This window comes from Cytobacillus kochii (genome assembly GCF_020171845.1).
GTDB classification, from domain to species: Bacteria; Bacillota; Bacilli; order Bacillales; family Cytobacillaceae; genus Cytobacillus; species Cytobacillus kochii.
The window spans coordinates 230,687-323,415 of record NZ_JAIVAM010000008.1 but is presented as its reverse complement, the minus strand read 5'-3'; the positions used below and the strand labels follow the sequence as shown (position 1 = coordinate 323,415).

The 92,729-nt window shown below is 34.2% G+C and carries 101 protein-coding genes and 1 tRNA gene (1 of these 102 cut by a window edge); 18 read left to right on the top strand and 84 right to left on the bottom strand.

What is annotated here, in order from left to right; translation table 11 throughout:
- Positions 1-190 precede the first annotated feature (190 nt).
- From LCM23_RS14735 to LCM23_RS14720, 4 genes are all read right to left on the bottom strand, one after another.
- Positions 191-463, bottom strand: a complete 273-nt coding sequence (locus LCM23_RS14735; RefSeq protein WP_224937639.1) for a hypothetical protein — start codon at positions 461-463, stop codon at positions 191-193.
- Between the two features lie 59 nt (positions 464-522).
- Positions 523-714 (bottom strand): hypothetical protein, encoded by a 192-nt coding sequence (locus tag LCM23_RS14730; RefSeq protein WP_224937638.1) that lies wholly within the window; start codon positions 712-714, stop codon positions 523-525.
- A 40-nt stretch (positions 715-754) separates the two neighbouring features.
- The gene (locus LCM23_RS14725) at positions 755-955 is read right to left on the bottom strand and encodes a hypothetical protein (RefSeq protein WP_224937637.1); all 201 of its coding nucleotides are present in this window, start codon (positions 953-955) and stop codon (positions 755-757) included.
- 456 nt (positions 956-1,411) lie between these two features.
- Positions 1,412-3,199 (bottom strand): hypothetical protein, encoded by a 1,788-nt coding sequence (locus LCM23_RS14720; RefSeq protein ID WP_224937636.1) that lies wholly within the window; start codon positions 3,197-3,199, stop codon positions 1,412-1,414.
- A 337-nt stretch (positions 3,200-3,536) separates the two neighbouring features.
- Here LCM23_RS14720 and LCM23_RS25930 point away from each other — a divergent pair, with 337 nt between their 5' ends.
- Entirely contained in the window at positions 3,537-3,662 is a 126-nt protein-coding gene (locus LCM23_RS25930; protein ID WP_263624252.1) for a hypothetical protein, read from the top strand.
- Between the two features lie 130 nt (positions 3,663-3,792).
- Here LCM23_RS25930 and LCM23_RS14715 read toward each other — a convergent pair whose 3' ends face one another.
- From LCM23_RS14715 to LCM23_RS14700, 4 genes are all read right to left on the bottom strand, one after another.
- Positions 3,793-4,368 (bottom strand): replication-relaxation family protein, encoded by a 576-nt coding sequence (locus tag LCM23_RS14715; RefSeq protein ID WP_263624251.1) that lies wholly within the window; start codon positions 4,366-4,368, stop codon positions 3,793-3,795.
- Complete coding sequence (locus LCM23_RS14710; protein ID WP_224937634.1) at positions 4,361-5,623, bottom strand: FtsK/SpoIIIE domain-containing protein; 1,263 nt, start codon at positions 5,621-5,623, stop codon at positions 4,361-4,363. The genes LCM23_RS14715 and LCM23_RS14710 overlap by 8 nt, the downstream gene beginning before the upstream one ends.
- A 151-nt stretch (positions 5,624-5,774) precedes the next feature.
- Positions 5,775-6,044, bottom strand: a complete 270-nt coding sequence (locus tag LCM23_RS14705) for a hypothetical protein (protein ID WP_224937633.1) — start codon at positions 6,042-6,044, stop codon at positions 5,775-5,777.
- Positions 6,034-6,330 (bottom strand): hypothetical protein, encoded by a 297-nt coding sequence (locus LCM23_RS14700; protein WP_224937632.1) that lies wholly within the window; start codon positions 6,328-6,330, stop codon positions 6,034-6,036. Before LCM23_RS14700 ends, LCM23_RS14705 begins: the two co-directional genes overlap by 11 nt.
- A gap of 293 nt (positions 6,331-6,623) precedes the next feature.
- On the opposite strand from LCM23_RS14700, the gene LCM23_RS14695 reads away from it, so the two are divergent.
- Together LCM23_RS14695 and LCM23_RS14690 are read left to right on the top strand one after the other, a co-directional pair.
- Positions 6,624-6,839, top strand: a complete 216-nt coding sequence (locus tag LCM23_RS14695) for a helix-turn-helix domain-containing protein (RefSeq protein WP_224937631.1) — start codon at positions 6,624-6,626, stop codon at positions 6,837-6,839.
- A gap of 93 nt (positions 6,840-6,932) precedes the next feature.
- The gene (locus LCM23_RS14690) at positions 6,933-7,256 is read left to right on the top strand and encodes a hypothetical protein (protein WP_224937630.1); all 324 of its coding nucleotides are present in this window, start codon (positions 6,933-6,935) and stop codon (positions 7,254-7,256) included.
- A gap of 38 nt (positions 7,257-7,294) precedes the next feature.
- Here LCM23_RS14690 and LCM23_RS26090 read toward each other — a convergent pair whose 3' ends face one another.
- From LCM23_RS26090 to LCM23_RS14645, 8 genes are all read right to left on the bottom strand, one after another.
- Positions 7,295-12,778, bottom strand: a complete 5,484-nt coding sequence (locus tag LCM23_RS26090) for a phage tail tape measure protein (RefSeq protein ID WP_318247536.1) — start codon at positions 12,776-12,778, stop codon at positions 7,295-7,297.
- A 121-nt stretch (positions 12,779-12,899) separates the two neighbouring features.
- Positions 12,900-13,229 carry a hypothetical protein gene (locus LCM23_RS14675; protein ID WP_224937629.1) on the bottom strand — a complete coding sequence of 110 codons (330 nt, stop codon included), beginning with the start codon at positions 13,227-13,229 and terminating at the stop codon, positions 12,900-12,902.
- Positions 13,230-13,529, bottom strand: coding sequence for a phage head-tail connector protein (locus tag LCM23_RS14670; protein ID WP_224937628.1), 300 nt, complete (start codon positions 13,527-13,529; stop codon positions 13,230-13,232).
- On the bottom strand, positions 13,520-13,813 hold the full coding sequence (locus LCM23_RS14665; protein ID WP_224937627.1) for a hypothetical protein: 294 nt from the start codon (positions 13,811-13,813) through the stop codon (positions 13,520-13,522). The genes LCM23_RS14670 and LCM23_RS14665 overlap by 10 nt, the downstream gene beginning before the upstream one ends.
- A 62-nt stretch (positions 13,814-13,875) precedes the next feature.
- Positions 13,876-14,808, bottom strand: a complete 933-nt coding sequence (locus tag LCM23_RS14660) for a major capsid protein (RefSeq protein WP_224937626.1) — start codon at positions 14,806-14,808, stop codon at positions 13,876-13,878.
- A gap of 29 nt (positions 14,809-14,837) precedes the next feature.
- Positions 14,838-15,425 (bottom strand): DUF4355 domain-containing protein, encoded by a 588-nt coding sequence (locus tag LCM23_RS14655; protein WP_224937625.1) that lies wholly within the window; start codon positions 15,423-15,425, stop codon positions 14,838-14,840.
- 78 nt (positions 15,426-15,503) lie between these two features.
- Entirely contained in the window at positions 15,504-16,775 is a 1,272-nt protein-coding gene (locus tag LCM23_RS14650) for a phage portal protein (protein ID WP_224937624.1), read from the bottom strand.
- A gap of 18 nt (positions 16,776-16,793) precedes the next feature.
- Positions 16,794-18,521 carry a hypothetical protein gene (locus tag LCM23_RS14645; protein WP_224937623.1) on the bottom strand — a complete coding sequence of 576 codons (1,728 nt, stop codon included), beginning with the start codon at positions 18,519-18,521 and terminating at the stop codon, positions 16,794-16,796.
- 392 nt (positions 18,522-18,913) lie between these two features.
- On the opposite strand from LCM23_RS14645, the gene LCM23_RS14640 reads away from it, so the two are divergent.
- Positions 18,914-19,786, top strand: a complete 873-nt coding sequence (locus tag LCM23_RS14640) for a tyrosine-type recombinase/integrase (RefSeq protein WP_224937622.1) — start codon at positions 18,914-18,916, stop codon at positions 19,784-19,786.
- An 18-nt stretch (positions 19,787-19,804) separates the two neighbouring features.
- On the opposite strand, the gene LCM23_RS14635 is transcribed toward LCM23_RS14640, so the two are convergent.
- Complete coding sequence (locus LCM23_RS14635; protein WP_224937621.1) at positions 19,805-20,242, bottom strand: phBC6A51 family helix-turn-helix protein; 438 nt, start codon at positions 20,240-20,242, stop codon at positions 19,805-19,807.
- Between the two features lie 163 nt (positions 20,243-20,405).
- Here LCM23_RS14635 and LCM23_RS14630 point away from each other — a divergent pair, with 163 nt between their 5' ends.
- Positions 20,406-21,173, top strand: coding sequence for a coiled-coil domain-containing protein (locus tag LCM23_RS14630; RefSeq protein ID WP_224937620.1), 768 nt, complete (start codon positions 20,406-20,408; stop codon positions 21,171-21,173).
- A 177-nt stretch (positions 21,174-21,350) separates the two neighbouring features.
- Here the strand turns inward: LCM23_RS14630 and LCM23_RS14625 are convergent, their stop codons facing one another.
- The gene (locus LCM23_RS14625) at positions 21,351-22,073 is read right to left on the bottom strand and encodes a type II toxin-antitoxin system PemK/MazF family toxin (protein ID WP_224937619.1); all 723 of its coding nucleotides are present in this window, start codon (positions 22,071-22,073) and stop codon (positions 21,351-21,353) included.
- Between the two features lie 185 nt (positions 22,074-22,258).
- Between LCM23_RS14625 and LCM23_RS14620 the strand changes: the two genes are divergently transcribed.
- Positions 22,259-22,726 (top strand): hypothetical protein, encoded by a 468-nt coding sequence (locus LCM23_RS14620; RefSeq protein ID WP_224937618.1) that lies wholly within the window; start codon positions 22,259-22,261, stop codon positions 22,724-22,726.
- Positions 22,727-22,783: 57 nt separating this feature from the next.
- Here LCM23_RS14620 and LCM23_RS14615 read toward each other — a convergent pair whose 3' ends face one another.
- The 18 genes from LCM23_RS14615 to LCM23_RS14530 form a co-directional block, all read right to left on the bottom strand.
- Positions 22,784-23,020 (bottom strand): hypothetical protein, encoded by a 237-nt coding sequence (locus tag LCM23_RS14615; protein ID WP_224937617.1) that lies wholly within the window; start codon positions 23,018-23,020, stop codon positions 22,784-22,786.
- 14 nt (positions 23,021-23,034) lie between these two features.
- Positions 23,035-23,433 carry a hypothetical protein gene (locus LCM23_RS14610; protein WP_224937616.1) on the bottom strand — a complete coding sequence of 133 codons (399 nt, stop codon included), beginning with the start codon at positions 23,431-23,433 and terminating at the stop codon, positions 23,035-23,037.
- Positions 23,434-23,445: 12 nt separating this feature from the next.
- The gene (locus LCM23_RS14605) at positions 23,446-23,640 is read right to left on the bottom strand and encodes a hypothetical protein (RefSeq protein ID WP_224937615.1); all 195 of its coding nucleotides are present in this window, start codon (positions 23,638-23,640) and stop codon (positions 23,446-23,448) included.
- Positions 23,606-23,977, bottom strand: coding sequence for a hypothetical protein (locus tag LCM23_RS14600; RefSeq protein WP_224937614.1), 372 nt, complete (start codon positions 23,975-23,977; stop codon positions 23,606-23,608). Before LCM23_RS14600 ends, LCM23_RS14605 begins: the two co-directional genes overlap by 35 nt.
- A gap of 3 nt (positions 23,978-23,980) precedes the next feature.
- Positions 23,981-24,130: a hypothetical protein gene (locus LCM23_RS14595; protein ID WP_224937613.1), complete on the bottom strand. Its 150-nt coding sequence runs from the start codon at positions 24,128-24,130 to the stop codon at positions 23,981-23,983.
- Positions 24,130-24,312 carry a hypothetical protein gene (locus LCM23_RS14590; protein ID WP_224937612.1) on the bottom strand — a complete coding sequence of 61 codons (183 nt, stop codon included), beginning with the start codon at positions 24,310-24,312 and terminating at the stop codon, positions 24,130-24,132. Before LCM23_RS14590 ends, LCM23_RS14595 begins: the two co-directional genes overlap by 1 nt.
- A gap of 30 nt (positions 24,313-24,342) precedes the next feature.
- A tRNA-OTHER gene (locus tag LCM23_RS14585) sits at positions 24,343-24,421 on the bottom strand.
- A gap of 35 nt (positions 24,422-24,456) precedes the next feature.
- Positions 24,457-24,660: a hypothetical protein gene (locus LCM23_RS14580; protein WP_224937611.1), complete on the bottom strand. Its 204-nt coding sequence runs from the start codon at positions 24,658-24,660 to the stop codon at positions 24,457-24,459.
- A gap of 11 nt (positions 24,661-24,671) precedes the next feature.
- Positions 24,672-25,193 (bottom strand): hypothetical protein, encoded by a 522-nt coding sequence (locus LCM23_RS14575; RefSeq protein WP_224937610.1) that lies wholly within the window; start codon positions 25,191-25,193, stop codon positions 24,672-24,674.
- Between the two features lie 61 nt (positions 25,194-25,254).
- Positions 25,255-25,989 (bottom strand): hypothetical protein, encoded by a 735-nt coding sequence (locus tag LCM23_RS14570; protein WP_224937609.1) that lies wholly within the window; start codon positions 25,987-25,989, stop codon positions 25,255-25,257.
- 46 nt (positions 25,990-26,035) lie between these two features.
- Positions 26,036-26,743 (bottom strand): hypothetical protein, encoded by a 708-nt coding sequence (locus LCM23_RS14565; protein ID WP_224937608.1) that lies wholly within the window; start codon positions 26,741-26,743, stop codon positions 26,036-26,038.
- Positions 26,740-27,246, bottom strand: coding sequence for a hypothetical protein (locus LCM23_RS14560; RefSeq protein ID WP_224937607.1), 507 nt, complete (start codon positions 27,244-27,246; stop codon positions 26,740-26,742). Before LCM23_RS14560 ends, LCM23_RS14565 begins: the two co-directional genes overlap by 4 nt.
- 223 nt (positions 27,247-27,469) lie before the next feature.
- Positions 27,470-27,646 carry a helix-turn-helix domain-containing protein gene (locus tag LCM23_RS14555; protein ID WP_224937606.1) on the bottom strand — a complete coding sequence of 59 codons (177 nt, stop codon included), beginning with the start codon at positions 27,644-27,646 and terminating at the stop codon, positions 27,470-27,472.
- Between the two features lie 309 nt (positions 27,647-27,955).
- The gene (locus LCM23_RS14550) at positions 27,956-30,904 is read right to left on the bottom strand and encodes a hypothetical protein (RefSeq protein WP_224937605.1); all 2,949 of its coding nucleotides are present in this window, start codon (positions 30,902-30,904) and stop codon (positions 27,956-27,958) included.
- Positions 30,905-31,082: 178 nt separating this feature from the next.
- Positions 31,083-32,048 (bottom strand): hypothetical protein, encoded by a 966-nt coding sequence (locus LCM23_RS14545; RefSeq protein WP_224937604.1) that lies wholly within the window; start codon positions 32,046-32,048, stop codon positions 31,083-31,085.
- A 283-nt stretch (positions 32,049-32,331) separates the two neighbouring features.
- Positions 32,332-32,661 (bottom strand): hypothetical protein, encoded by a 330-nt coding sequence (locus LCM23_RS14540; RefSeq protein WP_224937603.1) that lies wholly within the window; start codon positions 32,659-32,661, stop codon positions 32,332-32,334.
- Between the two features lie 26 nt (positions 32,662-32,687).
- Positions 32,688-32,951, bottom strand: coding sequence for a hypothetical protein (locus tag LCM23_RS14535; RefSeq protein ID WP_224937602.1), 264 nt, complete (start codon positions 32,949-32,951; stop codon positions 32,688-32,690).
- A gap of 78 nt (positions 32,952-33,029) precedes the next feature.
- Positions 33,030-33,200 carry a helix-turn-helix domain-containing protein gene (locus tag LCM23_RS14530; RefSeq protein WP_224937601.1) on the bottom strand — a complete coding sequence of 57 codons (171 nt, stop codon included), beginning with the start codon at positions 33,198-33,200 and terminating at the stop codon, positions 33,030-33,032.
- A gap of 222 nt (positions 33,201-33,422) precedes the next feature.
- On the opposite strand from LCM23_RS14530, the gene LCM23_RS14525 reads away from it, so the two are divergent.
- Positions 33,423-34,052, top strand: a complete 630-nt coding sequence (locus tag LCM23_RS14525; RefSeq protein ID WP_224937600.1) for a helix-turn-helix domain-containing protein — start codon at positions 33,423-33,425, stop codon at positions 34,050-34,052.
- 30 nt (positions 34,053-34,082) lie between these two features.
- Positions 34,083-35,189 carry a site-specific integrase gene (locus LCM23_RS14520; protein WP_224937599.1) on the top strand — a complete coding sequence of 369 codons (1,107 nt, stop codon included), beginning with the start codon at positions 34,083-34,085 and terminating at the stop codon, positions 35,187-35,189.
- 1,084 nt (positions 35,190-36,273) lie between these two features.
- Here the strand turns inward: LCM23_RS14520 and LCM23_RS14515 are convergent.
- From LCM23_RS14515 to LCM23_RS14470, 10 genes are all read right to left on the bottom strand, one after another.
- Complete coding sequence (locus LCM23_RS14515) at positions 36,274-36,738, bottom strand: YxiG family protein (RefSeq protein ID WP_224937598.1); 465 nt, start codon at positions 36,736-36,738, stop codon at positions 36,274-36,276.
- An 89-nt stretch (positions 36,739-36,827) separates the two neighbouring features.
- Positions 36,828-37,025 carry a hypothetical protein gene (locus LCM23_RS14510; RefSeq protein WP_095372936.1) on the bottom strand — a complete coding sequence of 66 codons (198 nt, stop codon included), beginning with the start codon at positions 37,023-37,025 and terminating at the stop codon, positions 36,828-36,830.
- Between the two features lie 107 nt (positions 37,026-37,132).
- Entirely contained in the window at positions 37,133-37,693 is a 561-nt protein-coding gene (locus LCM23_RS14505; RefSeq protein ID WP_224937597.1) for a hypothetical protein, read from the bottom strand.
- Positions 37,694-37,836: 143 nt separating this feature from the next.
- Positions 37,837-38,769, bottom strand: a complete 933-nt coding sequence (gene rbsB / locus LCM23_RS14500; RefSeq protein ID WP_224937596.1) for a ribose ABC transporter substrate-binding protein RbsB — start codon at positions 38,767-38,769, stop codon at positions 37,837-37,839.
- Between the two features lie 39 nt (positions 38,770-38,808).
- Positions 38,809-39,753 carry an ABC transporter permease subunit gene (locus tag LCM23_RS14495; RefSeq protein WP_095372933.1) on the bottom strand — a complete coding sequence of 315 codons (945 nt, stop codon included), beginning with the start codon at positions 39,751-39,753 and terminating at the stop codon, positions 38,809-38,811.
- Positions 39,750-41,246, bottom strand: coding sequence for a sugar ABC transporter ATP-binding protein (locus LCM23_RS14490; RefSeq protein ID WP_224937595.1), 1,497 nt, complete (start codon positions 41,244-41,246; stop codon positions 39,750-39,752). The genes LCM23_RS14495 and LCM23_RS14490 overlap by 4 nt, the downstream gene beginning before the upstream one ends.
- On the bottom strand, positions 41,246-41,635 hold the full coding sequence (gene rbsD / locus LCM23_RS14485) for a D-ribose pyranase (RefSeq protein WP_224937594.1): 390 nt from the start codon (positions 41,633-41,635) through the stop codon (positions 41,246-41,248). The genes LCM23_RS14490 and rbsD overlap by 1 nt, the downstream gene beginning before the upstream one ends.
- The gene (gene rbsK / locus LCM23_RS14480) at positions 41,610-42,518 is read right to left on the bottom strand and encodes a ribokinase (RefSeq protein WP_224937593.1); all 909 of its coding nucleotides are present in this window, start codon (positions 42,516-42,518) and stop codon (positions 41,610-41,612) included. Before rbsK ends, rbsD begins: the two co-directional genes overlap by 26 nt.
- A 23-nt stretch (positions 42,519-42,541) precedes the next feature.
- Positions 42,542-43,525, bottom strand: coding sequence for a LacI family DNA-binding transcriptional regulator (locus LCM23_RS14475; protein ID WP_263624248.1), 984 nt, complete (start codon positions 43,523-43,525; stop codon positions 42,542-42,544).
- Between the two features lie 268 nt (positions 43,526-43,793).
- Entirely contained in the window at positions 43,794-44,414 is a 621-nt protein-coding gene (locus tag LCM23_RS14470; RefSeq protein WP_224937592.1) for a TetR/AcrR family transcriptional regulator, read from the bottom strand.
- Between the two features lie 205 nt (positions 44,415-44,619).
- Between LCM23_RS14470 and LCM23_RS14465 the strand changes: the two genes are divergently transcribed.
- Positions 44,620-45,366, top strand: a complete 747-nt coding sequence (locus LCM23_RS14465) for an SDR family NAD(P)-dependent oxidoreductase (RefSeq protein WP_224937591.1) — start codon at positions 44,620-44,622, stop codon at positions 45,364-45,366.
- A 51-nt stretch (positions 45,367-45,417) separates the two neighbouring features.
- Here LCM23_RS14465 and LCM23_RS14460 read toward each other — a convergent pair whose 3' ends face one another.
- From LCM23_RS14460 to LCM23_RS14445, 4 genes are all read right to left on the bottom strand, one after another.
- Positions 45,418-45,729 (bottom strand): hypothetical protein, encoded by a 312-nt coding sequence (locus LCM23_RS14460; RefSeq protein ID WP_095372929.1) that lies wholly within the window; start codon positions 45,727-45,729, stop codon positions 45,418-45,420.
- A gap of 74 nt (positions 45,730-45,803) precedes the next feature.
- The gene (locus LCM23_RS14455; protein WP_224937590.1) at positions 45,804-46,376 is read right to left on the bottom strand and encodes a TlpA disulfide reductase family protein; all 573 of its coding nucleotides are present in this window, start codon (positions 46,374-46,376) and stop codon (positions 45,804-45,806) included.
- 79 nt (positions 46,377-46,455) lie between these two features.
- Positions 46,456-47,226, bottom strand: coding sequence for a hypothetical protein (locus LCM23_RS14450; protein ID WP_224937589.1), 771 nt, complete (start codon positions 47,224-47,226; stop codon positions 46,456-46,458).
- A 165-nt stretch (positions 47,227-47,391) separates the two neighbouring features.
- Positions 47,392-48,234, bottom strand: coding sequence for a patatin-like phospholipase family protein (locus LCM23_RS14445; protein ID WP_224937588.1), 843 nt, complete (start codon positions 48,232-48,234; stop codon positions 47,392-47,394).
- A 391-nt stretch (positions 48,235-48,625) separates the two neighbouring features.
- Between LCM23_RS14445 and LCM23_RS14440 the strand changes: the two genes are divergently transcribed.
- Positions 48,626-50,077, top strand: coding sequence for a spore germination protein (locus LCM23_RS14440; protein ID WP_224937587.1), 1,452 nt, complete (start codon positions 48,626-48,628; stop codon positions 50,075-50,077).
- Between the two features lie 519 nt (positions 50,078-50,596).
- Positions 50,597-51,307 carry a DUF421 domain-containing protein gene (locus tag LCM23_RS14435; protein ID WP_224937586.1) on the top strand — a complete coding sequence of 237 codons (711 nt, stop codon included), beginning with the start codon at positions 50,597-50,599 and terminating at the stop codon, positions 51,305-51,307.
- Positions 51,308-51,790: 483 nt separating this feature from the next.
- Here the strand turns inward: LCM23_RS14435 and LCM23_RS26190 are convergent, their stop codons facing one another.
- Together LCM23_RS26190 and LCM23_RS14430 are read right to left on the bottom strand one after the other, a co-directional pair.
- Positions 51,791-51,889, bottom strand: coding sequence for a YkoP family protein (locus LCM23_RS26190; RefSeq protein WP_404826613.1), 99 nt, complete (start codon positions 51,887-51,889; stop codon positions 51,791-51,793).
- 295 nt (positions 51,890-52,184) lie between these two features.
- Complete coding sequence (locus LCM23_RS14430; protein ID WP_191811190.1) at positions 52,185-52,508, bottom strand: DUF4870 domain-containing protein; 324 nt, start codon at positions 52,506-52,508, stop codon at positions 52,185-52,187.
- A gap of 211 nt (positions 52,509-52,719) precedes the next feature.
- On the opposite strand from LCM23_RS14430, the gene LCM23_RS14425 reads away from it, so the two are divergent.
- The 3 genes from LCM23_RS14425 (at position 52,720) to LCM23_RS14415 (ending at position 55,787) form a co-directional block, all read left to right on the top strand.
- Positions 52,720-53,499 (top strand): undecaprenyl-diphosphate phosphatase, encoded by a 780-nt coding sequence (locus LCM23_RS14425; RefSeq protein WP_224937585.1) that lies wholly within the window; start codon positions 52,720-52,722, stop codon positions 53,497-53,499.
- Between the two features lie 106 nt (positions 53,500-53,605).
- Positions 53,606-54,733, top strand: a complete 1,128-nt coding sequence (locus LCM23_RS14420) for an amidohydrolase (RefSeq protein WP_224937584.1) — start codon at positions 53,606-53,608, stop codon at positions 54,731-54,733.
- A 493-nt stretch (positions 54,734-55,226) separates the two neighbouring features.
- Positions 55,227-55,787, top strand: coding sequence for a GNAT family N-acetyltransferase (locus LCM23_RS14415; RefSeq protein ID WP_224937583.1), 561 nt, complete (start codon positions 55,227-55,229; stop codon positions 55,785-55,787).
- 21 nt (positions 55,788-55,808) lie between these two features.
- On the opposite strand, the gene LCM23_RS14410 is transcribed toward LCM23_RS14415, so the two are convergent.
- Both LCM23_RS14410 and LCM23_RS14405 read right to left on the bottom strand, forming a co-directional pair.
- Complete coding sequence (locus LCM23_RS14410) at positions 55,809-55,964, bottom strand: DUF2639 domain-containing protein (RefSeq protein ID WP_095372920.1); 156 nt, start codon at positions 55,962-55,964, stop codon at positions 55,809-55,811.
- Positions 55,965-56,020: 56 nt separating this feature from the next.
- Entirely contained in the window at positions 56,021-56,794 is a 774-nt protein-coding gene (locus LCM23_RS14405) for an SDR family oxidoreductase (RefSeq protein ID WP_224937582.1), read from the bottom strand.
- A gap of 189 nt (positions 56,795-56,983) precedes the next feature.
- On the opposite strand from LCM23_RS14405, the gene LCM23_RS14400 reads away from it, so the two are divergent.
- Together LCM23_RS14400 and LCM23_RS14395 are read left to right on the top strand one after the other, a co-directional pair.
- Positions 56,984-57,448 carry an Hsp20/alpha crystallin family protein gene (locus LCM23_RS14400; protein ID WP_224937581.1) on the top strand — a complete coding sequence of 155 codons (465 nt, stop codon included), beginning with the start codon at positions 56,984-56,986 and terminating at the stop codon, positions 57,446-57,448.
- Positions 57,449-57,466: 18 nt separating this feature from the next.
- Positions 57,467-58,921: a flavin monoamine oxidase family protein gene (locus LCM23_RS14395; protein WP_224937580.1), complete on the top strand. Its 1,455-nt coding sequence runs from the start codon at positions 57,467-57,469 to the stop codon at positions 58,919-58,921.
- A 267-nt stretch (positions 58,922-59,188) separates the two neighbouring features.
- Here LCM23_RS14395 and LCM23_RS14390 read toward each other — a convergent pair whose 3' ends face one another.
- The 7 genes from LCM23_RS14390 to LCM23_RS14360 all read right to left on the bottom strand — a co-directional run bounded on the left by LCM23_RS14390 (position 59,189) and on the right by LCM23_RS14360 (position 65,838).
- The gene (locus LCM23_RS14390) at positions 59,189-59,959 is read right to left on the bottom strand and encodes an SDR family NAD(P)-dependent oxidoreductase (protein WP_224937579.1); all 771 of its coding nucleotides are present in this window, start codon (positions 59,957-59,959) and stop codon (positions 59,189-59,191) included.
- A gap of 104 nt (positions 59,960-60,063) precedes the next feature.
- Positions 60,064-60,708: a GntR family transcriptional regulator gene (locus tag LCM23_RS14385; RefSeq protein WP_224937578.1), complete on the bottom strand. Its 645-nt coding sequence runs from the start codon at positions 60,706-60,708 to the stop codon at positions 60,064-60,066.
- Positions 60,709-61,054: 346 nt separating this feature from the next.
- Positions 61,055-61,969, bottom strand: coding sequence for a CAP domain-containing protein (locus tag LCM23_RS14380; protein ID WP_224937577.1), 915 nt, complete (start codon positions 61,967-61,969; stop codon positions 61,055-61,057).
- Positions 61,970-62,448: 479 nt separating this feature from the next.
- Positions 62,449-63,852 carry a sensor histidine kinase gene (locus tag LCM23_RS14375; protein ID WP_224937576.1) on the bottom strand — a complete coding sequence of 468 codons (1,404 nt, stop codon included), beginning with the start codon at positions 63,850-63,852 and terminating at the stop codon, positions 62,449-62,451.
- The gene (locus LCM23_RS14370) at positions 63,849-64,529 is read right to left on the bottom strand and encodes a response regulator transcription factor (protein WP_224937575.1); all 681 of its coding nucleotides are present in this window, start codon (positions 64,527-64,529) and stop codon (positions 63,849-63,851) included. Before LCM23_RS14370 ends, LCM23_RS14375 begins: the two co-directional genes overlap by 4 nt.
- A complete protein-coding gene (locus LCM23_RS14365) occupies positions 64,526-65,500 on the bottom strand; it encodes a YncE family protein (RefSeq protein WP_224937574.1) in 975 nt (324 codons plus the stop codon). Before LCM23_RS14365 ends, LCM23_RS14370 begins: the two co-directional genes overlap by 4 nt.
- Positions 65,501-65,574: 74 nt before the next feature.
- Positions 65,575-65,838 (bottom strand): hypothetical protein, encoded by a 264-nt coding sequence (locus LCM23_RS14360; RefSeq protein WP_224937573.1) that lies wholly within the window; start codon positions 65,836-65,838, stop codon positions 65,575-65,577.
- 100 nt (positions 65,839-65,938) lie between these two features.
- Between LCM23_RS14360 and LCM23_RS14355 the strand changes: the two genes are divergently transcribed.
- Positions 65,939-66,181, top strand: a complete 243-nt coding sequence (locus tag LCM23_RS14355; protein ID WP_095372909.1) for a DNA alkylation repair protein — start codon at positions 65,939-65,941, stop codon at positions 66,179-66,181.
- A gap of 92 nt (positions 66,182-66,273) precedes the next feature.
- Here the strand turns inward: LCM23_RS14355 and LCM23_RS14350 are convergent, their stop codons facing one another.
- The 10 genes from LCM23_RS14350 to LCM23_RS14305 form a co-directional block, all read right to left on the bottom strand.
- Positions 66,274-67,092, bottom strand: coding sequence for a hypothetical protein (locus LCM23_RS14350; RefSeq protein WP_224937572.1), 819 nt, complete (start codon positions 67,090-67,092; stop codon positions 66,274-66,276).
- A 213-nt stretch (positions 67,093-67,305) separates the two neighbouring features.
- Positions 67,306-68,235 carry a CobW family GTP-binding protein gene (locus tag LCM23_RS14345; protein WP_224937571.1) on the bottom strand — a complete coding sequence of 310 codons (930 nt, stop codon included), beginning with the start codon at positions 68,233-68,235 and terminating at the stop codon, positions 67,306-67,308.
- Between the two features lie 22 nt (positions 68,236-68,257).
- Positions 68,258-68,620, bottom strand: coding sequence for a hypothetical protein (locus LCM23_RS14340; RefSeq protein WP_224937570.1), 363 nt, complete (start codon positions 68,618-68,620; stop codon positions 68,258-68,260).
- A gap of 56 nt (positions 68,621-68,676) precedes the next feature.
- Positions 68,677-69,576, bottom strand: coding sequence for an LCP family protein (locus tag LCM23_RS14335; RefSeq protein WP_224937569.1), 900 nt, complete (start codon positions 69,574-69,576; stop codon positions 68,677-68,679).
- 177 nt (positions 69,577-69,753) lie between these two features.
- Entirely contained in the window at positions 69,754-70,959 is a 1,206-nt protein-coding gene (locus tag LCM23_RS14330) for an MDR family MFS transporter (protein ID WP_224937568.1), read from the bottom strand.
- Between the two features lie 5 nt (positions 70,960-70,964).
- Entirely contained in the window at positions 70,965-72,200 is a 1,236-nt protein-coding gene (locus LCM23_RS14325) for a multidrug effflux MFS transporter (RefSeq protein WP_224937567.1), read from the bottom strand.
- Between the two features lie 394 nt (positions 72,201-72,594).
- Complete coding sequence (locus LCM23_RS14320; RefSeq protein WP_224937566.1) at positions 72,595-74,088, bottom strand: lmo1851 family serine protease; 1,494 nt, start codon at positions 74,086-74,088, stop codon at positions 72,595-72,597.
- Between the two features lie 498 nt (positions 74,089-74,586).
- Complete coding sequence (locus tag LCM23_RS14315; protein ID WP_224937565.1) at positions 74,587-75,444, bottom strand: M15 family metallopeptidase; 858 nt, start codon at positions 75,442-75,444, stop codon at positions 74,587-74,589.
- A gap of 354 nt (positions 75,445-75,798) precedes the next feature.
- Positions 75,799-76,500 (bottom strand): purine-nucleoside phosphorylase, encoded by a 702-nt coding sequence (deoD, locus tag LCM23_RS14310; RefSeq protein WP_095372899.1) that lies wholly within the window; start codon positions 76,498-76,500, stop codon positions 75,799-75,801.
- A gap of 89 nt (positions 76,501-76,589) precedes the next feature.
- Positions 76,590-76,898: a YodL domain-containing protein gene (locus tag LCM23_RS14305; protein WP_224937564.1), complete on the bottom strand. Its 309-nt coding sequence runs from the start codon at positions 76,896-76,898 to the stop codon at positions 76,590-76,592.
- Between the two features lie 185 nt (positions 76,899-77,083).
- On the opposite strand from LCM23_RS14305, the gene LCM23_RS14300 reads away from it, so the two are divergent.
- The gene (locus tag LCM23_RS14300) at positions 77,084-77,962 is read left to right on the top strand and encodes a glycerophosphodiester phosphodiesterase (protein WP_224937563.1); all 879 of its coding nucleotides are present in this window, start codon (positions 77,084-77,086) and stop codon (positions 77,960-77,962) included.
- Positions 77,963-78,036: 74 nt separating this feature from the next.
- Here the strand turns inward: LCM23_RS14300 and LCM23_RS14295 are convergent, their stop codons facing one another.
- The 13 genes from LCM23_RS14295 to kamA all read right to left on the bottom strand — a co-directional run.
- A complete protein-coding gene (locus LCM23_RS14295) occupies positions 78,037-78,219 on the bottom strand; it encodes a YozD family protein (protein ID WP_095372896.1) in 183 nt (60 codons plus the stop codon).
- 292 nt (positions 78,220-78,511) lie between these two features.
- Positions 78,512-79,228, bottom strand: a complete 717-nt coding sequence (locus tag LCM23_RS14290; protein WP_224937562.1) for a hypothetical protein — start codon at positions 79,226-79,228, stop codon at positions 78,512-78,514.
- Between the two features lie 351 nt (positions 79,229-79,579).
- Positions 79,580-81,295 carry a SulP family inorganic anion transporter gene (locus LCM23_RS14285; protein ID WP_224937561.1) on the bottom strand — a complete coding sequence of 572 codons (1,716 nt, stop codon included), beginning with the start codon at positions 81,293-81,295 and terminating at the stop codon, positions 79,580-79,582.
- Between the two features lie 94 nt (positions 81,296-81,389).
- Positions 81,390-83,270, bottom strand: a complete 1,881-nt coding sequence (locus LCM23_RS14280; RefSeq protein WP_224937560.1) for an alkyl/aryl-sulfatase — start codon at positions 83,268-83,270, stop codon at positions 81,390-81,392.
- Between the two features lie 48 nt (positions 83,271-83,318).
- Positions 83,319-84,908, bottom strand: coding sequence for a class I adenylate-forming enzyme family protein (locus tag LCM23_RS14275; RefSeq protein WP_224937559.1), 1,590 nt, complete (start codon positions 84,906-84,908; stop codon positions 83,319-83,321).
- 27 nt (positions 84,909-84,935) lie between these two features.
- Positions 84,936-86,105: an acyl-CoA dehydrogenase family protein gene (locus tag LCM23_RS14270; RefSeq protein WP_224937558.1), complete on the bottom strand. Its 1,170-nt coding sequence runs from the start codon at positions 86,103-86,105 to the stop codon at positions 84,936-84,938.
- 78 nt (positions 86,106-86,183) lie between these two features.
- Positions 86,184-87,689, bottom strand: a complete 1,506-nt coding sequence (locus LCM23_RS14265; RefSeq protein WP_224937557.1) for a tripartite tricarboxylate transporter permease — start codon at positions 87,687-87,689, stop codon at positions 86,184-86,186.
- Positions 87,690-87,717: 28 nt separating this feature from the next.
- On the bottom strand, positions 87,718-88,170 hold the full coding sequence (locus LCM23_RS14260) for a tripartite tricarboxylate transporter TctB family protein (RefSeq protein WP_224937556.1): 453 nt from the start codon (positions 88,168-88,170) through the stop codon (positions 87,718-87,720).
- A gap of 71 nt (positions 88,171-88,241) precedes the next feature.
- Positions 88,242-89,261 carry a tripartite tricarboxylate transporter substrate binding protein gene (locus LCM23_RS14255; protein WP_224937555.1) on the bottom strand — a complete coding sequence of 340 codons (1,020 nt, stop codon included), beginning with the start codon at positions 89,259-89,261 and terminating at the stop codon, positions 88,242-88,244.
- Positions 89,262-89,298: 37 nt separating this feature from the next.
- Positions 89,299-90,105 (bottom strand): GntR family transcriptional regulator, encoded by an 807-nt coding sequence (locus tag LCM23_RS14250; protein WP_224937554.1) that lies wholly within the window; start codon positions 90,103-90,105, stop codon positions 89,299-89,301.
- 683 nt (positions 90,106-90,788) lie between these two features.
- The gene (locus LCM23_RS14245; RefSeq protein ID WP_095372886.1) at positions 90,789-91,007 is read right to left on the bottom strand and encodes a YozE family protein; all 219 of its coding nucleotides are present in this window, start codon (positions 91,005-91,007) and stop codon (positions 90,789-90,791) included.
- 68 nt (positions 91,008-91,075) lie between these two features.
- Positions 91,076-91,366 (bottom strand): YokU family protein, encoded by a 291-nt coding sequence (locus LCM23_RS14240; RefSeq protein ID WP_224937553.1) that lies wholly within the window; start codon positions 91,364-91,366, stop codon positions 91,076-91,078.
- Positions 91,367-91,376: 10 nt separating this feature from the next.
- Positions 91,377-92,729: the 3' portion of a lysine 2,3-aminomutase gene (gene kamA / locus LCM23_RS14235; RefSeq protein ID WP_224937552.1), read on the bottom strand. The gene runs 63 nt beyond the window's last position; only the last 1,353 of its 1,416 coding nucleotides appear in the window; its start codon lies off the right edge, out of view; its stop codon occupies positions 91,377-91,379.

The following is a 92,729-nucleotide window of genomic DNA, read 5'->3' as shown; positions in this document are numbered from 1 at the left end:
CTTGCCCCAGTACCCAAACATAACTCCCACCATCATATGGTTGACAAGTAATACAGTACTTCAATTCTTGTTGAGCCTTATCAAGATATTTTTCTGCTGTCTTATTTAGTGTGGGTAGGGTTTCATAGTATTCCATTTGAACCTCCATAAGTTTGTTAATAAATTATTTCTTTTATTAAACTTAAATACTTTAATACTCTAGTTTTCCAGTACCTATGAAGCCATTATCACCAAGGATAGCCTTTCCACTATATTCTTTTCCACCTTCGTCAATCATTCTTAATTCATAAGTGTCTCTACCTTCGATAAACATTTTTGTCATAAATTCATCTGCGCCTACTACATCGACTTCCCATGATTTAAACCCATTATCTTTTCTTACAATGATATTAGCATCACTAAAATCTAAATTTCCATGTTTCTCAATATTAATTGACGTTATTTTTTCGTCTAGAATAATCAACGTTAACATCCTCCTAATAAAATGATTATTTTAATCCTGCTCATAATTAATTTTAGTTTTTATTTATTATACTTAATCAATTCTTCATTGAATGACTTAATACTAATGTCATATTCAGACTCAAGATCTTCCGCTATATTTTGAGCTTCCTCAAGTTCAAGTGGTGTCACCTGTGAAAAAATATTAACCCACTGCTTTTTCTTTTTATTCCAATACTTTTCATCTTTTAAAACAATTACATACTTATCCATATGGATATCCCCCTAATCTCTATTAATATACTTTTTTATATTAATCCCTATCAATAATGCCTCCAGATACGAATTCGAAAACAGTCCACCTAACTTCTATTAAATCACTAAAATCATCTAAATATGCATTAGCAATCTCTTTAGCCTTTTCTTCAGCTTCTATTCTAGTCTTAAAATTTTGTAAATCTTTCACTACTTCATCTCCACTTTTATCAATCAATAATAAATTTACGCTATACATGTTTGATTCCTCCTAGTTATAATTACTTTTAACTTTACCATCATCTTCCTATAAAGGTTAACTAAACAGTGGATATTTTATGATAAATAAAGAAAATTTTAACTATAATATGGAGCAATTTAACTATATTAGGAGGTGCAGTATTGTCAAAATTTAAATTGTTTTTACCGTATCCCCAAGCTATAGATATCTATATCTTAAAGATAACATCTTAGTTACGATACAAGATTAAAAATGGTTCTTCTGAGGTCATTAAAGCAAAATAAAAAACCTTCTCCTAAACGCCCAAGTTATAGAAGAAGGTACCGCAAATAATGAATTACCTAGAGAAGAAGATACTTCTTCTCTAGGTGATAACTGTTACTATTATAGCATTTTTGCATACGCTCTTGAATACACATTTATAATTTTGAGGAAAAAACATATCTCAATTATGAAGGATCGTTTTAAAAATCTTTATAATAATTTTTGATATAAACTGAAAATGGGCATAGTTTCATAAAGCTTTTGCCTTTCTTCACTTAACATTTTAAACATAATTTCTGATTCAGTTTTATTTTTTAAAAGCACACTTATACAAAACATTAGTTCATAGTTATCAGATCGAGATTCAGTGCGAATAGATATTAATTCAAGATTCTCATACCTAGTCAACTCTTTATTGAAACGTAATTTTGTTTGTAGATAATTAACCATAAATATTTCATAGCTAACTTTGTCAAGCTTTTCTTTATTAGAGAAGGTATCGTCTAATAAAGATAATGCTGTTCTTAAGTATTCTTTATTGTTTGTTTCATCATACAAGTTCAGACATTTTAAAGAGAAATCATTTATCTGGCTAAAAACCAATTGCACTTTATTATAATCAATTTGTTTAAAGCTACTTATCATTGTCCCATAATTTATATTCTTTGCATGTTTTATTGTTTCAGCTTCTAGCATAAAAAAGGGTGAGATAGGAACGATACTATCATCTTCCTTTATTCCAAAATGATACTGTAGCGACAACATTTCTTCTGAAAATGCGTTTATTAATTTCTTTTCGCTTTTCGGATTCAAGAATAAAACAACAATTACATCTCCGATTTTATATTTTATAAAGCCTGGAGCATCCATGTCTAATCCTTCAGTCTCAATAGACGCGAAATCACCTTTTATTAGCACTTCATAAAGTTTTTCAATTGTTAAATATAGTCTATTATTATAATCCAGTATAATATCATCGTTCACTAGTAATTCAGAGAATATCTCTTTTAATTTTAAAAGTGAATTCAATGTATGCTCTAGTTGTACCTTATATTCAACACCTTCAGCTATATTTATATTTGCTCCAAAGCTTTTCGTTTTTAAATTTCCTTTAGTTAAAACATCAATCAAAAGTTTTAATATTTTGATTTGCTTACTTAAAGGTCTATGTCCATCTAACCTAAAATTAAAATTCATTTTCTCGTTTTTTAGATTAAATTCTAAACAATCCTCTATTATTATGACTTTATCGGTTTTATTTATCCTAGTTTCTACTTTAAGGCTATGGTGCTCGGAAGATCCGACTATGACAGTATCCTCATCTAAGATTCCTATCTCCCCTAATTTAACATTGCCTATAGGATATTCAATTTTATCTTTAACTCCAAATTCAACAAAATCGTGATCAAAAATTTCTGTAATGTCCCCTACTTGAGGATTATATGTCAAACTAGAAAGTACAACCTTGTCATAATCAGTCATTTTATACTGATTTTTTTCAATTAACAGCTTACTTTGCTTTTCCATCTGTTCAATGAACCTTCTACAAACAACATATAAGTTTGTCTCATCGAGTGGTCTTAATTCAACATTAGTTTTCTTTTGTGATCCATGTGTTTCAATAATGTATTTTAACTCTAGAGGTAATAACTGTTTATAAAAAATCTTTGTTTCATAATTGCTTTTTATTTCAACAACAAATAATAAGCAGCCACCTCTTCTGTAGTAATTCTGATAATGCTTAATTTCTAAGGAGAACTTTTTCGATCCATCGGTAAAACTCGATACTGCAGTACCTTTCACCTGAGTGGGAACATGGTTAATAAAACTTTCTACTTTCTCTGAACTATCTTTATAGACAGTTATATGACCATCAAATGAAGGTGCCTTGTCACCAACAGGTATCTCAGGAATTAGTTGAGATCCGAATGTTAGGGCATTATTTGTAATTGCTTGGACAGCAACTCTCTCTTTTGTTCCATTTGACATTTTATCCATAATTATCTCCTTCAAGAAGTTAATAATACTAGTCTTTTATAATAGTTATTTTATAATAAAAAAATCTCTATTTCTACCAGTTATTTCATAGGTAGTCTATTACTGTTAAAAAATAGTATTCGAATCAATGTCAATGGAACACATTGATATAATTAAAATTGAATTGATTATCTTCAGTAAACACTAAACAGATTAACCTCATTTCCAAAATAAGTTGACAAAAAATTGTACAACCTGTACTAAAATTCTATTACCCTGCATAAAATAAGATTATGGCAACGTAGGATATGTAACATTAGACAAATTAATCATTATGAACAGAAAGGAGACTTAGTATATGAAAAAGCGTTTGAAAATTATTAAAGATAAAGATGTTCATGATAAGTTTGAAGAAGAATTGTTGAGGGTTATGCCTGAATATATTCAAGTTAACTTAGTAAAGGCAATAAATAAGTATTTTTAATGTAATAGAGTAGATAAAAAGCGAATGTTATAGAAATCTGACAAAAAAGTCCAGAAACCTATAACATTCGTTTTTTATATTTGAAATTTCATCTATAAAAGTAACAATTAACACCAATAAAAGGGATAGCTCATCTTATATCATCTGTCGTATAAACCACGCATTCTACACCTGCATCTGAGCAACACTTCTTTAATATAGATGCTCTATGCTTAGTTGTGGTATAAAAAACTATTTTTGGCCTATGTTTAAATTGTTTTTCAATGATTGGGGAAAGTAGCTGATATTGTTTTATCTTCTTCTTGTTTTCTATCATCGATTGAGTACGATCAACCTCTAAAAAGTGGAATATTTGCTGAAGTGTAAAAGTGGCATCTGGTGTAATGGAGGTTTCTTTATAAGTTAATCCTTGATTAAATCTAAACGTAATTCTTTCTTCTATTCTCCAATCTGATGGGTATTTAAAATATATATACATGTCATTTCTTAGTAGATGATGGTCAACCATTAATGACCATTTAACCTCCATATCTGCCCCTATAAGCTCTCTCCCTGCTTGGTTAATATAATAGACATACCTACCTTCATGCATCCTCTTATTAAGCAAATCTGACATCTGATTGAGCACTTTTGTAGCATTTCTATCTGAACCAAGGGAGTGAATAGTTTGTAATTGTCGTCTTGTAGCAAATGTTAATTTATCCAAACTTAATAAGATTTTCTCCTGTCGATTCTTCTTCCTTTGAGTGCTCAATGTGCTCATCTATCTTAGCCTCCATTACCATTGAAACTTGGTATTTCTCTAACCTACTCCACATTTCATTATTAGAGATATAAGGCGCTTGCATCCCCTTTAATTCATGCGTTTTAAACAATGCTCTACCTTGTATATTAGATGGTAATTCCTCAGCTCCTGTGGTATCTATGGCCACCTTAGACGCATAATCAGACGGTAATCTAAAGGATATCTTTGCATCAGCATTTTGCTTAATCGATCGTGGCAAAGAATCACTTGTCGGATACTGAGTGCAAAATACTTCTCTATAGCCTAGTCCTCCCCCTATGCGAGCTATCTCACCTAATTTGGATTGACATTCTCCTAAGATTTCCTTCTCTCCCTTACTCATCCATTTCTCAGGGGCTAACTGTGCAGCTTCATCTACGATAATAAATCGCCTTCTTCTAATTGATGTATCGGCAATATTAGAGAAATAATTCTTTTTAAAATTAATGTAATCAGCTTGCATTAACAGATTAATAAAAGTGAGCATTTTGTGAGCTTCATCAGGATTACTAGCAACCATTTTAACCTGTTTTAGTTGTTCATAGCGACTAAACTCCAATCCCCCTTTAAGATCAATAATATACACTTCAACGTCATCTGGATGGGTTTCAATTAGATAAGTTAATAACATTTTCAGATAAACTGTTTTACCGAATCGAGTTGTACCAGCAACAGTCATGTGTGGCACTTTTTCAAAATTGTGAGTGATTAATCCTTCCAATCCCATTCCAATGGGAACAGACCAACTATTGTAATCTTTAACCAACTTATTATAAGGAAACATTCTAGGAATATCTCGATTAAATACTTTTACTACTAGATACTTTGGATATAAATTATCATCATCTCTACTCCTGTTAACTATCTCTTCATATTTAAGGATAACTGGCTTATTAAGGCCATCACTAAAGATATTCAACTTACTTTCCATTTCAGCTATTTTAGTTGCTGGTAGTCCTTTAGGTATCGAGTAAACATATTTTGTACCAATCGTTTCCTCACCGTCTTTTATGGGGAGTTTCTTCTTAAATTTAGGGTAAATCTTTTCTCCATCTTTCCTGGTAATACCAAAACCTATATTTTCAAATATCTCTTTAATATCCCCTTTTTCGTTGGTTAATTTGGGTATCAAAGCTGCACCTGCTAAAGCTAATGGGAATGCTAATAATTCGATCATCAAATCGCCTCGCTTTCCATGATGAAATTGCAGAGCAAGTGAATTATGGACTTAGTTTAAAAAAACTAAGGAGTTGCAATTAGAAAGAACCATACAAAACAAGTTAGATAACAGATAATCATTAACATTTTTAGTTCCTGTGACAGTTAACTTAAAATCCAATAACAAGACTACGGATAAGTGGATTCTTTGCTATAGCCCAAGCTAGAGCAAACAGAACACCACCTAGACCAACAATCCGAACAGTCGCATGATTAATCGGTACTCCCATTTTCTCCAAAATACAAAGGCTGACCAAAACAGCCCCTGTGCTAATAAAAAATGCTAATCCACCATCTACCAAACTAAAAATAACTGGATCAGGAGTAAAAGACGAATAACCAGCTACAAAACTTTTAAACGGGATAATTTCAACTCTCATTTTTCTTCCCCTTCATTTTGTTAGTCTTATTTAACGTGCAGTAGTAAATAGAATCATAGCTTCTGATATCTTGGTCTACACACTCATATTTTTCAAGATACTCCATGATTTTATTACAATCTTCAATCGAGTTAGCTTGATTAGATAGGTGATTCAGATAGTCCGATGAGAATAAGAAGGGTGTATGGTCAAGTTCATTATACTGGCGATCATGGTGTTTCTTCTTAATTTCATCTGTTTCAAGATAGGCTTTTACCGCAGTTTGGATGATGTTGTTAATAAACATTAGCTTTACCCTCCTTATCCATTTCACGCTCAATAAACCCTATAAATTTCAGTAAAACTTCAGTGTTGTTTGTTTGGATAAGGTTATCTACGAATCTAGAAACCTTTGTTTTTTTTATAAAGAATTAATTCATTTTTCATACTCAAATCACTCCTTAAGTTTGATTGATAAGAGTATATGGGCTAATGACCTAAAAGATATCTTGTCCACTCAAAAAAGTTTCTGTGGAGCTTGATTTTTTATTAGAGGGATAAACAAAACATTTAGCGAATATAAATGTGAGGTGAGCCTAAATGCCCTATAAATGTAAACTAAAGGTAATTTTAGCCGATAAAGACATTAGACACGGAGAATTTGCAGACAAAGTGGGAATTGATAAATCTACGTTTAGCTCAATTGTAAATAATAAGTCGTTACCTAAGTTTGAGACTTTGTACGAAATTGTTGAAGAATTGAGAAGGATTGATCCTAACCTTAGGCTAGGAGATATTTGGGTTAAGGAGGATTAATTATGAACCTACTAAAAAAAGACGAGTCAGACGAACTATTCGATGAAATAATGGATAGTGCGGAAGATAACAGGAGTCCAAGGAGATGATTAAATGAATGAAAAATTATTCAATGTAGCTGGTATTGCCTTTATTATTGTAGCTATATTTGGATTCATAGGTGGTTGGAATAGTATTGACCATGACACTTACGATACTGCCAAAGAAGTTTATGAAGAACTGTGGGATAACGAATATGCAGAGGCAAGTTTTAATGCGGCTAAATCGCTGTGGATTACAGAGGTATATAACTTAATTACTGTTGTTTCTATTATTCTTTTTGGTGGATTCGTATTGCTTGGTATCGGAACTATAATAAAATATCAAAGAGAAATTGCTTTAAAGCTAACTACAAATGAAAATAAAGAAATAGCGTAAAAAAATAGGGATAACCAAATTAATGGTTATCCCTATTTTTAAATTGTGCCTCCCAAAAGTTTAACTCCTGTAACTATTCCGCCCATAACTTCTTTATTAACAGTATCAACTACTTTCTTTTTAAACTCCCTATCTCCATAGATATTACCGTCAATTTGAAGTGTAATGCTGTTATGTAATACATTTGAAGCACCGTTTGCACTCTTTGTTTCAAAATTAGTTAACTTAGGCCTCTTAGCTAAAATAGAATTGAATTTATTCGAGATCAAACTATTTAAATCAACCCCTTTTAATTTAGAAGATAATCCATCTGCAACATCCATCGCCTTAAGTAGATTTTTTGTGTCATGTTTGTTAGATATCATCTCTTCCTCATGTACTACCATTGCCTTTCCTTCAGAACCCCAGGATGGGAGAATTCCACCTTTTGCAGCAGAGGCAACTTTAATTGGCTTATAATCCTTACCATTTAAATATTTATTAGCCTGATTGATTAAATCGATTAAATTATTACTTAAAGATTTACCAAGTACATTAGCATTATCTTTGATGTTTTTATAATACTTATCTAAATCTTTTTGGATCTGTTTTGAGTTAGCGTTAATAATATCTGAGCGCATTTTATTAAACTTTCGCTCATCATTAATCAAGTTATCGTAATCTGATTCAATTTTCTCCTTTTGCTTATTCAAGTTTTCAATACGATCATTTCTAGTCTTTTCATCTTGCATCTCCATAATGGATTGGTCTTGCTCCTGTAGTTGTTTATTTAACTCAGCAACTTGCTTTTGGGCAGCAAAAGAATCGTCTAATGATAACTCAACGATTTTATCCATTATCTCTTGTCTGTCTTTTTGTGCCTTTTCTAATCGTTTTGTATAATCAGCTTCCTCAGCTTGTTTATTGATTCCATTGATCATTTTATCTATCGCATCAATTGCAGCATTCTTTTGGGCTTCAACTGATTTTTTATATGTATCAATAATTTGATTAGCCATATTAGTTCGTTCATCTAATAACTTTTGCTCTAAGGAGTACAGCGTTTGATAACGGTCAACTAATTGATCTTCAAGTAAGGCTTTTTGAGCTTCATTTAACTTTTTATTGGTTTTTATTTGCTCGCTCATAAATTTAATCGCTTGTTTATCCAGATTGATTTGCTTTGTGATAATAGCCTCTTTTTTACCTTGTTGTTGAATCCATTTGTTTGATGTTTCTACCTCTCTATTTTGGATTAAATCAATCTTAGATAAATCATCTTCATAGGATTGTTTTTGACGATCAAAAGAAGCAATTTGCGAATCAACAATCTCCATATACAGTTGTTGCATTTCATTTTCGATGTTTAAGATTTCTTGTTGCATTTGTAAAACTTCAGATTTTGCTGAATCGATTTGAGATAGTTTATTAGCTGCATCTTTACTTACATTTGATGAAGAGGATGAAGCTGAAGCTGTGAATGCTCCACTACCACCGTAACTATTGTAATAACCTAATACTTTAGGAACATATTTCTGTGTCTCAGCGAAGGGGGGAATACCACCATATTTTCTAACGTTGCCTAATCCAGCATTATATGAAGCTAATGCAAGTTGAATATTTCCGTTATTCGCATCTAACATTTGTTTAATGTATTTAGTTCCACCCATGATATTTTGGTATGGATCATATGCGTTCGAAACACCTAAGCCTCTTGCTGTACCAGGCATAAGTTGCATTAATCCCATAGCACTTGCATGAGAACGAGCGTTAGAGTTAAAACCAGATTCAGCTTTAATAATTGCTGCAACTAGGTTAGCATCTACACCATATTTATTTGCTGCTTGATTAATAATAGAAGCATATTGACCAGAGTATGAACCACCTCTAGAGGAAGAGGAAACAGTAGTTGTTGTGGGAATGGTATAAACTCCTGTTTGTTTTATATTACCTGATTTAATTTGTTTCTCGAGTGACTTAGATTGATCCTGTAGTAACTCTTTCTTCTTCTCTAGTAGCTTCAACTCTGCTTTTAATGAGTCTTGATACTTTTTAGAGTGCTCGGGAAACTTAGCTTGGATTGCTCTTTGCTTTTCTAGCTCTAGATTTAATTTCTCGGTAGCTTGTTTAAATTTATCAGTAGCATAAGCTGACTTATCCGCTTCTTCTGCCGCCTTTGCATTCGCCTTAGCTGTATCAATAGCTGATTGGGTATATCGCCCATGGATATCCAAAGAATTAGATAGTGTTCCTGTGTATTGGTCTAGATCTGACATCAAAGAGTTGATATCAACTGATATAGTTGCATATCGTCTAGATGCTAATTTTTCTTGTTCTAGGGTGTTACCTGTTAAATCAGCCTGCCTAAAGAATTCGTTATAAGCTGTAATTTCCTTATTTAATAAGTTTAATCTATTCTTAGTGCCAATAGCAGTACTCGTTGTCATCTGATCTTGTGCTGATAATTGGCCTTGTGCCATTTTATCGATAGCTTGTTTCAGTACATCTGTGCTCTCAATTTCCTTCTTCATGATGCCTATATTTGCTTGTGATCCCTTAACTAGTGTTGGATAAACGGATGATAGATAAGCAGTGGAATCAGCTAGAAGTTGTTTCTGATTATCGTTGAGATTTTCAGCTTTAGATAACAACTCGTATACACTAATCATCTCGTAAATATTATCAATTTGATTAGTAGAGACACCCATCATTTGTTCGGTTGTAGTTTTAAGCTCATCTTGTGATTGAGATAATCCATTTACGCTACTACTAGCACCATCAATTGACTCGCTGTATGTATCCATACCTTCAATTGCACCATCAACAGCTTGAGTTGTGTCACCAACTTTTTGTGAAGCATTATTTATAGCACCATCATAATCTTGTTGTGCATATGTACCATCCCTAAGACTACTAGACATATCCTTTATGGCTTGTTGTCTCTTTTTAATATCATCTACTTGAGATTCTTTTTCCTGCACCTTTGACATGATCTCATTATATTTCTTTAAATCTTGCCCACCAACTGTAAAGATATTATTATATTGACCAAAATCATTGGCCATTTGTTTATAATCTTCATTAAATAACCCTAATTCATCAAGGGCTTCTTTGGTTTTTTCAGCAAAGGATTGAACACCTGTTACATTATATTTTTTGTTCATCTCATTGACAAAATCAAAATCTTTTTGTACATCTTTAGAGATAGTGCCCTGTTTTTGTATTAATTTTTCTAAATCGTTTTGAGCAGTTAATAATGAGTTGGAAAGTAACAAGTCTGCTTGATTAAGTTGCTCCTGTGACATCTCTTTGAGGACACCAATATAACCACTTAGTTTATCCTTATTAACATCAATGACATCACCATATTTACCTGTAACAGTTGTTACTTGTGGTGCGATTTCGTGTATCTCATCTAAGACGCTTTTATACTCTTCATTGGCTGTGGTATTGTTTTTAATTTGGGGCTCTAATTCTGAGAGTTTAGAAGATAGATAGCTTAACCTTGCAGCATTATCACCATACTTCTGACCAGTCTCCGATAGTGTGTTGGCTGTATCTAAATTAGTTTTAGCAACACCAGCTACAAGAGTTCCGATAGCTTCAAGCCCAACTAAACCAACACCCATCCAACCTAGCGACAATTTAGCACCTTTTGCTACTGTTGATAATAAAGTAAAGGCTTTAACTAATCCATATACTCCTACTGCAAGTAGTGGAAGTTTGATGTTCCATCCGTCTGTTGCTTCAGTAAGGTCGGTAAACCCACGAGTCATGAAGGTAACAGTTTCTAAAAACTTAACAATTGCATCCCTGGCTCCATTTTCACCAATCGCCATTGCTAAGTTTTGAAAGCTTGCTATCATTTCGTTAGTTTGAAATTGTAGCCCTTCCTGAAATGTTTCTAATTCTCTGGTGGCTGAACCGTAGCTATTCATCGACACTTCTGTGTTTCGTAAAACCCTATCTTGATTTTCTATTAAAGCAATTGTTTTGGAATTATGCCAGCCTCCACCTAACTGAGAACTAATAGCGTTTTGCGTTTGACTGTCGAGTGTATCCCACTGCTCACCTAAATCTTGCATAACATCAGTTAATGATCGCAATTCGCCAGAAACTGTTTTAGTTTGGATACCGATTCCTTCAAGAGCATTTTGAGAAGCATCTCGTAAAAATCTACTAGAAAGAGTTTTAAGGAAGGTACCGACTTGGGAACCGCTTATTTTCAAAACTTCCTGTACAGTTGATGCAGTACCTAATAGCTCGTCAAAACTCATCCCTGCAACATTTGCGGAAGATGATGCTTTAGACAAAGCTTCACTCAATCCAACTGTATCTGCACCAGTCTTGTTACTGACCTCGTTTAAGCTATCCACCACTTTGGATACACCTTCTAATTCCAATTTATATTGACGGTAAATTGCCACTAAACTATTCGCTGCATCAGCGTTTGATTGAAATTCTCCCACGGTTTTAAGTAGCATAGATTGGTCATTTAAAAATCCTGCTTCTTCAGCATTGAAACCTAACTTAGCAATCTCACCATAGGATTCTAGAACACTATCGATAGTCTGACCAAAATTCATAGCTGAATCATCGGCATCTTTAAAGATTTGAGATAGGTTACCGTCTTCTAGTACTTTATTAATACTGACTAATCTTTCGTCAAGTAGATAAAGTGTATCAATTAAACTATTTAAAGCCTGGAAAGGTAAAAACATTGCTGTAGCAGCTGCTGCATAAACAGGCATACGGACAAATGCATTCTCCAATGTGCCACCAAAGTCTCTAACCATTCCTTGAGCATTCCTAGCATCAGATGTGATACCTCTAAATTGCATTCTCAATCTATCCATTTGTTGAGTCGCATTAGGAGTAGATGTGTTTAAATTATTCACAGAGTTTAGCCAACTATTTAACCCAGCCTGATCGAAACGTGAGCTATTACCATATCGATTTTTTAGATTTGATGCATCTAGTCTAGCTTGCTGTTTAAACATTTCCAACTGATGCTGCAATTGTTGATTCTGCCTATTAATTTGTGTGTTTATTTTCTGTACGGTTTGTAATTGTCGTTCTCGAGTGTGAGCAGAATTATCCGTTGTTGTTTTACCCACTAAAGCAAATCCATTTGTACCATGTATATTCCTTAGTTTGTCTAACTCAAACTTGAGTCTATCCACTTCTCCGTTGGCTTTGGTGATACTTAGAGTAAACTTTTCTAAATCCTTAGTTGCTGGATTAAAAGTTTTATTAACTTTAACCTGACCAAGTTTACTGTATTTTTCTACCGCTCTATCGAGGGAAGTGTAGAGTTCCTTTACTTTAGTTACTTCTTTATCACCAACAATAGTTACCTTTTTCTTATTTGCTTGCTCCTGCGTTTGTTTAATTTTATTATTTAAAGCATCTATTTGCTTAGTATCGACACCAATGGTTACTTTTAATTTTGAGCTTATTTCATTTAGTTGTTTCTGAATTATTCTTACAGTTTCTGTTTGATTTAACTTGCCAATGATTCTTATTGATAATGGTTTTGTCATATAGCACACTCCTTAAAAATGTAAAAAAATAGCCTAAGAAAACGAACATATGAATGCTCACTTTCTTAGGCTATTTAGTATATATGTTCGAATGGCTAGTATCTGCGAATCTACTAGCCATTTATTCTATCTCTTTAACTAATACTTGATAGTGCCTGTCAAACTTTATAGGATATTCTATCCTGTATGTTTTCCCTTTAAATTGAAATCTCTCATTAAAGTTAAGGATATCATTTGGATCAGTAAAAAATCGATAATTTACTTCTGGTACTCTAATAGCATACCTATCACTAGCCATTTGTGGACTATACGGTTGCCAACTTCTTATTTCAAAAGGGGTAACAGGAATATAGTCTGTAACAGGTCTACCATATTTGTCAGTTAATATATTGCCATCTTCATCCCTCAGTACTTCATTTTTTAACAAATACCCCACTTTTTCTCTACCCATTTAAACTCGCACCCTTCTGTTAGAGTTCAATATAGTCATAATATTGTCAGGGTACGATTGAATATAACTTTCTGATAAATCTCCTTCTTTTCTAGCGCTAATACTTTCATTTGTTAGCTTTTGATAATCAAAAATCACCATTTTTAACAACACTGAATCCAATGTAGAAGGAATTTCATCAAGCCAACAATAGTTCAAAATAAAATCCCTTGCATCATCTAAGAGGATATCTATTTTCAACGCTTTATTTTCATCATTGTCTAAATCGAGCATTATTAAAGCCCTTTCCTTTACACCCATTCCAATTCACCCTCTTCACTCATATGAAAGGATAAGTATTCCAGTGCTTTTTCTTTTCCTCTTATCTTCTCACCATTTGGAAACTCATAATAACCACTGCCCCTATGAAAAGAGTCAACAACTAACAATTCTGTTGAAGTTTCCTCGTTAAGCAAAATGTATTTAAAGTCATTAATCAAGATGTTTTTAACTTGCTCATTGTCAGTTTTTCCAATACCATTAATGAATTTAACACCATATGTAGTACCATTATAAAAACCGTTAGGAGTTTTAATATTATACATGTTTATCTCCTTTCAAATAACAAGGGAGTGATATAGATTCACTCCCTTAAATTTAATCGATATTATACAATTAATCCTTTAAGTCTAGCAGCAGCTTTCCCATTAAACACACCAATTCCAGTATAAAACTCAATCCGTGTACGGTATGATGGTTTCTCTTGAAGTTCTCCTAAATCATAAACTTGTACTCCACCATTTGTTAAACCAGATACAAATTCATCCGCTCCAAATTTAACAGCATAAATAGAAGTCGTATTAGATGCAGTACCTTGCGACTCATCATGACCAATAATCTTAGTTCCATTTGGTTTTTCTCCAGCATCAAAGAATGGAATCCCGTCATAAGCGAATACTGATTTACCAAAACCATCTAAAGTACGTTCATCATATCCTAGTTGTCTGGCGATTGATTTTACCTTTGTTAAAGTTTTTGAGTCCATATAGAGCGCATCTGCTTTACCTCTAACATTTGATAAAAATGAATCCATAATCTCCATAAAAGCGTACATTGAACCTTTATCTTGTGTATCCAATTGGAAGCCATTTTCTTCTGCTGTGATTACTTGATTCCCTGTTAATCTCTTTTTGAGCCCATCAAATGATTTAGGATCTACTGCTGTATCACCATTGAAGAAAGTATCTTGAAACTTATACGCAAGAGCTTTCACCTTTAATGCTGTTTGGATTGCTCGTTGGTCATTAAAGTTGCTTCGTGTTTGCTGAATAAATTTATCTGTATCAGCATCTCCACCCATAATAACAAGTGATTCACTTTTTGGATTAACTGTACCAGTAGACTCTTCATAACCCTCATTCACCGAACGGAAAGCAACACCTGGTAATTCTTTTTCTTCATTGTATGTATAAGCATTCCCCTCAATCCCCATAAATGGTAACTTCTGAAGAACAGGAGCATTTAATACATAAGTTTCCATTACTCCTCTTTTTAATTTATCTTGAGATAATTTTGCTGATTCTAATAGTGTAATTGCCATATTTGTTCACCTTGTCCTTTTTTATGTTTTTATTTTGTTTGTGAAAATCCTTGACTAATCAATTGTGAAGCAGAGAAACCCTCTAAATTAGATGTAATCTTTCCACCACTAGGAGGGATATAATCTCCATCTTTCAATCGATTTTCAACTTCATTTTGTACAAATGACTGCATCGCTTCTTCAAATATTGATAAGCTTTCAAGAGTTTTATCCTCATTATCAGAAACCACTAAATCAATAATAGAAAGAGGAAGTTTTTTCTCATTGGCTACACTTTGAGCTTTTAACTTAACTTCTGCTATTTTGGATTTTCTAGCTTCTTCTTCAAATTTCATTTCTAGCTCTCTGATACGTTGTTGCTCCGGGGTTTCATCGGGATAGCGTTTCTTGATTTCCTCATCTAATTTTTGAGGGAAGGTTTTTTCCATCCACGTATTTAGCCCCTTATCAAAATGTTTATCCTTTTCAGACGAAAACCATTTCTTTGCATCTTCGTTTGATGTAACAAATTGTTGAACCCCTTCAAGTGTTGGTGATTTCAATCCCTGAAGATATTCATTTACCTCTTGATTGTTCTTATTTGACTCGAAAAACTCTTGAATTTCTTTTAATTCCATTTTCTTATCCTCCTATGCCCCTCTGAGTCAATTAGCCCCAAAAGTGCACTTATTTTTATAATAAAAAAGCCGATAAACTTAATTATCCGCTTTAGCTAAATCAGAACCTATTCTTGCTTTTCTTTCTTGTTCCTTAAACCATTTTTCCAATTCAATTGCAGGATTCTCTACAAAAGGTATTTGAGCTAACAGAGTCTCTTGCGGTACTATATCACCCAACTTAGAAAAACTATCCGCTAATGAAGTAATATCCACCGGAATATTCATGCTTAGACGAAGTTTAATTTTGTCATGTGCATATTTCTCTTTAGTCTTTTTATAAATAAAATCAAAGAAATCTTTGATTCTACTTTTATCAATCGTTTCCAACTGACTCTGTAGAATTATACATTTGTTTTCCAATGAGATAAGTCTGCTTCGTAATGCTGATCCTGATAAATTACTTTGTAGTCTCTCATTTGTATCCATATGGCTAGCAGCCTTATAAATTTTATCTTCCAGTGTGTTGAGTAAATTTTGAACAAATGAATCATTCAATTCTTTTATTAAATAATCTACCGTTACTCCAGTTGGAACATTGATGACACCCTTTTTTTTCATATTAGGAATATCCTCATCCTCTAAAGTTCCACCAGCCACCTTAATGAGTGCCTGTCTAAAATCTGACACCTCATTAACCAAATCAGAAAGGGTGTTACAAAATGCATCATTAGCAGATTTAATATCATCAAGCATACTGGCTCTATCTAGATTGGGAGAATACACAGTAATAGGTGGAGATTTAAAATTGATTCGTCTTTTAGACTCAAAAATGATATTTTCATCAGACTCTAAACGATATGTATAAACCATATTTTTATAATATACGTCTAATTTACTCTTCTGTTCAAAGATACCTTCTGAATATGTATGGAGTGCTAATTCAACTTTCTTTTCAACATTGCCTCTCTCAACAACTAAAGTATTTAAAGGAGTAAGAACACCGCATTTGAAAGAAAGGTTATCGGTGTATTTAATTTCATATGACTCTCCAAATTTCAACCCTTCTAAAACTAACCTTTGATTATGAACTCGAATCCACTTTGCAAAATGGTTATCAACCAAAGACAAAGCTTTTAAATCGTCATCCATTGAAATGTATGATGGTCTATTTCCCAATGCATATGCCACTTCATCATGAACAAACTTTCGAAAATAGTTGATTACTACTTTCATGTTGCTCCTCGAATCGTTATAAGCATAATTTTTTAAGATATCAAATTTACCTTCATAATAATCTTGATAAATCTGTTTATCCCGTTGCTGTTGTCTAAGCAACTTAAGATATTTTTTTATTTGTTCTATATTCAATATTTTCACCTCCTTAAATTACCAATCAAAGAATCTAATTGTCCTATCAACAATTATTTCATCAATTAGTCGATCAAACTCAGCAGTTAAATCTGGTGCGTCATCATGTTTGGTGTATCGTTCACCTTCATAGGATAAAATTTGATCTGTAAAATCTTTATCTTCTTCAGCAAATGTGAAAAAGCCACTATCCACTTTTTGGGATATGGCTCTAATCTTGGCCTCTTTATTTTTGTTTTGTCTCTCGTTTAATATTTCTATGTATCTCTTTTTCAACAATGGATCGTTATCAATCATTTTTCTAATATCTCTGACATCGACTCCATTGAAAGTATTTTTCTCAATCCAAATGGTGGAGATATCAGGATATTCATGTAACAGCTCAATCACTTTCTTTATGTAATCTTCATATTCTAATCTTTCTACTATCCCTTTTCTGATCCACCTAAAAGTATTAGGAGTGACAGAGCCAACCAATAACGCTGTATAATCATTATGTTCCTTTGTCTCTACAGCTGGATCACAGCATAGCATTGTCTTTACAAATGTTTGCTGCTCAATCAATTCTCTTGGTTCAGTATTTATTTTGTGGAACGCTTTATCTCCAATTTTAGACGCATCATTTTGCATCTCTTGTTTAAATGCAGTCGGATTAGAATAGTAATCAATCGCCATCGTCAAACAATCATATTTATCTTCCCATAAAACAGGGAAACTCATTTCTTGCTCATTTTGAAAATAAAATTCTTTAGCGTTTTCTATAGCCAATGGATCGTGAGAATTAAAGTAGATTTTCTTGAATTTAGCCCAAAGACCCTCAGAAAATAACTTATCAACATCTTCAACAAGGATAGCTTTCTTCACAATATGATTGTATGTTTTATCCTTGAGTAAACGTGATATAAAGCAATCCTTATGTAATATAGTTCCAAGTACAATATATTTCGTACCCATCTTAATCTTCTTTCCATTTCGAAATACTGGTTTATCACCTGCATAATATGAATCTTCTACCCATGTGCTATATTTTTTATCTCTGGCTTCTTGCGTGATTACATCTGCCTTACTCTGATAATCATCCGCAATCAGTAACGTTGGCCTTTCCCCATTAAATTTTTTACCCCGTGGGGAACTCGTTGAGGATATTGCTTGTATTTTTGTATAATTGGCTAATTCAAGTTCTAAGCGATTGACGGTAAACTTTGAATCAATTAGTTCTCCAAATGCATATCTTATGTATGGATTTTCCTCAAATGCTCTCCTAGAATCTCGTATAAACTCAACAGCATCCTGTTCAGTTCTTCCTGCTACGAGGGTATAGGTGGAAATTTGATAACAATGTGCCCATACAGAGAGAGCAAAATCACAAACTGTTGTTTTAGCTGCTCCCCTTGGCATGACTAATTCAAGCTTATCGAAATTATCATGAATAAAAAGGTCTTCTAATGTATCCCATATTTCATAATGAACAGTAGCTAGTTTTCTTGCTGCATTATTTGGTTTAGGTATAAAAGTATCTTGCAAGAAATAATTACAAAAGAAATGAATTGACCTCTTCCCTAATGAATAGGCTAATCCACCTTTTCCAAATAAATTTTCTTCATTATCCCTCATTAATTGTCTAACTCGTTTTATTGCTTTATCAGTAGGCATTCCCATTTTAATTAAATCCTTTAAAAGATACTTTCTTAAAGTGTTACGATTTTCAGGAGTATCGATTAAAGAGATATCTATTTTATCTGCCAATATACCACCTCCGACTTTTAAAAATTTGTTATAAAACTGTCACCGTTGCTGCGAGGCATCTCATCTAATCTGATTTAGAATACCCCCTATAGCCTTCAGATGGCCATTTGTGACATTTATTTAATCCAAGAGACATATGTATCACTCGACTTAAGTCTGCATAGCAGCTATGTATGTGGGTTACAAGACAACTACTATCATACTAATTTAGCCTTTTCCCCTTAAATTTTATTTCGCATAACTATACTTATGCGAAATTTTCACTGTACTTATACGAAATAATATGGTATAATTTAGTTATAAACATAAGGAAATAAGACATTATCACTAATCCATAATCTAAAATTAAAACAATCTGAATTTCGCATAACTAATATTAGGAGGGAAAGTCAATGAATGATAACACTAAATTGATTGAGGATTTCATTTTTCAACTGAGGAAAGCTGAAAATACAAAGAAAGCATACCAACGTGATCTAGAAGTATTTAATAGATATTTATCTAAAGTAAACATAAGTATAAACGATTTAACACAACCTACAGTCCAGTTATTTGTTTCTTCATTAGAGAATGGATCAGTTAAAAATACCAAAGAAAAAAGATATAGTCCTTCTAGTATTAATCGTATCTTTGCTGCTATTTGTATGTATTGTGATTACTCTAACCAACGTGATTGTGTAAAAGACATTGATATCAACAAGCCTTCTCACATCTCTAAGCAATCTCCTAAATCCATCGAAATAGAAGATATTGAAACGATTAGACTAAGAGTGGCTAATAGCAAAAAACCTTCCTCACAAAGAGATTTAGCTATTGTTGACATGTTGAAATTAACTGGGATACGTGTGAGTGAACTTGTTAATTTAACTAAGGATGATATTAAATATGATAAACAAGATAAAATATACTACATCCACATCACCACTTCTAAAGGGGATAAAGCAAGGGCTATTCCTATTCATAAAAATGGATTCAAGTATATTGCTCGCTACTTAGATTCACGCAATGACGAATCAGAATATGTATTTATTAGTAATCGTAAAACAAAACTATCAACAAGATCCATTCAATTAATGCTTAAAGAATATGATATTACACCGCATATGCTGAGACATTCCTTTGCGACCAGGTTAGCAAGAGAAGGAAATGATTTATCAATGATAGCTAATATGTGTGGCCATTCTGTAGCAGTAGCAGAACGCTATACACAGCCTACAGATAAACAAAAAGCTGAAGCAATAGCAAAAGCCTTTACTCTCAAATGATGGGATGTAAAGGCTTTTTTATTCTTCATTATTCATTTGTTCAATCATTTGCTGCTCCCACTTTTCTTGCTCTTGTTCCAGGATATCCCCATTAACGATTTTTCTTTCTTGCTGATCTGAGTTGACATTAACTTGATTAGCAATTTTCCCATCAATTCGTTCAATGTTATAGATATTAGCATTAAACTTTACCCTTTGGTCTGGTGATCTATCAGCTAATTCAATAATATTTTCGATTGATTTTTGATAGTGGTTATACCAAAGTTGTTCCCCAAAATTTCTGAGCTCCTGTCTAAGCTTGTCTACCTCGCAAACAAACTCAGGATTATTTAACCAGTTATAAATAGTTTGTCTACTCACATCAAATTGCTTACTTATCGTCACTTTATCTAAATTTCCCGTAGCTAAAGCATATTGCACATTTCTTTGTTTTTCAGTCCAGACTTTCTCTGACATTTTTATTTTCCTCCTTTACAAATAGACATAATAAATAGTGTATTTTTACACCAATTATTCAATTAAATTTTTTTACATAACTCACTAAAAACTAGTTTCTTAATCCCATAAACATGGAAAGTATTGTATAATTAATAGAAATATATTGAAAGGTGTGTTCATTTTGGAAACAACAGCAAGTCATATTAGTCAACAATTTTTAAATAAAATACAAAATAAATTAACTACAGATTTTTTTAATCATATGGACTTTAGTATAACTAGCCATGGGAAAAATTATATGAATCCATTAACTATAATTATAAAATATGAATATAACAATGAATTTAAATTAAGAGCAGAAGTCCCAAATCCAGATAAGATTAATTTATCGTATTCACCTGGATATATGTTATCTAGTGAGACTTACAATGATATTAAAAGCCACGAGTTTTTATCTAAAATATCTAAATGGTTAAAAAACATTCAAAATGAAATGAAAGAAAACCCACTCACTAGAAAAGTTGATGAGCATGATCAATTATTAAAAAACATGCAAGAAAAAATAAATGAAATGGAAAATGACGAATCCGTATTCACACATGCTGAAAAAGCTGTAATGGAAAGAAAGCTAGAAGATTTAAATGAAAAGTTCAACGCTTTTTACGAGGAACAACAAGAAGCTAATTCTGATTTAGAATCTGAAATAACTAAATTAAATCAAGATATTCAAACACTAAAAACTCAACTTAGCTTAATGACTAAGAAGAATTGGTTCAAATCATTTTCAGTTAGGCTGTATAATTGGTACCTTCATAATCCAATAATGGCTAGAAGATTGGCTGGAGCTACAAGAGAATTATTACCTCAAGAAGTAAGAGAATTTGTACCAGAAGCAGCTCTAGATCAACTAATACCAATAGATAGCCCATCAAACGAAGAGGATGCTTAATAAGACCCGATTTTGGGTCTATTTTTCTTCATACAAAAAGATCCCCGACACGAAGGAAGGAGATCCATATGTAAGTCCATTATTTAATTAGGACTGCCCAAAAAGGGAAAGTATTATATCCGAAAATATTCGGAGCCCACAAGGGGAAAGTTTTTGTAATTTTAATATACCTCACTGTTAGTCAGAAGTCAACTTTTTGTTGGAGTTTTTCTCTGTTAAGTATAAACTTGTTAACTTCTTGTCGATTAGCTCCAATTTGTCATGACTTAACTGAAAGGAGAATAATTCATCACTTGAATTTTTTGGAGTATGAATCCTTATTTTACTTAGAGAACAAACTTGATTTAATAAAGCAATAGTTCCTTTTTGATAATTGGAGAGTTTCTTTGATAATTTGCTTAAAGATTTTGATATTCCTGAAGTATCTTCACCAATTTTAGAAAGTTGAACAATTAATTGCTTCTTTTTTTCGATTTCATTTTTTGTATTATTTATTTCTTCTTCAAATAAGGAATACCCTAAGAACACTTCATTCTTTTCATTGAGATCTTCAGGATCTTTATTATCAGGTAAGGAACCAAGTGGAATTACCATTACTGTCTTGTTGGATTTGTCGTTATTATTTTCAATAACTAATGCATAATGTAATCCGCCCTGTTCACTTCCCACATTAAACCCAAAGTCTGCCTTAACTACCATACCTCGTTTATAAGCAATTAGCTCTTTATAGTTAAAAGATTGTTCGTTTAGTAGATAGTTGTTGCTCCAAGTATTTAACCAGAATAATAATTTTTTAGCAGTATCTTTATCCTTTGTCATAATCGCTCGATGAAGTTCGTTTGTCACTCGTTTTGCAGAACTATTCATCTTCTGAGGAGTACTTGTATCTATATATGCCATTTTTCCCACACCTCCAATCTCCACCATATTATACCATAATTCGCTAGTATAATAGGATAAAAGAATGAAAGTTATGTTGTATTATGGAATATTATTACGAAAAAAGACTACCTATTATAAGTAAATAATGGTAATATAACTATTGGTAATTACAACAAGATATTACATATTCAATAGGAGGAAACATGAAAAAGTTTTTAATAGTTTTAGGTATTGTTATCTTACTGATTGCTGGCGGCATTGGAATATGGGCTTATACATACACAAAAGCATCAAATGAAGTTCAATCATTCAAAGTAATCTTAGATAATTTCTATCAGCCAATTGAAGACGAGGTTTATGCTTGCATATTTGATGGAGACGAAACAGAATATAATTGCTTACAGAAAGATGTAGAAGATCAAATTAAAGATGTAAAACTGAAAGTCTCATCTTTTATTATTAAGCATGATGATGTAGCTCAATTGAAAGCAAAAGTAGGTACAAACCTTTTACTTCTTGAAGAAATAATAAAAGTAAACAATAAAATAGATGCTGATGATGAAGAAACCTTTATGGACTTAAGCAATAAACTTTATGAGCACAAAGAGAGATTAGAAACAAATAATCAAGAGATACACGATATTTTAAGTGAATACTATCACTATGAGTGATGGAGGGGATTCCTTCCATCACTTTTTTCTTTAGCTTAGTATGTAACAAATATTCCCCTATACAGACCCCAAATATCTCTCTAAAGTATGCAATGAATCATTCGGATAATTCTCAGCCCTCAATATTTCAAAGCCTTGCCTAATCAACTCTTTTTTCATTTGCTCATCATAAAAATAAGGTAAAATCATATTTATAATCTGTTCCATTTTTTCAAGTTTTTCATACGCTTCATCTAACTCAACTTTATTCCTTAAACTCTCATACTCTTCCATTGACATCGTAACCATTGCCATTAATTTATCCCTCCTTATTCAACATAACTTTCCATACTCATCTTTAAGTCATCGTACCATCGGCTTTCTCGATCAACATCACACAATAATATAAAATCTTTCGGTCTTCTATTACCAATTGTTATCCCTCGTACCCTCGCCCCTTTACAAATTGCATGAAAAGGAATATTATTTTCGATAAAATAATTATTAAGATGATTACTAGTTTTATCATCATCAAGAATTACAATGGTTCTACAATTTCTAAAATCAGTTTTTTCTTGTGCTTCAATTTTTAAATACTCATCTCTAAAATTAGCAACCTCTTTAGCAGATTGATTAATACGCTCCATTTCCATTGTTTCATTTAACCTATTGAGTGTATTATCAAGCTCCATCAAAGTTACCAGCAATTTCTCTTCAGTGTTCCTCATTTTCCATTCCCCCTAATGTATAATCCCATTTCCTTCAGCATCTTCATACATCTCAGCTATTTCCCTTAGCTCCATCCACAACTCATTTGAATATCCTCTCTCACACATAACAAGATAAGCACACTCCAATATCTCATCAATCTGATCCTCATCTAAATTAGAGAAAACCATATCAAACAATCTGTATTCCTTCTGATCCATCATCATCTTTCTCTCCTCCTATTAACCCTAATTTATTTATAATCTTCTTATTTGCCTTATTTAAGGCATCTTCAGCTATCTCTAAATCTAATAAGATATCCTTAATCTTATCTTCATTTCCTCTGTCAAAATCCAAAGAAAGCTTACACATCATCACCTTGTCATACCATTTATTAGTAGAAGAATGATAATATCTAATTACCATCTCACCACCACAGCTATTACAAGGGTAATGATGCTTATACACTGGCTCTCTATTGTAATAACCTACAAATAACTTTCTCAATGTATTCGGTCGAATCATATCTCCACAATACTCACAATCTATAAAACTATAAGCCATACGCTATATCCAAAACGTACCGAATAATGTAATCACACCTAAGATAACCAAATAAAAGTATCTCGCCTGGCAATCATTAATCAGCTCCTGTGATACGTGATAGCTAAAATATCCAATCATTGCAATCAATAAAATCTTAAATATAATGAGCATTATTCTTTTCCTACAATAAATAAAGTTTCTTTTTCCCCATTTGTAAAGTGTTTCACAGTTTGCATATGTACCCATTCTTCCTCACCTTTTAATCTTACATGGGTTTCAGCAATCACATAATCATCATTAGTTTCATCTAAATTTATTTTATAATCATAATTTAATACATTCGTAATTTTCATCTTTTTCTCCTTAATTTATCGATTTTTAAGTGGTTGCTTGGGCAGGATTCGAACCTACAAATTGCTATATCTTCTGATATGCTGCTCTACCAATTGAGCTACCAAGCCAGATAAAAAAGCCATTCAAATTGAATCGCTTATAAATTAAACCCTATTTATTCTTTTATGTATTTTGAATAAATCCTTAAGTGATAAAATTTGCAGTTGAGTTGTCCTTATCATCATTTCTTTATTTTGAGATAGTATAAACTCAACCAAAGCGGAATCATTATGTTTATTAACTTTAATCACTTTACCCTGCATTCTACTTTTGTTTGAATAAACAATCTCGCCTTTTTTAAAGTCCATGGCTACCTCCATCACTTAATTTCATTTAAAGCTTTTTCTTTTAAAAATTCGTTTTCGAGTGGTAACTCTTTAATTGTGTTGATAATGTTTGCTTTATCTCGCTCAAACTTTTTGCCAGTTTCAATCACTTCAGCAATTTTTTCATACACTTTCTCCATTGATTCAACAGGAAAAGATTTAATAAGTATCTGACATACCTCACTATTAATCACATATTTAAACTCATCATACAATTTTTTAAATCTGTTTTTTGCTTTTCTGCCATTGTAAAATTGCATATCACTAAAATGTTTTAATATAAAGCAATTAACAATACCAACCTCTTCACTATTATCAATCGAGTGACCTTCTTCATTTAACCCTTTAAAAAATACAGCTAAATCATTAACCAATTCGCTAATCTTAACTGGTGAAAAGAAGGGGTATAATTTAACAATGTATTCTTCCTCATTGTATTTAACAGGGAACTGAAGAGTCTGGCTATATTGGTCTACTTCATCCTTTAACATACTCGCTTTAAACTTCTTTGTCATATGTACCTCCATATTAAAAAGAGCAGGAGAATACCTCCCACCCTCAAACATTATGTATTAATTAACCACGATTTACCTCAACAATTCGACCAATCTCAGTAGCATTTGCTGGAGCTAAAGCATCAAATGTGATTTCTGGTGCAATAGGTGTGCCATTTTCAAACGAAAGCTCGAAATCACTCGACGGAACAACGTGATCCAATTGGATATAAATATCTTTCACCACTTGATTAGTTTCTGGATCATAAGCAATGGTATGATATTCAATTTCATATGCTTCACCAAAAGCTTGAGAATCTAATGGTACAGTTTTACCTGTTACTTTAATTTGATAACTTACAGCAACAGATTCACCTTCTACAGCCTGCCCTGTAGGGATAGTTACTACCTTAGATGTAATTGCAGCAGGTTCAGTTTCACCTTTAGTATTTGTAACATAAGCAGTAGTCCCAACAGGAGTACCTGTAATAGTTACCTCTAAAGTTCCTTCATTATCGACTACCTTTAAACCATTTTCACGCTTATATACATCATGAGTTCCCTCTTCAACTGAAACACCTTGTGTAATTGCAAGAAGTTCTTTGTTATAAAAAGCATTACGTAAAGTTGATGTTACTTCTTTTTGACCTTTCATTACAGCAAGTGGTTTATTACCGATACCACCAAATATTTTTTCGTTGATACCTAGCGATGTAGTAAGAGATGCTAATTGCGTCTCGGCAGTTACAAATACTTCACCGTCAGATTTCCTTTTCATCACTGCATCCGCTGTATCAAATACTAATAAATTTGTCATTTTTATATTCCTCCATTTTTAAAATAAATAAAAACAGCTAATTATTTTAGCTGCCTGATAATATCTTCCCAAAGCTATTATTAAATTGAGATTCACTGACTGCGTGTTTATCCTCTTTGAACAAATTGACATCCTTGCTCCAACTCTCAATCTTCACTTTATCAGCACCTGCTGAAGCTAAAACAACTGTTGTATCAAAATCCTTAAACTGACCAATGCGAGAAAATGTCATATGCATTTGATATAGGGTTAATTCTAAAATGTCACTGTACGGTATACCACAAGCTACAACGATGCTTGATACCATACAACTAAGATCAACACTCTCACCTTCATCTGCATTAACACGCTTGCTTCTCTCAATTGCTGCCTGGATTTCAGGATTCGGATTGATCTTTTCTTCCTTGATGCAATTCATTGATAAAAGTAACTCTCTATAAAAGTCTAGGTTATCTTCATTGACCTCATAAAATGCATCTTCACGAAACATTTTATTAAAAACATTGATATATGAGTTTTTAATATCATCTACTTCATGAATGATTTGTAACAAAGATCTAGATTTAATATAATCAATTATCTCTTTATCTTTTGCATCAGCAAAACTCCTGATAATATGATCTTTATTCAAAGAAATTGCACGTAAATCCTTATTAAAATAAATCAAATCTCTAACCTTCAACTGATTACACATTCCTAATTCAGTCTCAATAGGGAGACCTAAGATAAGTTGCTCTTTAATTTCATCAATCATCTCTTTAATCCTCCAAACCTAAACACATGCTTATAACCCACATATTGATTTGGAACTCCACTTATAATATTTCCACCTGCATAATCCATTTTCCCTAACCCTGTAATAGAAGAGAAGTTGAACATTTGGCTTACCTTATCTGCAATTCGGTTACTTCTAAAATCACCATTTTCATATTCAAAATGACATAATATATCTATATGTAAGTCTTGTGTGACAGCATGGAAACTCTTTACACCACCCATAGGTTCTCTATCACCTAAATACACACAGAGTCTACACAGTGGTTCTTCGTTTAAATCGTCACTCTTTGGGGTAGGCATAATAACATTTTCTCTGATTGACCAATCCAAATCTATTTCTGTTATGTTAGGTAAAGAATCATCTAATGGATCAAGTGTTTTATCTCTTAAACTTTTAGGTTTATAATGTAGCAATCTCAGCAATTCTTCATTTGCCCAAAGTGATTTCATAATATCTTGGATATTTTCATACATGCCCATTTAACTTTTCATCCTGCCTTTCATCTGCATAAAGCAGAGGCTGATTAACTTAATAACCAGCCTAATAACGACTTTGAAAGTCGCTATTCTAATTAAAAATAAAGTATTACAAAGGAGATATCATCAACGATGGGAGTCGTTAACGAATGGCTAATTATTTGTTTATTGACGCTAATTAACCCCAACGACATAGACTTGGTATGCCGGCTAACGTCAAAAATCACTATAAAATTTTAATCTTTATTGCTTCTTTAACTCTTTCTTTCATTTTGCTTGTAAGTTTCTTTTTACCTGACTCGATAACACTGTAATATGACTGTGCAATACCGATTTTTTCAGCTAAGTCTTTTTGAGTTAGACCTCGCATAACCCTATACCGCCTTAAACTCTCCCTATCCATTTTTTACACTCCTTTCCTGATTATTTTTTTATGTGAGTGTTATTAGTTGATTAAAAAGGGAGTCTCCTAAAAAAAGACTCAATTATGTAATTTGATAACGTAAAGCTTGTGCTAATTAATGAGTAGCACGTTAAATTCTATAAACTATAGCGCTTAACGTGACACTCATTGACCAATATCCAATTTTTATGTTAATGTTATTATGGATATTTATATGTATTTTTTATAACTTTTCTCCTATAAGGGGATTATCTCTCCTTAAAATACAAAGAAAGAACCCAATGATATCAAGGGTTCTAAGAGCCTTATTTAAATTGCCTGTTTTATTTTCGCTCCCACTTTTTTCTTATATTTCATCTTTCTAATTCTTTCATTTTCCTTTGCGCACTTTGCGCAGTATTGCTTACCCTTTTCTTTCGCTATTTCTTCTTTACAGTATCTATTTTTACATCTTTTGATACCCAACACATTCATTTCAATATTCTTTAATATCTCCTCACCAAAGCAATACCACAATGTTTGCTTATACTCGGTTTTGATTTGGTTATAAAGATAACTAACTAAAACATTCGTCACATGTTGTGGTTTTTCTCCTGTGACATCTAACAGTTCTTTGCGAATATCCTTATAAACTTTTAATTCAACCTTCCTTTTGTTAGAGCCATTTTTTACTTCATCTTTAACCTTTTTGGTTTTTTCAACATTCAATTTTATGTATAAATCAATGATCTTTTTATTATCCTCTTTTTTGTTACCTTTATCTCCTTCTGCACCAAATGATTTGTCACTCAATAATATCTTATAATCAAATGGCGGAACAATACTCTCATCAAATACAATTCTTTTACTCGGGATAATATTGTCCAATTGATTAACTACACTTATTTTTTCAGCTTCGGTATCTTGATTCTTTCTGATTAAACCTTCAACTTTATCATTTGCAAAATCATTAGCATATTTAAAAAAGTGAGGCATCTTACCTTTTATGTATTTCCTGATAATCTCATCTACTTCAGGTGGTCTTTCTGGCATCCACAAAGTTTTCGCAAAATCAATACACGCATTATTTTCTAGACAGAGGAATTTAACCAACTTCAGTGTTTCTTCATTTACATCATGGTTACCAAATATTTTGGTAATCAAATTGGAGTACTCACCTATGTTCATTTTATATGCAGCAATGAGAGACTCATAGATATTGTTGTTGTTTATTTCTTCTTCCTTAGCCTTCCCCAATTTATATTCGAGAGGTCGTATATCTTTCATGTGTCTTTCGGCCACTTTGACGAAAAGGGGATCAGAGATTAGTAACCCTTCATCCCCATCTACATCAAACATCAGTTGCTTTGATATAGGGTCACGGATGCTTGTATAGACACACTTACTGATAAACCATTGACCAAGGTAATCATTTACCTTATTAACCCTAACACAATGCTCTCTGTACAAATGCGGGCTTCTAAGCACATCTATTTTTAGATTATCATCATACAACGAACAACTTATTTCACCGTTCTTCAATAATCCTTTTGGCTGCTTAACATCCATAAACAACCACTCACAAAAGGCATATAAATCTGGTGCTATATATGTCCTCTTGCTACCTGGGATAAGCAGCTTCCCTGCTTTAGCCGATTTAACTAAACTAGCTTTCTTCTTTTTAAGTGTATTCTTTGTATACGGATCATGTATTAAATTAGGATAAATGTTAATTGCTTGTTGGAATGGATATTTATCCTCTTTATCATCCTCAGCTCCTAAAACTTCTTTTATTACTTCAATATTATTGCCTAGACTAAGTATATTTCCAATTGTCTTACTACTCAATTGGGATAACTCATTTGTTGTCATGTCATTTAGTGTTTGCAACATTTGATATGAAATCGTTTTATCCTCAAACACATCTGCTTCCCTATTACAAATTACTGCTTCACATGTATGTTGAATAAAGTTTCTTTTATAATCAGTCCAATCCGTATAAAACTTCCACATTTTAAACTGACTTTTAGTGAAAATTATCTCGATGCCCTCTTTAATGACATCCCATTCTTTACCGTATATATCCTTTACTTTTGGGTTAGCACTTTTATGCTCCTCAATAAATTTATCAAATGGAAAGGGAACAAGAAGACCCTTAAAGTGAGGAAGCCTAAATTGAAAACTTTTAGTTGAAAGTGAAGGTAATATCATACCAGCTCCATCAACATGATTTATTGTAATTGGCTTTTCTACATCTTCATAAATTTCATATGTATCACTATCAATATAATCAACTTTTGTATTAAATGTTGTTTCAAAGTCATCAACAACTATCGCTTTATGGATATTAAACTCTGGCCATGGTGTGGATGCAGTAGCACACAATGCACTATAAGCATTAAATTTATTGATATTGATGCCACCTTTTTGGTTAATGATATTTTTGTTTAATCCACACATAAGCTGCGATTCAATACTATTGTACTTTTCACTGTTGATCCAAACAGATTTTCTATTTCTAATTTGTCCAGCACTGGAAAATATGTATGTATACGTAACACCATTATAGGTAAATCCATTTTTTATTAGTGACTTAAGCATGTTATTACCATACGCCTTAATGATAAAGATATCTTCACATATTTTATTATCATTAGCTCCAATTGCTCTTATCAAGCTGCTATCAAATAATGAAATCACATTAGAGTCATTTATCGCTAATGGTCGAAGCGTCCTCGGTAATCCTTTTTCATCTACTTTTTGTGATTCTTCTGTGAGTTTAGTTTTAATTTCAGCAATTTGTTTGATTACCTTTTTCTTTCGAATATGTAAGCGTGACTTATTATTTATTTTGTATTCACTTTTTTTGACATTAAATATCAACATATCATCTAAACAGTTTATCTTATCCTTTATTTCACCAATTTTTCTACTTTTTCTATTAAACTCTTTTTTATTAGTTTTATAATAAATGCTGCATACTTCGATGTACTTATCTAATTTACTGTACCCTATATATCTTTCCAGTTTGGTCTGTTTTTTTAATAATGCTGATTCCAAACTTTTTAAATCATCTTTCTTATTGGTAACCATTACTTTATTAAAGCTAGTAACATAATCCTTAACAAGTGAAATAAATTTATTATAATCAACCCTCTGTGCTTCTAATGCTATTTTTTGTGTATGTAAATCGAACTCTCTATCGTTATAAAAATTTTCTGTGCCGAATGAGTAAACGTATGCTTGATAATTCAGTAATTTTAAGTTATCTAATTTCAATAAGATTTCTCTCCTTTTATGTTATTTTAAAAAACAACGATATTTAGTATATATTTAAGATAGTTAATATATAGATTTATTTTTTTACTAATATAATAATTAATAATATTAAAACTTATGAAATCATATTAATAATATATTTTATAAATATGGTAAATATCGTTGTTTTTATACTTGGTTAAAAATTGTTAATAAGGTTTTTAACAACATTGTCTGTCTCATTTTTTGATTGAAGATACTTTTCGTATCTATCAGGTGATAACATTTTCATTTTATGTATTTCAAGAGGCTCGAAGGAATAGCTTTGATAATCATTGGTTTTATATGTGTTTGCTTTGGCATCCTCTAAACCTTTTACATAGAAGTCTTGGTTATGTATACAAGTGATCATATTGTATCTCCTCAACTCATCTAAAACTCGCTCTAGGGTACTTAATGGAATTGCAGCCTTATCTGCTAACTCATCTATGGGAACTGTATAACCTTCTTTATAAAGGTTGTTTTTATGTGATAAGAACCCATAGAGATAAAACCCTCTCACCCCCAAGTTTTTGTTATCCATGCATCTCATAAACACTTCAAATGGAATGAGATGAAAATCATATGGATCAAAGAATAATCCATCGTATCCATCATCTTCTTGTCTACTTTCCTCACTTCTATAAAAACTCTTAATCGGCATTTTCACTCTATAATTTTTGCCTTTGGATTTGCGATATGAGTCTTTATAATAATTGTCTAAGTCATTAATCAATGTGAACTCTAATTCTGTTTCATACTCCCAAGCAATAGGATAATTAGTAGTGGTATCTGTATAATTTAAGCTATCTAAGATACCGTTCTTTTTGATGATAAAATCCACTTCTTGGCTAGTTTTACTGTAGCCTAATATGGATTTTATATCTGATACAGCTATATTTATTTCCCCATATTTAGCATAACGATATAGCCAAGTGATTAAGTAATAGTAACTATACGCAAAAGCAACATGACTGGAAATCGCTTTACGGTTCTTACCCCTCATCTTTCTCATCCCATTAATGGTTGAAACCTTTGGGGCATCTCTAGATTTATCATCATTATTTTTCTCATCTGCGACTTTTTGAAAGTATTGTTGTATATCATTAAAAATTTCATTTGGCATAAAGACATTTTCTTCTCTTGTATCGTATTTTAAAAACTCTTGTATTTCTCTTTTTAAAATTATCGTTCCACCCTCTCTGAATTATCCAAAATCAGCCTATAATTGAGTTATAAGCTGATTTTATTTGAATATTCAGTCTTATAAATTTAGAAAGTTATTAATGTGCTATAACCATTAGTTACATCACATAATTTTAGTTGCTTAACTCAGACAATAAGTCTGAATTAGTATCAATCAACCACTGTGACTGAGCTACGGACTACTTATTTATGTATCTATTAAATTACTGTTGGTAATCACTCCTTTTAATGGCTTCCCAGATATCCTCATCATCAAATAATCCATGTTGGATGCCTTCTTTAATTTTAAATAGCACTGATTTAATGGCCTCTTGGAGGTCTTCATGAGATTTATCTTTATACATCTCATTCACAAGTTGGAGGGTAATTGTATCAATGATAAATGATGGTGCGTAATGCTTCAGATTTTTAATTGATAAGATCACCATCCCCTTATTTAAATCAACTGTTTCTTCTATTAAATTGCGTATGTTACTTGGTAATACTTCAGATTTTTGTGCTTTAAATGTTGCAAGGTCAATTGCTAAACTCATTTCAACATCTCCTTATTAATTTATACTTAATTAAAAACTGGTACTTTAAATACTTCATTAGATGCTTGGTATACTTCACTATCTGTGATGTCATATGTGTTAATTTCTTCCCTAATTATTAGGGAAAACTCAGCCCATTTTGGGTCGTTACTAAGATGTTTTAAATATTGGAGGTAACGATCATATAAGCCATGATCGCTTAAAACAAACTCTGTTAACACCATTGCTCTTTGCAAATTTAGCAAGGAGTCTGTATAGCTATCCTTTGGTTTAATTTTAGTGGTGATCATTTTATTACCTCCAAATTTTTATGTGTTATGTAAAACTTAAAAATTAGAAAACTACTATTATGTAATATGTGATTAATTTTAATTATGCTCTCCGTTCAGCCAAGCTTCAAAAACTCTACGAGAAATTTTAATGCGCTGACCAACTCTCACAACATGAAATTGCCCACTGTTAGCAAGTTCATAAGCTTGTCTTTTTCCAATATTTAATTCCATCTGAAGATCAGCTACATCCATTATTTCTTTTTTCATTCCTTCACCTCCCTCAACTAACTATAGGGTATCATAGAGTATCATGAAAAAGCAATATTTTTTTTAAATACGTGTATAACATTTATTTCCACCAACTTCAAAACCTTTGTATACATATCTATATAAACAGTTAATCCGCCTAATATCATGATACTATTTTATGATACTTTGATTTTTTCATAATACTAATGATATAATACCTTGAGGAAGGAGATGTTAGTTTTGAAAGTCAACAGCTTTGCAGATTTCTTAAAAATCTCCCGAAAAAAATCAGGGATAAGTTCAAAAAATTTAGCAAGAAAGGTAAACAAAGGAGACGCATATGTAAGTCAAATTGAAAACGGAAGAAATAAAAATCCAGACTATGTAACAGCATATAAACTTTTAAAAGCAATTGGCATCGATGAAGCAAATATTGAAGATATATTGCTACAATATAAAATTTTCTCGCCTAACAAACTAACAGAAGAAGAGTTAGCTGAGGAATCTTATATTACTGAAAAATTGATGAATGATCCTTCTTATCAGCATGAACAAACCGAAAGACAAATAGAATGGTTAGAATCAGTTGAAAAGTCTATTGACAAGCAAGCAGAAGAAATAAAAAATGAGTTAATGCTATTTGCAAATATTAACATTGATAAATTTCAACTAGTTACAAGTAATTTAAATAAACTTATATTATCAATGAGTACCGAACACGAGAATTATTTGTTCTTTACTAATTTATTTTCAAAAGACCTAACGGAACTTAATGAAGAAAGCAAGAAGAAAATAATAAGAATAATTGGAGAAGAAATTAAAAAGTCTCGTAAAGAAAATGGATGGTGGGGTGAGATTCCTGATCGGTGAGTCTAAAATTAAATAAAAGGAGAAAACTCTATGCCTATTTATGAATATCAGAAAAAAGGAGAAACTTACTACTATTATGCATTTGAAGTAAAAGATTCTAATGGAAAGAGAAAAACAATCAAGAAAAGAGGTTTTAAAGGGAAAAAAGTAGCAAGAGATGCTGAAAGTCAGGCGAGACTAGAATGGCAAAATGGGAGATATGTTGAACCGAATCAATTATTATTTGGTGAATTTATCACTACATGGTTAAAAAACAAACAAAATATCTCAGAAGGAACTAGGCACACCAATGATGGCCATTTGAGAAATCATATCATACCAGAAATAGGTCACATACCTTTACAGAAGGTTAAAGCAGAACACATCGAAGGTTTAATTAGTGCGCTTTATAAAAAAGGATTAGCAGAAGGAACTGTACGAAAGATATATAATCTAGTGCAAACATGTTTCAAGTCTGCTGAAAAGAAGGAGTATATTGGTAAAAACCCATTTAACATCCTTGATGACGGAGCAAAACCAAAGGTGAGCAAGAAAAAAATGGATTATTGGACTAAAGAAGAAGTTAAATTCTTCTTAAATAGAGTCGATAATCGTTTTAGGATTATGTATGTTTTAGCAATATATACAGGTATGCGTAGAGGCGAAATTATAGGATTAACGTGGAAGAATATTGATTTCGATTCGAAAACAATTCGTGTTAGTCAAACATTAAAGCATATAGAAGGATTTAAAGGTGAAGTTAAAACAGCTTCGGGCTACAGAACTGTTTCTATTTCTGATTCACTAATAATAGAACTCAAGAAACATAGAGCTATGATTTTAAAAGAAAAACTAGCTTGCTCAGACTATGAAGATTTCGACTTGGTTGTATGTCATAAAGATGGGCGACCAATCAATACTGGAAACTTCACGAGAAATTGGCAAAGAATTCTTGAAAAGACAGATGCTAGACCAATTCGTTTTCACGACCTTAGACACACTTGCGCTTCATTGCTGTTTAGTGCTGGGGTTCACCCTAAAGTTGTACAAGAACAATTAGGACATGCATCTATAAAAATTACTCTTGACACATATAGCCATATGCAGCCAAATATGCAAGCAGAAGCAGCAAAAGCATTGGATCAATTGTTAAAATGAATCCACTAGTATCCTACCATTTCTCATATTTATTCATAGTTTCCTACCAAAAACCCTACCAAAACATATAAAAAACCTTCATAAATATTGATATATCAACGTTTATGAAGGATAAATTTAATTAATATTTCACCCTGCCCCGAAGGATATTCTATTAAATTGTTGATACTATAAAGAACAAACAGTATCTATTACTTTTAAATAAATAAAGATTCTCCTGCTCTTATTAAAGTATCTAAATATAGGATAAATGTAAATAAGTAATTAATCAATAGAAAGAATGTTAAATAGGAGATTATACATAAAGAAAACTAAAATAAACCATCTCCCTAACATACGAGACAGAAAAAGGATATTAGTTAAATATCTAATATTATATTTTCAAAACCCTACCTTAATTTTTTTCTTTACTCCTTATAGATGTCTATTCAACTATGATTAATATAATATACAGTTAAATACATTATTCCATTAAATTACACATAATAGAAAGTACCCTTTTGTAAATAACTATTCATCAAGACATACAGATAACAAACAATCACAAAATCCAACTATAAAAGGAGGTCCATCTAAATAGAAAATTAATTATTATTTTCATCTTTCCTTTAATTCTTAGTGTCTTGGGTGATTTATTCTTATAAGCAACCAGTTGTAACAAAAGGAAAGAGCTTTGAATGGAACTTAGATAGCGGAATATAGACCTTATCATTTTCCTAACCCTAAAAGGGATGTGGAAAGGAGAGGCCATTTGGTTAGGAGGGATTAAACCTGAAAGGAAGCGGTCACTTTATTCGATAAGCTAAGTGATTTTCCTCAGGGAGATGTTATTGAATTTGTCAGTATCGAAGGCGCCCCGTTGGATGCGAATTACTCTTTACAAATTAAATGGACATACGAAAATAAGGAATTTGATGAGGAAATAAAACTAGAACGAAAGAAACGCTTTTTCATCTTACCGTTTTAACAATATTAACATTATGCATAAAGCTAATAGCGCTATTAATATTGCTGACAGTATTTTTATCTGAAAATAGCTCCAATTCTTTCTATTGTAAATTCATCACACTCCATAAAGTTTGCTTCATTCACAATATTTCAGTGTTCTACTATCTGCAAGAAGGTTTACAAACCGTTCATCATTGATTTGCACACTATTGGCTTCAATAAAAAAAGAGTCCTTATTATTTACTTGAAAATAAAAATTAGTTTTAGCATGTAATTTCTCGATTTCTTTCAAATCTGATTCTAAGCTTTCAATTTTTATATGACCAAAACCATTCTTGTGATAACTAATTTCGGTTAATAAATTCGCATCAGTAAAATTACGGTCATTTAAGCGTATTGTTCCTACATTAGCCTCTTGATAAACAAAGAACGACATCACTTCCTTTATGAAGATGTAAGTTCTCTTAATCTGTTGTTTATGACAACTAAGTAATTTTAATGTTATGGTTTCATTTATATAATCAATCTGTAAATCATCTAAATCCCAGTATTCTGCTTTTTCGGCAAACAAAGTATTTATTCTATTTAGATCGCTAGACATCTTATCACCCCTTTTACTTTTTTCTTTTACCTGTGGAAAGCACACAATCTACCGGCGATATTTCAGTCAAACATCTTCTTTATGACCTTTTATTCTCCTTTGTTTTCAAGTATCTCAATATACCTTTCAAAATTGTCATTGAATCTTTGTTGTTCATAATGACCATCATTCCCTAAACTATTATCTAGTAGACTCTCAATCGCACCAGCAATAGTACACGATCCCAGTATAAAGCAAATTCCAATAATCCATGCAGCATTAAGTAAATCTTTCCTGTTTATATTCATCATTTTTCTCCTATCCTTTAATTGTTGGACATCGAATTACATATAACCGTTTTTTCAGTAATTTCTTAATGACGGTAACACTATTTGCTAATCCGTCTTACAGAAGATCACTCATCTTCGTAGAAAGTATCATACATTTCAGGGAATAGATCTTTTAATCTCCTTATCGTATGCGCATTTGCAACAATATCCAGTACATCAGAACTAATATAAAATAAACAATCGCGATGCACAAAACAAATATAGAGTGACGTGTGACCATCAATCATTTTAAGGGTATAGCGAAAAAACGCAGATGATTTCACGTTCTTTACTGTTGAAAAGACAAAATAACTGCTCATTTCTTCTTGCCAAACTACTTCATTAGACCAATTATTTATTTTAAAAAACCGCCGTAAGTTTAACTTTTCTCTCCTTACCCTTGTGCTATCAATATCTTGATAACCAGAAATAAACGTCATATCTAACTTTTCCTCTATAGGAAATAGATGATGAAATAAGCTTTTCGCTAAACCTGGATGTTGCCTGAATGTCTCTAAACCGAACCGAATTCGATTGTCTTTCACTACTTGAAAATAAGGCGTTGCGGCGTTCGTCATATCAACACCGAAAGTATTTGCAGGGATCATTCTACCACTCGCTTCTTCACAAAATATAATGATTACCATAATTATACACTCATTTCTTACTAACCGCTTATATATTTCTTTCACACTTCTTTCCATAACCTGCGTTCACTTAGAAAATAAAAAAGCACGTGCTCATTCCACCTTTAAGCAGAATCGACACGTGCTTCATTCAATCATTTCCCTTATTTAATTAACTCTAACTCAACAGGAATAAATTCTTCCACCGTTTCACCATCGAGTACTTTTTTGGCTGTTTCTACAGCTTGCTCGCCCATTCTGTCTGGTTTTTGAGCGACTGTTGCTGCCATATCGCCACCTTCAACTGCAGCGATGGCATCATCTGTTGCGTCGAACCCGACAACAATGACATCTTTTAGACCAGCAGCCGTTAGTGCTTGATAAGCACCAAGTGCCATTTCATCATTATGAGCAAATACAGCTTGGACATCTTTATTGCTTTGGATGATGTTTTCCATTACTGTTAAGCCTTCTGCACGATCAAAATTCGCAGATTGTTTTGTTGCTACTTCCACATTGTCAGATGCTTCAATTGCTTCGTTAAAACCTGCACCTCTTTCACGTGCTGCCGATGAACCAGGGATTCCTTCAAGTTCTACCACTTTTCCTTCATCACCAAGTTTTTCGATGATGAATTCTCCTGCCATTTTACCGCCTTCTGCATTATCAGAAGCTACGTGAGCGACAACTTCGCCACCTTCTGCACTTCTATCAACAGTAATAACCGGGATATCTGCATTATTAGCTGATGTAATGGCAGAAGCAACCGCTGCTGAATCAGCTGGATTAATAATTAATAAGTCAACACCTTGTTGAATTAAATCCTCAATATCACTTACTTGTGTTGCTGGGTCGTCTTGTGCATCTACTGTTTTAATCGCATAACCAAGCTCTTTTGCCTTCGCCTCTGCACTATCACGTAGTGTAACAAAGAAAGGATTATTTAATGTAGAAATCGATAAACCAATTGTTTTTTCTCCTGATGCTTTTTCATCATTATCAGTTGCTTCATTATCATCAGCCCCATTATTTAATGAACATGCACCTAATAAAGCGACTACTAAAACCAAAGTAAGAAGCTTCCATATTTTTTTCATTTGAGTATTCCTCCTTCATAGGTTTGCAAATCATATATGTTAAGCAGCTTTCTTTCTATCAATTAGTACAGCTAATAGAATGACGCCGCCCTTCACCACTTGTTGGTAGAAAGATGATACATTTAATAAGTTCAAACCATTATTAAGTACACCAATAATCAAAGCACCAATTAATGTACCAAAGATCCATCCGCGTCCGCCTGAAAGACTTGTCCCACCAAGTACAACTGCCGCAATGGCATCTAATTCGTAGCTTGTACCAGCAGTTGGCTGTGCAGAGTCAAGACGAGAAGTTAACGTAATTCCTGCAACAGCAGCAAATAATCCTGAAATTGCATAAACACCCATTTTCAAGCGATCCACTTTTAAACCAGAGAGCTTAGCGGCTTCTTCATTCCCACCAATCGCATAAACACCGCGACCAAAAGTTGTTTTCTTGAGCAAGAAGTATAAAAATAAATAAGCTAACAGCATCGTAACAACAGGAAATGGTACGCCGAGAAAATAACCTTTACCAATCATTTGAAAGCTAAAAGCATCAGATAGACCAGTTATTGGTCGACCTTCTGTATAAACAAGTGTCAACCCTCTGAAAATTGTCATTGTCGCTAATGTTGCAATAAAAGGAGCGACTTTACCTTTTGCAATAATTACGCCGTTGACAAGTCCCATTAAAGCACCTGCTAATAAACCGAGAAGAACCGCAATTACCGGATCCATACCACTAGCTAACATACCTGCAGTAAGTGCGGAAGATAACGCTAAAATCGAACCGACAGATAAGTCGATTCCCCCTGTCAAGATAACAAATGTCATTCCAAACGCAATTAAAGCATTGATTGAAACTTGTCTTAATACGTTCAGTATATTGTCAGCTGTTGTAAAGCTTGGACTCATAACCGATAAAATAATAATGATGAGCAGTAAGCCTAAAACCGGTCCTAGCTTTTGTATGGAGCCGATGCCTTTACTAATTTTGTTCATGCTTTGTTCCCTCCTGTTGCTGCTTCCATAATTTTTTCTTGAGTCGCATCTGTTTTTTCCAGAATGGCGGCTACTTTCCCTTCATGAATCACCATAATACGATCAGACATGCCTAGTATCTCTGGTAACTCAGATGAGACCATAATAATGGAATGGCCCTTCATTGTTTCTTCATTCATGATCGTATATATCTCTTTTTTTGCTCCTACATCCACACCACGTGTAGGTTCGTCCAAAATTAACAGTGTTGGATCGATTCCGAGCCATTTTCCAAAGACCACTTTTTGTTGGTTCCCACCACTTAAATTCTTAACTTCTTGTTCAGGACCAGCTGTTTTAATTTTTAACTTGTCTATCATTTCTTTGGAGAAAGCTTTTTCCTTTTTAGTAGACATAATGGCACTTTGCGAAAGCGCTTTTAAATTAGGAACGGCTAAATTCTCCCTTACACTTAATCCAAGTATAAGACCTTCATCTTTACGGTCTTCTGTAATAAAACCGATACCGGCAGCAATGGCTTGCTTTGGTGCACGAATGTGTAGTTCTTGACCATTCAAAAATATTTTCCCAGACGATTTCTTTCTTGACCCAAAAATCGCTTCCATAATCTCCGTTCTACCAGCTCCCATTAATCCGGCGACGCCAAGTATCTCACCTTTTCTAACATCAAATGATATATTAGAAAAATGATCTTTCATACTTAAGTTCTCGACTTTGAAAAAAACATCACCAATTGTGGCCGTCCGAGTTGGGTAACGCTCACCAATTTCTCTACCAACCATCATTTTCACGATTTCATCGAATGAGGTGTCTGTGGTATATTTCGTTCCTATTGATTGACCATCTCGTAAAACCGTAATACGGTCACACATTTTAAAAATCTCTTCCATGCGATGAGAGATATAAATGATTGCCACATTCTCTTTTCGCAATTGATCGATAACGGTAAATAATGTATCAATCTCTCTATCTGTTAAAGCAGCTGTTGGTTCATCCATGATAAGAACTTCAGAATTGGCAGCGATTGATCTTGCAATTTCAATCATTTGTTGTTGTCCAACGGAAAGTTCTCCAGCAGGCTGTTTTACATCCATTTCAATGCCTAAGCGCTTTAAATACTTTTCTGCTTTTACATTCATCTCTCTCGTCTTTAATAAACCGAAAGTACTTAATTCTTTACCTAGGAACATATTTTCAGCCACTGTTAAATAAGGAATAATATTTAACTCTTGATGAATGACAGCAATGCCATTTTTTTCTGCATCTTTCGGTGAAGAAAATACGGCCTTATTTCCTTTATAATAAATCTCACCTTGATTGCTTTCATGGATGCCTGTAAGGATTTTAATTAAGGTCGATTTCCCTGCCCCATTCTCACCCATAAGCGCATGGATCTCGCCAGCTCTCAAGTCAAAATCAACGCCTTTGAGTACTTCCACCGAATAGAAGGATTTATGAATATTCTTCATTTCTATTATTGATGATTGCTTCATTAAAATATCACTCCTGACGTTAAAATGATGTTAGCGTAAGGGGAAGCTTCTCCAGTTCGTATAATCGCCTTTGCTTTTTCCGTTTTTTTCTTAAATGTTTCATGCGAGACATAGCTACAATCAGAGAACTTGTCTTTAATTGCTAAAAATAACGGTTCATTATCTGTTTTAATTTCAGTTGCTAATGTGACACTCTCTATCATTAGTTCTTTTTCAAGCTCATTTAAGACGTCTAAAAAGGAAGGTGTCCCTAGCTTTAGAGCTAGGTCAATTTTTTTCACACCATCTGGGATAGGTAGTCCACAATCAGCAATAACAATTGTATCTGTATGTCCCATATCACTGATGACTTTTGCTATATCACTATTCAGCATTCCTTGTTTCTTCATGATGATTCACTTCCATTTTTTCAATTTCGGCTTTTGTCGGCATCCCTACTTGTGCACCCATTTTCGTTACAGATAAACCCGCAGCCTTTATCGCGAACGTAATTGCCTGTTCTATTGTTAAGTCATCATCAAGGGCAACCGCTAAAGCGCCATTAAAAGTATCTCCTGCTCCAGTCGTATCAACCGCCTTTACCTTAACAGCAGGAATGGTCATAAGTTCCCCGTTTTTAAAGAAAGCGGCGCCTTCATTTCCTTTTGTAATGACAAGCTTTTTTTTCAGTAGTTCCGTTGCCTCAGTATCATTTGCATATGCTTCGAATAACTGTTTCGCTTCATATTCATTCGGTGTGAGGTAGGTTACTAACTCAAACCAATGAGAAGGAATATGATGGAAGGGAGCTGGATTTAAAATGACACCCACATTGCCCTCTGCCGCAATCTCTAGTACTTTTTCTACGGCAGACAATGGAATTTCTAATTGCAGAAGCACCCATTCACTCGCTAAAATATCATCGCGATATGCTTCTATAACGTCACTTGTCATTAAATGATTGGCACCAGGTACAACAATAATTTTATTATCATGGTTATACACTGTTATGCTTGCTGTTCCAGTACGTACAGATTTTTCTATTTGGATACTTTCCGTATTGATATGCATGTCATTAAAATAATTCATATACTCTTGACCAAAAGGGTCATCGCCGACTTTACCAATCATTTTCACATTCGCTCCAAGCTTAGCTGCAGCCACTGCTTGGTTTGCTCCTTTACCACCTGGCACAGTAAAAAATGATTCTCCCATCACGGTTTCTCCCATTGACGGGTCTATACTTGTTACCGTGACTAGATCCATATTGATGCTTCCGATTACTGTAATCATCTAATCACTCTCCTTCTTCTGTTTTAATGCGTTGTTGTTTCTCTTATTTTTAGTTCGGTCGGGAATACAATATGATCCTGACCTTCTTCCTTTCCGTTGATACGGTTCAAAAGCATGGTTGCTGCTTTTTTCCCCATCTCATATATTGGTTGAGCGATGGTTGTAATTTCTGGTGAAACAGTTTCCGTCCACTCAATTCCATCAAAACCAATGATTTGAAGTTCTTTCGGTACATTAATCCCGAGCTTTGTGCATGCCTTTAGGGCACCAACTGCCATCACATCATTACCAGTGAATATAGCATCAATGTCCTTCTGTTCGTGCAGGAGACGAAATGTAGCTTCTTGGGCTGTTTTCATTTGATAATGACCTTCACTTATATACACAGGTCTTTCTAGTGCCATCATGACATCTTGGTAAGCTTTTTTCCTCAGTTGGGAATTGATAATATTTTCTGGTCCACTAATATGGGCGATTTTCTCGCAGCCATTTTCAACTAAATGCATAACTGCCCTTCTCGCTTCCTGATAATTATCTATCGTCACTGAGGGAATACTTTCATGGAACACACGGTCAAGTGCAACTACCGGGATCTGTAAATTGGCGAGATGGCTTTCATTCATATGATTGGATACAATGATTACGCCATCAATATAGTTTTCCGCCATTTTATTTAAATACATCAGTTCCTTTTCTAAATTGTCATCACTATTACATAGAAAAGTAGTATACCCTTGTGCTACTGTCACATCTTCCACAGCGCGGACAAGTTGTGGGAAGAATGGGTTTGTAATATCAGGGACAATGTACCCAATCATTTTTGACTGCTTTTTAAATAGGCTACGCGCTACATTATTAGGTCGGTAGTTAAGTGCTTTGATCGCTTCTTCCACTTTTGTTTGCGTTTCCTTTTGGACATATCCTTTTTTATTTATCACTCTCGATACAGTCGCAACAGAAACATTTGCATACTTTGCTACTTCTTTAATTGTGGCTATATGAATCATCACCTTACATTTGATAATACTGTTATTATTAAACTTATATTAAAAGGTAGTATGTAACCTGTTACATATTAGACACTCACTATCTGAAGCGTTATTCTCTCATGACTAGGAAAGGCATGTAACGGGTTACATATTTCAGAAAAAAACAAAATCTATTAATTGCTATTTTATTTGATATGTAACGCGTTACACACTCATCTGTAACCGTTTACACAAATTTAGTTTACCATCTATTAAAATTTTGTCAACTTTATTTTATCCCTCCTTTTTATAGAGAGGATTTCTGTTCTATCACCACTTGTTTATACGGTCCTTGAATGGTAACTTTCATGAGTTGCGCAGCCATATATTTAGCGGTATACGGATAATCATTTTTCAACCACCATATAATCACACCTAAAAACGCAGAAGCGTAGAAGCGTATGGCCATTTCTCTTGGTATGGTCAATAAGTCATCATCTGGTTGCATAACGGTCATGCCATCTGCAATAAATTCGCTCAACACAGCTGTTAGTTTATCACGAAAATGAGGCATTGTACTTTCAGACAGCAACACTCTATATATGTAATCATATGTGCCAATTTGCGCAAATAATTGAATAAAGCTTTCATTTGGTGATTCAGTATCATACGCCCCTTTACTTGCTACAAAAGAAGTCTTCATTGCTTCTTTTAACTCATCAATCATGTCATCTGTACTTTGCTCAAGCAAATCGTATTTATCTGTAAAATGGAGATAAAAAGTAGCGCGGTTCAGCATCGCTTTTTTTGTAATTGCCTGCACCGTTACTTTTTCAAAACCTTGTTCTTCTATTAAAGAAATAAGGGCGTCAGTTAACATTCGCTTTGTTCTTACTACACGAGGATCGACTTTTTCTTTTTTCGACATTTTTCTGCTCCTTGTATTAATTATTCTTATTTTTAAACAAATTTGTATGAACTGTTGAGTATACAACGATCTCAACTTTTTTGTTCATTGCTTCATTTTTTCATCAGTTGTTATAATCAGATTATCAACGGATTGTTGATAAAGCAACTAGTTGTATTAAAAATCGTACGATATTGTCTAAGTTTTTACCAAATGGGGGTATATCATGAAAAGGTTAGAAGGAAAAGTAGCCATTATTACCGGAGCAGCTAACGGGATGGGTGCTGCAGAAGCAAAGTTATTCGCGAAAGAAGGCGCTAAAGTAGTAGCGACTGATTTACAAATGGAAACTTTAAATAAAGTGGTTGCAGAGATAAAAGAAGCAGGTGGTGAGGCGATTGCCCTTGCCCATAATGTGACGTCTGAAGAGCAATGGCAAGCAGTTATAAATGAAACCATTGAACAATTTGGTAAACTAGATATCCTGATTAACAATGCTGGTGTCGCTTCTCCCAAAACTCTAGAGGATATGTCAATGGATGAATGGAATAAAATTTTGGATATCGACTTAAATGGTTGTGTGATCGGCATGAAATATGTCATTCCCGAATTAAAGAAAAATGGCAGCGGTGCCATTGTCAATATTTCTTCCATCGGCGGTATAGTTGGCATGGCAGGAACAAGTCCATATACAGCCGCTAAGGGGGCATTACGAGTCTTATCCAAATCTGCAGCAATAGAATATGGAAAAAAAAATATTCGAGTCAATTCTGTACATCCTGGGATTATTTCGACACCAATGACAGCTCCTTCAATGGAATCTGCCTTACCGTTCTATCAAACTTATACGCAGTTGCCTTATTTCGGCAACCCTGAAGATGTTGCTTACGGTGTCCTTTTCTTAGCATCAGATGAGGCAAGATTTGTTACAGGTACAGAGTTAGTGATTGACGGCGGTTGGACTGCCATATAATAAAGCCTAATCTAAAAACGAGCCGTGACTTATTTCATCGGCTCGTTTCATTTAATATACTTTTGTTTTATTTTGTTTTGAACTAAGACCAGCATCTACAAATAATAACAACGCTGTAATGATATGCATAATCATTCCGACTACCGGAATCCAACCAATAATAGAAGTAATGATACCTGTGATACTACCGTACTTGTTTTCTCCAGCTCTTACGGATAGTACAAGTGTGATTACATGAAGGAAAAACATAACAATGAGTGGCACCCATCCATTTGCGAGGATAAAAATTCCTCCTAGAAAAGGAATGCCAAGAAATGCTTCACATGCACCTGTTATCCATTTTAGTATTGTTGATGTACTCAATTTGCCACATCCTTATTGCTTAATCTAATATTATTATACATTTATACCCACACATTCGTTTTAGAAAACATCCTCTATGGTAAACGTAAAATTTCCTTTTCCAAGAAGTCTTCATTTAGCGCACCTAATACTTTATTTCGAATAATCCCATCCGAATCAATGAAGTAACTAGTTGGGTAGGCAATCACCTCATAGTTATCTAAAACAACGCCTTCAGGGTCCATAGGTATGATGAAGGAGAGTTCATTCGCTTTCACGAAATCAGCGGCATTTGTTTCGTTTCTTTCCGTTTTGGTCATATTTACAGCTATGACTTCAAATCCGTCATCTTTATATTCTTTATAAACTTTTTCCATATAAGGCATTTCTTCTTCACAAGGTCCGCACCAGCTTGCCCAAAAATTAAGTAATATTTTCTTTCCTTCATAGTCACTTAGTTGAAATGACTCACCATCCAGTGTTTCCAACTGGATTTCAGGTGCCTTCTGACCAATTTCCAGGCCAACAGCTACATTTTCAGGGTTTTCTATTTCCTCATATTGGTCAATTTGTACTTGTGACAATAAACCTTTGTCCTTTAGAATGGTCCGATCTACGATTAATAAAATAATAAGTAATGAAGCCGCAATGATTAAAAACTTTCTCATAGAACACCTCAACTTAGAACACTTTTCAAAACTGTCTTAATCATACTATAGTTGAGACAGCTTTAGCGAATCTTTTACTTCAATGTTGAATGTTTTTTACATACATGATTAATAAACTATAAAAAATTAATTGTTCATCAGCGTGCAAAGGTTGATTCATCATTAAAAAGGGTGTGTTGTTTACCTTGAACGATTCCATCCATTCTCTCGGAATCCATCCTTTTTGTAATTTCCCAAGCTCCCTTCCATTCTCAGATTGAACCAATAGATTCATAAAAGTCCGTTCATACCTTAGCGTATAAGCTCGGCTATCTTTTTGACAAATAAAGCGTTTATTATTGTCATTGTGGAGAAGAATCGTATTACTGTTATAATCAATCTGGATATTGTGTTTCCGCACTGTAATTATTGCAAGCACCCTTTGATCAACAACTAAAGCATAGCGATTTCTATAAATCCAGCGGTCGACAAATGTAGGCAAAAACCAGCGCCACTTATGAAAAGCTAAATCACGAATTTCAGCAGCCGTTCTACCATCTCTATTAAATAATAATAATCTTAAATTCGGTGCTGGTAAAAAACCTATAAGAAATTCCCTTTGTGAAAATATATTTTTTTGCTTGCTATTTGTTGATGCATATGAACTTATCTTTGCTTGATTATTTGCTAACACATAGCTTTGATAAGACATCCCACTATATAAAACAAAGGGTAAACACCACCAAAGAAGCCCGCTAATCTCCTGAAAGAAACTATGATATATGACTAATATCCATAATGGTATACACGCAACTAAACTACCATTAAGAGAGGCTTGTGCTGATTGCTGATAATATTGCTGAATATTCATGAACTTCCTACCCCGATTCTCTCAATAAATGTATTACTACCAATCTATTATAGAACGAAGGAAATCATGAGTAATATTCATTTTTACCGCTAAAAACCAAAAGAAAAAAGACATTTCTCCTCTTCTATGAGAGAAGAGAATGATCTTTTTTCACCAAACTTTCAATTAAAATATAAATCTTGTTAAACTATCTTCTGCATCTTTATAGCCTTGCTCATAAAAGGCAGATAATTTTTTTAAATCTCTTTCCATTCTTCCCACATCTACCTTCTCAGGTCTAATAATCATCACTTGTCCTTTTTTTTCTTGCTCCTCTAAATATTCAACGGTTTCATTATACATTTTGTAACGATTCATCATTGCTCTTTGGAGCCCTGGATATTGTGGATATTTTCTTCGCAATAAAAAACTCATTCTTGATGGTTTTTTTCGGTAACCTTTGGGTCGTGTTAAAACAACAACAGCTTTATCATATCCATCTGCTTGTGCTTTTCTTATTGGTATGGAATCAGCAATACCACCATCAAGTAACATTCGATTATTAAAAGAAATTTCAGGTGCAATAAAAGGTAATGAACTTGACGCTTTTAAAAGAAGCAACAAGTTTTCCCCATAGTCTTTCTTCCCATAATAAACAGCTTCTCCACTCAGACAATCGGTTGTACCAATAATAAACTCACTTTTCCCGTGAGAGAACGCTTCATAATCATAGGGAACCAGCTTATTTGGAATTTCATCAAAAATAAAGTCCATACCAAATAACTGTTTAGATTTTCGATAATTTCGCAAGGAGAAGTATCTAGGATCAGATACATACTCCACACTTACCTTCTTGTTACGGCCCTTTTGTTTCGATAAATATGAGGCAGCATTCGCGGCTCCTGCAGAAACACCAATTACATATGGAAAAGTAATACCTTTATCTAAAAATAACTCCATTACACCAGCAGAGTATGCCGCTCTCATTCCTCCACCTTCTAATACAAGGGCTGTTTGATGTACATTCATTCTCACAACGAATCCTTTCTTATTAAAGTCCTTGTTCTATTATAACAAGCTTGAGTTGTCTATTCTACGAAAGAGAGGTACGCGATGAATGATAAAAATGTTGAAAAAACGAAAATAGCATAGTGTGCTCTATCCTAGTGAATGCATATAAAAAAGTTTGCTAAGAAGCTACCCCACTACTTTTATTAAACAAAATCAGCTGTTCACGAATAATAATATTATTAAAAAATAATAAAGTTGTTTAATAAACAATAAAGTTATTTAAAAATGAAGAGCATACATCGTGATCTTGTAAGTTCTTCTTGAACTAACGGGCAAGGTTAGTGGAAGAAGGATAAATTTTAGATATTTCCACAAACTAAAGTGAATAACACTTTAAGGGTGAAATAGAATGCTTAAAAAAGAATTGCAAGAATGCTTTCAAGAAAATATTAGCAATATAAAGAATACATTTCATCATACATCTGACCTTATCGTTAGAAAAATAAAAATAGGCTTCAAAAGTTCTTTCGAAATCAACGTTGTCTATTTGGATGGAATTATTGATACAGACAGCATACAAGAATATGTGGTCAAACCATTATTAGAGTCCTTCAAGACTGTAAAGCTTAATGAATCACTTATTGATCAAATTATCGAAAGAATGATTGAAGCAGCTGATGTAAAAACCACAAATCAGTACAAAGAGTTAATAGAAGCTATCGTACAAGGAAATACCATTATATTGATTAATGGGTATAGAAAAGGAATTATCATACCATCAGCCAATTGGAAGGAAAGAAGCCTCGAAGAATCACTAGGAGAACGGTCACCAAAGGGACCAGTTATTGGGCTAACAGAACAAATGAAAACAAATATTAATTTGTTAAGAAGTACAATAAAAACTCCCGATTTCTGTGTAGAAGCAATGGAATTTGGGACAATCTCCAAAACAGCAGTTTCAGTATTATTTATAGAAGGCATTGTTGATAAAGGAATTTTAATTAAAGTACGAAAGAGGCTAAAAAGTCTAAAAATAAAGTATGTACTAAATTCAAAAGTTGTGGAAGATGTATTGGAAGGAAAGCCTAAAACATTTTTCAATTTAGCAAGACCTTCAGGAAGAATTGATGGAGTTGTATCCTCATTATATGAAGGAAGAGTAGCAATAATAGTAGATGGGATCCCATATGCTATCATTGCACCCACACTTTTTATGGATTTATTTCAGTCACCAGATGAATATCACGTAAAAATGGGACGGTTTACAAATCGAATAGTAAGAATGATTTGCTTTATCTTATCTGTATACTTACCTGGTATTTATATTGCGATAGCAAATTTTCATAAAGATGATTTACCAAACAAAATTACAAAGGCACTTATATCTAAAGATGAGTTATTACCAACCTTTTGGGAAATTGCAATTCTTTTATTTTTCATTCGCATATTATTAGACGCTTCATTTCGTATCCCGAAAAGTGCAGTGATTTTGCTTTCCTTACTCGGAACAATAGTAGTAGGTGAAACAGCTGTTACGGCAAAACTAATTCATCCAGCTAGTCTCATACTAGTAGGTATAACAACTATTTCTAGTTTACTCCTCGCTAACAGAGGAATGCAAGCTGTAGAAAATACTTTAAGACCCATTTTTTTGATTATTGCTAATTTTTTTGGATTTAACGGAATAATCATCGCGGCAACCATTCAATTAATTTATATGGTAAGTCTTAAATCTTTAGGTGTTCCCTATCTTTCCCCACTGATTCCATTTAGGATACAAGAATTGAAAGATACAATTTATAGGGGAGATTTAAAGACTCTAATTAATAGTAAACATACTTATCCTGAGGATGATAATTAATTTTTTTTATTATGCTCACGATTTTTTTCCTTTTTGCACCATTTTCGAATATGAATACAGATGCAAAACATATGTTGGTTGGTCCCTTCTTAAACTAACGGATGCAAGAGTTAAAGATGAGGATTGCTGGAGCGTTCTTTTTTTCTTGTTTAACAAACGGGGCAGGTTAATTGAATACGAATGAATCAGAAGATCGTCATTAAAGTCGATCTTTTTTCTTGTCACTGTTTCAGATAAAAGAATAACTAACCGTTGGAATCAATTTATAGTAATAAATTTTATTGATTGGAAAATAATAGTACAAAGAATGAGGGAGAAAAGGTATTACAGAGGAAACTTCGCTCGAGTCGATACCCGCTTATAGAGTCATGAGGTTTGGGAAGTCTTGCTTCAGCTTTCGTGCCGGACATGGCACTGCTAAAACCAGTTTGTCCAAATTATATATTTTCTTATCTTATGAATTCAGGCTGATCAAGATAAGTCTTCTTTTCTAATTCTGTTTAAAGGGTGTGTAAGATTATGGAATTTTTCACTTCACAGGAATCTTTAACTATTGTCCAATGGATGCTCCGGGCAATTGTTGGATTTGTGTTTTTCATCATACTTGTCAAATTAATGGGTCAGCGTTCCCTTTCCCAAGTAGGACTTCTCGATTTTGTTATCGTGCTGATTATTGGAAATATTATTGCCCATCCGCTGTCCGATGAAGGATTAGGTCTGGAAGGGTCGATGATTACAATGAGTGTTATTTTAATCTTGTATATAATCGGAATCTACCTAAGTTTGCATTTTAGACATTTTAGAAAGTGGTTTATCACCGATCCGATTCCATTAATAGAAAATGGAATGATTAATAACCGTAATATGAAACGTGCCCGAATTTCACTTGATGAACTGCAGACCGAACTGCGAATGAAGAATATTGAAGAAATCCAAAAAGTCGCACTTGCCTTATGGGAGCATGGTGGCAAGGTTTCCATCTTTCTGAAGACGGAACATTTGCCTTTAACAGCAGTCACATTTAGCAAACCAGTCAAACCTTTTTATTTTCCAAATACCGTTATAAAAGAGGGAACGATTGATTGTAAACAGTTGCATCAATTAGGCAGGGATGAAGAATGGATTCTTAAAAAACTTCAAGATACCTATCCAAACATAACCATCAAAGATATTCTGCTTGGTACCGTAGATGACAAGGAAGATCTAAGTATATTCCTATATAATTCCTGAGCTTCCTCATGATCTTATTTTCCTATGAGCAGGTGCAACCGCCAGGATGTTTTCCAATTTAAATAGCTGGAATTCTTTGTTTGCATAGCAAGAAGCAAGAATTGCGAACAATCCTTTTTTTCTTTGAAGAAGTTAACTAAAAGAAAATGTTGAGGCTAAGCTATTTTATTAGATGTTTTTATATTTATATAAGCGATCTTTCGACATGAATAAATATATAGGAGATGGCTTTTCTCTTTTTGATACACTTTATGAAGACAAAAAATAAATTGGTAGCACGAAAGCTTTTTTGAATAATTTATACTATCGGTTGTGGATGGCAAATGTTTCAAACCCTAATTTCCCACAACTTTATTAAGCATTGTAATGCCGACTAATCCCTTTTTTTCATTAACATTATCATGCAATTATATACATTTAGCTATTAATGGAAGTGATTCCTTAACTTTTTTATAGATCATTGAAGCTTTTCTTGTTTCACTATCAAATATCTTGTTTCTGCCTTAGTAATTCTACATTATGTAGGTGGATTTTTAGAAGTACATCATTCTTATTTATTACTGTTCCGTACGATAAAGTTATTTATTCCTTTGTACCTTGTTATACGAACACGCATAATGGAATGATATTTCAAAATTAAACGTGTTTATTATCTCTATACATCAGCTATCCTATCTTTGACACCCAAACCTACTTAAATCAAAGAATCACCGAATAAGCATTCCTCTATGAATGAAGCAATCATTTACTTTGTTCCTTATTAGTATATATATTATTCTATAAGCCAATAATTCGGCGTACAATGGAAAGGCCAAAAGAAAACACGAACATTGATTTGTTCGCGTCTTCTTTTTGGCCTTTTATATTTACTCGTTTATTAGAGGATACGGATGATAAACGGGATGCGATACTCTTCCCCTTCAAACGCCTTAACGGCTGCAATAATGGTAAATACGATAAATGCAATGCCAAATATCGCTGCTAATAAATAACCAATGAGCACTAACATCAAGATCGTACTAATGATTCCATAAACAAAGTAAGTAATGAGGAAGTTAAAATACTGTCTACCATGATAGTCTACAAGCTTTGAGCTATCTTTTTTTATAAGCCAAATAACAAGTGGTCCTATAAATACAGTAAAGAAACTAATAATATAAATGCCCGCAGCAAGTATTCTGTCTGTTTGTGAATCTTTCATTGTTGTTTTCCCCTTTCTCTTATTCCTTCTTGTACTATATACCTATTTTACGAAGATTATTATAAAAAGTTTCAAAGTTTTTATTTTCAAATTTCGGTTCTTCTATTGGACAACTTGAATACATTTATAAAAGCGAGAGAAAACAAGTTGATACGTGAGTTCCCCTTATTTTACTACTAGGAAAAAAATAAACAAATAGGTGATTTATATGATGTCAAAAATTGAAGCATTTATTCTTGGAATCATTCAAGGGATAACAGAATTTCTTCCTATTTCAAGCACTGGGCATTTGTATCTTGGAAGACATTTATTTGGTCTTGATGAAGCAGGATTATTTTTAGATACCATGCTCCATATTGGTACACTATTAGCTGTCCTTGTTGTTTATAAAAATGAGTTACTAGAAATCATAAAAAATCCATTCGGAAAGTTATCTATGCTGCTTGTCATTGGTACGATTCCTGCTGTCTTTGTTGGTTTATTATTTAATGATCTATTTGAGACGATCTCAAAAACCGGTGTCACCATTGGCTGGGAATTTATTATTACCGGAATCATTCTTTGGTTCTCAGATAGTATTAAAAATGGTGCGAAAAAGATGAAAGATATTAGCTATAGTGATGCATTATTTATTGGTAGTTTTCAAGCAATAGCGATATTCCCTGCTATTTCAAGATCAGGTTTAACAATCGCTGCAGGGCTCATCCGTAAACTTGATCGAGAAACAGCTGCATACTTTTCATTTTTACTATCTATACCGACCATAGCAGGAGGCATTGTGCTGCAATTTGGTGAAATGTATGCTGGTCATATTGAAGCCATTAGCTTTGGCAGTATGTTAATTGCCACACTTGCATCAGCCATTTTCGGTTATATTGCCGTTGTTTGGATGATTAATTTTCTAAAAAGAAAATCACTAAAGATATTTGCCGTTTATGTTTGGATTTTAGGATTAACAATCCTATTTATGCAAATGGCAGGCATTTTTTAAATTTATTCTCATGAGTAGGTTCTTGATTTCTACTCACTTTTTTGTCACTTTAACAGTGTATTTGCTAAGGATGAATTTTATTAAGCAGAAAAAGGAATGGATGCTGATGTCGACGATACTTTTTAAAAATGCCATTGTCTATCCCATTACTTCAAAGCCTTTCCACGGAGATGTATTAATAAAAAATCGTATAGTGAAAAAGATCGGAAAAGATATTCAAGATTTGCATGCACAAGTCGTTGATTGTTCTCATGGTTTTCTGTTACCTGGTTTTATTGATGTGCATACACATATTGGATTATATGACGAGGGGACTGGTTGGGCTGGTAATGATGCGAACGAGACAACACAGCCATTAACACCTCATATTCGGGCAATCGATGGCATCCACCCTTTTGACCCTGCCTTTCGTGATGCACTTAAAGCTGGGATAACTACTGTTCACGTAATGCCAGGCAGTGCGAATATTATTGGTGGCACCACATCCATCTTGAAAACGTACGGCAATAGTGTTGAAGAAATGCTTGTTAAAGAAACTGCTGGATTAAAAATTGCTCTTGGAGAAAACCCTAAAAAAGTTCATAGTCATAGCAATGATCATTCAATTACTAGAATGGGCATTATGGGGATGTTAAGAGAAGCGTTTTATAATGTTCATGCTAATCCAAATGAAGTAAACCTGCGCACATCCCCTATTATTAAAGCACTTACACAAGAAATACCTGTACGAATCCATGCCCATAGAGCAGACGATATTTTAACTGCACTACGATTTGCTAAAGAGTTTCATTTAGATATACGAATTGAACATTGTACAGAGGGTCATTTAATTACTCCTTATTTAGGTAAGAATCTCCAAGTGAGCGTTGGACCAACCTTAACAAGACGATCAAAAGTAGAGTTAAAAAACAAGACGTGGGACACTTATAAAATCCTCGATCAAGCAGGTGTCTCCGTTTCAATTACCACCGATCACCCTTATACACCTATTCAATACTTAAACATTTGCGCAAGTATTGCTGTTCGAGAAGGATTATCCGAACAAAAAGCATTGGAGGGAATAACGATCGCTGCCGCTAAAAACTTAAAAATTGATCATATCGTAGGAAGCATTGAAGAAGGGAAAGAAGCTGATCTTGTACTCTGGAGCCACCATCCTTTTCATTTTCTAGCAAAACCAAAATGGACAATGGTCTCAGGCAATTGGGCATATACAAATGCGGTGGATAAATAACATGATAAGGAGACAGATTTATCTTTAAATTAGAATTTCCGTCTCCTAACTCTGTCTAAATAATGATAAGGTTTCTTCACCATTTATCTCCAATCATTAAACTTTTTTTATGACCCTACCTCACTTCACCTCAATGAATCGTACTTTTTTCACCTTCTCACCTATTGATTGCTTTTTGCCATTTTACCTTTAGAATCAGGTATGCAAAAAATGGAGAAATTTGGCGAAAAAAAATCTTAAAAATAAGGTAAAAAATCTATTCCCTTTTTGCTATTTTTTTAGTATTATACTTTCATAAAATAATATTTTTAGTCGATAATATCTTTTGTTTTTGGATATTGGGAAGGCAAATGGTGCGCCACCAGTTTACTGGTTCTAGTGGGTTCGATTCCCACCCCGAAATTTTTTAGTTACATTACAAAAAATTTCGAGGGTGGGCCTTTTCTGTCTTTTTGGCATGGAGTAGGTTTACTCTCACGTGGAGGGATAACCAATGCTGAAAAAACGTGACCTAAATGATTGTCAAGTTTTATTCGAATTGATGACGCACCCCGATGTCTTCCCTTTTGTGCGTCATAAAGCTCAATCTTATGAAGAACTGTTATTTATTACGAAACAAACGCTCGAAGCTGAGGAACAAGAAAAACTCATCTCTCGCACCATTACAGATGAATGGAATAATCCAATAGGCACAATTAGCTTATATGACATTGAAAACCAAGCTGGTTTTCTTGGCACATGGATCGGTAAACCTTATCATGGTAAAGGTTATAATCAATTAGCCAAAGATGCTTTCTTTAATGAACTTTTTTATGATTTAAATATTGAAACCATTTTTATGCGCATAAAAAAAGAAAATATTCGTTCATTAAAAGCTGCCCAGAAACTACCTTATGCCATTTATGCCAATGAATCACGTAAAAGTTTGTATGAAAAAATAAATGAAACTGGCCAAATTTACGATTTATTTGAAATCCCTAAAGATCTTTATTCTCTTCATATGCTTAGAGAAGGACTTACAGTGGAAGATACAACGCATCTAAAAGAAGCTTAAAAAAACAAGGGAGCTTAATAGCTACCCTTGTTTTTTATTCGCTAAAACCTGTTGATAAATTTTTCTGACTTCATAGGTCTTGTAAAGTTCTAATTTCCGCAACTCTATTGGATGTCTATTGACACCAAATTCTTTTAGTTTTGCAATATACCAGCCTTTTGAACCTTGATAAGCCATTCTCATCTCTCCCACAGTCTTTTTAACAATATATGTGATAAGAATCGGAGACATGCTTATTGATGAAGGTTTTTTCCTAACACATCTTTTGCTCCAGTTATTGGAATGACACTACCCGTGATAAAACTAGATGCAGGTTCAATAAGAAAAGCAATCACCCTCGCCACATCCTCCCCTGTGCCAGGGCGCCCTACAGGAGTTCGATCATCTTTTACTGTACAGGCATCGTCTATATCACTCTCTTTCCACTTGCCAATTATATCCCCTGGGCAAACCATATTAACTGTTATACCATTTTCCGCTTCTTCTAAGGCAAGCGTTTTTGTTAATGAGACTACACCTGATTTTGCTGCAGCAAAAGCCGAACGATACATCCATCCTGGGGCAGTTTCGGCGCGATCAAAACCTATTGTAATGATTCTCCCCCAATTCCCCTTTCTCATGAGTGGAATTATGGCTTTGCCTAATATAAATAAAGCTTGTAGATTTCCATTTATTAAATAAGACCATTCATCTAAAGAGTATTCAATCATTTTCTTTTTTTCATGAATATATGGGCCTGCGTTATGTATCAAGATATCAATTGAATCTGTTTTCGCTAATGATTGCTGTATGAGATAATTACATTCATCTTCATTCGTAATATCTGCTTTAATGGCAATATTTTTTGTCCCATATTTCTTAGTAAGGGCCTCACAAAGTTCAATTGCTTTTTGTTCGCTATGTCTATAATTAATAATCACATTTACATTTTGCTCTGCTACTTTCCAAGCAATACTGCTACCGATACCGGTTGACCCACCAGTAATTAACGCTGTCTTTGTATTCACGTAACAACCCCTTTTAGTTAGAATTTTTAAAATTATTATTTAATTTTAATACTAATCACTATAAAGTAATGTTGCAAGTGATTTGAATTGATGTTTTTTTAACGAAAATAGAAATGTTGCATAAATTAATGAATAGGCGATTATCATCATCGGAAAGATCATCTCTTTTTTTGGAAGGGTGAAAAGTGTATGTTCCCTTGGAATCAATTCCCATTTAATAAAGAAATGAAGGCCAAATTCGAAAAATTAAACCAAAAAGAAGTCAATGAGTATGTACAAGGGATGCTCGGAAAAGTCTTTCCGAATGACCTTCAATATTCAAACGAGCAAAAACAAGAAGAAACTCAACATACAACAGAAAATAGTCAATCACAAAGTAAATTAAGATTTCGTGTCTTGGAGACACATAAATATGTTTTTGTGCGAATAGAAATCCAAAAACGAGAATGGTTAAAGCAATTAAAAATGTATCATACAACCAATCAACTCATTCTCGAACATATTCCAAAGGACAGTGACCAAACACTTATTACATTACCGACTCTTGTAAATAAAAAAGGCGCTAAAGCAGACTACCAAGATGCCATTTTAGAAATCCAACTTTATAAGTTGATTGACCGGCAATTATCTGAAATACATGTCGATGACCATTAGTTAGGAGGGGGAAAAAGTATGTTACTACCTAAATACCCTAACGACATGCTTTCCATCATCAAAAATGGATTACCAAATATAAAACAAAGAAAGAAGAATGTCTTGATTGCAGGTGCAGGCATGGCTGGATTAGTTTCAGCCTCACTCCTTAAACAAGCGGGGCATACTGTCACTGTCCTAGAAGGGAATAACCGTATAGGAGGTAGAATCTACACGCTTAGGTCCCCTTTTACAAATGGGAATTATCTTAATATGGGTGCAATGAGAATTCCTCATACACATAAACTCGTATTAAAATATATAGAAAAGTTTCAATTGCCATTATCGCCTTTTATTAATAGTCATCCAAACGATATTATATATATTAATAATAGGAAAATTTCAAGAAAACAATACGAAGAAAATCCAAACTTACTTGATTTTCATTTAAATAAAAATGAGCAAGGAAAGACAGCCTTTACACTATTACAAGATGCGGTAGAGCCATTTATCACACTCTATAATAATAGTACAGAAGAAGAAAAGAAAAAAATGGTTTCAGAATACGACAAATATTCCATGGTCGATTTTTTAAAATATAACCCTTTAGCAACGGCTTTATCTTCAAATGCGATTAGATTAATTAGTATTCTCTTAGGTATTGAAGGGTTTCAAGAATTATCATTTATATCGATTTTATCTAGTGTCCTCTCCCCACTCTTTCAACCTGATATCAAATATTTTGAAATAAGAGGTGGGAATGATCGGCTTCCCTACTCCTTTCAAATGGAATTAGCATCGAACCTATTTTACAATCAAAAAATAGAAAGTATCAAACAAGGTAGTAACAAAGTAAACATATATGTCCATGATACATATCAACATACTTTTAAAACGTATACAGGTGATTATTGTCTTATTACCTTACCGTTTACTACACTTCAATTTATAGATTTACTACCCAAAAATAGCATTAGTCAAAAAAAATGGCAGGCCATTAGAGAATTGCAAAACATTTCTTCAATGAAAATTGGAATTGAGTTTAGTAGCCCTTTTTGGGAAAGGTACAACTTTGGTCATGTCATAACTGATTTACCGATTCGTTTTAGCTATATTCCAAGTAGAGTAAATAATGATGCACCAGCAGTTTTACTTGCAAGCTATAGTTGGGGCAGTGACGCTTTATTATGGAATAGTTTGTCACAATCAGATATTACGAGGGAAGTCTTGAAATGCTTAAGTGAAGTATATGGCAATATTGTCTATAAAGAATACCTAAGAACCGTTACATTTAATTGGAGCAGAAATTCATTTTCTGCAGGTTGTTTCACGTTATATGCACCAGGTCAACAAAAGCATTTCGGTGAGGAGGTAAGTAAACCCTCCGGCAGACTTCATTTTGCTGGGGAGCATGCATCCTTATTCCCTGGCTGGATTGAAGGAGCAATCGAGTCAGGGATCCGTGCAGCAGCAGAAATTCACATGAGGGAATAGTCATAATAAAAAACGGTGAAAAAGCCATAAATAATACAAAGACCTTTTCACCGTATATGCTATTTAAATGACAGTAAATCCACCGTCAACTGTTACAGGTTGACCCGTAAGTAAGCTTTACCCATCTTTACGCTCACCTCAGCGATGACAACGTTTGCACCTTTTTTCACTGCATGCCTTGACAGCTCCATAGCCAATCTCTGTTGCACCACTCGTGATGATATTTTTCGCGTAAGTTTATCATTTTACTCTTTCTTGTTTTACAAATTAAACCGATGTAGCACCTTGTCCACCATCGATACGATAATATGAACCTGAAATAAATGAAGCTTTTTCTGATGATAAAAATACCATTAGATCAGCAATTTCCTCAGCTGTTGCATATCTTTTCATTGGTACAGAGCTTTCAAATTGTGTACGTGCATTCTCTGTTTGTTCAGGCATGGCGTTTGCTTCAATGGATCTCATCATTTGTGTATCTACACCAGATGGTGCAACCGCATTTACTCTGACACCATAATCTGCCGCTTCTAATGCAGCCGTTTTGTTTAACCCGATTACCGCATGTTTAGATGCAACATAAAGTCCCATACCTGGTGCACCTAATAAACCACCGTTTGAAGCCGTATTAACGATAGCCCCACCTTTTTGAGCTTTCATCACAGGTAAAACATATTTTAATCCTAAAAACGCACCGTAAACATTTACACCAAATACTGCATCAAAATTTTTCTTTGTTTGCTCATCTAAGATGGCAAAATCGCCATTGATTCCAGCGTTATTTATAAATGTATCGATACGACCAAATGCTTGTTGGGTATCTTCAACATATTTCTTTACATCTTCTTCTTTTGTTACATCAGCTGATAATAGTAAAATCTCCTCAGCATCAATAGAAGCAGCAGCCTTTTCTAATGCTTCTTTAGATAAATCTACTAGTGCGAGCTTAGCACCTTCTTTAGCAAAAGCTTTAGCTGCTGCTATTCCAATACCACCTGCGGCACCTGTAATTAGTACTACTTTGTTGGCAAAATTCATCTGATATTCCTCCCTTTTGTTTCATACAAAATAATCATACTACTAAAATTGTATATTGTCGACAATTTTGTTTGCTATAATAGGATGCCCAAAAAGTGGCATCCTTATTCTAACGTTTCTAATAAAAGAGCTGGAACTACATCCTTCGCTTCAGTAATCTTATTTTCCATTAGATTTTTGGTAATTAATTTCATTTTCGGATGAAAACGATTCATCGTATTCATTGTCCATTTCACTTGGGCAAACACCGTCAATATATAAACAGATTCATAATAAAATTTAGATAGTGCTTTATTATTCGCCACTTCAAAAAAGAACGTTGTTAAACCCGTGGATTTCATTTGATAACCAATGAGATCACCTGCAAGGAACGCTTCTTCCACAGCATCGAGTTTTAATTTTAACGTATCTTTCGTTTCATCATGCCATCGATTCGAAGTCATATCTAGTGCCATTTGAATAAGTCCAACCATGACATGTGTATATTCTTTAATATCTTCTGTCGTAAAGGATTTTACAACTGTCCCTTTTCGATGAATACGCTCGACAATATTGTCTACTTGAAGTAAATATAATGCTTCTCTCACTGGAGCTCTGCTTGTTTTTAGCTCTTCTGCTATTTTCTCTTCAATAATTTTATCTCCAGGAATATAAGAACCTTCCATGATTTTCGTTAATATGTATTTGGCAATTTGTTCAGGAAGCGATTCACCAAATCGCTGTTCATTATTAAATAAAAAATCCTTCAAACCATTCACTCCGATGTTTAATTACTCTTTATTTATACATTATATCATTTAATTAGAACGATTTGGAAATTTAATCAGAATTGGATGAGTAAGCCGTCCGGTATATAGTTGTAATCAGATGGTTGTAAAAATTAATTTGGTATCCATCAAATTCATGCACATAAACTCAAACTATATTGGTAGATATTCATAAATAAACCTCACTTTGCTACAATAAGTCAAATCATAAAGTCTGAATATGTATTTGTTTTTATAAAGTAATAATAAAAAGATGAGCAACGTCTGCATCATATGATACAGGTGTTGCTCATCTTGAAGGATAATTTTAAGCATATTTATCCGATTATTATTTACCGATGAACATTTGAGTCCAGTAATTACCGTTCTCAACATAACCTACCCCAAGGTGAGTATAGCTAGAGTTAAGAATGTTTTCACGGTGACCTTGGCTATTCATCCATGCTTGTACTACTTCTTCTGGTGTTTGTTGACCTTGGGCAATGTTTTCACCTGCTGAAGTATAAGAAATACCAAATTGTTTCATCATATCAAATGGAGAACCATATGTTGGGCTGTTATGATCGAAATACCCTTTTGCTTGCATATCACGAGATTTTTCACGCGCTACCTTACTAAGCTCCACATCAAGTTTTAGTGCAGGAAGACCAGCATTTGCACGCTCTTTATTTGTTAAATCAAGGACTTGTTGTTCATATGCACTAACTTCAGATGAAGCTTCTTCTGATGGTGCTTGTGCTTCTTCAGTTACTTCTTGCTCTGGTTGTTTTTCTGGTTTTGTTGCTTCTTCAGCTGGTTGTTTTTCTGGTTGTGCTACTTCTTCAGCTGGTTGTTTTTCCGGTTGTGCTACTTCTTCAGCTGGTTGTTTTTCTGGTTGTGCTGCTTCTTTAGCTGGCTGTTCTGCTTGCTCTGGTTGTGCTGCTTCTTTAGCTGGCTGTTCTGCTTGCTCTGGTTGTGCTGCATGCGCTTTACCTTGTTCTAATGCTGCTTGTGCTTTTTCTTTCGCTTGACTTAAGATATTTTGAATATCTTCTTGATTCCAATTCACATTATATTTACCCATGCAATCTTGCATCACTTTATTAATATAATCTTGGTTTAACATATTAGAAGTTTGATAGACAAAAGCCTTTGTATCTACTTTTACCTGAGCTGGCTCTGCCGCTTCTGCCTTGTTTAAACCTGGTGCTGATACTAGTAATGCAGCTGCTGCCGCTACTGAAAAAATAACTTTCTTACTCATAATCTATTTCCTCCCTAATGGATGTTTTTTGTTGTTTCTTGCTGTGACATAATCATATCATAGGTTTTTTTGTAATATTTTTGGGAGGAAATAGCAATGAATCATTCTTGCATGAATCTATCTAATAATAGAAAGAAAAAACGTTATGATTAGTAGGTTTTTTTGATTTTTAGAGAATAGGTTTTTTTATCATTAATTGGTAATGACACTATCGTGTTTCCATTTATATACTAGAATACTATACTTGACAACTTAAAAAAGTCTTTTTCTCTTTTACGTTTATTACATGAAGGTAACATTCGTGATATTTATTATGCAACTATAATGAAATGATATCAAAGGCTAAAAACCTTGTTGTAAGGCGGTTTGTAGCATATAAACCTATTTTCATTTGCCTATGAAAAGGAAGGGAAATACATCCTTATCCTTCTACATAAAAGGCCACTCTTCTTCTTTATAGAAAGAGTAGCCTTTAAAAATTAATGATCATTTACCATCGGAAGTATAATTTGTATCGTTGTCCCAATATTGTATTCACTTTGAATAAGCAAGCGCCCTCCATGTAAATGAACGAGTTTCTCCACAATAGCCAAACCAAGCCCTGTACCTCCATCAGCTCTTGTCCTTGCTTTATTTACTCGGTAAAATCTTTGCCGGATTTTATCTAAGTCTTCTTCAGGTATCCCAATCCCAGAGTCTTCCAATTGAATACAACAGCCATCTTCTGTTTGGAAAAGATCAAGTAATAAGGTGCCCTCATCAGTATACCTAATCGCATTATCAAAAATATTTTGCATAATTTGTTCGATTCTTCCTTCATCTGCAATAATAATAATATCAGGATCGAGATCAACTTCTATAGATAAGCCTTTTCTTATAATTCGCGGACTATACTTTTGCACGACATCTTCCAAAAGCTGGGCTAAGGGTATTGGCGCCTTCACCAAACGATAGTCATCTGTTTCAAGTTTTGACAAATCTAATAAATCACCGACAAGTCTCTCCATCCGAGTTGCTTCCCGATAAATGAGAGCAAGATATTTTTCTTGATCTTCTTCATTTGTTACAAGACCAGACTTTAGTGCATCACTATATCCTTTGACATAACTAATCGGTGTTCTTAATTCATGAGACACATTAGCAAGAAATTCTCTCTTTCTATCATCTTCTTTTTGAATAGATGTGGCCATTGAATTAAAAGCACTAGCCAGTTCACCAATTTCATCTTGTTGATTTGTCGATAAGTGCACATTGTAATTCCCTCTAGACACTTGTTCAGCTGCTAACTTCATTTCCATTAACGGGCTAGTCATTCTTTTAATGAGGAAAGTACCTGTCATAATGGCGAATAGAAGAAAGATGAGCGCGGCAAGCATCCAAAGATAAGCGAAATCCTGTGTAATATCAGAAATTTTCTCTAACGGTAAATAGACATATATAATACCAGCGAGGCGATTATCATCTAATAACGGGATAATGACACCCATAATACGAGTATCAAACCTTTCTTCAAAACCCGTTTTGTAAATTGGATTTCCCTTTAATAATTGCTCTCGTTCTTCTCCGTTAATGAGCGAATCATATTTCATTTCAAATGGAAAGCATGCGCTCAATTCCCTAGGATTATCTACCATGATGATATCGGTTTCTGATTTATCATTGTACCAAGCTACTTTTTCCTTTAAGTCTGTACTTATTTCTCCACCTTTATAATCAGACGCTAAGGCTAATCCTTCTTCTAATAATGTATCTTCTACATTTTCGACATATAATTTCTCATAAAACAGATAAGATAATATGTAGGAATAAAGAATTGTGATAAGTATCGCTATCGTCACCGTTAACCATAACTTTTTGGCTAATGTGTCGGTAAGGTACTTCATTTGTCTGGTACCTCTAGTTTATAACCTACCCCCCATACGGTTTGAATGTAATCTGCTATACCCAATTTCATCCTTAATGTTTTAATATGGGTATCAACCGTTCGTAGGCTACCATCATATTCAATTCCCCACACATGTTCAAGGAGCTGCTCCCTTGAAAGAGCCTGGTTAACATGTTGAATTAAATAAGAAAGCATTTCAAACTCTTTTAATGTTAAAGATATTTTTTCCTCTTCGACAAGGACTCTCCGCGCTTTTTTATCTATTGATAACTTTCCTATTTTTATTTGCTCTGATTCTTGTTTCACTTTTCCAGATCTCCGAAGGACTGCATGTATTCTAGCAACAAGCTCTCCTGGACTAAGTGGTTTAACAATATAATCGTCCCCGCCTAATTGTAGCCCCTTCACTTTATCCCATTCTTCTCCTTTTGCCGAAAGAAAAATGATTGGAATATCTGAATTAGTACGTATTCTTTGACAAACTTCATATCCATCTTCATTTGGCATCATAATATCTAAAATGACTAAATCAATTTCAGCTTCCTTCAATATCATGTAGCCTTCTTCACCACTCTCAGCTGTATAGCATTTAAATCCCGAATTCTCCAAATACATCTCAATCAATGTTCTCATATCTGGTTCATCATCAATAATTAATATATTTACTTTTCTCATGAATCCTCGTTCTCCCTAAGCAAAATTTGAAACGGACCTTCGCCTACTTCTACTGATCCTTTCAGTTTTATTGTTTTTGAATCGATAAATTGTAACTCAGAGCTATCATACCCTGCGACTAATACTATATCGCTAAAGGTTTCAATTGTGAAAGGGTTAGCTGTTACGCTCATTTCACCTATTACTTCACCAGCCTCATTTAACTTATACAGCAAATTGGTTCCATGGCTCACAACAAATATCGACTCATCAGCTTTGGTAAAATCGACTGGCATCGAAGGAACACTAATTTTCCTTAATGCTTTTCCGGTCTCTCTATCATAAACATGTACATATTTTTCAATATCTAATCCTTCACCATGTCCACCAACCCATATTTCGTTATCTAATGAGAACAAACCTGTTGCATGTGTATGTATTTCATAGTTTTCTTTTATCTCCATTGTTTCCAAATCAATACTTGTAAGAAGATTTTCATCAAACCCTATAATGATGAGTTCATCACGAGCTTCATCATGTTTCATCTCTAGTGGTCGATCAAAGATGTCAATATGACTCGTTTCTTCTCCATTACTATTAAAAAAACGGACGCTATTTTTTCTTTCATCTAAAGCAACTATTGTATCAGGTCTTAGTTCCTCAACATCTACAACACCCTCACCAATCGTCCACTGATGAATCAGTTCCCCTTTAGATAATGAATAAAGATCAATCGTGTTTAACTTTTCACCATACAGTAACAGAGTGTCGCCATCTGATAGTACACTTCCTCCTGTGTATGCTTTATTGACCTTCCATGAACCGATGGTATTTTGCGCCTGTATGTCTATAAATGATAGGCTCATCTCCTTAATATTTACTGTTATCGCAATATCCCGATCAGCTGGTATATTAGTGAATTCTTCTTGTCTACAACCAGTTAAGAAAGAAGAAATCAGTAAGGAAAATATGAACGCCTTGTAATAACGCATATAAAGTTTCTCCCCAGTTTTAATGTTTTATAAGTCAAGGATACCGGATGGTTGTGTTAAAAGTGTGAAAACATTCAATCGATTGTATCGAAAATTTCAAAATGTATATCAATGAGTGCGACTTTCATATCAGAAGAAAGGGAGGAGTCATTAATTCTTTTAATCGCAGCAATTAACTTTTTTTGTTTATCTTTTCTTACTCGCGGGTGAGCATTTTCATCTCTTAATTCTTTTTCTATTGCTATCATTAACACAATATCCGGATTTTCTTCACCTGTTGCCAGTGCTCTATTTTTCCATAATGAACGGTAGCTTTGTAAAAGATCCTTACTATTCATTTTAATTCACTCCTCTCATATTGAATCTACTTGATTCATACATAAATTTCAATTGAACGTTAAAAATAAAAGTAATTCATTAATAGGAAGGGGCTAGTCTATGACTACACCATATTGCTGTCCATCATGTAAAACAAACCGTTCACGCTTTAATATTATTGAACAACATCCGCGTTCAGTTAAGCTTGACCCACAATCAGGCTCTGTACTGGAGGAATACGCAGCAGAAAATTTAACAGCTTTCCATTTAAAATATAATGGTCCAACAGTAAGAATTCAATGCGGCGCATGTGGCCTAATAGAAGATGAAAAAACGTTTATTAAGTTTGGAGAAAACCAATAAAAAATAAGGGTGTAGTAATGAAGAAGGCGTTCAAAATCGATACGATCATGAACGCCTTTTTTTATCTTGTCATTTGCCTAGCTCATTTAAAGTCAAATGCGATTTTTCAACAAAAAATTCTTAGCATCGACCTGCCATGGATCAAGTGGAGAGAATCTTACTAAACGAATGGAACCGCGATAGCTCTTCTTGCCTTTACTCTTTATATACCAATCCACTTGAATGGGAAGATTAACTACTAATGCCGTATTTCCTTTCTCTATGTGACCAATTGAAGTTAACTTAACATTTTCAATCGAACGGATCGCTTTGTCATCTATCTTGTTTAATGCGACAAGAGACAGGAGATAAGCATCTTGTTGTTTCAAGCCTTCTATAAAGGCAGCTGATACTTTTTCCGGATCAGATATAGCCATATACTCATCAAGTTTACCTGCAGCTTTGAGAATCATCAATTTATGAGATAAATCCATTGAATTGGTACGATGTGTCGTACTACCAAAAAAATGAATACAAAAATGACCTGGAAAATTATTCGATAAAGCACCTGCCCCGTGTGGCATCCCGTGCATGGAAGCAGCAATCCATTCTCCATCACTAATGACGATAATTGCTCTTCGCTTCCAACTCCATTTTCCATTATAAATTTCCTTCATTGTCTTTGTATCTTCTTTCGTTAATGGTTGAACATCTGCATGCTCACTACCAGCTCTTCGTTGGACATCAAATCGCTTACCAGTATCGACATCTAGCACAGTAAACTTCTTAAACTTCGGTAAATGTTCTTTCGCTTCTTTCCAAGGCAACATCTGGATAGGTAATCCAATTTCATCATCCACCATACCATACATCTTTGCAGGGAACACTAAATAAAGCATTAAAAACAAGGAGACAATGCACCACTTTTTCATCTTTTATCACTCTTCTTTATTAGGTTTCATCGTAAAGTTTGCCTAAACATGAGCATTTTTATGTATAGTAACTTTTGGGTGGATTTGTCCATCTGAAACACAATAAGGAGAGTAGCTTCTAGAATAACGCCTCTCGACTTGTTAACAGCTAAAGACTTGGATGGTTTTGCGCAAAAAAAACTGAGTAAGAACAAAATCCTACTCAGTTTATTTTTAATCAATATATTCTTTTGGTTTTTCTAGAGATTGTAGTCCGCTTTCGATTTTATCCCAATCAATATTTTCTCCGATGAATACCATGTTTAAAGGAATATTCATTTCTTCTTGAAAATATACAGGCATCCCGTATGAAAATTGGAAAAGCTGTGGATAGGCTAAAGATGAGAACTTAATATATCCCTTCATTCGATAGAGCGTGTCAGGTAATTCCCTCAAAAAATCCTCAAAAGCAGATTGATCTACAGCTCCTTTAAATTGATAAACAAAGGTGCTCAAATGTAAATCTGTGCCAATCCTGCTGCTAGATTGTTTTTCTTTCGGCAATAAGGACAATTCTCTTATTCGTTTAATTGGTACTTTTGCATTTTTTGTTAACAATGTAAAAGCTGTCGAATTAATACTTTGAACTTCTTGGATGACATTTGCTTGTTCATCTTCAGATAACAGGTCAATTTTATTAACAAGTAGGCAATCTGCATGTCTAATTTGCTCAACTAAAAGCTGTAGCACTTGCGGTGTCAATTCTTTTCTGTTTAACCATCTTGCACTATCAAGGATTGAGATAATACCTTTAGGGACAATTGAGTTAGCAAAAAGTGGTGAAAGCACAGCATCTAACACTTCCACTGGATGTGCCGCTCCTGTCGCTTCAATATAGATGACATCTGGTTTTTCAACCGTTAATAAACCTTGTAATTGTCCCTCTAATTTGTCTTGAATGGTACAACAAATACAGCCATCCAATAATTCTTTTAACGGAATGTCCTCATCTATTGCATCTGAATCAATTGATACTTTTCCTAATTCATTCATTAATACAGCCACTTTTCTACCGTTCTCTTTTTCATCCTGTAGCAACTGCTTTAACAGTGTTGTCTTTCCACTCCCTAATAATCCAGCTAATATATAGATCTCTGTACTCATGTTTATTTTTTCCCCTTAAAGTCTATTCTGCAATTGTCTCTTCAATCATATTACTGAGTTTGTTTTTTATTATTTCATACGTATCGTCGGTGATATAGCCTATTTTTTGGAACTCTTCTTGCTTACATTTCCATACGGGAATATATCCATGTGGGAAATATTCATCCTCTTCTTCTAATCCTACTTCAATAAAAGATTGGTAGTCGCTTTCTAAACATTGATCATGTTGTGCTTCTTTTCCTTTTTTACAGCGAATGAATTCAATCACCAAGTGTTCATGTTGTTTGTAATGTCTGAGCATTTCAGCGATTAACATTTCACAAGTTTGTTCGACCTGAACGACCTCCTTCTTCATTTTATCATTCATTTGAACAATCTGCCTCATGGAAACCACCTCTTTCATTGAACCATTGTAAAGGATAGAAGAGAATGGCACAAATATTACGGTCGCCCATTGACCTCCGTAACATTCTTCTCTTTAAAAAACTGCCTGAGGGCGGAGATATTTTCTTTATAATCCATATCTAACACAGCGCCAGCATGCGGAGAATTTTTATCAACAAATGAATCGTCTACCGGAATCCGCATTGTTTCTATATCTGTTATTGGATTCAATAATACAGAGGTCGCCATCGCAAACATCTGATCAATATGTAAATCTGTATCAACATTTGCCATAATCATTTTCATCATTTCAGGTGATTTGGCGATTCCTTCAATAGATGTCATATGGTTTTTTAGTTCTTCCTTTAATAAAGCAAGCACTTCCTGTTGTCGCTTTACTCTTCCATAATCGTATTCATCATCATGACGAAATCGAACGTAATCTAATAGTTGCTCACCATTCAAAAAGTTTTTACCTGGCTCAATGTTCATATTCATATCTTCAATCATTGCTGCAGGAACATCAACTTCCAGTCCATTTGGAGCAACAGTATTTAGGATATTTGCAAATCCTTTAAAGTCAATGACAACTGAATGATCAATCTTTATTTGAAAATTTTCTTCGATTGTTTGTGAAAGTAATTCCGTTCCTCCTAAAAAATAGGCATGATTCAATTTATGGTATCCTTTTTCATAATTCGGGATCTCTACATAGCTATCACGCATAATAGAGACTAGTTTAACTCTTTCTTCTTTTGGTTCATACCGAGCTAACATAATTGTATCAGATCTTGAATCTGCTTCTCCTCTAGAATCAACACCAACAAGTAAAAATGTTTTTGGATCTGAATTGTTCCATGTTGTTCCCTTCTCCTTTTGACGGTTATCTTTCTCAGATATGCCAGATGAACATGCTGCTAATAGCAAAGCTAACAAAATGATGACATATTTTCTCATGGTTCATCCTCCTTATTTTTCCTTATTCATTCATTGTAGGGATAGATGAACAACTTTATACTTTAAAAAAGAGGAAATAGTTTTTTACATTTTTGCCTACCTAGCGTAAGGGTGCTTTCTCATATAAAAAGAACAAACTAACAACCCATTATTGCGTGTTGTTAGTTTGTTCGGTGCTTAACTTAATTTCTTTTCAACTGTCACAATCACTTCTTTTTTAATTCCTGCTGAAAAGAAAATGATACTACATAAACAAATGACGGCGATCACAAAGAAGGCAATTGTTCCCCCGCTGATACCAATCAAGTATCCACCAATCATTGGGCCAATAAAACTACCTGTATTCCTGAACTGAGCAGCACCAAAATACGTGCCACGTAATTCCTCTGAAGCTAATTGATCAATTAATATACTACTTGCTGGAAACGATAATATCTCTCCAAAGGTGAATAAGATTACACCGATAACTGCCATTATCCAATGAGTGGATATAGCAAAAAAGAATAACCCAATAGCTACAAGAGCCGAACCAATAATCATAGATTTTAAAGGGCGAACCTTTTCCATCAGTTTTGCAAAAGGTAATTGTAATATAATTACAAGGATGGCATTAATGGATAAAAGAAATGAATAAATGACGACGCCATTCTCCAATCGGTTATCAAAGTGTTGTGGTAAGTTTGAATCCATTTGCGAATAACCTATCGCAAGTAAAATACCACCTAGAATATAATACAATAGTGACCTATCCCTCCTTACAATGTGAAAGGCAACAGGTAAGGTCACATTTTCTTTATTCTCCAAACGAGGAACACGCTGAATCGTAAACAATAAAATGAACATATATGCTAAATAAATACCACCAGTAATATAAAAAGTGAGAGACGCATTTGTTAATGCTAATACAACCCCGATTAATGGACCAACAGCTGCCCCAATATTAATTGCGACATATCTTAAGGAAAATACTTTCATTCTTTGTTCCTTTTTTGTTAAATCGGCCATCAATGCTTGTGCAGTTGGTTCAAAAAAGGAATTACACAAACCAAGTAAAGCATTGAGTAGCAAAAAAGCAAGAGCTGAGGCGGACAAAGCAAAGCCAAAATAAGCGGCTGCTGTACCAATTAATGCAACAAGCATAATCGGCTTTCTTCCAAATTGGTCAGATAAATGCCCCCCTATAAAACCACCTATTGTCGACATTAATGGACCCATCCCGATAATGAGGCCAATTAAAAACGAAGGATAGTCCTGATTCACTAAATATATAGATAAAAAGGGCAACGTCATAAATGCCGCCCCGCGAGATAAGATTGTACCAACTAGTAAAATCCATATCGTGCGATGAAACTGATTATAATAATCTTGTAATCGTTTAATCATGTTGGTTATCCTTTCGATTCTTTTACAATACGCCCTTTAACTAGAAACAAATAAGATAATAGAGCTAAGATTTCTGCACTAGCAATAATATATGCCATTGGCCATGAAGAAGATTCACCAGCTATTCCAACTAACGGAGCAGCCATACCACCAAGCAAGAACGTCATTAAGCCAATTAAGGCTGAAGCACTACCAGCATTTTCGCCTTGTGAAGCCATTGCCATCGAAAAAGTTGATGTATTAACAACCCCAACAGCAGAAACAACTAAAAATAACGGAATAAGAACACCCCAAATACCTAGATGAAAAATTTCACTTAGAAGTAATGTAACCCCTCCAACTAAAGCAATCATCAATCCACCGACTAATAAAGTTCCCTCATGTATTCGCTCTGAAAGTTTTCCCGTTAATTGACTGCCTAAAATAATGCCAATTCCATTCATTGCAAAACAAACACTAAACATTTGCGGAGAAAGACCATAAATGTTTTGCAATACAAAGGGAGATCCAGAAATATAAGCAAACATTGCAGCACCAACAAAACCTTGAGATAAAGCGTATCCCATAAATTTACGGTCTTTTACGATTTTTCCGAAACGGCTAAAGGAAACAAAAACGCCTCCATTTACCCTTTTCTCAGCAGGCAAGCTTTCTTGTAATGAAAAGATAACCAGTAATAAGCTAAGAAACCCGATTAATGTTAAAACAAAAAATACACCTCTCCAAGAGGTAATCGCTAATAGTTGGCCACCAAAAACGGGTGCTAAAATAGGGGCTGCCCCGTTTATTAAACTAAGTGTGGCAAAAAATTTAGTTAATTGTGTACCACTGTATAAATCTCGAACTACCGCTCTTGATATAACAATTCCTACAGCCCCGGCTAATCCCTGAATAAACCTTAATATGATGAACAATTCAACGTTTGGAGAGGCCATGCAGGCAACTGAAATGAGACAATATAAAATAAGTCCAACTATTAACGGCCTCTTACGGCCAACCATATCACTAATTGGCCCGGCAAAAATTTGTCCTAAAGCTAAACCAACCATACATGCTGTTAAGCTTAATTGTGCATAGGATGCACTTGTTTGCATATCATCTGCTAGATTAGGTAATGCCGGAAGATACATATCTAAGGATAGTGGCCCAAAAGCAGATAACAATCCCAGAATAACGGCCAGCATGAGACGCTTACTTCTACTTTCCTCCTTATCGTTACTTAATTCACTCGTTTCGTACATCACACATCCTTCTTTCCATCTTCAATACAATTTTAGAATATTGCTAATTTACCATAAAACCTTTAAAAAAACATCAGTCTTTTTCAAATAAATTCGTCAAGCGAAATAAATATTTTAAATTTATATTAAAGCTCAACAACTAAGCCTCTGTTTGCTATTTTCTATTTAGTGCTAATCTCGGGCTATCTGAATGACATGTAAACCCTCTTTGCGTAAACTCATCATACTCTCTCTCCCAGCCTGAAAATTAACTGTCAAAACTAACATCTCTCAAAAAAAAGAAGCGTATCATTTATAGATTTTGATTAAAAAAAGAAGCGACCTTAACCCTATAAATTATAGGGATAAGGTCGCTTAAACGATTTTCATATGTTGTTTAAGTAACTAGAACGAGTTATTTTTTCATTTCTTCTTTTAAAACTTCTATTGCTTTCTTGATTTGGGTATCGTTCTCTAGTAGTTTTTCACGTAAAGCTTCCATTAGTTTCACGGTTGTTTCACCTTGGATGACACCCGTTTCTTCCAATTTATTATCCTTTTGGAATGCTTTCACTGCAGCTTCTGTCTCTTCATCAAAGAATCCATCATTTTTATCAAGCTCATATTCCAGTGCCTCTAACATCTGCTGTGCTGCCTTAATTTGACTTGATGATTCCGATTTTTTTAATGGTTTCTCAGGATTAATATAAGGCAAGGAAGCATATTCAGGCAAGGAAACTTCATAATCAGGCTCAATACCTTTTTCATGAATCCAATTTGCATCTGGCGTTAACCATTTTTCTGTTGTAAATTTCATATTTGAGCCGTCAGTAAAATCTTGAGCACGTTGTACAGTTCCTTTACCAAATGACTTTTTACCGACTAAACTTACATCAGCTGATTCATGAACGGCAGCTGCTAATATCTCAGAAGCACTAGCACTACCTTCATCAATAACTACGACTAGAGGCGTCTCCATTTGCTTTCCATTAGGAGCTTGCACGGCCTCCCTATTCCCATTACGATCTTCAATTTGGAATAAGATTTCTCCCTCAGGTACAAATAAGCTCGAAATTTCAATTGCTTGATCTAATAATCCGCCAGGGTTTTGTCTTAAATCTAAAACTAGACCCTTCATTCCTTTTTCCTCTAGATCGCTTAATACATCAACGAGTTCTTGCGCTGTATTTTCAGAAAAAGAAGTAATCTGGACTTTAGCAATATCATCTTCTAACATTTCGCCATATACCGTTTCAAGAGGGATTGTATCTCTCGTAATTGTTACATTCATCGGTTCATTGTTACCACCACGACCAATTTCCAGTTCTACTTTTGAACCTTTTTCGCCTCTTATTAATAGGACTGCTTCTGAAGAACTCATTCCTTGCAAGCTCTTTCCATCAACAGATACAATTTGGTCATTTGGTTGTAGACCAGCATCTTCTGCAGGTGAACCTTTTAATGGTGAAACAATGACAATTTGTCCGTCTTGTTCTGTAATTTCTGCGCCAATTCCTTCAAAAGAAGAGGAGATGCTTTGATGGAAATTAGCAGCTTCATCTTCATTCATATAATCAGAATATGGATCATCTAGTGAATCTAGCATCCCATTGATGGCCCCATTAATTAATTCACCCGAATCAATTTCTTGGAAATAATTTTCGTTCAATGAATCATAGGCTTTATATAACTTTGAAAATTCACTTCTTTCATTCGTTCCTACATTTACGGCCTTCTCGTCACCGAAAGACAATGCTAATGTGGTGATTCCAGCTGTTACAAAAACAAGGATGAATACAAGCATAATAAACGGGAATAACTTCATTTTTATTAGCTTAGGCTTATCCTTTACTTCCTGTTTTTCTTCATCATTATTTACTTCATTAGACAACCCTTTCACCACTTTCATCACTGTAAGCTGTGATGCTTACTCAAGTTTAAGATTTTATATTGGCGTTATCGGTATCAATAACTATACTACTGTACTGAAAATTATATCTTATTTCTTTGGAAAAGAGGAAGAATTTTCTTATGTATTCCTTTCATCTTAAGAATTCAAGCTTCTTTTATTATGTATCGATTAAATGGGGAAAGTCTCCTTCTACAAAGTGAATCTCATTTGTTCACTTCTAATTTCCCCAAACCCCACATAATCATTACATAAATGATGAAAGGAGAATGAATGCATGATTCCTGGTATATTACTATGGTGCTGTTTTGCTTTATCTATTATCTTTCTTATCTCAGGAATATTTAATCATTCTTATGGTCAAGCATTATTAAGTTTCGTTTTATTCCTGCCATTGAGTTGTTATTTATTTCGTATTGATCATTTTTTTCAATACTTTTTTCTTTTCCCTATTATTCCATTAATCGCTTTTTGGTACATTTTTATGAAGAAGCGTACTTAAATTTCTTTTACCGACTCAAAGTATTCTTCTAATGTTAGATCTTTCTCAAAAATGACCTTCGCTGCTTCTTTTCCAACATAGCGAAAATGCCAAGGTTCAAATTTGTATCCTGTTATTTCTTCTTTTCCTTTTGGATAACGTAAAATAAATCCGTACTTATGTGCATTCTCTTTTAGCCATTTACCTTCTTTTGTATCTTCGTAATCTTGTGTTAACGTGTAATCGACTGAAGGACTTGAAATATCCATCGCTAATCCTGTTTGATGTTCACTACTTCCAGGTAGAGCCACTGCTTCTGAAGCTTTTTCCTCACCTACGCTATTTACCTCTGCTTGGAAAACTGCTTCCTGCCGATCATATGAACGATACCCAGAAACAGCAAATAACGCTATATTTTCTTTTTTAGCTGCAGAGAATAATTCTTCTAATGCATCTGCGGCTTCTTTTCTAAGGTAACTTTTCTCAATATCTTGATCTCCAAAAGAATATTCAACATCTGCACGAACAAGGTCTTCAGGAGCATAATCTGCCGGTAAAGCAAAGTCTTTATTCACCATTACCATCAAGTTTGTTGGGTTTGCTATTGTTGGTTTTCCATCCACATCTTCAATTTGATTAAAAAATTGAGAAGCTAATGTTAGGTCATCTTCATTTTGTTCATCTTGTTCGGGAGGTTGTTCAGTTGGATTGTTTTCTGTTTCTTGCTGATTGTCCTCTTCTTTTTCTACAGGCTCATCTACTGAAGTTGGTTCCGAATTAGATAGAAAAGGTATTTTTTCTAAATAAGGATCTAATTGACTGCAGCCTCCAAGAAAAAGAGCAACTGTAACTGTTCCTGCAAGTACTTTCTTCATTACTTTTCCCCTATTCTCTTTCTTTATGTCAACGTCTATCATAACACTTTATATGATAAATTGCGAAAGAAGAGAAAGGCATAGTCTATGAACCTTACTATTAGTGATTCTACCAATAACAAATGAGAAGAGGACCACTTTAAGTAGCTACAGATCACTAGAGAAACGAGGGAAATAACAATTCTTAGTAAGAGAAGTGACTAACACATTCAGCATGATTTAAGTTTCACCGAGAAGATGTCTTTATAAAATACATCCCTTCATACGGATGATACATTTGCTTTAACTTTTATCTTAAGGCAATAGAAAAGCGAGTGACTATGAAAAAAATAATCACTCGCTAACATGTACGATTTATGAAATTGCTGCTTCTAATGCTACTTCAATCATTTCATTAAAAGTCGTTTGTCTTTCTTCAGATGTAGTTTCTTCACCAGTAATAATGTGATCACTCACTGTAAGGACAGAAAGAGCTTTTCTTGCATGCTTAGCTGCTAACGTATAAAGTGCTGCTGTTTCCATTTCGATAGCAAGAATTTGGTACTGTGCCCATTTTTCATGTTCAGCATTATCATTGTAGAACATATCAGCTGTAAAAACATTCCCAACTTTCAATTCCAATCCTTTACTTACTCCACTGTCATAAGCTTTGCGCAATAGATCGAAATCAGCCGCAGGTGCATAATCAACTCCACCAAAAGTTAAACGATTCATTTGTGAGTCCGTAGAAGCAGTCATCGCAAGGATCACATCTCTTACTTTCACATCTTTTTGGATGGCTCCGCATGTACCTACACGGATCAGGTTTTTTACATTATAACTATTAATCAGTTCATTCACATAAATAGAAAGGGAAGGAACGCCCATTCCCGTACCTTGAACAGATATTCTTTTACCTTTATAAGTGCCTGTATAACCAAACATATTGCGGACTTCATTATAGCACTTTACATCTTCTAAAAAGTTTTCTGCAATATATTTTGCTCTTAATGGATCACCTGGTAGTAAAACTGTTTCTGCAATTTCATGTTCTTTTGCTCCAATATGTACACTCATCATATTCCTCCATCTATTAATCGTTCATTATCTAAAATATAGCATAGGATGAGTGATGATGGAAATGAAAAAGGAAGAACATACATTTATTACCTAACCATTATTCGGTTCACTAAGGCCCAACCACCCGACTTTAATTGATAATAATATTGCCCTCTTCTCCCTTCATCAATATATAAAATATCTCCCGTTGATAAAAATCTCCCTTGGAAATCAAACGGCATGCGATCAAGGACATTAAATTGCTTAAATACATTTGATAAACATTCTTCATGATTTGCACCTCCAATAAGTGTTCGGTAGACTTCTCGATAGCCCCGTGTTTCTCTATATTTTGGAGTTTGAAAAATGGTAACATCATATTCTTTTGTTCTTGGTTTTACAAAAGTCTTGATCATAGATACCCCTCCAATAAATGATTATTTTAAACAATATATTAGCTTTTTCTACGTTTATTTCCTTCAAAGAAATTCGCCTATTTTTGTCGATTAAAGAGAAATTTTATTATGAAAACGCTTACAATTTTATTTTTCTTTCATAAACTAGTATTAAACATAGTGATGGTACAAAAGGGAGGGATAATTTGAAACGAGAGAAGATTCAATTCCATAAATTCTTTTTGTTGTTTGTTTGTATTTCCATCATATGCAGCTCATTACATTGGCTATTCCCATACAAAAACTATACAAAAATTGCCCATCGTGGGGACGTTGCTTCAGCACCTGAAAATACAATGGCCGCCTTTCATTCTGCACTAAACAATGGTTTTGACGTTATCGAATTAGATATCCATTTAAGTAAAGATAAAAAAATTGTCGTCATACATGATTCATCTGTTAACCGGACTACAAATGGTGAAGGTTTAGTGAGAGATATGACAGTATCAGAGTTACAAAAACTCAATGCGGGCGGTTGGTACAGTCCACGTTTTTCTGAAGAGAAAATTCCATTATTACAAGAAGTGTTAGATGAGTTTGCTGGAAAGATCGTTCTGTTAATAGAAATAAAACCTGGCGCAGAAACACCAGAAATTGTAGACCAATTGGCAACTCAGCTAAAACAAACTGTAGATGCCGGTGTCCCTGAAAAAATGTTACAAATCCAATCCTTTCATATTGATACATTACAGCATTTTACACAACGCGCTCCTGACTTTCCCATTGGCCTTGTCTTATCCGCGCCTATTAATCTTATTCAAATGTATACGTATAAGACAGAAATTAGTTTTTTATCGATTCATTATACAAATTTAACACATTCATTTATTCAACAAGCACAACATTATGGATATACGATTTATGCCTGGACGATAGTTACCCCCTTACAGTTCAAGCAAATGCAATTATTAGGTGTAGATGGAATTATTTCGAATAGTTTGGAGCGGAGAGAAGAGAATAGATATTATGCATTTCTACAATCATTTATAGAAGGTCATAGACTACTAGAAAGATTCTTTGCATAAATATAAAAACCCAACCAACTATAGCTCCATAAAGGAACATGAATAGTTGGTTGGATTTTTGTTTATCTTGTTTCTTACTCTTCCGAATCAAAACTTACATCTTCATCGATAATACACTTTTTGATTAAGTATTCGAATGTAATATCAGCTAATTCATCTACTTCTTGCTCTACAGGAACGAACCCTCTTTTAGTCAACTCATGAAAGAAAAATTCAGCAATTTCTTCAGTATCAATAAAAACTTCAATTTCCTTCATATGCGACTCCCCCTTTGTACAAATTGTATGTGACGCATTAATGAAACATGCAACATTTCAATAGAAAAATATTTTTTATTCTTTTGTCATTAAATCTAGTAAAAGTACATAAATATTTTCTATCACTAGTTTTGAAAGGTTGATTAGATGGAAAAATTCAAAGCAGTCTGCGATCGTTTTGTAGAAGATGTAAATAATGAAGAAGGAAAATGTCTACAACTATTTGATCGGTTATTACATTCTTTATTCATCGCTGTTTTACTAGTAGGCATTCCTGTCATGTCGGTGGCAACTATTCAACTGTTTCATCTTTTGTAAGATTAACTTTTTTTACTTTTGTCGTGATGGTTTCTAGTTTTTTCAAAATGATTTTCATTGCTTTTTTATATTCCTCATCATGAAAAAAGTTGTACAAAAAAGAATAGTCATTATATATGTCTAGCAAACCATCTATGATTTGTTTCTCTTCGTTAGTACAATCCATTAGACCTGATTCAACATCTTGATAACAAACATCCTCAGAATTCTTTATTTCGTTCATTGCTTGTTGGTTAATAAGAAACAACATCCCTAATTTTTCTATAAATTCGTCAGCCTGTTCGGCATCAGATAATAAGGATAGTTCCTCTTCACCAGCCTCAAGCCACTCTCCGTCAGATATTCGAGATAACTCATAAATGACGTCTTCCCATGCATCTTCCTTATAACGCCAAATCTCGGTACGGAAGCCGACTACTTTAAAAATCTCAGTACCATATCCTTTCACTTGGACGAGGTCCCCAAAAAAGTATTGGTACTCAATATCTACATGCTCCTTATCACTTACATCTCCTTCAAACTCTGAAAGAGGCTGTAAACTTGACTCCAAATAGAGACCATCACTTTTATTCACTTCATAAACATACATACCATCAAGCCATTTTACATCTGTTACTTTCCCTACCGTTCCATAAATTGTAATCACGACTGTATCACCAACTTCATATTTCGGTTTTTTACGATTAACCATTGCCCTCATCCTTTCCAATATAGTCGTGACTTTTAATTAAGATAGTATATGCATGAAAAAGCATTTTCGCTCGTATACAGGGCCGTCCAAATTTTTTTAGGGCAATCTTCATCATATGTTTATTTACGCAAAAAAACTGAATAAGATTTTACCTCACTCAGTTTTTTCTTCTTCATCTATTTTGAATTGCACTACTACCTTTTTGTTATCTACTTCAAGTTTATAACCTTATTACCATTTCTATTTTTCTTATCTTTTGTTTCCCAGCGTCTAGGGCAAACAAAAGAAGATTATACTGTTTTGATTAAAGTCCATATTTATTTAGCCTCTTCACATGTGATGAACAGTCTTTCACCTCATATAGAGAAAAGAATCACCACTTTCTCGTTGAGCATAAAACTTTATTTGTTTATCTTCAAGTAATTGTATTATAGAGAAATAACTAAGCTCCTTGGAAAACTTCTTTGTCCATCCTGCTTTTGCTGCCGTATCTCTGATTGGTCCTTTCATACCGACAAAGTATAAAGAAATCCCCTTTTCTTGTTTTAATTGTTCTATCATTTCTTCTAAAGATTTAAAAGAGTGTGCATCTATATCATTTACTCCCGAAAAATCAACAATGACTAATTTAGCATTAGGTTTTATCAATAAAAGCTCATTTAATTTATATTCTAAATATGAAATATTTGAAAAATGTATAGAAGAGTCTATTCGTGCGATAATCAAATCATCTCGCGTTTTTGCATTTGGAAATCGTTTTATATCTCGAAATACTTTCTCCTTTTCTAAATATCCCATTTCTATGACCCTAGGTCTAGATATCTTAATTAATAAAATGCTGAAATTAAAAACAACCCCAATAACTATTCCCCATTGAATGCCAATAACTAATGTCGCAGTAAAAGTAACTAACCAGCTCCAACCATCAACTGCCTTTATATTAAACCATTTCCTTATTTGCTTGAAATCTATTAATTTATAGACCGCTACAATGATAACTGCAGCTAATACTGCATTAGGCAGATAATAAAAATAAGAAGTAAAAAATTGGAGGGCGATTATAACGAGTACGCTTGTAAATATGGATACCATTTGTGTAACTCCACCACTTTGATAGTTTACTGCACTTCTTGAAAAACTACCGTTAATTGGTAATATTTGAAAAAAGGACCCGAAAAAATTGGCAAATCCTAAAGCGGTTAGCTCTCGATTAGGATTTATTTTATAACCTTCTTTTTCTGCAATTGTTTTTCCTATAGAAAGTGACTCCATAAACCCTAATAGCGCAATGGTAAGTGCAGGAAGGATTAATTGCCTAACTGCATCTAGCGTGATTGTTGGAAAAACCGGAATCGGCAAGCCACTTGGTACCCCTCTCACAATTTGAACACCTCGTTCATGTAAATCAAAGGCATAGACACTTATAATAGAAAAAACAAGCAATAGTAACGCACCCGGAATTCTAGCATTTATTTTTTTTAGTACAAGTAAAAATACTATGCTGCATCCCCCAATCAAAAGTGTTAAAAAATGTATCTTCGGAATCCCATTGACTAAATCTATAAATATTAAGTGTATTTGTAGGTAAGTTCCTAATGTTATTCCCAATAAATGCTTTAATTGACTTAATCCAATAATAATGGCAGCGGCAGAGGTGTAGCCTCCCAAAACCGACGGAGAAATATAGTTAACAATCCTCCCCATTTTCAACACAGCTAAGAGAAGCTGAAAAACCCCAACCATCAAAGCTAAAAAGATTACAAGAGTGATATATTCATAGGTGCCCGGTTTTTCAAGTAAAGATACGCCTGAAAAAACCAGTAATGAGGTTATCGCAGTTGGTCCAACGGATAAATGCCTAGAAGAAGCAAATATTGCATATATGATTAATGGTAAGGTTGATGCATATAGACCCATTATTAATGGGAGGCCCGCTAACATCGCATAGGCCATTCCTTGGGGGACAAGCATGACAAAAAGAGTCATTGCTGAAATGAAATCTTTTTTTAGTGTTTGTAATTTGTATGATCTAATCGAAATGAAAGGATTATATTTTTTATCTAACATATCAACCTATCCTTTTTGAGCTTTCTATAAATGAGATTAGAGAGATACCTTGGTACTGCCTAAGATAAGAAATAGGGCATTTCTGCCCTATCCATTAAGGAGTTACAATATTTATAAACTGATCAAAATGATCGAGTAGGTTTAAAAATTCATCCAATTTTGTTTGGTCTCCAAATAATTCTAGTTTGTTTGAAGTAACGGCTTCCCTTGGGTCAAGGATTCCACTTACAATCGCATAAAATGTTGCCTTATTACTAATGAAGGAAAGATCTGGATTATCATCTAGTTTATTTCTCTTATTTAATACACAATTTTCGAGATAAATGGTGTATTTCTCCTCTACATCTGATAGAGAAACATTCATGATCATTTTTTTATCTGCTGCTTTCGGACCATTTAATCTTACAGAAAGTAATTTAAAGAATTCATCAAACGGCATTTTAAGCATCATGCCCGAATGACCTTTTGCTATTGCTTCCTTCTTCCTAGTCCCATTTCTTAGTTCTGACGCACCGATAAGATAAGAGTTACGCCAATTAGCTGATTCGGCCTGATATCCTAATTGTTCAAAAGTGTCTGCTAATAACTCTTTTGCTTCCTTATTATCCGGTTCTGCCATCACTACATGTTTTAATACTTGAGCAACCCAACGATATTGCCCGTTTTCAAAATCAGCTTTCGCTTGTTTGACCACATGAGCAGAGCCACCCATGTAACTGACATATTTTTGACCTGATTCAACTTGCGGAAGTGGATCCAAATCAGAAGGATGGCCACTATAATATCCTAGATAGAAATTATAAATCCCTTTAGAATTATGCTTTAAAGTACCATAGTATCCTCGATTACCCCAATATTGGTCCAACGTCTCAGGGAGCTTGAGCTCTTCTGCTATTTCTTCCATTGTATACCCGTGATTGGCTAGGCGAATGGTTTGATCATGGATATATTTGTAAAGGTCACGTTGTAACACTAAATGTTCAAAAGCTTGCTCTTTTCCCCATACTGGCCAGGCATGCGCCATGACTAATGCATCAATCTCTTTACTTATAGAAAGATCGATGGTTTTATCGATTGCCTTCACCCATTCTAGCGTATCGCGAGTTTTTGCCCCTCTAATCGTATAAATTTGATGCATTGTTTTATTAACATTTTCTGATACAAATAATACTTTGTAATCCTGAATATAAAAGTGCATTTCTGCAGGTGCTTCCGTATTTGGTGTTAACAGGAATTCGAAGTTGATACCATCTATAGTTAATTGCTCAATCTCCTCTTTTATTTCTCTATTGGGCATTTCAAAACCATTTCCTGAGTGGAAAACAGTTCCGATGCCTGCGGATAAAAACCCTTGTTCTCCCACTGGTAACCCTATACCAAACTGATAGGATGCACGCCTAGACATTATTGGACCTAATAGGACATTTTCACTGAACATCTCTTGTGTAAAATGTTCAGGGACAATAATTGGAATGGTAGATGTTTCAGCATATTGAAGAATTGAATGTGTACCCCCAAAATGGTCAGCATGGCTTTGGCTGATGATAATTGCAGTAACTGGGCTTTTAGGTCGATGACTAAAATATAATTCAATGGCCGCACCTGCAGCAGAGTTACTAGATGAAGTATCAATGACAATGACTCCGCTTTTTCCTTCAACAAAAATCACTGTAGCTAACGAAAGTCCGCGAACTTGATACACACCTTCAACGACTTTATAAAGACCTGATTTTGCCTGTAATTGTACATTTCTCCACAAGCTTGGATTTACAGTATCAGGAGATGGCTGATTTTGGATATTTAAATTTTCTATCCTATTTTCACACGGAGCAATTAGACCCCTATCTGCATCTTCATAATCTTGCTTGTTTTCAAAATCTAGAGATTCAAAGAAATCCTTGTTGGCTTTTTTTGTTACAGGAGTAGCATTCTTTGGGAGCTTGGATAAATGACTTGTCGGAACAGTACCTGACATTTAATATACCTCCTAGATTAAGGGATGAGATATGATTTCTCATACTTTTTAATTTATTTGTCTTTCTTTATCTTTCCAGAAGTCCTTTTTCAATTCCTTTTTATCTATTTTCCCTATTTGAGTTAATGGTAAATTTTCATTAAAAAAGATTTTTTTAGGAACCATATAACTAGACGTCCTTGCTTTACAGAACTCAATAATTTCTTCTTCGGAACACTTCTCCCCATCGCGTAAAACAACAAAAACTGTTACTAGTTCGCCCCAATCTGGGTCAGGTACGCCAATACATGCACTCATAACAACTGCAGGATGTTGATTAACAACTTTTTCAACTTCAACAGAATAGACGTTCATTCCACCTGAGATGATCATATCTTTCTTTCTATCAACGATATACAAAAAACCTTCTTCATCGAATTGGCCAATATCTCCTGTATGAAACCAGCCATCTTTGATTGCTTCTAATGTTAAATCGGGCCTTTTATAATAGCCTTCCATTAAGTACGGTGATTTTAAAATCACTTCACCTTTTTCGTATGCTTTAACATCTTGACCTTCCTCGTCTATTATTCGAATCTCGGTCATTAAACAAGGTTTTCCACAACTCTGGAGAAACTTAGCCCCTGTCTCTAATGCTCGTAAGTGATCGAATTTGTGCATCCTTGTGATAAGAACGTTCGCTTCAGTTGCTCCATATTGCTGAACAAATACCGGTCCAAACAGCTCCATCGCTTCTTTTAATCTTTCGGAAGAAATTGGCGAAGAACCGTAGTGTATGCTTCGTAAAGAACTAACATCGAATTTCACCTTTTTCGCTTTGTCGATGATTCTGTAAATGATGGTTGGCACCGTGAATGTAACTGTAATCTTTTTGTCTTGTACCGTCTTTAAAAATGTGTCCGGCTTAAAAGTATCAATATAAATATGCGCTCCACCAGCTAAAGCCCGTAGCATTAAACTTCCTGCTGAATGCTGAAGCGGGGTCGTCAATAACACTTTATCGCGATCATCCATTGGAAACTCTATGAAGCTCGCAATAAGTGCAGCAGCTTTCCCTCCTTGAGAGTGCATAACACCTTTTGGCCTGCCTGTTGTCCCCCCGGTATAGGAAATCATAGAGATATCCTCCGGTAACATGTCTGGGAATGACGACACATTTTCGACCTTTTGAATCTCTTGTCTGCTTACCGTAGTAAATTCTTCAGGGTATTGTAGATTAAAATCCGCCAATCCTATTACTTTTACGGATTGATGCTGCTCTTTTTTATCATTGACATATTTCAATACTGTTTTCATATGCATTTCCGTTGCCATAATGACAAAATCCGTATCAGAATCATTTAAAATAAAGTCAACCTCACGAACGCCTAACTTAACCCCCATTGGAATTGAAGTTGCACCGCAGCGAGCAACAGCTTGGCTAAATAGAACGAATTCTATACTATTTGGAATGAGATAAGCAACGTGCGACCCTTTTTTCACACCTAAATGGACTAAAAAACTGGCAATTTTGTCTATTTCTTTACGTAATTCACGGTAGGTTAAGGTTTCATTTGTTGACATGAATGTTACTGCAGGATGTTCTTCAAATCGTTTTAATGCTTTATTCATATAACCTTGAATAGTCTCTATACTCATCAGAATCACCTATCCTTTATTTTATTTTTACTTTGTCTGTAACAATTCTTTCGCGATTGTATTCCTCTGAATTTCAGAAGTACCAGTTAAAATTCTAAACATTCTTACGGTGCGATACATTTGTTCAATTGGATGGCCCTTCAAAAGCCCCTCGCCGCCGAAGATTTGCACGGCTTTATCCAACACACGTCCAGCCACTTCAGATGTAAACAGTTTTACCATTGAGGCAGTTGCTCGATTATCTTCCCCGCTCTCCATTCTGTCGACAGTATCGTACACCATACACCTTGCTGCATAAATTTCTGTCGCCATATCAGCTAGCATATGTTGAATAGCTTGAAACTCACCGATTGACTGTCCGAACTGCTTTCGTTCATTTGCTCTTTCAATCGATAGATCTAATGCTCTTTGAGCCACCCCAATATATGTAACACCCCAAATGGCTCGATTTTGACTGATCCTTTTTATTCCAAGTAAAAATCCTTTCCCTGATGCTCCAAGAATATTTTCAGAAGGTACTCGACAATTATTAAAAATCAGTTCACCTGTTCCACGTTCTCCTGAAATGGGAATTTGTGTCTCACCTAATTCATAACCCGGTTTTTCATTTGTTTTTTTATCAACTAAAAAGGCCGTTATGCCAGCAAATTTTTCTTCAACGACTTCTTTGCAGATGACAATAGCAAAATCTGAATACGGTGCTGCACTAATAAAGTGCTTGATACCATTTAAAATGTATCCATCTCCATCTTTTACGGCTGTCGTTTGGATTGCTCTTGCATCTGAACCTGCTCCTGGCTCGGTTAAAGCGAAACAGCAACTCGTTTCCCCTCTAATTAATGGATTGACATACTTCTCAATCTGTTCTTTTGTGAATGACTCAAGCATCTGCCCGATTCTTAGGACACCGCCTTTTTCACCTAAAACAAATCCCCATAAAGCAGACCCTGACCGAGCTAGTTCTTCTTTCAGTAAACATAACTCTTTTAAACTTACATTTTGACCACCATATTCGTGTGGTAGAGTAATCCCATAAAAACCTAATTCAATGGCTCTATTTCTCACCCATCGAATAGTTTCGGTCGGAATGACCTCTTCCGGCTTAATATTCATTGCTTTTTCATATGGAAGCAGCTCATTATAAATAAAGTCACGCATTTTAGTTAGTAATTCTTGTGATTCACTCGTTATCACCATATATACTCCCTCCTAATTATGTGTAGACATCTATATACATCTTATATAAAACCAAACGATGACGATTCCTAATTCTATTTACATGTTTTTAGAAGAAGAATCTATTTCTGTTTTATTTTTCCTTATATGTGGAAGTACTAGAACGATAGCTGTTGCTATTAGGAAAAATAGTGAGATCGGGCTTTTAAAGAATACGGTTAAATCACCTGTGGCAGTCAAGATAGCTTTCCTAAGATTGTCCTCAAGCATTGGTCCTAAAATAAATGCAAAAAAGAACGGTGCTAAAGGGAAATTCGTTTTTCTAAAAAAATATCCAAGCAGTCCAAAAATAATCATAAGCCAGATATCAAAAAAACTATAATTAATCATATAAACACCAATAAAACAAAATGCAGCAATAAATGGAACTAGGAACAGTTCGATTTTTTGGATTAAAAAGGCAAAGGCTGGCACAAAAGCAACGTTTAATACTAACAGCAATACATTTGCAATGAAAAAGCCTGCAAAAGATGCCCACACGATGGTTGAAGAATTTTCAAATAATAGCGGCCCAGGCTGTAAGCCAACCATAAGGAGTCCCCCCATCAATATGGCTGCAGAAGCGGAACCAGGTATACCTAAAGCAAATGTAGGAATAAGTGCACCACCTACTGACGCATTATTGGAAGCTTCTGGACCACTCAATCCAGCAGGGGCACCTTTTCCAAACTCCTCAGGTTTCTTCGACAGTTTTTTCTCGACAGTATAAGACAAAAACGTGGATAGAAGACCACCGGGTCCCGGCAAAACCCCTACGATAAATCCGATAATTGATCCTCTTATCATCGAACCCGTGTTACTAACAACCTCACTTACTTTTGGAAATAAAGAGGAGAATTTTATATCTGTCTTCATCCCTCTTGTAGTTACTTTCTCTTCAAGCCTAAACAGTACTTCTGAAATACCAAAAAGCCCAATACCGATGACAGCGATATTCATTCCATCCCATAATTCCACAAAGCCAAAAGTTAAACGTTCCTCACCTGTAACCATATCTGTTCCGATAGTTGATAGTAATAGGCCTAACAATGTAGCGATAATTGGTTTTAATGGGTTTTTTTGCGTTAACCCACAAGCTACAATTAACGTAAATAAGATGAGTGAGAAATATTCCGTGGGTCCAAACATGAGTGCATATCTAGCAAGGATGGTGGTTAAAAATACCATACCCGCAAACCCAAAAACGCCCCCAACAAATGAAGCAATCGCACTTAATGTTAAGGCATACCCGGCTTTTCCTTTTCTCGCCAATGGGTAACCATCGAATGTTGTCACAATGGCGCCACCATCACCAGGTACGTTGATTAAGATTGAACTAATCCGTCCCCCATACATCGATCCTAAATAAATACTCATTAATAAAATTAAAGAACTTAACTGGTCCATCTTAAACGTTAAAGGTAACAGAAGGGCCATGCCGGTAATAGGACCCAAGCCAGGTAATGCACCGATGATTGTGCCTAAAGTTACACCAATTAAACACCAGAGCATTGCTTCTGGACTTGAAAGCATCGTTGTAAATCCAGTTAATAATTCCGATAACAAAATCTCACCCCCAGAAATCAATTATTTTTCATCCAAAAATACCCAATGGCAGCGGACTATTTAACCACAATTCAAAAATCAAATACATCAAAATCAAAACGACAATGGTAAAGGTAAACGCTTTAAACCAAGGTATTTTCTGTACAAATGCTAAAATGGTGAACATAAAAACCCCTATACTTGCTAGCATTCCAATGAAGTACGATAATCCAATCGTCACTGCTAGAAGGAGGATAAGGAAAACTTGTTGAAATCGGATTTTTTTATCCACTTCTTCTTCTGACTCTTTTTTCTTTAGTCTCATTACCTGAATAAGGTGGAAGCAAAGAAACAGGAATATTAATATGGAAATGATTCGTGGAAAAAAGCCTGCTCCAACCGCTCCCAGATTAGTCGAATATACTGGTAAACCAAACGACATGATGAGAAAAACAATACTAATAAACAATAAAAACAAACCAAAATAGCGCTCAACGAACATACGAAACCTCCTTTAGAGGAATGATAAATGATATTGAATTGCTTACTTTCAAATTCTTTTTAGAACTGAAATCATTTTTCTAAATCTTCCAAATATTTTTTAAACTCTATCCCTTCTTCTTCAACTAATTTTGTATATTCTTCTGTATTTAGATAATAAGGAGACAAACCACGGTTCTTTAAGAATGTTTTCCAGGTATCTGTTTCAGTCATTTTCTTTAGGTTTTCTGCCCAATAATTAACAACCTCAGCTGAAACGTCTCCACCTGTCCATATTCCTGTATATCGATGGAAAGCAACCTCCACTCCCGATTCCTTTAAAGTAGGGACATCTGGTAAATCTTTGGAGCGTTCTTCTGAAAGAACAGCTAACACTCGCACTTCACCTGTTTTGATATAGTCATTAATTAATGGAAGTACACCTAAGGTTGTATCGATTTGGCCACCGAGTACAGCCGTCAAGCCTTCAGAAGCCCCTTCCATTGGAACGAAGTTTAATTTATCAATACCTGCCCCTTGTTTGATTAGATCCCATTTAAAGGCTTCACCACCATCAATTGGACCGAGCGTACCAATCGTTACATCTTTTTCCGATTTTAATGAACTTAACAACTCCTCTATCGTTTCATATGGAGAGTCTTTATGGACATAGATAAATAGTTCACTAGTAGCCAGGGAAGCAATGGGTTGAAAATCAGAAAACTTTAAACTAAGTCTAGGGTCCCAACCTGGGCCATATTCAGGAATCACTATTAACTTGTAAGGATCACTTTTTTGCCTCGCTAGTTCTTCACTTGCTATACGACCTCCAGCGCCTGTTTTATTTGTGACGACAAAAGATTGTTTTATTATCTCTGCATCATTTAAAATTTGTGCTGTTGTACGCATAATTAGGTCTTGACCACCACCAGGAGCAAAACCAACTAGTGCATCAATAGATTTATGAGGATAATTCTCTGGTAAGCCATCATTTTCTCCTTTTGCTTTTTCAGACGAAGATGCAACATCTGATGAATTACACGCAGATAAAACTAGCATTACTAATGTAACTAGCAAAACAACAAAGAATGAACGCGCTTTCATTTTTTTCATATTAAAATATTCCCCCCTAATTTTAAATTTATTTTTTTCAGTAAATTGATAACATCTCTAAAGTCGGCTTATCATTATTATCTTTACTGTTACTTCTAATGGTGAATTGATAACAGTCTGTATTTAGATACATGAGCCCTGCTACAAGAGGAGAAGCATCTTTATAGTAAAATACTCTGCTTAATGTCATTAGAGGTTGGTTATTAGGGACGTTTAGCCTATTTGCTATTTCCTTCGTAACAGGACGTACCCCTATTGAACATCTTATTTCCTCAAGACCTAGCTGAGAATTATCTTTGCTTGTTTTTAACAATGTACTTAATGGTTGGTCCTCCACTTCTTCAATCATCTCTTCTGTAAAAACTAATTCAGGAGATAAATAGGTAATGTTAAAAGCGATCGGCATATCTTTTAAGTAAAATATTCGGTATATTGTACGTATCTTAGTATCCATCGAACATTCTAGTGCTTCGGCAATATTTTTTGAAATCTTTTCTTCACCGTATTTAACTAATTTTATTTTCACATTTAGACCTTGACCTGTTAAAGTTTCATAAAACCCTCTAAAGTTTTGCACGTCCAATACATCGTTCATAATGTCCGTCTGAATGATTGGAAATTTAACATACATACCTTTTCCTTGTTGAATGATAATTAGGTCTTCTTCCAATAAAAGTTTTATTGATTTACGAACCGTTAATCTGCTTACCCCATATTCTTCCGTTAATTCATGTTCACTAGGTAATCTCTGACCTGGCTCAAAGATGTTATTCTCAATCTTCCTTTGAAGGTCTTGAGCAATTTGTTTATACAAAGGGATATAACTTTCACGATTAATAGTCATCATAACTCTCCTCACATATATACATGTATATAGATGTTATATATAAACTTAAAAAAAATATTCTTTCGGGAAAACTCTTGAGATAAGTTCTATAATAAGTTTCATTCACCCTTAGTTTAAATTCCCACCTTCTTTTACGGTTTAGAAACTTCAAACTACCCCATACATTTATACATGTATGTAGACGTTATATAACAAGGTAAAAAATACTAATCTATTCGTCTTATGATTAGGGTATGGCAAACGGGCGTTTAGACATCAACCTATTCCTACAGCCTTTTTCTAAAAATATCTCTTTCCTATCACCCCTCTTAACGAAGATTTGGGTGTATGCATAGCTTATTAACTAACATTTTATTAAAACTATTTGTAATTGTCAATTTATTCTTAATATTATATTTGCATTTATTATGAGTCAATCCATTAAATAAACATGACCTTCACTTCTTATGATGATTATGGTCCTTGATGCTATCAAAGATATTATGTTACTTGCTCGGGGTATAAAACATGGTGGTCATTACCCAAGTCAATGATAAATAAAAAGCACCTTTAGGTAGATTGTTTTACGTATCTACTCTATAAGGTACTTTTAAATTTACTTCCTACTTTCTTATATGAAACGTAAGTCTACACCATTGTTAATAGAATCATAGGCGAAGAAATTGGGTAATACTAAGCATTTATCCCTTATGATTATATAGTTCCCACGCTTCATCAAAGACAGTCATCGTTGCTAAATAAGATCCGTTTAACTCAAGGTAAGAACTGATTTCTTGATAGTTCTTAGACATTTTAGGAAAACTATGATCAAGGTAAGCATCGTTTGCAAAAATACTTATTTCATCCTTTGGTTCAGGATGGCGGTAAGTCATTAAAAAATGATAAAAAGATTTTGCCATCGTACCAACTTCCTTTAATCCGTTTTTCTACATCATGAAGGAAAGTTAATAACAAATCAAGCATTAGGTTAATCTAAATGAGAGAAATCAAAATAATTTCTCTTAAGCAATCGTGGTCTAGCCATCAATTCAGCAAAAGAAATCTCCTTATCTATTGTTTTCGTATCAATTAAAAAAAGTTGATCTTCAATTTCTTTAACTTGTTCATCAGGTTGATATTCCATATCACAGTCTTGGCACAAAATAGATGGTGTTTGGGTAATTTCTATTGCTCTTGTGCCATCTGGGAGCTCCCAAAACACACTGGCTTTTGTCTCTTCAATATGCTTACTATCACACCATGTACAATGGCTTTGCATTGTTATCACCTCACTCATTAGAAGCTGCCGTTTCCGACTCTGACCTTTTCTTTTGCTCTGCTTGGTATTTCTTTTCTTTTAACTCGTCACGTTTTTCCCTACGATTCTTCAAATTACTATGAGATGGATCATGGTCATAATTATCACGACGATTTAATCTTGATAATCCTTCTGGGACAAGATTAAATGCTTCATCATTCAATAGGCCAGCAATTCCTACTTTTGATTTCATATCTTCCATATCTCCATATACACCTTGGAAATAATCATCAGCTTTACCTGCGACATAGTTTTCAGGCTCTGGATAAGTCGTAATTACTCCCTCAAAGTTTCTTAAGACTACTTTATCAGCACTTTGTGAGATCAAGTAATTCGGTTGAAGAGAAATTTTTCCCCCTCCTCCTGGCGCATCGACCACAAAGGTTGGCACAGCATATCCTGAAGTATGACCTCGCAAGCCTTCAATAATTTCTAACCCTTTTGAAACAGGTGCACGGAAATGGCCAATCCCTTCAGATAAGTCACACTGATAAATATAATACGGCCTTACCCTAATCTTAACTAAGTCATGCATCAGCTTCTTCATAATTGCTACACTATCGTTGATTCCTGCCAAAATAACTGATTGATTCCCTACTGGCACACCAGCATTTGCTAACATTTCACAAGCCTTTTTCGATTCTTCAGTAATTTCAATCGATGTGTTAAAATGGGTATTTAACCAGACTGGATGATACTTTTTCAAAATATTACATAGATTCTCCGTGATTCTTTGCGGGAATACGACAGGTGCTCTTGTACCAATTCTAATAATTTCCACGTGATCAATTTCTCGCAAGCTTTTTAAAATATACTCAAGTATTTTATCGTTAATTAATAGACCATCTCCTCCAGATATGAGGACATCACGAACTTCAGGTGTGTTTCTAATATAATCAATTGCATCATCTAATTGTTTCTTCGGCACACCCATGCCGATTTGACCAGAAAACCTTCTCCTTGTACAATAACGGCAATACATAGAACATTGATTAGTTACTAAGAAGAGGACACGATCTGGATAACGATGAGTCAATCCAGCAACAGGCGAATCCTCGTCCTCATGAAGTGGATCTTCCAAATCATATTTGGTTTTATGAATTTCTTCTGAAATGGGTACTGATTGCATGCGAATCGGACAGCGTGGATCATCTTGACTCATCAGTGAGGCATAATAAGGTGTAATATTCAATGGAATGGTTTTCGTTGATATTTTAACGCCTTCTTCTTCTTCAGGCGTTAAATCAATAACCTTTTTTAAATCATCTAACGTTCTTATCGTATTGGTTAGTTGCCATAACCAATCGTTCCATTTTTCCTCAGG

Coding starts and splice junctions, on each gene's coding strand:
- LCM23_RS14395 (WP_224937580.1), top strand. CDS start 57,467: ATGTTACTACCTAAATACCCTAACGACATGCTTTCCATCATCAAAAAT.
- LCM23_RS14570 (WP_224937609.1), bottom strand. CDS start 25,989: ATGACAAATTTATTAGTATTTGATACAGCGGATGCAGTGATGAAAAGG.
- LCM23_RS14730 (WP_224937638.1), bottom strand. CDS start 714: ATGGATAAGTATGTAATTGTTTTAAAAGATGAAAAGTATTGGAATAAA.
- LCM23_RS14365 (WP_224937574.1), bottom strand. CDS start 65,500: ATGCGTTATTACAAGGCGTTCATATTTTCCTTACTGATTTCTTCTTTC.
- LCM23_RS14275 (WP_224937559.1), bottom strand. CDS start 84,908: ATGAGTATAGAGACTATTCAAGGTTATATGAATAAAGCATTAAAACGA.
- LCM23_RS14615 (WP_224937617.1), bottom strand. CDS start 23,020: ATGGCAATGGTTACGATGTCAATGGAAGAGTATGAGAGTTTAAGGAAT.
- LCM23_RS14555 (WP_224937606.1), bottom strand. CDS start 27,646: ATGGATAGGGAGAGTTTAAGGCGGTATAGGGTTATGCGAGGTCTAACT.
- LCM23_RS14370 (WP_224937575.1), bottom strand. CDS start 64,529: ATGAGAAAAGTAAATATATTAATTATTGATGATGAACCAGATATGAGA.
- LCM23_RS14575 (WP_224937610.1), bottom strand. CDS start 25,193: ATGACAAAGAAGTTTAAAGCGAGTATGTTAAAGGATGAAGTAGACCAA.
- LCM23_RS14450 (WP_224937589.1), bottom strand. CDS start 47,226: ATGAATATTCAGCAATATTATCAGCAATCAGCACAAGCCTCTCTTAAT.
- LCM23_RS14290 (WP_224937562.1), bottom strand. CDS start 79,228: ATGGTTAATCGTAAAAAACCGAAATATGAAGTTGGTGATACAGTCGTG.
- LCM23_RS14515 (WP_224937598.1), bottom strand. CDS start 36,738: ATGTCTAGCGATCTAAATAGAATAAATACTTTGTTTGCCGAAAAAGCA.
- LCM23_RS14400 (WP_224937581.1), top strand. CDS start 56,984: ATGTTCCCTTGGAATCAATTCCCATTTAATAAAGAAATGAAGGCCAAA.
- LCM23_RS14635 (WP_224937621.1), bottom strand. CDS start 20,242: ATGTCAGAGAAAGTCTGGACTGAAAAACAAAGAAATGTGCAATATGCT.
- LCM23_RS14255 (WP_224937555.1), bottom strand. CDS start 89,261: ATGAAAAAAATGAAAGCGCGTTCATTCTTTGTTGTTTTGCTAGTTACA.
- LCM23_RS14445 (WP_224937588.1), bottom strand. CDS start 48,234: ATGAATGTACATCAAACAGCCCTTGTATTAGAAGGTGGAGGAATGAGA.
- LCM23_RS14285 (WP_224937561.1), bottom strand. CDS start 81,295: ATGTTAGATAAAAAATATAATCCTTTCATTTCGATTAGATCATACAAA.
- LCM23_RS14355 (WP_095372909.1), top strand. CDS start 65,939: ATGACTACACCATATTGCTGTCCATCATGTAAAACAAACCGTTCACGC.
- LCM23_RS14520 (WP_224937599.1), top strand. CDS start 34,083: ATGCCTATTTATGAATATCAGAAAAAAGGAGAAACTTACTACTATTAT.
- LCM23_RS14420 (WP_224937584.1), top strand. CDS start 53,606: ATGTCGACGATACTTTTTAAAAATGCCATTGTCTATCCCATTACTTCA.
- LCM23_RS14375 (WP_224937576.1), bottom strand. CDS start 63,852: ATGAAGTACCTTACCGACACATTAGCCAAAAAGTTATGGTTAACGGTG.
- LCM23_RS14245 (WP_095372886.1), bottom strand. CDS start 91,007: ATGGCAAAATCTTTTTATCATTTTTTAATGACTTACCGCCATCCTGAA.
- LCM23_RS14340 (WP_224937570.1), bottom strand. CDS start 68,620: ATGAGGCAGATTGTTCAAATGAATGATAAAATGAAGAAGGAGGTCGTT.
- LCM23_RS14675 (WP_224937629.1), bottom strand. CDS start 13,229: ATGGGTAGAGAAAAAGTGGGGTATTTGTTAAAAAATGAAGTACTGAGG.
- LCM23_RS14590 (WP_224937612.1), bottom strand. CDS start 24,312: ATGAAAATTACGAATGTATTAAATTATGATTATAAAATAAATTTAGAT.
- LCM23_RS14270 (WP_224937558.1), bottom strand. CDS start 86,105: ATGGTGATAACGAGTGAATCACAAGAATTACTAACTAAAATGCGTGAC.
- LCM23_RS14330 (WP_224937568.1), bottom strand. CDS start 70,959: ATGATTAAACGATTACAAGATTATTATAATCAGTTTCATCGCACGATA.
- LCM23_RS14530 (WP_224937601.1), bottom strand. CDS start 33,200: ATGAAAAAAGAAATAATGGATGTAGCTGATCTTCAGATGGAATTAAAT.
- LCM23_RS14350 (WP_224937572.1), bottom strand. CDS start 67,092: ATGAAAAAGTGGTGCATTGTCTCCTTGTTTTTAATGCTTTATTTAGTG.
- LCM23_RS14595 (WP_224937613.1), bottom strand. CDS start 24,130: ATGCTCATTATATTTAAGATTTTATTGATTGCAATGATTGGATATTTT.
- LCM23_RS14700 (WP_224937632.1), bottom strand. CDS start 6,330: ATGTTTATTAACAACATCATCCAAACTGCGGTAAAAGCCTATCTTGAA.
- LCM23_RS14545 (WP_224937604.1), bottom strand. CDS start 32,048: ATGCCAAATGAAATTTTTAATGATATACAACAATACTTTCAAAAAGTC.
- LCM23_RS14495 (WP_095372933.1), bottom strand. CDS start 39,753: ATGAACAAAATTAGTAAAGGCATCGGCTCCATACAAAAGCTAGGACCG.
- LCM23_RS14425 (WP_224937585.1), top strand. CDS start 52,720: ATGTCAAAAATTGAAGCATTTATTCTTGGAATCATTCAAGGGATAACA.
- LCM23_RS14705 (WP_224937633.1), bottom strand. CDS start 6,044: ATGAGAGTTGAAATTATCCCGTTTAAAAGTTTTGTAGCTGGTTATTCG.
- rbsD (WP_224937594.1), bottom strand. CDS start 41,635: ATGAAGAAACAAGGAATGCTGAATAGTGATATAGCAAAAGTCATCAGT.
- LCM23_RS14665 (WP_224937627.1), bottom strand. CDS start 13,813: ATGTATAATATTAAAACTCCTAACGGTTTTTATAATGGTACTACATAT.
- LCM23_RS14250 (WP_224937554.1), bottom strand. CDS start 90,105: ATGACTATTAATCGTGAAAGTTATATCCCTTTGTATAAACAAATTGCT.
- LCM23_RS14305 (WP_224937564.1), bottom strand. CDS start 76,898: ATGATCAAGACTTTTGTAAAACCAAGAACAAAAGAATATGATGTTACC.
- LCM23_RS14605 (WP_224937615.1), bottom strand. CDS start 23,640: ATGATGATGGATCAGAAGGAATACAGATTGTTTGATATGGTTTTCTCT.
- LCM23_RS14430 (WP_191811190.1), bottom strand. CDS start 52,508: ATGAAAGATTCACAAACAGACAGAATACTTGCTGCGGGCATTTATATT.
- LCM23_RS14345 (WP_224937571.1), bottom strand. CDS start 68,235: ATGAGTACAGAGATCTATATATTAGCTGGATTATTAGGGAGTGGAAAG.
- LCM23_RS14325 (WP_224937567.1), bottom strand. CDS start 72,200: ATGTACGAAACGAGTGAATTAAGTAACGATAAGGAGGAAAGTAGAAGT.
- LCM23_RS14560 (WP_224937607.1), bottom strand. CDS start 27,246: ATGGGCATGTATGAAAATATCCAAGATATTATGAAATCACTTTGGGCA.
- LCM23_RS14490 (WP_224937595.1), bottom strand. CDS start 41,246: ATGAAGCAATCATCAATAATAGAAATGAAGAATATTCATAAATCCTTC.
- LCM23_RS14655 (WP_224937625.1), bottom strand. CDS start 15,425: ATGGAATTAAAAGAAATTCAAGAGTTTTTCGAGTCAAATAAGAACAAT.
- LCM23_RS14360 (WP_224937573.1), bottom strand. CDS start 65,838: ATGAATAGTAAGGATCTTTTACAAAGCTACCGTTCATTATGGAAAAAT.
- LCM23_RS25930 (WP_263624252.1), top strand. CDS start 3,537: ATGAAAAAGCGTTTGAAAATTATTAAAGATAAAGATGTTCATGATAAG.
- LCM23_RS14690 (WP_224937630.1), top strand. CDS start 6,933: ATGAATGAAAAATTATTCAATGTAGCTGGTATTGCCTTTATTATTGTA.
- LCM23_RS14335 (WP_224937569.1), bottom strand. CDS start 69,576: ATGAGAAAATATGTCATCATTTTGTTAGCTTTGCTATTAGCAGCATGT.
- deoD (WP_095372899.1), bottom strand. CDS start 76,500: ATGAGTGTACATATTGGAGCAAAAGAACATGAAATTGCAGAAACAGTT.
- LCM23_RS14505 (WP_224937597.1), bottom strand. CDS start 37,693: ATGGTAATCATTATATTTTGTGAAGAAGCGAGTGGTAGAATGATCCCT.
- LCM23_RS14470 (WP_224937592.1), bottom strand. CDS start 44,414: ATGTCGAAAAAAGAAAAAGTCGATCCTCGTGTAGTAAGAACAAAGCGA.
- LCM23_RS14440 (WP_224937587.1), top strand. CDS start 48,626: ATGCTTAAAAAAGAATTGCAAGAATGCTTTCAAGAAAATATTAGCAAT.
- LCM23_RS14295 (WP_095372896.1), bottom strand. CDS start 78,219: ATGAAGGAAATTGAAGTTTTTATTGATACTGAAGAAATTGCTGAATTT.
- LCM23_RS14660 (WP_224937626.1), bottom strand. CDS start 14,808: ATGGCAATTACACTATTAGAATCAGCAAAATTATCTCAAGATAAATTA.
- LCM23_RS14435 (WP_224937586.1), top strand. CDS start 50,597: ATGGAATTTTTCACTTCACAGGAATCTTTAACTATTGTCCAATGGATG.
- LCM23_RS14240 (WP_224937553.1), bottom strand. CDS start 91,366: ATGCAAAGCCATTGTACATGGTGTGATAGTAAGCATATTGAAGAGACA.
- LCM23_RS14720 (WP_224937636.1), bottom strand. CDS start 3,199: ATGGATAAAATGTCAAATGGAACAAAAGAGAGAGTTGCTGTCCAAGCA.
- LCM23_RS14610 (WP_224937616.1), bottom strand. CDS start 23,433: ATGAGGAACACTGAAGAGAAATTGCTGGTAACTTTGATGGAGCTTGAT.
- LCM23_RS14510 (WP_095372936.1), bottom strand. CDS start 37,025: ATGAATATAAACAGGAAAGATTTACTTAATGCTGCATGGATTATTGGA.
- LCM23_RS14320 (WP_224937566.1), bottom strand. CDS start 74,088: ATGAAAGTGGTGAAAGGGTTGTCTAATGAAGTAAATAATGATGAAGAA.
- LCM23_RS14695 (WP_224937631.1), top strand. CDS start 6,624: ATGCCCTATAAATGTAAACTAAAGGTAATTTTAGCCGATAAAGACATT.
- LCM23_RS14725 (WP_224937637.1), bottom strand. CDS start 955: ATGTATAGCGTAAATTTATTATTGATTGATAAAAGTGGAGATGAAGTA.
- LCM23_RS14455 (WP_224937590.1), bottom strand. CDS start 46,376: ATGAGAAAGTTTTTAATCATTGCGGCTTCATTACTTATTATTTTATTA.
- LCM23_RS14640 (WP_224937622.1), top strand. CDS start 18,914: ATGAATGATAACACTAAATTGATTGAGGATTTCATTTTTCAACTGAGG.
- LCM23_RS14475 (WP_263624248.1), bottom strand. CDS start 43,525: ATGATTCATATAGCCACAATTAAAGAAGTAGCAAAGTATGCAAATGTT.
- LCM23_RS14580 (WP_224937611.1), bottom strand. CDS start 24,660: ATGGACTTTAAAAAAGGCGAGATTGTTTATTCAAACAAAAGTAGAATG.
- rbsK (WP_224937593.1), bottom strand. CDS start 42,518: ATGATTACAGTAATCGGAAGCATCAATATGGATCTAGTCACGGTAACA.
- LCM23_RS14710 (WP_224937634.1), bottom strand. CDS start 5,623: ATGATCGAATTATTAGCATTCCCATTAGCTTTAGCAGGTGCAGCTTTG.
- LCM23_RS14535 (WP_224937602.1), bottom strand. CDS start 32,951: ATGATCACCACTAAAATTAAACCAAAGGATAGCTATACAGACTCCTTG.
- LCM23_RS14670 (WP_224937628.1), bottom strand. CDS start 13,529: ATGGGTGTAAAGGAAAGGGCTTTAATAATGCTCGATTTAGACAATGAT.
- LCM23_RS14260 (WP_224937556.1), bottom strand. CDS start 88,170: ATGTTCGTTGAGCGCTATTTTGGTTTGTTTTTATTGTTTATTAGTATT.
- LCM23_RS14390 (WP_224937579.1), bottom strand. CDS start 59,959: ATGAATTTTGCCAACAAAGTAGTACTAATTACAGGTGCCGCAGGTGGT.
- LCM23_RS14565 (WP_224937608.1), bottom strand. CDS start 26,743: ATGATTGATGAAATTAAAGAGCAACTTATCTTAGGTCTCCCTATTGAG.
- LCM23_RS14625 (WP_224937619.1), bottom strand. CDS start 22,073: ATGGCATATATAGATACAAGTACTCCTCAGAAGATGAATAGTTCTGCA.
- LCM23_RS14380 (WP_224937577.1), bottom strand. CDS start 61,969: ATGAGTAAGAAAGTTATTTTTTCAGTAGCGGCAGCAGCTGCATTACTA.
- LCM23_RS14410 (WP_095372920.1), bottom strand. CDS start 55,964: ATGGCTTATCAAGGTTCAAAAGGCTGGTATATTGCAAAACTAAAAGAA.
- LCM23_RS14465 (WP_224937591.1), top strand. CDS start 44,620: ATGAAAAGGTTAGAAGGAAAAGTAGCCATTATTACCGGAGCAGCTAAC.
- LCM23_RS14540 (WP_224937603.1), bottom strand. CDS start 32,661: ATGAGTTTAGCAATTGACCTTGCAACATTTAAAGCACAAAAATCTGAA.
- LCM23_RS14315 (WP_224937565.1), bottom strand. CDS start 75,444: ATGAAGAAAGTACTTGCAGGAACAGTTACAGTTGCTCTTTTTCTTGGA.
- rbsB (WP_224937596.1), bottom strand. CDS start 38,769: ATGAAAAAAATATGGAAGCTTCTTACTTTGGTTTTAGTAGTCGCTTTA.
- LCM23_RS14620 (WP_224937618.1), top strand. CDS start 22,259: ATGAAAAAGTTTTTAATAGTTTTAGGTATTGTTATCTTACTGATTGCT.
- LCM23_RS14415 (WP_224937583.1), top strand. CDS start 55,227: ATGCTGAAAAAACGTGACCTAAATGATTGTCAAGTTTTATTCGAATTG.
- LCM23_RS14600 (WP_224937614.1), bottom strand. CDS start 23,977: ATGGCTTATAGTTTTATAGATTGTGAGTATTGTGGAGATATGATTCGA.
- LCM23_RS14280 (WP_224937560.1), bottom strand. CDS start 83,270: ATGTCAGGTACTGTTCCGACAAGTCATTTATCCAAGCTCCCAAAGAAT.
- LCM23_RS26090 (WP_318247536.1), bottom strand. CDS start 12,778: ATGACAAAACCATTATCAATAAGAATCATTGGCAAGTTAAATCAAACA.